The organism is Flavobacterium zhoui (assembly GCF_042787235.1).
GTDB lineage: Bacteria > Bacteroidota > Bacteroidia > Flavobacteriales > Flavobacteriaceae > Flavobacterium > Flavobacterium zhoui.
The window spans coordinates 230,687-346,029 of record NZ_JBHZPY010000001.1 but is presented as its reverse complement, the minus strand read 5'-3'; the positions used below and the strand labels follow the sequence as shown (position 1 = coordinate 346,029).

The following is a 115,343-nucleotide window of genomic DNA, read 5'->3' as shown; positions in this document are numbered from 1 at the left end:
ATTCCATACCCGCAGATGGCACACCATTTAATGATTTATCAGTATCAACTTCAGGATCGGACCCTGAATAATTTGTAATTACAAATAAATTAGAACCATTTACATAAAAACGAGCTGATTTAATTTTAAATCTTTCTAAAATGGCTCCTTTTACTGTATAACCAAAAGTTAAATTCCCCATTCTTAAGAAATCGCCTTTTTCAAGGTATTTAGTAGATGGTGAATTCGGATCACCTTGCGCTTGAGGGGAAGTTGCAGCTTCATTAGTTACGTTTCTGCCTCCGAGGAAAGCACCTTTAAAGAAATAAGCATTGGTCGTATTGTTGTAAATATAATGTCCAAAAGCACCATAGAATGAAGCTCCTAAGTCGAAATTTTTATATGTAAAGTTTGTATTGAAACCTACATTAATTTTTGGTAAGGGTTGTTTGTCTAATATCTTTTTAGCCGCTGTACCTAAACCAGTATCATTTCCTGCTGCGTCAGCATAGATAGAATTTCCAGTAGAGTCATATCCTCTCCACTCATACATATAATAAGAGTAAATTGGTTTATCATTAGTAATCACTTGTGCATAAGCACCTGACAATCCTTGACCATTTAAACCTCCAGTAGATATAAATCCTGCAAAATTTGTCATTTTATTTTCCAAGAAAGAGGCATTCCCTGAGATATCCCAAGTTAAGTCTTCTGTATCAATCACTTTGTAGTTCAAAGAAACCTCAATACCTTTATTAATTAAGTTACCAGGTAAGTTTTTAAAACGTGGAGAAGGTGGACCAGGTTGCGTAGCAGCTGCAGGTACCGGGAAAATTAAATCTTTTGTATCTCTTTGAAAATAGTCCAAAGATCCAGTCAATTTATTATTGAACAACTCAAAATCTGTTCCAACACCATATGACTTAGTAGTTTCCCATTTTAAATCAGCATTAGCATTACTATCAACTCCTAAAGTTCCATTGTTACCATAAGATGCTCTAGCAATCGCAGAGTTTGGCGCGAATTCTTGATTTCCAGTAATACCGTAGTTTCCTCTAATTTTGAAACTATTCACTAAACCTTCTTTCTCATCTACTACTTTGTAAGCGACACCTACAGAAGGAAAATAATCGTATTTGTTGTTCACCCCTAATTTTGTAGAACCATCAGAACGTAAGGTACCAGTAAGAATTAATTTTTTGTACAAAGTAGCATTTACTCTTCCAAAATAAGATTGTAATTCCACTCTGTTTCTATAAGAAGAAACTCTAAATTCATTTTGAAGACCACCTTCGATGTTATCAATTAAATTAGTTTGTGCATTATCATATCCCTTTCCTCTCGCACCACTTCCATCAGCAGTGTAATCATAATAGGAATAACCAACTAATGCGTCTAAATTAAAATTATCACCAAAATCATTGTTGTAATTCAAAGTGTGCTCGAAAGTTTTGTTAAACTTATTTTGGCTAGCGATATTAGCTTGACCATACTTCACATCTGTAGATCCAGGAACAGCAGCAGTTGCTACATCCAAAATACGCATTGTTGGCAATAACTGACTTTTTCTAGTCGATGTAGAACTTTCTATACCAAATAGAAATTGGTATTTAAATTTACTGTTGATTTTCCACGTCGTATTAATACTCCCTAACAATTTATTTGTGTTGGTATAATCTTTATAAGAATTTAATAATTCTACTGGATTTAAATAAGTATTACTTATCGAATTATAAGAACCATTAGCTTTATAAATAGGCAATGTAGGGTTCCAATATAAAGCAGTACCAATTATATTTCCAATAAAACCTGCGTCATTAGATAAAATAGTAGTTTCATCTTTTAATGAAGCATAGATAACTCTTGACTCCACTTTTAAAGCACCACCAAAGAAATCGTTAGAATTGTAAAAAGAAGCCGAATATTTATCTAATCCTGTATTTTTTACAATACCATCAGTATTAGAAGCTCCAAAAGAGACTCTTGTATTTGAATTTTCAGTTGTTTTACTAAAAGACAAATCATGGTTCATTGAAAAGCCACTACGCAAAACCGCATCTTTCCAATTGTAAGATCTTGAACCCTTGTCATCTCCACCTGCTGCTACAAATTCATCTGCGCTCATCACGCCAAATTTACCTGACATTTTACTGAATTGAACTGATGAGCTGTATGATAATTGTGGTTCTTTAGATTTTCCTTTTTTGGTTGTAATTACAATTACACCGTTGGCACCACGAGAACCATAGATAGCCGTAGAAGATGCATCTTTTAATACACTAATACTTTCAATGTCATTTTGGTTTACAAAGTTTAATGGATTCTTTGCAGACGAAGCACCTAGCAAGTTATCCCCGCCAGCAGAAACATTTCCTCCATCTAAAGGAACACCATCAATTACAATTAATGGACCGTTCCCAGAACGAATGGAAGAATTCCCACGAACTCTAATAGCAACGCCAGCTCCTGGCTCCCCACTGGATTGTGTAACTTGTACACCCGCTACTTTACCTCTAAGTAATTGTGCTGGCGAAGGAGCTGCCACGTTATCAAAGTCTTTTGCTCCAATTTGGTCAACTGCACCTGTAGCATCTTTCTTTTTAACAGTTCCGTAACCAATCACGACTACTTCCTTTAATTCAGCTGCATCTTCTTTTAAGATTACTTTCACTGAACTTTTTCCTGCTACATTTACTTCTTGTGTTTTAAGACCTATGTAACTGAAAACTAAAACTGCGTTTGACCCAACGTTTCTGACAGTAAATTTTCCATCGAGATCTGTTTGTGCTCCGTTTGTTGTTCCTTTTACTAATACAGAAGCCCCTGGAAGCGGACCGCTAGAATCAGATACTGTACCGGACACATCTTGAGAATATGTCAAACTTGTACAAAGCATCGTTAGAAACACCATCAAGCCTTTTAATAGACTATTTTTCATACGTAATAAATAAGTTGGTTAATAATTTGTTTAATTGGTTTGTTTTAATATTGAGTCAAACTTAGTTATAAATTTATGATAATTTTATGAATATTATTAACTATAACGTTTTCGTTATATCGAAAACGTTTTCGATTTTAAAAACAAATACCTCAAAATATTAATACTAAAGTTATAAATAACATAAAAAAAACCAATAAAAAATATTTATTCTTCATTTTTGCATTACATAGCACATTGCAATACTTGAATATTTACTAAAAAAAATGAAATCTGACAAAAACCATTGAATAATATTCAACGTACACCCGTTTTTAATAAACATTTAACAATAAATATATAATCCTTAAATTTAAGATGTAAAATGAATTTTCGTTAAATATCTGAGGATAAGTCTTGATTTAACATTTCTTGACAAAAAAGTTACAGTTGCATAAATTTGGAGTTTTTCCAATAAAAAAAGCCATCCATTCAAGATTTTAATCATAACTATTTGATTAAAATCTAGAATGGATGGCTTAAAATGTCCTTTTACTACTTTATTGTAATAGTTTTGTTATCAACTCCAATACCGATAATTTTTAAAGATTTCCATTTTTTTGGCAATAGCCCTTTATTATATTTCAATCCGTGATCCGTTTGCTCAACCCCACCAAAACCATAAATGACTGCTTGAAGCATCGCACCAGCTCCTGTAGCAAAATAAGGGTTACTACTATTTGCTGATTCGGAAAAAACACCAAATGGCGGACGACTATTAGGCAAGTAGGATTTTACAAAATAGTTATATGCTTTTTCTTTATCGCCCAATCGTGCGTATAAAACAGATAAAACCCCTGATGCCATTGCAGGGCCATCTTTAGGATCAATCTTTGCTGCATAATATTCTAAGTCCTTTTCGATTTGCGCTTTATCAGTAATGACATGCAAAGGATAAGCTAATAAATTCACATCGGCTTGTTTTATAATCTGTCCTTTATACCCTTTGTAATTCTGTGTAATTCCGTTCTCAGTATGAATTACTAATTTTTCAGAGACGGCTATCCATTTTGGATTAATTGGTTCATTTAGAATTGTAGCCGCCTTAATGGTGTTTTTCAAAGACTCAATGGCTGAAGCGTTTGTAAACGCATTATCATCCACATGTTGCGCATACTCATCAGCACCTACAACATTCAATATAGAAAAACTTCCGTCTTGATTCTTAACTACACGGCTCACCCAAAAATCAGCTGTTTCTTTCAAGACAGCCCATTCTTTTTGCAGCCATGTTTTGTCTTGAGTTAAAGCATAATAATTCCAAAATGCAATAGAAACATCTGCAGTAATATGTTGTTCAAAAATTCCGGTTAATGCCCATGTTGGGGTAGCTTCCTCACCTGTATCATCTGATTCCCAAGGATACATTGCTCCCTTATACCCATATATAGTAGCTTTTTGTTTTGCTTTTTGCAAACGGTCAGAACGATAATCCAAGCAGGATTTTGCCATATCAGGTTGCAAAGCCAAAAGCGTTGGAACCATCCAAAGTTCGCTATCCCAAAAAATATGACCATTATACCCTTGCGAAGACAATCCCATTGGCGCGATACTCTGTCTTGTTTCAGGGCGGATAAAAGAATATAAATTATACAACGCAAAACGAACCCTTTGTTGCGCGTCTAAATCACCTTCAATTTGAATATCCCCCGTATTCCATAATTCAGCCCAAGCTTGCTTATGTCTATTTAATAAATTATCGATTCCTTGTTGTAAGGCATATATTGGTTGCCTTTCAGATTCATTCAAAGGATCAGTTATATCTTTGGATGTACAAATTCCGCCCGCAATAGCAAATCTGTATTTTTTACCTTTTACGAGTTTTTTTGAAAAACCAACCTCATTCCCCGTTTGTTTTAACACTTCACTTTGCCCGTCAAAAAGAAAAGTTGTGGATGCTGAGACAGTGTACTTACCTGTTAATGTTTTTGCAATTGTTCCAAAAACTGGCATCAAGTATTGATTGTCTTTCAAAACTCGGAATTGACTTTTTGCCCCTTTCAATTCATCAGGAACCGTCATATAATTGTTAGCATTTATTTCGATATCCTTATTCGGAGTAATTTCGACTATTGCCATCGCTGAATAAGGAACTGCTCTATTGGCTAAAATTGTATAATTAATACTTGCAAAATCTTTGAATGAAAATGAAGTAGTACTTGTTCCTTCTTTCATGGAAACGACCTGACTCCAATTATCGATATTATCAGATTTTATTTCCTGATTATTAATAGACAAATGGAGATTAAGGAATTCAATCCCTCGCACAATTCTACTGATGCCATTTTCAGGAGAACCATCATACACGCCGTTTAATATTATCTCTTTTGTTTTTAGAGGTGTATCATCTGTAACTATTCCTATTTGACCATTCGCCATAGCAACCCCATAATAATTTTCTCTCGAGTTTGCATACAAATGCCATTCGTCTGACTTTGTTTGACCAAAAACAATTGGACTGACAAAAAACAAAAACAAGACACTCTTAAAATTTGAAATCATAATCGTATATTTTTTAATAATTCACCCAAACTTATGTAATTTATTTATTAAAAATATATTTTATCCTATTAACTACCAACAATTTAATACCGACAACGTTTTCGGAATATCGAAAACGTTTTCGATTTTTTGTAATTGCTTATTTTAAAAATGAATTATATTTTTATAAATTAATTTTAACAAAAAACACTTTGCAAATGAAATTTATAGGGAATTCATCATCAAAATATATCTTAATTGGAAGTCTATTATTATTACTTTCTTGTAAAGGAAATTCAGAAACTGAGGATATTTCAATAAATACTAGTAATAAAATAGAAAGCAATTCTTCAATACTATATAAAGAACCTTTTCGACCACAATTTCATTTTTCACCAGAAAAAAAATGGATGAATGACCCTAACGGAATGGTATATTATAAAGGCACCTATCATTTATTTTACCAATATTATCCAAACGACATTGTTTGGGGACCGATGCACTGGGGCCATGCAACAAGTAGTGATTTAATCCATTGGACGCCAAAAAAAATTGCATTATTTCCTGATAAACTAGGGCTTATATTTTCTGGAAGTGCCGTTGTAGATTTAAAAAACACATCTGGATTGGGGACTAAAGAGAATCCAGCTATGGTTGCTATTTTTACTTATCATAATATGGATGGCGAAAAAGCAGGAAAAACAAATTTTCAAACGCAAGGACTCGCTTATAGTCTAGACGAAGGCAATACTTGGTTAAAATATAAAGGAAACCCAATTATAGGAAATACCGATTTGAAAGACTTTAGAGACCCGAAGGTTTTTTGGAACTCTGACACCAAGCTTTGGAATTTAGTTTTAGTTGCGGGAGACCATGCTAAATTTTATACTTCCAAAAATCTAATTAATTGGGAACTTAAAAGTGAATTTGGAAAAAAAAATGGGGCACATGGCGGCGTTTGGGAATGTCCTGATATTTTTAAAATTAAAGTCAAAAATTCAAATGAAGAAAAATGGGTTTTACTCATAAGCATCAATCCTGGCGGCCCTAATGGCGGCTCATCAACACAGTATTTCATAGGTGATTTTGATGGAAATAGTTTCAAAACTACACAAAAAGAAACCAAATGGATTGACTATGGAACGGATAATTATGCAGGAGTTACTTATAATGACGCCCCAGATCACAAACGAATCTTTATAGGTTGGATGAGTAATTGGCAATATGCCCGAAATACCCCAACAAAAAACTGGAGAAGCGCGATGACAATTCCTAGAGAACTTACTTTAGAAAAAATCAACAATGATTATGTTCTGAAAAACACTCCTGTAACGCAACTTAAAAAACAACTAAAAGTTGAATTTTTCAGAGAGACTTTGAGTTTAACGCCTAATCATCCTACAACTATAAATTACGACAATTTAAACCAATCCCAAATAAGATTTACAGCACCGGCAAAGAACCTAAAATTGATCTTTTCTAATATAGTAAATGATTCTTTGGTACTTGATTATAACGTTAAAGAAAAAACGTTCTCGATTGATAGACGTCATTCGGGAATTGTAGATTTTGAAGAGAATTTTGCTAAAGAAATCCACAAAAATTCAACGCCCAATATAATTTCAAAAACAATTGACTACCAAATAATTATTGACTGGTCTTCGATAGAAATTTTCATAAATGGCGGAATTTATAGCTTTACAGAGCAAATTTTCCCTAAAAAACCGTATACAAAATTAAGCTTTCAATCTGGAGAAAACCTTGAACTAAAAAATTTAAGCCTAAGCAAAATAAGGCGAATCTGGAAAAATTAAGCCTCGCTTTAAAAAATATAAAACCAAAATTAATAACCAAAAAATAAAATAAAAATGAATAATGTTCGAAACTGGTCACTTACTGTCGCTGTTGCAGGTTTCCTATTTGGCTTTGATACGGTAGTTATATCGGGAGCTAATTTACCTATCAAGGAATTATGGCATACAACGCCATTGTTCCATGGTATTTTTATAATGTCGATGGCATTGTGGGGAACAGTATTAGGCTCTTTATTAGGAGGTATTCCCTGCGATAAATGGGGTAGAAAGAAAACATTATTTTGGATTGGAATCTTGTTTTTAGTTTCCGCCTTAGGTTCGGCATTAGCGCCAAATCCCTATGTATTTTCTTTTTTCCGTTTTATTGGTGGTATCGGGGTTGGTGCATCATCTGTAGCGGCACCAATTTATATTTCAGAAATTTCCACTCCTGAGAATAGAGGAAAACTGGGCACGCTTTTTCAATTTAATATTGTTTTTGGTATCCTAATTGCCTTCTTCTCTAATTATTTATTCCAAGGCTTTGCAGGCGATAACGACTGGCGATGGATGATAGGTATTGTAGCTTTGCCTGCTTTGATTTATAGCATTATTGTATTACAAATTCCGGATAGTCCCCGCTGGTTAATCTTAAAAAAGAGAGATGACGCTGCCGGCATAAAAGTCCTTGAAATGATCTACAATAAAGAAGAAGCGCTAGAAAATTTTCATGAAATTAAAAAAGATTTAGTTGACTCCACTGTTAAAGAAACCATTTTTTCAAACAAATACAAATTGCCTGTAATCTTAGCTTTTTTATTAGCTTTTTTCAACCAATTGTCAGGAATCAATTTTATTTTATATTATGCCCCGGAGATATTGGAAATGGCTGGTTTAGGATCTAAAGAATCGCTGATGAATTCTATATTAATTGGAGCTACAAACCTAATTTTCACCATTGCCGGTATGCGATTAATCGATGTTTTAGGAAGAAAGCAACTGATGCTCATTGGGTCAATTGGATATATTGTTAGTTTAGCGATGGTCGCTTTAGCATTTTACAATAATCTAGGATCTATTATTTTAATGGCCTCTATAATGCTATTTATCGCATCGCACGCTATAGGGCAAGGCGCTGTAATTTGGGTTTTTATTTCAGAAATATTTCCAAATAACGTTAGAGCCAACGGGCAATCCTTTGGCACAGGAATTCATTGGATTTTTGCTGCTCTGATCACTTTAGCAGGACCTGTAGTGATTGATCTATTCAAAGAAAATCCTTGGCCAATATTTGCCTTCTTTGCCTTTATGATGGTTTTGCAATTGATCTTTGTTCTATTTATGATGCCAGAAACCAAAGGATTAACACTTGAAGAAGTAGAACATAAAATGCTAAAAAATGAATAATCTAAAAAATGAAATAAGCGTTATCTGTTTTGGCGAAGTATTGTTTGATGTTTTTCCGACACATAAAAAAATCGGTGGCGCACCATTGAATGTAGCATTACGACTTTCTTCACTTGGCATAAACGCTCAAATAATAAGCAGAATTGGAAATGATGAAATTGGTACGGAATTACTAACTTACGTTCAAAAAAATGGAATTAATCCTATTTTCATCCAAATTGATCCTCATTTAGAAACCGGGCAGGTAATCGTAAAATTAAACGATAAAGGATCTGCTTCCTATACCATTAAATATCCGGTCGCGTGGGATAAAATACGATGCAATCCCGAAATAGAAAATGCTGTAAAAAGAGCGGATGCATTTGTCTTCGGCAGTCTTGTTTGTAGAGATGTAACTTCTTGTAACACCTTGTTAGAGTTAATAAATTATGCGACCTACAAAATATTTGACGTCAATTTACGCGCTCCGTTTTACAAAAAAAAAATACTAATTAGATTAATGCTACAGTCTGATTTTATAAAATTTAATGACGATGAGTTGTTTGAAATTTGCGCTTTCCTTCATTCACCGTATCATTCACTAGAACAAAACATTATTTTTATTGCTGAACAAACTAACACGAGTCAAATTTGCGTTACTAAAGGCGATCACGGTGCTGTTTTATACCACAACGGAAAGATGTTTTACAATAGTGGCTTTAAAATTAAAGTAATAGATACTGTAGGGTCTGGCGACTCTTTTCTAGCCGCTTTGTTAAGCAAGCTATTAAAAGAAAATAATCCACAGGAGGCAATCAATTTTGCCTGCGCAATGGGTGCTTTAGTGGCTACTAACGAAGGTGCAAACCCAAAAATACCAGAAAAAAAGATAAAACAATTTATAAATCCTTCACACGTATAAATCGCATGTACCATACTAATACAATTATGAAAATAGAAATAAAAAAAATCAGGTCATTAGGCCTTCTGCTGTTTTTAGGTTTCTTGTCCCACAATACTCTAATAGCACAAGAAAAGAAAATGCCTGTAGAAAAAAAATGGTGGAAAGAAGCAGTTGTTTACCAAATTTACCCTCACAGTTTTAAAGACTCTGATGGAGATGGTGTAGGTGATTTAAAAGGAATTATTTCCAAGCTCGATTACATCAAAAGTTTGGGGATAGATGTTGTTTGGCTCAACCCTATTTACGACTCTCCAAATGCCGACAATGGATATGACATTTCCGATTATCAAGCCATTATGAAGGAATTTGGCACCATGCAAGATTTTGATGCTTTGCTTAAAGGAATGCATAAAAGAGGCCTTAAATTAGTCATGGATTTAGTGGTAAATCACAGTAGTGACGAACATAAATGGTTTCAGGAAAGCAGAAAATCCAGAGACAATCCATATAGAGATTATTATCATTGGTGGCCAGCCGAACAAGGAAAACCAGCTTTCCGCCCGGGTTCTTTTGAAGCGGATGGAAGCGGATGGCGTTATGACAAAACAACAGATGCCTATTATCTACATTATTTCAGCTATAAACAACCCGACTTAAATTGGGAAAATCCAAAACTACGTCAAGAGATCTACAGCATGATGAACTGGTGGTTTAAGAAAGGGATTGATGGTTTTAGAATGGATGTGATTCCATTTATTGGTAAAGACACCTCTTTTCCAGTTATTACTCAGGAGGAATTAGATAAAAAATACGAAGGCAGATGGGATATTTACTTTGCCAGCGGAAAAAATTTGCATAGTTATTTACAAGAAATGAACAAAGAAGTTTTGAGTAAATATGATGTCATGTCAGTTGCAGAAGGAGCTGGAATGACTAAAGCAACTGCTTTGAATTTTGTTGATGCTGACAGAAAAGAATTGAATATGGGCTATCATTTTGACGGCGTGAGCCTAGGCTATCTTCCGGGATATTTCAAAAAAATGAACCCAAAGTGGAGTTTAGTTGATTTTAAAAAAATCTATTCGGATTGGGATGCTGTATATGACGAAAAAGGCTGGGGAACTGTCTATTTAGGAAACCACGACCAACCAAGAATGACTTCACGTTGGGGAAATGACTCGCCGCAATTTAGAGAATTATCATCAAAAATGCTTACCACTTTTTTACTTTCCATGAAAGGAACACCCTATTACTATAATGGTGATGAAATAGGAATGGTCAATGCTAAATTTGATAAAATTGAAGATTACCGCGATATTGAAACATTGGCAGAATATCAAAGACTAAAAAACACCGGCGGTGATTTAAAACAATTTATTGAAGATCAAAAAACGGGTGGTGCAAGAGACAATGGAAGAACACCTTTTCAATGGGATGCAACTAAAAACGCGGGCTTTTCAAAGGCAGCACCATGGTTGAATGTTAATAAAAACTACAAAACTTTAAATGAAGCGGCGCAAGAAAAAGATCCAAATTCAGTGTTGAATTACTTTAGGAAGATGGTCAAATTACGCAAAAACAATCCTGTATTAGTTTATGGAAAATATACATTATTAGATAAAGACAATCCGAATGTGTATGCCTATGCCAGAGAATTAGATGGCAAAAAATTTATTGTTCTATTGAATTTTTCTGATACGGATGCCCCTTATAATATTGGATTTTCAACCCTTAAGTCAAAAATTATTTTAGGTAATTATAAAAGCTGGAAAGGTATAAAAGCGAATATATTGCAACCCTATGAGGCGCAAATAATAGAACTTAAATAACGACCTTACTATATTTAAATAGTAAAAAAAGAATGTAACTCACAAGACATATAATATTTAAAGCTAAACTGTTTTTTGAAAATTGATTTACAATAATTAAAATTGTAAGTTTGTTTTCACGAAACAGTTATTTTTTATTTAAAATTTGGGCAATCATGAAAGAAACCACTCTTAAGCAAATTGCCACAGAACTTGGAATTTCTATTACAACAGTTTCAAAGGCGTTAAAAAATTATCCTGATGTAAGTGAATCTACTAAAAAAGCCGTTAAAGATTTAGCGATAGCTTTGCACTACACTCCTAATAGTTTTGCCGTTAATTTAAGAACCAAAGAATCTAAAACTATAGGTTTAATACTCCCAACTGTTTTGCACGATTTTTTTTCAAACGTGATCGATGGAATTCTTGAAGAAGCAGAAAAAAGAAATTATCTGGTTATTATTTTACAATCTAATGAAAAATATGAACTTGAAAAAAAACAAATTGATTTACTATTAAGTAAAAGAGTCGATGGCATATTACTGTCCTTATCTAACGAAACGGGGGAATTTCATCACCTGAAACCTATTTTTGAACACAATACTCCCTTAGTACTTTTTGATAAAATTGCAAAAATAGTCAACTGTTCAAAAGTTAGCATAAATGATAAAAAAGCGGCTTATGATGCTGTCACTTATCTTATAAAAAAAGGATATAAGAAAATTGCGCATTTTAGAGGTTCGTATATGCCGCAAAACTCCATCGATCGTTTTTTAGGTTATAAAAAAGCACTCGAAGACCACGATATCAGCTATGATTCGTCATTAGTTTTTGTATGCGATAACAACACGGATTTCGAAGATGGATATGAAAATGCCAGAAAAGCAATGGCCGTGCAGCCGGAGATTGATGCTGTTTTTGCAGTGACAGATTTGGTTGCAATTGGCGCAATCAAATATTTTAACGAAATGGGTATCAAAATCCCACAACAGATTGCCATTTTCGGCTTTAGTAATTGGTTTATGTCTTCCCTTATTACCCCAAAACTCAGTACAGTTGACCAACCCGGGTTTGAAATCGGAAGAACAGCAGCAGCAATTTTATTTGATGAAATCTATTCAAAAAAAAATAATCTACCTATAGTTTTTCAATCAATTGAACTAGAAACAAGTATAATCGAAAGACAGTCAACATAACAACAACCTAATCTGCTATTTATTTAATATAACGAATCATTATTAATTTGTTTATTTTGCTAAAAACATAAGAAATTAGATTAAAATTAATATCTTGGTAAGGAATATTTTATGTTGTTATCTTCCCCATCGACATAAAGTAAGATATATATCTATAGGATTGAGGTAGAATGATTTTGCTGAAAAATATTTTTCTAAACTAAAATAAGTACAAAATAGATTCATGAAAGATATTACCCTTAAAGAAATTGCAACTAAATTGGGAATTTCGATTACCACAGTTTCAAAAGCTTTGAAAAACTATCCAGATGTCAGTGCCAAAACAAAAAAAGCAGTAATTGATCTTGCGCAAACGCTACATTACACTCCCAATAGTTTTGCTGTAAATTTAAGAACTAAAGAATCAAAAACAATTGGTTTAATTATTCCTGAGGTGGTACACCATTTTTTTTCGAATGTAGTTAACGCAATTATTGATGAAGCTGAAAAAAACGGTTATCTAGTCATCATTCTGCAATCCAATGAGTCTTTAGAACTTGAGAAAAAACAGGTTGAATTACTTATTAATAAGCGCGTTGATGGCATCATCATGTCCCTTTCAAACGAATCGAATAATGATGACCATATCAAGGAAATAATCAGCAGGAACATTCCTTTTGTTATGTTTGACAAAATCAATAAACTTACTACCTGCTCAAAAGTAATAATTGATGACCAAAAGGCGGCTTTTAATGCGGTTCAACACTTAATAGATACAGGTTGTAAAAGAATCGTTCATATCCGAGGTCCCTTAAACCCTCAAAATTCAATTGACCGATATATTGGCTATAAAAAAGCATTAGAAAAAAATCATATTCCTTTTGATGCTAAATTGGTTTATACTTGCGAAAAAGTAACTTTTGAAGAAGGGTTCGCTTTTGCAAGACAGATAATAAAGGAACATCCTGATGTGGACGGAATCTTTGCAATTACAGATTTAGTAGCCGTTGGTGTTTTAACTTATTTTAACGATAACGACATTAAAATTCCTGAACAAGTAGCCATAATCGGTTTCAGTAACTGGTTTATGTCTCAAGTTCTTACACCAAAATTAAGCAGTGTAGAACAACCCAGCCACGAAATGGGAGTTCAATCATTCACTTTGCTATTGGAAGAAATGATTTGTCATAAAGAAGGTTTACACTATACGCCAAGAACTGTTGAGCTACAAACTCGTAATATAATCAGAGAATCTACGGTTAGACGATAATCTTTATTAATTTCTTTATAAACAAATTCAGATTCACACAAGAAGTATCTACTCTATTATTGCAAAAAATCAATATTCCTTTTCAATCCTTTAAATTTTGCTCTTTTTAAAGGAGAATCTTTAAAAACCACCTTAAAAGTTTCTTCTGTAATTTCTTTCCAATCTTTTTTGGTCATAGAAAGCAGTTCAGGATTTGGGTTAAATAAAGGTTCGTTATTCGCTTTTGAAAATTTATTCCATGGGCAAACATCTTGACAAACATCACATCCAAAAGCCCAATCATCAAACTTTCCTTTCATCTCCTGAGGGATATTTTCTTTAAGTTCAATAGTAAAATAAGAAATACACTTGCTTCCGTCAACAATGTATGGCGCTACTATTGCTTGTGTAGGACAAGCGTCTATACATGCCATACAAGTTCCACAATGATCTGTAGTAGCATTATCATGTTCTAAATTTAAATCAACAATTAGTTCCGCAATGAAGTAAAAGGACCCTACTTTTTGCGTTAACAAATTACTGTTTTTACCTATCCATCCTAAACCACTTTTCGCAGCCCATGCTTTGTCCAGCACTGGCGCCGAGTCTACAAATGCGCGCCCGGAAACATCACCGATAGAGGACTGGATCGCAAAAAGTAATTCTTTCAACTTTTCCTTGATGACAAAATGATAATCATGCCCGTAAGCATACTTTGAGATTTTATAAGCATCTGTCGCAACGATTTGTGATTGCAATGTATCAGGATAATAATTCAGTAACAGTGAAATCACACTCCTAGCATCATCAACAAGTAACGTCGGGTCTAACCTTTTATCGAAATGATTTTCCATGTATGACATTTCACCATTTCGATTCTTGTTTAACCAATTTTCTAACCTGGGCGCTTCCTGTACTAAAAACTCAGCTTTGGAGATACCACAAGATAGAAAACCAAGGCGCTTTGCTTCGGATTTAATAAATTCTGTATATTTAGATTTATGAATTATAATAAAAAAATTAAGTTGTCACTCTACTTACTAGGACTAATTACTTGTCTTAACTTCTATTTTTATATGTGTTAAGTGAACTTCGTTTGAAGCGATATCCTATCTTGCTTTTTGAAAAAAAGCTTTAGCGGATAGCAGGAAATAGCAGCAAAAACTAGAATAAACCTCCTTGAATATTGGTGTTTATTTTTCCTAAATGCTTATACGCTTTATCTGTGACTTCCCTTCCTCGTGGTGTTCTCATAATGAAACCTTCTTGTATTAAGAAAGGCTCATAGACTTCCTCAATAGTTTCGCTGCTTTCGGATACGGCTGTAGCCAAAGTTGATAAGCCAACCGGCCCACCTTTAAATTTATCAATGATTGTTAACAGTATTTTATTGTCCATTTCATCTAAACCGTGAGCGTCAACATTCAGCGCTTTTAAGGCATAACGAGCAATTTCAATATCAATTGTGCCATTTCCTTTAATTTGAGCAAAATCGCGCACTCTACGTAACAAAGCGTTAGCTATACGCGGAGTTCCCCTACTCCTGCCCGCAATTTCGATAGCCGCCTCCATCGATATTGGCATTTTGAATATACTGGCGCTTCTTTCCACAATGGATGTCAATAATTCAGTTGTATAGTATTGTAGACGGGAAGCAATCCCGAAACGAGCTCGCATAGGAGCCGTTAATAAACCGGATCGAGTTGTTGCTCCAATTAAGGTAAAGGGATTTAGATTAATTTGAACAGTTCTAGCATTCGGTCCCGATTCTATCATTATATCAATCTTAAAATCCTCCATCGCCGAATATAAATATTCCTCAACAATAGGACTTAGACGATGGATCTCATCTATAAACAATACATCTCTCTCTTCAAGATTAGTAAGCAAACCAGCTAAATCTCCAGGCTTGTCTAATACAGGTCCAGAAGTAATTTTAATTCCCACATTTAATTCATTGGCAAGAATATTAGCCAATGTTGTTTTTCCCAAACCCGGAGGACCATGAAAAAGTGTATGGTCAAGCGCTTCATTCCTTTGGTTAGCAGCCTGAACAAAAACTTTTAAGTTTTCTAATATTTGGTCTTGACCGGCAAAATCATCAAAAGAGAGCGGTCTTAACCTTTTCTCCAGATCAATTTCTTCAGAATTATAACCATTAGTCGTTGGATCTAAATTTTCATTCATCTAACAAAGATAGCAAAGGAATTTTGAATTATATATTTTAAATTTTAAATGCAATAAGAATTAAAAAGTAGATGTGTGAAAGGATAGTGCTTTGGTAAACAAAATAAAAAGCATAAAAAAGCCTCTACTTTCGCAGAGGCTTATCATAATGTTTTAGTGGTGTAAAACTTCTTCTCCTTCTTTCATTGGAACGTTTTGAGGTACAAAATCTACATCGTGTGCAGGATTACTGTAGTCATAAGGCCAACGGTGTACTTCAGGAATCTCACCAGGCCAGTTACCATGAATATGTTCTACTGGTGCTGTCCATTCAAGAGTGTTAGATTTCCAAGGATTCTGAACCGCTTTTTTACCGTAGAAAATACTACTGAAAAAATTATATAAAAAAACCAATTGGAAAACACCACCTATTAAAGCGAATGTCGTTATAAGAACGTTTACGTTTTGTAAATCGTCAAATAATGGAAAGTTCGTATTTGTATAATAACGTCTTGGCAATCCAGCTAAACCAATGAAGTGCATTGGAAAAAACACTCCGTAAGCACAAATAGCAGAAACCCAAAAGTGAACATATCCTAAATTTTTATTTAGCATTCTTCCGTATAATCTAGGGAACCAGTGGTATACCCCAGCAAACATACCATAAAGTGCAGAAATCCCCATTACTAAGTGAAAGTGAGCTACAACAAAATAAGTATCATGCACGTTGATATCTAATGTACTGTCTCCAAGAATAATTCCTGTCAATCCACCAGTAATAAAAGTAGAAACCATACCAATTGAAAATAACATTGCAGGATTCAATTGCAAGTTACCTTTCCATAGCGTTGTAATCCAGTTAAATGCTTTTACTGCAGAAGGAATCGCAATCAATAAAGTAGTAAAAGTAAATACAGAACCTAAAAACGGATTCATTCCTGAAATAAACATATGGTGACCCCAAACAATTGTCGATAGAAATGCAATAGCCAAAACTGACATAATCATCGCTCTGTAACCAAAAATTGGTTTACGTGAATTTGTCGCCATAACTTCAGAGACAATACCCATTGCAGGTAAAATAACGATATAAACTTCAGGGTGACCTAAGAACCAAAATAAATGTTCAAACAATACCGGTGAACCACCTTGATAATGCAAAACTTCTCCGGCAATATAAATATCAGACAAGAAGAAAGAAGTACCAAAACTTCTATCAAAGATCAATAATAAAGCAGCTGACAACAATACAGGAAATGAAATAACCCCAATAATAGCCGTTACGAAGAACGTCCAAATGGTTAATGGCAATCTAGTCATTGTCATACCTTTTGTTCTGAGATTGATAACCGTAACGATATAATTTAATGACCCCATTAAAGAAGATGCAATAAATATCGCCATAGAAACCAACCAAAGTGTCATTCCCATACCCGAACCCGGAATAGCTTGCGGCAAAGCACTTAAAGGCGGATAAATCGTCCATCCCGCTGATGCAGGACCAGCTTCAACGAATAAAGAACAAAGCATAATTACAGCCGACACAAAGAACAACCAATAAGATATCATATTCATGAATCCAGAAGCCATATCTCTTGCGCCAATTTGAAGCGGAATTAATAAATTACTAAAGGTACCACTTAAACCTGCGGTCAACACAAAGAAGACCATAATAGTTCCATGAATGGTTACCAATGCTAAATAAATATCATTTGCCATTACTCCGTCTGGAGCAAATTTATCACCTAATAATACATTAAATATTTTAAAAGACTCTTCAGGCCAAGCTAATTGCATTCTAAAAAGCATTGACATACTCACACCAATAACACCCATTATAATACCAGTAATAAGGTATTGTTTGGAAATCATTTTATGATCTATACTAAAAATATATTTAGTAATAAAAGTCTCTTTATGATGGTGTTCGTGTTCTAGATCGTGTCCGTGATCGTGAGCTTCTGCTGACATATACGTTTACTTTAAATTTTCTTAATAATTATTTCATTGCTATTTTAACAACAGCTGCTGCTGCAGTATCCATACCTTTAGTAGAATCCAATCCTTTAGTGCCATCAACTGGAGCAGCAGGAGTTTTGGCTGTTTTTACTTCTTGCACTATTGTAGGCTTATCTTGTAACCACTTTTTATAATCTTCAGGAGTGTCAACAATTACTTTCATTTGCATGTTGTAATGAGAAGCACCGCATATTTTATTACAAAGCAATAAATAATCAAAACTATAAGGATCTAACGCTGTTTGTCCTTTTGCAACAAGTTCAATACTTTTCTTAGTTCTAATAGCATTTATATTTGCTACTTTCTCTACCATATAAGGCAATTCTCTATACTCATCAGTAGTATAAATAGGTGTAAAAGCAAATTCAGTAACCATCCCAGGAACACAGTTCATCTGCGCTCTAAAATAAGGCATGTAAGCTGAGTGCAAAACATCTTGAGAACGCATTTTGAAATGTATTTTTTTCCCTTTCGGTATATGCAATTCACTAATTACAATATCATCCTGTGCATAAGGATCAGATAAATCAACACCAAGTGTATTAACACCTTCTATTAATCTAACATTAGCTTTACCTAAAACCTTATCAGGACCTGCATATCTGGCAGTCCATTTAAATTGTTGTGCATACAATTCAATAACTACAGTATCTTCTTCCTCATCGATGAACATAATATTTGTCCAAGCATAAAGACCGTAAAGAATTAAACCTGCAAGAACAACTGCTGGAATTACACTCCAAAGAGCTTCTAATCTATTATTATCAGCAAAATACAATGCTTTTTGCTCTTTTTTACCTCTGTATTTAAAAGAAAAATAATGCAATAAAACCTGAGTTATAGCCTGAACTACAAACAAAAGAACCCAAGAAATATTCATCAAACTATCAACTAAAGAACCATGTTCCGAAGCAGGTGTATGAAGAACTAATGGACCCCACTTAAACAAACCATAAATCGTGAATATATATAAGAATGCAAGGAAACCAAACATTAAATAACCCTGAACATTATTATCATTATCAGAAGCTACCTGAGAACTGTCCGAATTTGCCCCTACTTGAGTAAGATCAAATATTTTCGTCAATTGCCATAAAGCAACGGCTAATAAAACTAAAACTATAATTACCAACAAACTTGTCATCTGTTTACTTATTTTAAATATTAATAATGAAAATGTTTACTCTCTTCTATAAATGGGTTTCTTTTTGGTAACAAAGGAGCTTTAGTTAATGCTGTGAAAACAACATAAATAAACAATCCAAGGAAGAAAAGAACGGATGCAATTTCTGAGATACCAATGAACCATCTGTCTCCAACTGTTCCAGGCATAATCATATTAAAGAAATCTATATAATGTCCCAACAAAATTACTGTACCAGCCATTACTAAAATCCATGTAATTCTTTTGAAATCAGTATTGATTAAAATCAAAATTGGAAAAAGGAAATTCATAACTACTGCCCCAAAAAACGGAAGATTGTATAATTGAATTCTAGTTACAAAATAAGTAATCTCTTCAGGAATATTAGCGTACCAGATCAGCATAAATTGTGAAAACCATAAATAAGTCCAGAAAACACTGAATCCAAACATGAATTTAGCTAAATCATGAATATGACTTGTATTAACGTATTCTAAATATCCTTTTGACTTCAAATATAAAGATACTAAAGCTATCGTTGTAATCCCACTAACAAAGAAACTGGCAAAAACATACCACCCGAATAGCGTACTAGACCAATGAGGGTCTATTGACATAATCCAATCCCAAGACATAATAGATTCAGTAACAATAAAGAAAACTAAAAATGCCGCTGACATTTTGAAATTCTTTTTATAGTTAAGATCATCAGAAGCTTGATCTTGCGCCAAACAATTTTTAGCTGAAAAATAACGATATAAATTCCAACCAACTAAAAAGATTGCCGCTCTAATGATCCAAAAAGGAAAATTCAAATATCCTGATTTATTAGCAATGATTTTATCATGTGCAACAACTTCCGGATCTAACCAAATAAATAAGCTGTTTGAGTGAAAAATATTTAATCCACAAACAACAAGTATTATAAAAAATATAACAGAGCCTACAGGCAAATATGCTGTTATTCCTTGCATAACTCTAAACAGAACAGGAGACCAACCAGCTTGCGCTACTTGTTGTATGGCATAAAAAGCCAAAACTCCCATTGAAAGCAGCATAAAGAAAATACAAGCAACATATAAAGAAGCCCAAGGTTTATTTTGCAATTGGTGCAAAACATGCTCGGCATGCTCTTTATGCTCAGCAGCTTCAGCGACATCATGTACTTCCTTATTAGAAGCTTCTTGAACGTGAACTGGTTCAGTATGTACTGCTGCTTCACTAACTTTAGTAGTATCATCCGCAGAAGCAACAGCTTCATGAGATCCTTCCATTTTTTTCTCTTCGGCAGCTTCACTATGGTTAGCAGCAGCTTCATGTGAGGGTACGGCAGAAGTAGTCGCTTCATGCTTAGCTTCACCATGACCACCATGACTTTCGGCCGCAAGAATTTGTTCCACTTCTTGAATATCTTTGGGTGCAGTTAAAAAACCATATCCAATTCCTAATAGACCAACAGCCATTAAGACAAAAGAAAATGTTTTTAATTTACTTGAAAATGTATACATATCTATTACGATCAGTTTGTTCAACAATTATAATTTAGCTTTCAGATTAATAACATAAGATGCTACCAACCAACGTTCATGAGAATTCAATTGGTTCGCATATGATCCCATTGAATTTAAACCGTAAGTTTGAACATGAAAAACACTTCCTTCAGTTATCACTCTATCTTTATAGCTAGGAACACCAAGATATTTACCTTGTGTTACCAATTTTCCTTTACCATCACCTCCGGCACCATGACATATAGCACAATAAATATCATATAACTCCTTAGATTTTTCTACATCTTTTTCAGATATAGTATCAAGAGGCGATTTTAAATTTAATTTAGCTAAATCATACCCTGCAGTAGAATTTTCATATTCATAAGGTTCAAAACCTCTATTTATTGTCCCTGCCGGAGGAAGTTGACCTTCCTTACCGTTCTTAAATGCACTAGATTCCTCATAAGTTTCATAACTTACTGGCTCATACATATTAGGCATGTATTGGTAATTAGGTCTCGAATTATTATGACAAGACGAAACTAAAATAGTAATACAAATTAAAAATGTTATTTTATATAGACTTTTCATATCGACAATTAATTCTTTACAATTACTTTAACTTCTACCGCTCCTGTACTTTCAAAAAAGGAAATTAATTCCTCCTCATTATCATTTACAGCAACTTCCATCAAAAAATGGTCATCCGTAGTTCTAACATCTGGGTTTTCAGCAACTTTAAAAGGCCATAATTTACTTCTCATGTAAAAAGTAATAACCATTAAGTGAGCAGCAAAAAATACAGTTTCTTCAAACATAATTGGCACGAAAGCCGGCATGTTATCAATATAGCTAAAACTTGGTTTACCACCAATATCTTGAGGCCAATCCTGAATCATTATATAGTTCATCATCCAAGTTCCAAATGACAACCCTAACAATCCATAGATAAAAGCACAAATGGCTAATCTTGTAGGAGCAAGTCCCATTGCTTTATCCAATCCGTGAACCGGAAATGGAGTAAAAACTTCTTCAATATGATGATGAGCTGCTCTGGTTTTTTTAACCGCATCCATCAAAATATCATCGTCATTATAAATGGCGTATATTACTTTATTACTCATGATGTAAATCTTTATTTGCTTCTCTTTCTCTTTTGTAATTATCTCCGGTTCCCTTCAATATTGTTTTAACTTCCGCTTGTGCTATAACAGGGAATGTTCTAGAATACAACAAAAATAACACAAAGAAGAAACCTATAGTTCCAATGAAAATTCCAATATCTACAAATGTAGGGGAGAACATTGTCCAAGATGATGGAAGATAATCTCTATGTAACGAAGTTACGATAATTACAAATCTTTCGAACCACATTCCAATATTTACTACAATTGAAATAATAAAAGAGAACATAATACTTGTTCTTAGTTTTTTGAACCACATAAATTGTGGAGAGAAAACATTACAAGTCATCATTGACCAATATGCCCACCAGTAAGGTCCGGTTGCTCTGTTTAAGAATGCATATTGCTCATATTCTACTCCGGAGTACCAAGCTATGAAAAGCTCAGTAATATAGGCAACACCAACAATAGAACCCGTAATCATAATTACAATGTTCATTAACTCTATATGTTGAATAGTAATATACGCTTCAAGATTAGAAACTTTTCTCATGATGATAAGCAAGGTGTTCACCATCGCAAATCCAGAGAAAACGGCTCCAGCAACAAAGTAAGGAGGAAAAATGGTAGTATGCCATCCTGGTATTACTGAAGTAGCAAAGTCCATCGATACAATCGTGTGTACAGAAAGTACAAGTGGAGTTGCCAAACCTGCAAGAACCAAAGAAACTTCTTCAAAACGTTGCCAGTCTTTAGCTCTACCGCTCCAACCAAAACTCAATATAGAATAAACTCTTTTGTTAAAAGGCGTAATCGCTCTATCTCTCAACATCGCAAAATCAGGCAACAAACCAGTCCACCAGAAAACTAATGAAACAGAAAGATAAGTAGAGATTGCAAATACATCCCAAAGTAAAGGAGAGTTAAAATTCACCCATAACGAACCAAATTGATTCGGAATTGGTAAAACCCAATACGCTAACCATGGACGTCCCATGTGGATAATTGGAAATAAACCCGCTTGTATTACAGAAAATATGGTCATTGCCTCCGCAGAACGGTTAATTGCCATTCGCCATCTTTGACGGAAAAGCAATAATACGGCTGAAATTAATGTTCCTGCGTGACCGATACCTACCCACCAAACGAAGTTGGTAATATCCCAAGCCCAACCTACAGTTTTATTTAATCCCCATGTTCCAATACCCGTAGATACAGTGTAAATGATACAACCTAATCCCCAAAGGAAGGCTATTAATGCAATTGAAAATACAATCCACCAATGTTTATTTGCTTTACCTTCAACAGGTGCGGCTACATCTACAGTTACATCGTGATAAGATTTATCACCTATAACTAAGGGTTTTCTAATGGTTGCTTCGTAGTGAGACGACATAATCCTTTATATTGATTCTTAATTAATTATTTTTTGTACTAGGTATTTCTAACTTTAACATGATAAATCACATTTGGTTTTGTTCCAACATGCTCCAATAAATGATACATTCTATCGTCAGCAGCTAATTTAGTTACTTCGGCTTCTTTATCATTTACATCTCCAAATTTCATTGCCCCGGTAGAACAAGCATTTGAACAAGCGGTTTGGAATTCTCCATCTACGATTACTCTTCCTTCTCTTTTTGCATTTAAAATTGTTGCCTGTGTCATTTGAATACACATAGAACATTTTTCCATAACTCCGCGAGAACGAACATTAACATCTGGGTTTAATACCATACGTCCTAAATCGTCATTCATATGATAATCGAATTCACTGTTTTTGTTGTACAAGAACCAGTTGAAACGACGTACTTTATAAGGACAGTTGTTAGCACAGTAACGAGTACCAACACATCTATTGTAAGCCATTTGATTTTGACCTTGACGTCCATGAGATGTTGCAGCGACTGGACAAACAGTTTCACAAGGCGCATGATTACAATGCTGACACATTACCGGTTGGAAAGAAACCTGAGGATTATCTCCCGCTTTTTCCATTTCATTAAATGTAGATAATGAACTTGATAAACCAGCAATATTTTCTTTTCTTTCGTTATCTCCTGCAAATGTACTCTCAGAAGAATAATATCTGTCAATACGCAACCAGTGCATATCACGACTTCTTCTAACTTCTGCTTTACCAACAACTGGAACGTTGTTTTCAGCATGACAAGCAATTACACAAGCACCACATCCAGTACAAGCATTTAAATCAATAGAAAGATTAAAGTGATGTCCTGTAGAACGATCAAATGAATCCCATAAATCTACTGATGTAGCAGCTACTTCTTTATGATCTAAAGATACCATTGGTTGTTCGTTCCAAAATTCAGCATCTTTTGTATTGAATATCTCTAAAGTAGTTTCTTTAATGATATCCCCTCTTCCCATTAATGTTTTTTGACCTTGAACACAAGCAAATTCATGTTCTCCATCCGCTTTAGCTAAAGATATCGATTGGACATCATTAAAGCCTTTATATAATGAGTAAGCATTTAAACCTACTTGCATTTCTTCTTTTAAAGCTGCCTTACGTCCATAACCTAAAGCTAAACCTACAGTTCCTACAGCTTGTCCTGGCTGAACAATAACCGGAACATTTTCGAGCTTCAAACCATCTGCAGTTGTAATAGTAGCATAACTACCATTCAAACCACCATTAGCAACGATTTCATTAGACAATCCTAATTTCTTAGCATCTGCATTCGAAACTGTAACATAATTATCCCAAGAAACTCTTGTGATTGGATCCGGTAACTCTTGTAACCAAGGGTTATTCGCTTGTTGTCCATCACCCAAACCTGTTTTAGTATACAATACTAATTCAAAAGCCTGTGCAGGTTTTGCTTGAGCCAATGCATTAGCAGCAGCAGAATAATCCGCAGAACCACCGGATACTGTTGATGCCACACCAACATAAACACCATCATGCAACACTTTATTCCAAGTAGACCCTGAAACAATTGTTGAAGCATTTGCTTTTACAAAATCGTAGTAAGAACCAGTAAGTCCATTCAAAGACATTAGAACCTCTTGAAATTGCTTAGTGTTAAATAAAGGACGAATTGTTGGCTGAGTAATACTATAAGAACCTTTTGTTAAACTCAAATCACCCCAAGACTCTAAATAATGTGGAGCCGGAGCTGCAATTGTAGAAAGTAAAGCAGTCTCGTCCTCTTTCAAAGAGAAAGCAACCGATGTTTTTACTTTTTTAAGTGCCTCAACAAATATTTTACTATCTGATAAAGTATAAACAGGATTAACACCACTCATAATTAAAGTATGAACACTTCCCGCTTTCATATCATTGATTAACTGAGCAACTTTTTCGTTAGAACCTTTTCTAATTTGTCTTGTCCCTGAAGTAGTGAAAGCTTCACTAGCCAAAACTTGATTGATAGCCAAAACTAATAACTGAGCATTTTTATCTTGAATCCCAGAAACCAAAACTCCTTTAGATCCTGCAGCTTTTAACTGTTGAGCTGCTTTAGTTACTTCAGCTTTAAATTTATCATCTAAACTTACACTTACAGATGAACCAGTAATAATATTGTAAATAAGTACTAATGCTTGCTTTTGATTTGCAGTTGACATTGCGAAGCGCTTGTCAGCAGCAGCACCAGATAAAGTCATATTTGATTCTAACTGAAAATGGCGAGACATTTTTCCTGCTTTCGGTATTCTGCCTTTAGCATAACCTGAATCATAACCACCACCTTGCCAATCTCCAAGAAAATCAGCTCCTGCCGAAACGATAAGTGAAGCTTTCGAGAAATCATAATCAACCAAAGCTCTTTCTCCATAAACAGTTTCAAAAGCATCTAATGCTTCTGATGAAGAAACCGCATCGTAAACAACGTGCTTAGCATTTGGGTTTCTACCAATAAATTGCGCAATTAACTCCTCTGTAGAAGGACTTGCCAATGTATTAGTCAACAATACCACTTGACCACCTTTTGCTTTCGCATCAGCAATACTAGATTTTAATGCAGAATCAACAGCGGACCAAGTTGAATTTTTACCATCAATTTTTGGTTCTTTCAAACGCATACTGTCATATAGTGACAATATCGATGCATGAATTCTAGCATTGGCAGCAAATTTTGCTCCCGTAATAGTGTTATTATCTATTTTAATAGGACGCCCTTCACGTGTTTTTACCAATAAATTAGCAAAATCGAAACCATCAAAAACAGAAGTCGCGTAATAATCAGCTACTCCAGGAATGATTTGCTCTGGTTGTAGTACATAAGGAATTGACTTGTGTACCGGCCCTTCACAAGCTGCTAGCGTAGCTGCTGCAGTACTAAACCCAACGTACTTTAAAAAGTCACGACGTGATGTTGATGAAGATGACAAAGCATCATTATTTCCTAAAAATTCATCAGTAGGAATTTCTTCAACAAATTCGTTATTTTTAAGCGCCTCAACAATAGAACTATTTTCGTCTAGTTCTTCAACACTTTTCCAGTATTTTTTGTTTGATGACATATATAAATATTAAAATCTTAATAATTTGATTAATAGTGGCATTTACCACATTCTAAACCTCCCATTTGCGCTGCAGTCAATTTGTCTACACCGTATTTTTTAGAAAGTTCTTCATGAATTTTGGCATAATATTCATTGCCTTCCATTTTAACTTCCGTTTTTCTGTGACAATTAATACACCAACCCATTGTAAGAGGAGAAAACTGTTTCATCACTTCATAAGTCTGAACGGGACCATGACAAGTCTGACATTCAATACCCGCAACAGTTACGTGCTGTGAGTGATTAAAGTAAACGAAATCTGGTAGATTGTGAATACGAATCCATTTTACAGGTTCCGTTTTTCCAGTATATTTTTGAGTAGATTGATCCCAACCTACTGCTTTATATAATTTTTGGATCTCACCATCATAAAAAGCTTTAGAATGATCTGGAGTTGCAGTTGTATCAGAAACCTCTGCAATGTTTTTATGACAATTCATACAAACATTTAAGGAAGGTATTCCCGAATGCTTACTAACTCTAGCAGAAGAGTGACAATACTTACAACTTATTCCGTTGCTGCCAGCATGTATTCTGTGAGAATAATGAATTGGCTGTATTGGCTCGTAATCTTGATCAACCCCAACCTGCATCAAGAAACCATATACCAGATAAGCTCCAGTTAACAGCAAAAATATTGAAGACACCAAAACTAAAAATTGATTTTTTGCGAATGCTCTCCAAATTGGCATAGTAGGCTCTTTTGGAGCAACCACTATTCCATTTGCTTTTGCTACTTTCGACAATACTTTATTCACTAAGAACAACATCACAACTAACATAGCCATAACTAATCCTAATGCACCAAGAATGACATTGTTTGAAATAGCATTTTCTGGAGCAGCAGTTCCCGGAACTCCAGCAGTTCCCGTAGGCGGAGCAGTAGCTTCCACTTTTGGCTCTGAAGTATAAGCAATAATATTGTCTATATCAGCATTTGATAATTGAGGAAAAGCCGTCATGACAGACTTATTGTTTTCTTCAAATACTTTTACAGCGGCAGCATCTCCTGATTTTATCATATCAGAGCTATTGTGAACCCACTTGTAAATCCAAGCCATTTCATGCTTTGCAGATATACCTCTCAACATAGGCCCTGTTGCTTTAGCATCCAATTTATGACATGCTGCGCAATTTGCATTAAAAAGTTCTTTTCCCTTTACAGGGTCTCCACCTGACGCAGCAACAGCATCTGCTGGAACTGGTGTTGCTGCTTCCGGAGCCGCAACTTGTGCAATTGATGTTAAGGAGAAAACTAAAGTAAGCCCTAAGCTTAAATATAATTTTCTTGTGATCGAATTATGGTTACCCACCTTTTTCATATAGTATAATGATTATCTACTAAAATTGGTACGGTTTTTTCTATTAATACTTTTAGAAAAAACTAATACATTCTTTAAAACTTGCACAAAAATACGACTTAAGAACTATTCACAAAACCTTAAAATAGTCTTAAATTCAATTTATATTAATTCTAAATAATATTTAATATTATGTTTCATTCTATAAATACTATTTTTGCATAAAAACAATCACATTATGAGAATTTTAGCTCCCAAACAAGTTATTTTTTACACTCTATGTTTAATAATTACTTCATCCTTCGTACATGCTCAAGACGCAAAAGTTAGAGTAAGTCAAGACCCTAAATTTGAGCAATTGCTGAATGACAAGCGAAAATTAAATATTTCAACCTCTGTGAATGACCGTTATAAAATCCAAATTTTTAGCGGGGACAGCGAAAATGCAAAAAAGACATTAAGAAGCTTTAAGCAAGAATTTATTGACATTGATGGAACTATAGTATTTAACACGCCTAATTATAAAGTTTGGGTTGGCAATTTTAAAACCCGCATTGAAGCGGAACGAAATTTGATTGACATTAGAAAGAAATATAAAAATGTACTTCTGATAAAACCAAGCAAATAAAATTTATCTATCTTTTAAATTGCAACATTCAAAGGAAATCACAAATAAACAACAAGTAAAAAAAGCAACCCGAACAGAGTTGCTTTTTTGTTTTTTTTAAACATCGTTACATAGACATAGCCAGAAACGTTTGCGCAACATTCCCGAAGAAGACTTAGGAGCGCGAGAAGAATTTAAGCGCAATCGTTGCCGAGACATATCCAAAACATCTGAATCGCGTTGCAAACGCTCTATATATTTCTTGATTGTAAGTAGGTACTCGCCGCAGGCAAGCGCCAGAACTGATGACAAACGAACGCGAGTGGGGACAGGTTCAGTTCAACCGGAGTTTCATTGTTCGTGCTACGCACGCAACGAAACTCTAACTGATACTTGCTATTTTTTTTAAATTGCCCAATTTCTTTCTATATATTTTATTTTCCATTTTCCATTTGTTTTTTCTAAATATATTGAATTGCCGTAGCTGTTTTCATTATTGGAGTAATGATCAAACTTTAAATATGCTTTAGTATTATCTTTTGAAAATATTGGAATAGAAAACTGGATATATTTTTCGGTTATTTTTGAATTTTTAGTTAACTCTACAGTTTTAAACTTTTGAGTAATACTTGTTGGAATTTTGAATGTTTTAAAAGTTTCATTTTGATTAACAATATTAAGAGAATCGTTTTTTAAAAAAAATGAGTCATTAATTGGCTTTGATTTATAGATTTTTTCTATACAAACTTCACCTTTGTTTGTAAAGGATTTTTCAGGAAATTTTATTACTATTATTTTATCATTAGCTTTCGTTTCTTCGAAACATTTAGTTTTGACACTAACTTTTTTTAAATTTAAACAAATTAAAAGTTCCTTTTCAGTGGAAAAATCTCTTAGCATCTCTAATCCTTTTTGTTCAATTAAAGTTTGAATAATATTAATAGATTCTATCCGGCGTATTAAATCTTCATCTTTTTTGGTACTGCAACTTAACAGAGTTAAAATAAATAGTAATAAAATATTTTTCATTTTTCTTATTCAATCATTAATCATAATTTATTTTAAATCTTTTGTTTGTTGAGTTTTCTGATAAAATAGCAGGTAACTTTCATATAGCCCGCAACAAACTTTCGCAAAGCGTATCGTATTTGGATGGATTGGCGAAAGTTTGTTTCGTTTTTATAATTTCTCAAATATATTAAATTTTTCTTACAATTTTTATTGAAATAGATAAATGCCATTCCTATTGCAATCCTGCGTGAGGGATAGAAGCGAGCTACCCTGTAGCGCTGATAGCCCGACAGCATCTAGAAAAAAGGGCAATGACCTATAAATTGCTAGCCCTTTTTTATAGATGGTGGCACGCCCAAATAAACACAAACAACAATCTCGAAGTGATATTCAGAAATACTATAAAACTAAAAAATCCCGATTGCTCGGGATTTTAATTTTTAATATATTGAAATTTTATTTCAATTTCTTTTTAACTGCTACTTCATGGTAAGATTCAATAACATCTCTTTCTTCAATGTCGTTATAACCTTTTACTTGGATTCCACAATCGTATCCTTTAGCCACTTCTCTTACATCATCTTTAAATCGTTTCAACGCTAACAGTTCACCTGTAAACACAACTACACCTTCTCTGATGATTCTCATTTTGGCGTTTTTAACAATTTTACCATCCATAACCATACTTCCAGCAATAGAACCAACTTTAGAAATCTTGAATATCTCTCTAATTTCAGCAGTTCCCAGAATTTCTTCTTTCATTTCTGGCGCAAGCATTCCTTCCATTGCATCTTTCAAATCATCGATAGCTGCATAAATAATAGAATAGTAACGGATATCAATTTCTTCTTTGTCTGCCAATTGTCTTGCATTTCCAGCAGGACGAACATTAAATCCGATAATGATTGCATCAGAAGCAGAAGCCAACATAACATCAGTCTCTGTAATTGCCCCAACACCTTTATGGATAATATTGATTTGAATTTCTTCAGTAGATAATTTAGAGAATGAATCTGATAATGCCTCCACAGAACCATCCACATCTCCTTTAAGAATAATATTCAATTCTTTAAATTGACCCAATGCAATTCTACGTCCAATTTCATCTAACGTAATATGACGTTGTGTACGTACGGATTGTTCACGCATTAATTGAGAACGTTTTGATGCGATTTGTTTCGCTTCTTTTTCGTCTTCAAAAATATTGAATTTATCCCCCGCAGTTGCTGCTCCATCAAGACCAAGAACTGAAACCGGAGTCGAAGGACCCGCAACAGTTACTATGTTCCCTCTTTCATCATGCATGGCTTTTATCTTACCATGATGCTTCCCTGCTAACATATAATCACCAACTCGTAACGTTCCGTGCTGTACTAATATGGTAGAAACATATCCTTTTCCTTTATCAAGGAATGCCTCAACCACTGTACCTTGAGCCGCTTTATTTGGATTTGATTTTAAATCTAAAAGTTCCGCCTCTAACAATACTTTTTCTAATAATTCTTTGACACCTGTTCCTACTTTTGCAGAAATATCGTGTGATTGAATTTTTCCACCCCAGTCTTCAACAAGTAAATTCATACTTGCTAATCTTTCTTTTACTTTTTCAGGATTAGCATTTGGCTTATCAATTTTATTGATAGCAAATATGATAGGAACGCCAGCTGCCTGAGCATGACTAATTGCTTCTTTGGTTTGCGGCATGATGTCATCATCAGCTGCAATTACAATAATAGCAATATCTGTAACTTGAGCACCACGCGCACGCATCGCAGTAAACGCTTCGTGACCTGGTGTATCCAAAAATGCTATTTTTTGTCCGTTATCCAATGTTACTCCATAGGCACCAATATGTTGTGTAATTCCTCCAGACTCACCTGCGATTACGTTTTCTTTACGAATATAATCCAGTAAAGATGTTTTACCGTGATCGACGTGACCCATTACAGTAACGATAGGTGCTCTAAAGACTAAATCTTCTTCTTTATCAGCAACTACTTGAATCGCTTCTTCGATATCAACAGTGATAAACTCAACTTCGTAGCCAAATTCATCAGCTACAATAGTCAATGTTTCTGCATCAAGACGTTGATTCATGGTAACCATGATTCCAAGCGACATACAAGTTCCAATAACTTTGGTAATTGGCACATCCATCATGATTGCAATTTCACCTACTGTAACAAACTCAGTAACCTTAATAGTTTTACTTCCTTCGTCAATAGCTCTTTGCTCATCATCAGATTTCTGACGGTGCGTATCTCTTTTGTCTCTTCTATATTTAGCCGCTTTAGATTTACCTCCTTTTCCTTGTAGTTTTTCTAAAGTCTCTCTAATCTGATTTTTAACTTCCTCCTCTGTAGGCTCCACTTTTGCAACAATTGCAGGTCTGTTTCCTTTTACAAAACCAGGCCTTGCGCTTCTGTTTGCATTGAAACCTCCACCACCTACATTAGGTGTAATCTTGTTAGGATTTGGAGCGCCGGGAACTCCCGGTGTTGCAGGCGGTCTTGGAGCACCTGGTTTAGGAGCAATCCTTTTACGCTTGTTTTTATTTGCATTAGCTGCAGCCGAACCTGGAGCACCCGGTTTATTCGGAGTGATTTTAGGTTCTTCTTTTTTCTTTTTGGGTTTGTTGAATTGAGACAAATCAATTATTTGTCCCGTCAAAGTAGTCCCAGAAAGTTTTTGATATTGCGTTGTGATGGTTTCATCAACTGGCGCTTCATCCACTTTTTCAACTTTTGCAGGTTCCGAAACAACCTCTTTCACAGGTTCTTTCTTCACTTCTTTTATTCCAACAACAGGCTTAACTTCTTTTTTGTCTGAAACAGGTTTTTCTTGCAACGGTTCTTTTGGAGCAGGTGCTTTTTCAATAGCCTCCGCTACAACAGGTTTTTCATCTGTAACTTTTACAACAGGAACTTCAATCTTCTCTACCGCTTTCGGAGTTGGTACTGCAACAGGTTTTTTTGGATTAAGATCAATTTTCCCAACTTGCACAGGTCCACTTATAACAGCTCTCGCTTTTATTACCTCTTGTTGTTTCAATCGTTCTTCTTCCTGCTTACGCTTGTCTTCGATTTCTTTTTCTCGCTCCACACGTAAAGCTTCCTTTTCTTTTCTTTTCTCTTCCCCTACTTCTTTCGAAGCCTCTTTATTCCCTTTGTCACCAGCAAACTGACCGCACAAGACATTGTATACATCATCAGAAATTTTTGTGTTTGGATTTGCTTCAATGGCAATTCCCTTATCTTTTAGATAATCCACAGCTCTTTCTAAAGAAATATTCAATTCCCTTAAAACTTTGTTTATTCTAATAATTCTCTCTTCAGACATAAAACCTTTTTATTATTACCTTTTGTTGTGTTTCTTGACTGAACCCTAACTGCTTATAGGGAAAATAAAATCAAGATTTATTTTTTAAAAGAATTCAAGATTAACTCTCGAATTCTTCTTTCAATATTCTCATTACTTCCTGAATTGTTTCCTCTTCAAGATCTGTTCTTCTTACTAAATCTTCCACATCTTGTTTCAAAATACTTTTTGCAGTATCTAAACCAATTTTTGCAAATTCTTCAATAACCCAGCTTTCAATTTCATCTGAAAACTCTGTTAATTCAACATCATCATCATCAGTGGCCGCACCAGCAACATCACCTTCTCTGATAACATCTAATTCATATCCAGTTAACAAACCAGCTAACTTTATGTTATGCCCACCTCTACCAATTGCTTTAGAAACTTCTTCCAGTTTTAAGAACACTTCTGCTCTTTTTGTTTCTTCATTAATTTTGATAGAAGAAACTTTAGCCGGACTTAACGCTCTCGTTATAAACAATTGAATATTACTGGTATAATTGATAACATCAATATTTTCATTTCCTAATTCACGAACGATACCGTGAATACGAGAACCTTTCATACCTACACATGCTCCTACTGGATCAATTCTGTCATCATAAGAATCTACGGCTACTTTTGCTTTTTCACCTGGAATTCTTACCACCTTTTTAACCATAATTAATCCGTCAAAAACCTCAGGAATTTCCTGTTCAAATAATTTTTCTAAAAACTTCTCAGAAGTTCTAGACATAATAATTTGAGGCTTATTCCCTTTCAATTCAACACTTTCAATTATACCACGAACATTATCTCCTTTGCGGAAAAAATCTGAAGGTATTTGTTTTTCTTTTGGCAAAATGATTTCGTTTCCTTCATCATCAACCAAAATTACAACTCTTGGACGTACATGATGCACTTCCGCTGTATAAATATCTCCAATTAAATCTTTAAATTGCTTGTAAAGATTCGTATTATCGTGTTCGTGAATTTTTGAAATTAAGTTTTGGCGCAAAGCTAAAATAGCTCTTCTTCCCAAATCAATTAATTTTACCTCTTCAGAAACTTCTTCGCCAATTTCAAAATCCGCTTCAATTTTTCTTGCTTCAGTCAAAGTAATCTCTTCGTTTTCAAAATCTAGATCCTCGTCAGCAACGATTACTCTTCTTCTCCAAATTTCCATATCTCCTTTATCAGGATTTATAATAATATCGAAATTATCATCTGAACCGTATTTTTTCTTCAATGCATTTCTAAATACATCTTCCAAAATTGCCATAAGCGTTACACGATCAATAAGTTTATCATCTTTAAACTCTGAGAATGAATCGATTAATGCTAAATTTTCCATGCGAATTCTTTAATTAAAATGTTACTGTAACAATTGCTTCTTTTATATCTGCGTAAGGTAATTTAAGTTCTTTTTGAACCGTTTCTTTCCCTTTTCCTAACTTTTTCGGTTCTCTCGCTTTCCACGACAAAATTACAAAATCATCATTAGCTTCTACTAATTCTGCCTCAATAATTTCTGACCCAGTCTTAACAATCAATGTTCTACCAATATTCTTCTTGTACTGACGTACAAATTTCAGAGCCGAACCAACTCCTACCGAAGCTACTTCTAAAGAAAAATCTTGTTCTTCCCTATCAATATTACTCTCTATTGCACGACTAAGGTCTATACAATCTTGCAAAACTACTCCATTATCGCCATCTATGGTCACAATTACCTTAAAAGCATCTGTAATAATTAAGTCAACTAGAAAAACCGAAGGCTTCTCTAAAAGGGCTTCCGCCAGCACTGTATTTACTTTTTCTTTAAATGTCATATTTTTTATAAAAAGAGGGGACACTTAGTCCCCTCATTATCTAGATTTTAATAAATAACGGTGCAAATATAGTGTTTTTTTTTATAAAAATAAATAATCAATTGCTGTTAAAATATTTCTTATCTTTATTAAGTCATAAAATAATAGTTTTTTTCCGATAATTTAAACATTTTACTTATGAAACGAATTTTAGTACCAACTGATTTTTCCAAACACGCAGAAGATGCTTTAAAGCTAGCAGCCCAAATCGCAAAAAAAACCAAATGTGAAATTTTCTTATTGCACATGTTGGAATTACCTGGTCAAATGAGCGATGCAATTTCAGGCGGTAGTGGTATCCCCGAAGTTATGCTGTTTATCAAAAAAGCAAACGAAACGCTACAAAAAATCAAGGAAAGCACATTATTGGACGGGATTTCGGTAACTGAAACGGTTCAATTTGAAAGAGCTTCACACGGTATATTATCATTCAGCAAAAAAAACAAAATCGATTTGATTATCATGGGCTCCCATGGATCTTCAGGAGTTGAAGAAATACTCATTGGCTCCAATACCGAAAAAGTGGTACGCCTTTCTGAGATTCCTGTTTTAGTCATTAAAAAAGATCCCGGAAAATTTGAAGCTAAGAATTTCGTCTTTGCCTCTGACTTCTCTCAGGAAATAAAAAAACCTTTTAAAAAAATGATTGAATTTACCAAGAATTTTGATGCAAATCTATTTTTAGTAATGATATGCACCCCTAATAGCTTCAAAACTACTATTGCCGCAGAAAAAATCATGAATGATTTTACCAAAGATTTTGACATAAAAAACTACTCTATGCACATTTTCAACGATGCAAATATTGAAAAAGGAATACTCAATTTTGCTAATTCTATGAATGCTGATTTAGTCGGGCTCTGCACACATGGAAGAACTGGATTGGCGCACTTTTTCAACGGCAGCATTAGTGAAGATTTAGTAAATCATACTGTCAAACCCGTAATCACCTTCAAAATTTAGTTTTTTTTCAAAAAAAAGAAAAACCTAAAATACCTATACAATAAAAAAGCCTCTCAAAAAATGAGAGGCTTTTGTTGGTCTACAAGGACAATTCTCCTAACACCTCATCAAATCACAAACGACCCCTAAAGCCCCTGTAAATAAAGGCTTTTTAAAATTTAGTTTTTTACAACACCTCAAAAAACATTGTAAAACATCAACTAATAGTATACTTTTACTACGTGATTTACTACGTGATAAAATTAGAACTATGAAACAAGCTACCCATTATTTTAATTTAGAAGCCAAAAAAACCAAATCTGGAGAGCAACTGATTTTATTTAATTTGTCTTATGGCTTTAAAACTTATAATTCAAAATCAAATAATTTTAAATATGAGCCTTTAAGAATTTCAACCAAATGGAACATCAATAAGGAATACTGGATTGACAAACCAACATATAGAGCAAATCAATCCTTTGTTAGAAAATATGGCAAAGACCTAAATAACGTACTGGATAAAATTGAAAGAATATCCTACGAGCAACTTTCATTTTTCAGAAACACCTTTGAGAAAGACCCTACCAATGAAGAATTAAAAAAATTAGTTTTTGAAAAACTAGGTAGGATACCAAAAATTGGCGGTGACGTGACCATTACCGATTACATAGAAGCACAAGTAAATGAAAGAACAACTGTAAATATAACATCAACCAAAAGATGGTCTGTAGCTACAGGAAAACAATACACAAACTTAAAGAATCACATCAAAAATTATGAAACTAAAAAAGACGTGGTTTTAACTTTTGGAGAACTAACAGGCGACATTTTCATGGATTTTTTTAAAGTAATAAACGAAATAAATAAAAAAGAAACAGGGGAATTCTACGCTCATAACACAATATCAAAAGAAAACAAACACTTTAGGGCAATCTTAAATTGTGCAGTTGAGGATGAAATCGAGATTGGTTTTAACCACAAGAAACAAGAATATTTAATACGGAAACGTAATATCGAAAATGAACTGTTCTTAACTCAAACACAATTATCAACTATCATAAAAACCGATGTAAGCCATTCCAGAGAATTCACACACGCCAAAAACTACCTCATACTTTCATCATTTACAGGGTTAAGAATTGGCGACATGACTTGCTTACACGAACTCGAACCCGAAGTACAGACCCACAATTTAAAACAATACCATTGCTTTACAACTCGAATTAGAAAATCACAGGAAAACAAAGACGAACTAATAACCACAATACCACTACTTAAACCTGTTAAGGATTTACTCAAATTAAACAATAACAAGTTTCCAAAATTCCCATCACAAACTAACATAAGAAAAGACATAACAAAACTCCTTAAGCATTTAAAATTTGAGAATATTATTGAAATTAAAAAATATTATTACACTATTGACAACGTTGTTATCTCAAAAGAAAAACTTTGTGATATATTTAGCCCGCACGACTGTCGTAGCACTTTTATATCGAATCTAAAAGACTTAGGGATTCACGATGAAGAAATTGAACCGATAACGCACCCTAAACACAAGTACACTTCAATCATACAAGTGTATGACAAAACAACAATGTTGAGTAAAGCAGTCAACTTGATAACGATGCTAAACTCTAAAAAATCACCCCTTTTCAAATATTAATAAAATATCCTACATTAGTAAAATAAATCTGACTACCCTAATAATGACAATTCAACAATATCTAGCCAAAATAAACACCTTATACATTACAGGAAACGCACGTGAACATTCCTATCGTGGTGACTTACAAAACCTCATCATGGCAATTTTACCAAACATCTTGGTGACGAATGAACCCGCAAGGGTGGCTTGCGGTGCACCCGATTATGTACTGACCCGTAAAGACGTTCCTGTTGGCTATATTGAAGCAAAAGATATTGGAGTAGACTTAGGAAGCAAAACCCTAAAAGAGCAGTTTGACCGCTATAAATCGGGTCTGTCAAATTTGGTATTTACCGATTATATGGATTTTCACTTTTATAAGGATGGTGAACTAACCACGAAAATTGCAATAGCTAAGTTGGAAAATGGTACGATTGTACCTCAACCAGAAAACTTTGACCAGTTCACACAACTAATAAAGAATTTTGCCGAAACCATTTCGCAAACTATCAAGTCACCAACTAAGTTGGCTCAAATGATGGCGGGAAAAGCAAAGTTAATGGCAGACGTTATTGAGAAATCATTAAATTATGACGACCAAGAAGGAAAACGCTCCACCATCAAATCACAAATGTTGTCCTTTCAACAAATGTTGATTCACGACATTGACAACAAATCATTTGCTGACATCTATTCTCAAACCATCGCTTATGGTATGTTTGCGGCCCGCTACCATGACCCAACTTTACCGACATTCTCTCGCATGGAAGCCGCAGAGTTAATCCCTAAAAGCAACCCGTTTTTGCGTAAGTTATTTCAAGATATAGCGGGGTTTGATTTAGATACAAGGCTAACTTGGATAGTTGATGAGTTGGTCAACATTTTCCTAGCTTCGGATGTGGCACTCATTATGAAAAACTTTGGTAAAAGTACCAAACAGGAAGACCCTGTGGTTCACTTTTACGAAACATTTTTGGGTGAATATAATCCCGCTTTGCGAAAAGCACGTGGTGTTTGGTACACACCGCAACCAGTCGTTAATTTTATAGTTCGAGCGGTTGATGACATTCTAAAAACTGAATTCGATTTGCCACAAGGTTTGGCCGACACCAGTAAAATAAAAATTAAGAAAAAAGCAATAACCCAAACGGCTTCCAAAAAAAATGCTGTAATAAAAGAAGTTGAGGTAGAACACGAAGTACACAAAGTTCAGATATTGGACCCAGCCACAGGAACGGGAACATTTCTCGCTGAGGTGGTGAAACATATCCATAAAAAATTTGAAGGCCAACAAGGTATTTGGAGCAAGTATGTAACCAAAGACCTAATCCCTAGATTGAATGGTTTTGAACTATTAATGGCGAGTTATGCAATGGCCCACCTCAAAATGGATATGCTGTTAACCGAAACAGGATATAAACCCACAGACGACCAACGTTTCCGTATTTTCTTAACTAACTCACTTGAAGAAGCCCATCCCGACACTAACACCCTTTTTAGTTCGTGGCTCTCTGATGAAGCCGACCAAGCCAATGCTATAAAACGTGATGCACCCGTAATGGTTGTTATGGGTAATCCACCATATAGTGGCGAAAGTTCCAACAAAGGGGAATGGATTATGAAACTGATGGAAGATTACAAGAAAGAACCAGGTGGAAAAGAAAAGTTAAAAGAGCGAAATCCAAAATGGATAAATGATGATTATGTAAAGTTTATGCGTTTTGGTCAACATTTTATTGATAAAAATGGTGAAGGAATTTTGGCATTTATCAACCCACATGGCTTTTTAGATAATCCAACTTTTAGAGGTATGCGTTGGAATTTACTTAAAACTTACGACAAAATATACACAATCGATTTGCACGGAAACAGTAAGAAAAAAGAAACTGCTTTGGATGGTACGACAGACCAAAACGTGTTTGATATTATGCAAGGTGTTTCTATTAATTTATTTGTAAAAACTGGGAAAAAGAAGAAAGAAAATTTAGGTAAAATTTTTCATTATGATTTGTTTGGAAAACGAGATTATAAATATGACTTTCTTTCTGAAAATTCAATTAAATCTATCCCTTATAAAGAACTACCGAATGTTGCTCCCAATTACTTTTTTGTTAGTAAAGATTTGGATTTAACAGAAGAATATAACCAAGGGTTTTCTATAAATGAATTATTCCCTGTAAATAATGTTGGGATTGTTACCGCTAAAGATGCGGTATTAATAAATGAAACTAATAAAAATTTAATTACAAATGTTGAAAATCATTATGAAATAGAAGTTAATAGAAATCTTATAGAAAAAATTTCATACCGTCCTTTTGATAATAAGTACATTTATTATGACACTAAAATTGTTGAAAGAACAAGAGAAAAAGTAATGCAACATTTTATTAAAAGAGAAAATTTGGGTTTGATTATCGGCAGACAAGGACAAGTCGTTGGTTCAATGCCTTGGAATTTATCTTTTATTACAAATTCAATAACTGACTTTAATATGTATTACAGAGGTGGTGGAATGTTATTCCCATTATACCTCTACCCAGAATCAAACATACAACAAACATTAGAAGGCAACAATACCAGAGTACCAAATATTAACCCAACAATGATAAAACAAATCGCTGATGGTTTGGGCATGACGTTCACCAACGAAAAGCAAACAGAAAGTAATGTTTGTTTTGCTAATAGCGATGAGGTCCGTCCAGAGTTTAGACAGAGTTTCGCTCCAATTGATTTGCTAGATTATATTTATGCGGTTTTACATTCTCCATCATATCGTGAGAAATACAAAGAATTTTTAAAGATAGAATTCCCACGCGTTCCAGCTCCGCTGGATCGTGTGGAATTCATGCAATTGGTTAAATTAGGTGGTGAGTTACGCCAAATTCATTTACTGGAAAGTCCTACTGTCGAAAAATACATTACCAAATATCCAGAAGACGGTGACAACATTGTGACCAAACCAATTTATAAAAATGGTAACGTTTATATTAACGATGACCAACATTTTGCGAACGTTCCAGAAGTAGCTTGGAACTTCTACATCGGTGGCTATCAACCCGCTCAAAAATGGCTAAAAGACCGTAAGGGTCGTGAACTAAATTATGATGATATATTACATTATCAGAAAATGGTGGTGGCACTTAACGAAACGGATAGGATTATGAAGGAAATAGATAAAATCAAAATATAAAACTTAAAACAAATAAAATGAGCGATAAAGACAAAAAACCTATTCCACCCAGAACAACCACTAATGAGACTTCTTATGAAATTAGAGGTACTAGCGAAATACCAAAATTCAAAACAGTCATAATAAACGACAACCCAAAGCCAAAAGAAAAGAAATAGGTAATCCTATGAATAAATAAATTGCAATCACTAAACGATTATTTCTTTTAGCGTTAACCGTATGATTGCAGTTTATTTTATTTTGGTATATTTCACAGACATGTAAAACCAAGTTTAAATATTGTTCATTTTTTTTCTGTTTGCCAACAAAATTTTCAGTCAAAATATATTTTGGTTCCTCTCCCTTTGTACCAATCTTAAATACCATAATGTTTCTGACCAAAAACCAAAGTTGTACTAGCAAAAAAGAAATCATCACAACCAGAGTTGTTATAAAATAATCTACACCAACCAATTTCCAACTCGAAACAGAAATGTAACTTAATATTAGAGTAATTAACGAAATACATAATGTTAAAAGTTTCTCGTTTTTATCACTAATATTTTTAGCTGTCTCAACCGTTTCATCTAAACGTTTCTCCGCTAAGCCAAGATATAATTCTGCTGTCTCTAAAGAAATTTTATTCCATCTAATAATATCGGTACGCCATTCTTCATTCATAATTAATTTTTTATAAATATAGCAACTTAATATTTTACTTTATCTGTTCATTTTAGGGCATGCTTCGAAATGGTACATTATTTTTAGCTAAATACCTGGTTTTTAGGTGTATAATTTTGCCATCCTAAATATATACACTATATTTGTTCAAGGATAAAAAATATAAGCCATGTCAAAAGTAAAATATATCAGAGTATCGAGCGAGGAACAAAATACTGGTCGTCAAGAAGTAAACGCTAAAGAATTTTCAAAAATTTATATTGATAAAGTTTCTGGGTCGATTAAGTTCATCGATAGAAAAGAAGCATCGAAACTTTTGGCCGACATCGAAACTGGCGTAGTATCTGAAATTCACATTTCATCAATCGACCGCTTGGGCCGTTCTATAATCGACATATTAACGATGGTCGAATTTTTCAATCAAAAATCAATCAAACTATTTGTAGAAAACATCGGGATGTTTTCATTAATCGATAACAAGCCAAATCCGAGCTTTAAAATGATTATAAGTGTTCTTGGTAACGTAGCCGAAATGGAACGCTCAAACATGCTAGAACGCCAACGCCAAGGAATCGAATTAGCCAAGGCCAAAGGTTCTTATAGTGGTCGCCTATATGGTTCAAAAATAAGCGATGCAGATTTCCTAACAAAATATAAAGCGGTTGCAAAAGAGCTTAAAAATGGAGAATCTCTAAGACGTGCTTCAAAAATTGGTGGTTGCAGTCTTGGGACAGCACAAAAAATTCAAAGGTTACTAACTAGTATAAATTAAAATGGATCGTGCTACGCACGACCCATTCCAATTTAATAAAACACTTACGAACACCATCATTGCTTATGGCGATTCTAATACTTAAAACACTATTTTAAAAAAAACATTCAATAATAAAAGCGGGCTACGCTACGTACAAAACGGATGTTTTTTTGTTTGAAAATTTTTGGGTAAAATTTTTCGAACCTCATGATACCCTATTTATCAATTACATTAAATGCCTATACTGTTATAGGTAACTAGTAATTAAATATATTACTTACCAGGACGGAGAGACGGAAGGGTCATCGTAATTGTTCTATTTTTTTTCTAATTGTTTCGATTTCCTTCCGCAATTGTAATTTTTGTAATTGCTTTTGCATCTCTTTTTTTCGCTCTGGGTCAGATTCTACATTTATTTCCATTTGGACAATCTGTATTTTATCTTGTATAGTATTCATGCTTACCAAGTGGTTAACGCTAAATATTTTTCTGGTAAATATCTGTTTTTATAAATCTCACCATTTTTATAATGTCCACTACAATTCAGATACCACACTTCTTCTAAAACTTCATTGGTCCATTGTATTTTTACGTATACCCCGCATAATATTTTCCATTCAGAACCATTACCCCTCAAAAATTCATACATCTTTTTTGTTAGCTTTGGGTTTACCGCTCTGTACCTTTCATAATCGTAAGGTTGCACATAGTGTTTGTAGTCTTCAATGTTAAATTCTTCTTTTTTCATAACTATTAATTTTTTAATGTTTTTATTGGATTTCCGTCCTTCGTCATATAATGTATCCAAATCTCCAAATCAAATATTGGGCTCTGGTGATAGCTAACATTTGTAAAGCCCAATTTAATAAACTGGAGAAGCTTCTTTTTGTTACTACACTTTATGTAACAATGTAAATGATTTCGATTATTTGCTTTTTTTTGCTCAACCACGTAATTTATTTCAAGCTTACTATTATTCATTTGCTCATACACAAACTTCATAATCTCATCTATATCGCTCTCCGAATAGTTACTACAAGGGTCTACACTTAGAGCATAGTAATTATCCCTTCTTATTCTTTGAGGCTTAAAACTACTTAACAACAAGTTATGTACTCTCCAGTGCCCTGTTGCGGCACACATATGCAATTGCGTAATACTTACGGTGCCATTTAAAGCCTTAATTATTCTTCTAACATTTCTTGCCGATTGCAAGGTTAATTCACTAATATCTTTAACAGATAGATACTCTTTTTCATTCATATTCTTAACTTGTTTATACTACTAATCTCTTAGGAACTGTACTTGAGTCCTTGATAGATTACTTATTTTATAATAAATATCACGGCTTTAGGAAAAAGTCCTCTGGCCGTAAAATTTATTGTTACTATTAAAATCAATCAGATTCCAATAGTCAAAAAAAAAAAAAAAAAAAATGGGTATAGGCACGAACATAACCAACAATGTATTATGGTTATAGTTTGCCAGACAGATAAAAGATTACATTACTCTCATTATCTTTTTACTTGAAGCCGACTTATTGAAGCCAAAACGTTTTTTAGTTGATAACGTTTTCTGTTACTGATTCGAAAATCAATATTAATGCTTCCTTCGGCTTCCATCTTTAATAATGTGTTTTCGCAAATAGATAACATTGCCATCACATCCCTAGATGTAAGAATTTCTTTATTCATTTAAAAGAAAAGGTATTTTTTTAGAGTTTTTTTTATTTGCCAAAAGGCGACCTCAACAATCTTAGTACTCGATTTAAACCCTATAAAATCGCTAACATATCTGATTAGTACAAAAATACTCCACAAATATTGAAGTTTCAACTAAATATTAATTAGTGGGAAATAAAAAATTACTACGTGATTTACTACGCACCAAAAAAGAAAACCCCGTAAACGTTAATGTTTACGGGGTTTTTTAAAAATACTTGTTGGTCTACAAGGACTCGAACCTTGAACGACTGCACCAAAAACAGTTGTGTTACCATTACACCATAGACCAATTCCAGTGCTGTTAAGCGAGTGCAAATTTAATACAAATTTTAAGCTACACAAATTTTTTAATGCGTTTTTTTCAAAAAATTTTCATTCTCTTCAACTCCAATCGAATATTATTTTAAAAACAACTAAAAACCAATCGGTTACCAAACTTCATTTTTTTTTTGAAAATTTTGTTAATGCTCGCATCATTCGACAAAAAAACATTTTCTTTGTAACTCAAAAAATTTAACTAAAATTTTAGTCTAAAATATGGTAACATTCAATTTCAATAAATGGAATACGATTATAGGTTGGTTTACATTTGTAATAGCATTAGTAACTTATACACTTACTGTTGAGCCTACCATGAGTTTTTGGGATTGTGGAGAATATATTGCAACTGCCGCCAAACTAGAGGTAGGACATCCACCGGGAGCTCCTTTATTCCAAATGATTGGAGCCTTTTTCGCCATGTTTGCAACGGATGATAAACATATTGCATTAATGGTCAACATGATGTCCGTTTTTTCAAGTGCCTTTACCATCTTATTTATGTATTGGTCTTCCACAATGGTTTTGAAAAAGCTAATTGCTAGATTTTCTGAAATAAACAAAGACAATGCGATAGTTATTCTTGGAAGTTCATTTGTAGGAGCGTTAGCCTATACATTCTCCGATAGTTTTTGGTTTAACGCAGTAGAAGCCGAAGTTTATGCTATGGCTTCTTTATTTATTTCCTTACTTTTTTGGTTGGGATTGCGTTGGGAACAGGACATGGATACGCCAAGAGGAAATAAATGGTTACTAATCATTTCTCTAGTTGTTGGACTTTCGTTTGGAGTTCACTTTATGGCTTTATTAACTATACCTGCTATAGGTTTTCTTTATTTTTTTAAACATTATAAAGAAGTTACTGTCAAAAATTTTATAATTGCCAATATTGTCGTTATTGCCATCTTATTATTTATCTTCAAGTTATTGCTCCCGTTGACTATGGCTTTCTTTGCAAAGACAGAAGTTTTCATGGTGAATGAATTAGGAATGCCATTTAATTCCGGAAGTATTTTTGTGGCACTACTTTTTATCGCTTTCTTTTACTTTGGTTTAAAATATACCAAGCAAAAAGGTTTGATCTTTTACAACACTATTATTCTTTGTATTTTGTTTATTTTAATTGGGTTCTCCACTTGGATGATGTTACCAATCAGAGCAAATGCCAATACCGTAATTAACGAAAATAAACCATCGGATGCAGCAGAAGTTCTGGCGTATTACAACAGAGAACAATATGGTGTAAATCCATTGTTTTACGGGCCTCAATACACGGAAACCTTTACTGGCCTTGACAAAGAACATCCTTACTTAGACAAAGCACCTAACTACGAAAGAGATTTAAAAACCGGTAAATACATTATTACAAATAATTTTAAAAATGCCGAGCAAAATAGTGACGACCACCAAAAAACTATTTTACCTCGAATGTGGAGTACCGAGCATGTAGCGAATTACATGAATTTCACCAGTCCTCCTGTATTCAAAATTAATCCGGACTATCCTTATGAGGATGATTTATCAAAATATGGTATTGATCCAAGCAAATTAACTGAAGAGGAATACAATAAGGCCATTGCACAGTTAAAAAATGAAGTTGAAAAAACGGTAAATGAATTCAGACAAGCGTATGCCCAAAAACAAATTGACAATGACGGTTATGTTTCTTTTCTAAAAAGTTACGGAGATTATTTAATTATTGAAAAACCAACAACTGTTGATAATTTAAGCTTCATGTTCGAATATCAATTTGGGTATATGTATTGGAGATATTTGATGTGGAATTTTGTTGGACGTCAAAGTGATGTGCAAGGAAAATACGATAATTTAGACGGAAATTGGATCAGTGGAATTAAATTTATTGATAACTTACATGTAGGTTCGCAAGATAATTTACCATCAGATGTACTAAATAATAAAGGTCGAAATGTATATTTCTTTTTACCATTTATACTTGGGCTAATAGGTTTGATGTATCATGCCAATAAAGATTTAAAGAGCTTTTATGTTTTACTTGCACTGTTCCTATTTACTGGAATTGCGTTAAAAATATATTTGAACGAAAGACCTTTCGAACCTCGTGAAAGAGATTATGCCTTAGTCGGATCGTTCTATGTATTTGCCATATGGATAGGATTTGGCGTCTATGCGCTCTACGAAAGTGCCCAGAAATACTTAGCACCTAAAATTGCTGGTCCCTTACTTATTGCAGCGAGTTTATTAGCAGCTCCCGTCTTGATGGCCTCTCAAAACTGGGATGACCACGACCGTTCAGGCAAATATACTGCTGTAGCAATGGCAAAAGCCTATTTAAAGTCTTGCGATAAGGATGCCATATTATTTACTATTGGCGATAATGATACCTTCCCTTTATGGTATGCCCAAGAAATAGAAAAGATAAGAACGGACGTAAAAATCGTAAACACGAGTCTTTTCATGACGGATTGGTATATTGATCAAATGAAAACTAAAACGTATGAATCCGATCCCTTACCTATTTCCTTTACGCACGACCAATATGTGGGCGACAAACTGGACTATGTAGCTCATATCCCAAAAGTGGAAAGCAGATGGGAGATAAAGGATTTTATCGAGTTTATTAAAAATCCGAAATCTACTGTTGAAATGCAGAATGGACAGACAATCCATTTTTATCCAACAAATAAAATTAGAATTCCTGTCGATAAAAATATGATTATCCAGAACAAAGTTGTTTCAGCAAAATACAATGATTCTATCGTTCCTTACATAGATATTGACATAAAAGGAAATGCATTGTATAAAAACAGGTTAATGATGCTTGATATTGTTGCTAATAATAATTGGAAAAGACCTATCTATTTCAGCGGTGGAGCATTTGACAACGAAGATTACATATGGATGAAAGAATATCTTCAGCTAGACGGAATGGTTTATAAATTAGTTCCTATTAGAACGAAACTAAAAAAAGACGATGGACAAATGGACATGGGTCAAATTGACTCGGATAAAATGTACGCCAATGTTATGAAATGGGATTGGGGAAATAGTGACAGCCCCACCATATATCATGATCCTGAAACTAGAAGAAACAGTATCACTTATAGAATGAATCTTGCCCGATTGATGGATCAGTTAATTGCCGAAGGAAAGAAAGACAAAGCTAAAAACATCATCAATTTAGCCATGACCAAAATGCCATTGGATAAATTTGGATATTATTCACTAGTTGAACCATTTCCGAAAGGATATTATGCTATTGGCGAAAAAGCAAAAGCGCAACAACTTCTCGAAAAATTAATATCGAAATACAAAGAAAATCTTAATTACTACGGCAACTTGAGCGCATCCGAGCAAACAAGTATTGCAATTGACATTATAACTGATATCGAACGCTATAGAGGTTTGCTACAAGTAATGAAAGAAAGTGGAGACACCGCATTTTACAATCAGAACAGAACCTCTTTCAATACCTATATTAAAATGTTCGAACGTTTTGGTCGTGAGAAAGAGTAAATTCAAGTAAATACCATAATTATAAATTATAGCGATATTGAAAAATGTCGCTATTTTTTTTTACTTTTAAAATAAAAAAGATGAACTTTCTTTGGGTAAAAACGAATTGGATTATAAAGAAATTGTTTTCAAGCTATGTTTGGAATATACCCAATACTGCAAATAAAATATACCTAACGTTTGACGATGGGCCCATACCTGAAATTACCGAATGGGTTTTAGAAGAATTAAAAAAACACAAGGTTAAAGCAACTTTTTTCTGTATTGGAGATAATATCGAGAAACATCCCGAAATATTCAAAAAAGTAATTGGTGAAGGGCATACTATTGGAAATCACACTTTCAATCATTTGAATGGTTGGAAAACAATAACCGAATCGTACATCGAAAATTTCCAACGATGCGAGGACACTATTCGAAAATTTGCAATCAACGATCTGATTTGTAAAATATTTCGTCCACCATATGGCAAGATAAAAAGATCACAAGCAAAAACGATACAACAATTAGGTTATAAAATAATAATGTGGGATGTTCTAAGTGTAGATTTTGATTCCGCTTTATCTCGCGAAAAATGCTTAGAAAATGTACTTTCCAATGTAAGATCTGGAAGTATAATTGTTTTTCATGACAGCATAAAAGCCTTCAAGAACCTTGAATATGTACTACCCAAAACCTTAGTATACTTAAAAGAAAATAATTTTGTCTGTGAAGTTATAAAATAGCCGTAACAAAGAACTACAACTGCTCTTGAACAAGATTAATGATCGTATTGGCATCTAACTCCCCAGATTGTCTCCAGATCATTAAGCCTTCTTTATAAATCATCAACGTAGGAAGTCCTTTTATACGTAAAGCTTCGGCTAATTCCTGATTTTTATCCACATCAATTTTTATGACCTTTGCTTTATCGCCAAGAGCGGCCGCAACATCTCTGATTACAGGGTGCATCGAAACTGATGATTCATTCCAATCCGTATAAAAGTCAATCAACACAGGTATTTGTGCGTTTATAAGTTCTCCAAATTTTGACATAAAACCAAAAATTTAATTTTCTAAATTTACTAAAAAGAGATAATTATTATACAAATGTAACAATTTTAACGAATTAAGCTATCGCCTTACCCTTTTTTAGTTCAATTACGGTAATTTCAGGCATAATTCCTACTCTTCCAGGATACGCATGAAAGCCAAACCCTCTATTTACATAAACATATCTTCCTACATTCTCATACAAACCGGCCCATTGCGTATAAACGTATTGCGCCAGACTCCATTTGAAATAACCTGGAATTTCTATTCCAAATTGCATTCCGTGTGTATGTCCGGATAAGGTAAGATGGAAGTTCTTATCGTGATTTTTGATTTCATAATCCCAATGGCTTGGATCGTGACTCATTAAAATTTTAAAATCCTCTTTATTTAATTGCTCAGAAGCTTTATTAATATCACCCGCTTTTTTAAAATTTTGTCCCCAATTCTCGACTCCAACTAATGCAATTTTATCGGATCCTTTTTCAATAAAAGCATGTTCATTCAACATTAATTTGAAACCAATTTGTCCGTAAAGATTTTTTATGTCTTGAAAATTTTTCTCTTTGGCTGCCTCTGAAGGCCACGTCACATATTCGCCATAATCATGATTCCCTAAAACCGAATATTTACCATACTCATGTTTTTTGATTCGGTTAAAAGTTTCTATCCAAGGATGCATTTCCTTCGCATCTGTGTTGACAATATCACCGGTAAACAAAATCATATCCGAATTCTGTTCGTTAACTAAATCTATAGCATAATTTATCTTCTCGGGATTGTCAAAACTTCCGCTGTGAACATCTGATATTTGAGTAATGGTAAAACCATCAAAAGCATCCGGCAGATCCGGAAAAAATATACGCTGTTTAATGACCTTATAATTATATTTACCTACCGTCACTCCATAAATTAAAGACAAAAAAGGAACTGCCGCCAGCCCTAATCCTACCTGACTCACAAATTTTCTTCTTGAAGCAAAAAAAGTTGCCTTATCATTATTCTCGATAAAATAGTTGATTGAACCCGCTCCCACTCTAAAAATATCTTCCCCAAGTAACACAAGAGCCAAAACCATTTTAGGCACATATACTAGAAGCACCAAACCCATAGTAAACATGGTTTGCTTCGTCTGACCGACTGAACGGTCAAATTGCATGAACGAATAAATAATAAATATAAAAAGCAGAAAACTAATAATTTGATAAGAGACCAAAACCCATTTCAATTTTATTAAAGTTCGTAATGCCTGAAATGCATAAAGCTCAATAACGAGGAGGACAATACATAATAAAAGTATTCGAAGAATCATTTCTATAAAATTTTAGACAAAATAACAAATTAAGAAAACACTTTGCGTTTTTATTAATCTAAATTTAACTAAAATTACGCCAAATCAATATAAAACGACTTTTTTTATAAAAAAAGCTGATAAATTACTTTATCAGCTTTCCTTAAATTAAAACTATTGTTTTTCTAACTATTTACTTTTTCAGTTTACGTTAGTGGAACAAAAGTTTTAATTATTTTTTTGCTTTTGTAGCTTCCATTTTAGCCGGTTCCGCTTTAGTAATTTTAGCTGCTTTCTCTGCTTTTTTTGCTGCTCTAACTTCTTTCGCAGGAGTTGTTTTTGCAGGCGCCGTTTGAGCATTTACCATAACTGTTGTTCCTAAAACCATTGCAACTAACATCAATACTTTTTTCATGATTGTGATTTTTTTATTACTAATTTGTTTTTATTTATAGATCAAATGTAGTGTCACTAAATGAAGATTGAATGAAGATTTAGTAGTGCAAAAAACTTTAACTATTTATTAAGTTTTTCCTTATTTCCGAATCGCAACAGGAATGTTGTTCCTTCGTTTGGCTCTGAAGTAACTTCTATAATTATATGGTGAAAAAGTGCAATACTTTCAGCAATGGCAAGCCCTAAACCGTGTCCATCCTCAGTAGAATTAATCCTTGTAAAACGATTAAATATTTGCTCAATCTGACTCTCAGTCATTCCAATTCCAGTATCCGAAATAGATAAGAAATAATTAGAATGAGAAAACCCATCTACAACAGTAATAATTCCATTGTTTGTATTGTATTTAGTAGCGTTTACCATTAAATTATAGAGAAGAATATGAATTAGCGTTTTATTCCCAATGAACTCATAGTTATGATGGATATCGATATTTACAATTATTCCTTTTTCATCAATACGATCTTGCAAATCCTCATGCAAATCGTTAACTATTTCTTGCAAATTTACAACCTCATTAGACTCGTACTGATGGTTCTCTATTCTTGAGATGAGTAATAAATTATTAATTACTTTCTTCAGCATGTCAAGTGTTTTCAAAGAGCCCGCGATTTTATCAACTGCGTTATCATCTAATGAATCATTTTGTAGGAGGTTTTCAAATTTATTTTTAAGCAAAGCTATTGGTGTCAAAAGCTCGTGAGAAACATTGGCAATGAACTGTTTTTCTTTTTTAAAAAGGTCACTGATTCTATTCATCATTTGGTTTAAAACCACATCTAACTCTTGAAAATCTGCAGAATGCGAATTGATAGGAGTATGATCAAAAGTATCGGGTTCATTTACACGACGAATTTTTGTGTCAATAATTTTATAAAATGGTTTCAAGAGATATTCTATGTAGAATGTATCTATCAAAAATGTAACAATCATCGTAATCATTAGTACAATTAAAACAAAAAGCTTAATGATAAAAGTCAGTTCCTCGATTTCACTTAAACTACTCCCTATTTCAAGTTGATATCGCATTTTGCCGTAAAGAAATTGATATTGCAAAATCCTATAATCATCTTTCTCTCCCTCAATAATTCTGGACTCATTAATAAAAACCGTCTTATCTAGTTCAGAATTTTTAGGCAATCTGGATAATTGCAGAAATTCACTGTGTAATGTGGAAAAACTAGCATACGTTTCAGTAGTATCTTTTCTAATGATAAAATCGTTAATTTCTTCCTTATCTAAATGTTCAATAAATTTTTGCTTTTTTTCCACTAAACTTTTATTGATGTGCTTGTAAACTACTCGTTCTACTAAAACAGGAAGCATTAACCATAAGATCAGAATTACTAATGATCGGGTTATAGCATTGAATATAGTTAACTGGTGTTTAATTTTCACTCCTAAATAATTTAAGCGTTTATTCTATAACCAACGCTTCTAACAGTCTCAAACCATTCTATGACCGCGTGTTTGTCTAATTTTTTCCTAAGGTTACGGACATGAACATCGATGAAATTTGAATCAGAATTAACTTCTAAAATATCTCCCCAAATATGTTCAGTTAACTGTAATCTGGTAATAACTCGGTTTTTATTTAATACCAAATATTGAAAAATATCAAACTCCTTTTTAGTAAGTTTAATTGGAATTCCACCATAATGCAATTTGTAATCTTGCAACTGCAAACTGAAACCATGAATGTCGAGATCGTTAACTGTAAAACCATGAATACGCCTAATAATCGCAAATAAACGAGCACCTAATTCTGTCAGAGCAAAAGGTTTTGTGAGATAATCATCCGCCCCAAGTTGCAAACCATTTATTCTATCATCTAGTTCGCCACGAGCGGTAATGATAACAACTGCCATCTTCGATGGTATTTTACGAACAGATTTTAACACATCAAAGCCACTACCATCTGGCAAACCTAAATCTAACAACATAATATCATAGTCGTTGCTGCTAATTTCTTCTAATGCTGCTTCGCAATTTTTAGAAATTCTACAAACATAACCGCTAATCGAAAGATAATCTTTCAATTCAATGGCTAATTCGGGATTGTCTTCAACAATAAGAATATTCATAAACAATTGTGGTATAAAACTATTCAAAGTAACAAAATAATACTAATAAAACTGTTCTAATAATTTTAAAAAAAACTCAAAATTGGTATAAAAAAAAACTGATAAATAATTTTACCAGCTTTTTCATAATTAACCATTCTGTTTTGCAGACTTAGACATAAACCTTTATTACTTCTTTTGAAAGCAAAATAGAAACATCAGTTATTTTTTTTCTTTAGAACTCTCCATGGCTGGAGCCGCTACCTTTTTCGATGCTTTGATTTTTTTGTGTTTTGGATGTTTTGCCAATTTCACTTCTTTAACCGGAACGGTTTTTGTTGGAATTGTTCTAGCATTTACCATAACACTTGTACCAAATAATACTGCAACTAACATCAATACTTTTTTCATGATTTCTAAATTTAATATTAATAATTTGTTATTTATAGATCAAATGTAGTAGTGCTAAATGAAGATAAAATGAAGATTTACGTTCGTAGAAAAATTTAACTTATTATTAAGATTTTAAATAAAAAAAAGGTTACCGTAAAATAATTAAGGTAACCTTTTTTAAACAAATTACTTTGCAGTTGTAAAGTCGATAATATTACTTAACAACTATATTTAAATTTGGAGTTATAATATAATCACTAGTCCCGCCGGAATATCTTTGTACGTAAACTTCAAGAAAATCATTAGTTGCTAACTCTGTTGAAGCAATTAACGGAAGAACTAAAATATCATTTGCAGCTAATCCTTTGCCGTAGATTTTATATTGAGTAATGGGAGTTCCATTCTTTGCTATATAAATAATGTATGTCCCAACATTACTCACTTGAAAGGAAACGGATCCTGTAAGTTGAAAAAATCTTTTTTTCTTTCCCAAATATTGAAGACGATTATCAGTCGAGTTTCTTGAAAATCTATATAAATTACTTGATGTAGATGTCCCCAGCAATTTTGTAGCATTAGTCGGATTTGAATTATTAAAAATTGTTTGAGCCCCTGCACCAACTGCATAATCAAAATTCATGTCTCCTGTAGCAACAGCATCACCTTCATTAGATACTCCCGCTGATCTAACAGTCCACCTATCATTAAAATTATATCCTGTGTAACTACCGACAGTGTATCCTTTTATATATAGACCCGTTGTAGGGGTTCCTGTAAAAACAACTGATTCCATTACCGCATCTCCAGTGATTGTAGGGTTAGAAGAAACGTCTAATCCAATACTAGTTCCATTTACTTCTGTAAAACCTCCTGCTTTTTGAATTAAACCAAAACTCCCCTGTAATGTTTCATAGGTACCACCGTTATTTCCGAACCAACCGATATTGCTCAATAATAATTTACTAATATCTTTATAAATAATTCCAGTTGTTGTGTTTCCAACAAATTGAACAATGCTAATAAAAACTAGGGAGAAATTGTCAATTACACCAACATTCGAAGAACTAGCCACAATCGCATCTCTAAAAATTAAGTTTTGAGTACCTCCTCCTGTAATATTAAACACTTTTCCTGCTGTGGCTGTTAAAGTCAGCACTCTTACTGATCCGCCAGTTGTACCTACAAAAAGATCCCCAGACGCTTTAACTAACTTGTCCTCACTACTATCCTGACCAATAAGATACGCATTATTTAATTCTATTGGAAAATCAAGATTAATTGTCCCGTTAATTTCATACAATGTACCAGTATCCAAAAGATATTTACTTCCACCTCCTGCAGTTTTTTCTGCTGCCAAAACAGTTGCCAAAACATCAGTAGATTTTATACGTTTAAATTTCATCCTTCCGTAGTTAGCATCACTATTAAGTTTATCCCAAGTCGAAAGACTCGTGTCATAATGAAAAAATGATTTCAAATTTGTGTCATACACCATCAATCCGTCCGCTGGAGACACGATAGCCATTCTTTGCACAGTAGTCATCCTAGGCATTAGAAGTCCCTGAGTTGAAGATGTTAAGTCTAGAATCGAACTCGCATTTGGAGTAGTTGTTCCGATACCCACTTGAGCAAACATATTTGTCGTTATTATCATGAAAAATAAGAGACAGGCTTGCAATACCTTTTTAGCAGAGTAATTTTTTTTCATAAAAAACGAATAAAAGATTAAATAAAAGAACCGTAATCGGCATTCAAAATTGTTCTACAAAAATAAGAATTACATCGGTTAAATACTTATTTTACCGATTAACTACATATTATTTTACAAAATATTATTAATTTCCTACAAATAAGAATTACTAATTTATACACTAAATCATTTATTGATATTTTTCTTATAAATAAACAACATCAATAATTTTAAATTTATTTAGATCTGCTTTTTTGCAATAGTCGTGTTTAAAAAAGTAACTGCAAGACAAGAATAAGGAAGAAATATTTCAATCTGTTACTTCTATATCTGACAAGTTTTGTACTTTTGAAAACTTTACAAAATCACAATCATGTCACAACAAAAACGCCTTTTCCTTCTTGATGCTTATGCTTTAATCTTCCGCGGTTATTATGCTTTTATAAAAAACCCTCGAATTAACTCGAAAGGAATGGATACATCCGCCATTATGGGATTTATGAATTCATTGATGGATGTAATAAAAAGAGAGCAACCAGATCATTTAGCAGTTGCTTTTGATAATGGAGGAAGCCAACTACGAAATGACATATTCCCTGAATACAAGGCCCATCGTGATGCAACGCCAGAGGCAATAAAAATTGCTATTCCGTATATACAAGATCTATTAAAAGCGATGCACATTCCTATTATAGAAGTTAAAGGTTATGAAGCCGATGATCTAATTGGAACCATTGCAAAACAGGCGGAAAAGCAGAACTACAAAGTTTTTATGGTAACCCCCGACAAAGATTTTGCACAATTGGTTTCTGAAAACATATTTATGTACAAACCCGCAAGAATGGGTAATGGAATTGAAATATGGGGTATACCGGAAGTATTGGCAAAATTTGAAATCGAAAGACCTGATCAAGTAATTGATTTTCTTGGGATGATGGGCGATACAGCAGATAATATTCCCGGATTGCCTGGCGTAGGCGAAGTTACCGCTAAAAAATTACTAAAGGAATTTGGCACCATGGAAAACCTTTTAGCTAATACAGACAAGCTAAAAGGAAAAATGAAAGAAAATATTGAAGCCAATAAAGAGAAAGGCTTACTATCTAAAACTTTGGCAACTATATTACTGGATTGTCCTGTAGTTTTTGATGAAACAGATTATGAATTATCAACTCCTGATGTAGAAAAAACAGATGCACTTTTTAATGAACTGGAATTCCGAAGAATGGCAGAACAATTTGACGCTATATTTAAAAAGGGTGGAACAGCAACAACAAGTGGCACTGTGGACGATGCAAAATTATATAAAAAGCCTCAACCAAAAAACGAGGATCAATTCGATCTTTTTGGCAGTACTATTCCGGATGACACTTCAGAAGAAACACGTCATCAATATTATAATACATTAGAAAACACGGAGCATTCCTATCAGATAATTCAAGGTGATTTAGGAACCAAATTACTCCTTCAAAATTTGCTAAGCCAATCATCCGTTTGTTTTGATACGGAAACAACTGGACTTGATGCCTTGCATGCCGAACTAGTTGGAATTTCATTTTCCTATGAAAAAGGAAAAGGATTCTATGTTCCGTTTCCAGAAAATCAAGCAGAAGCACAAACTTTAATTGAGAAATTTATTCCGTTTTTTGAAAATGAAAACATCGAGAAAATTGGACAGAATTTAAAATATGATTTGAAAATTCTTTCTAACTACAATGTTACCGTAAAAGGAAAACTATTTGACACTATGATTGCGCATTACCTGATCAATCCGGATATGCGTCATAATATGGATATTTTATCCGAGACATATTTAAAATATTCTCCTCAATCTATTGAAGCCTTAATTGGAAAAAAAGGAAAGAACCAGAAATCAATGCGAGATATTGAACTGGAAGAAATCAAAGAATATGCCGTTGAAGATGCCGATGTCACTTTGCAGCTCAAGGAAATATTCACCCTGGAATTAGATAAAACGGGCACCAAAAAACTATTTGAAGACATTGAAATTCCATTAGTGAAAGTTTTGGCTGATATGGAAAAAGAAGGAATTCGGGTTGACGTTGACTTCCTAAAATCCCTTTCCAAAACACTAGATGACGATATTAAAATATTAGAAGCAAACATATTTGAAACTGCTGGCGAGACATTTAATTTGGCTTCGCCAAAACAGCTCGGTGACATTTTGTTTGATAAATTAAAAATTGGAGGACTTAAACAAAAGAAAACCAAAACAGGTCAATATGCTACAGGCGAAGAAATATTAAGTTATTTAGCAGCTGAAAATCCTATTGTAAAAGATATTCTGGATTGGCGACAATTGGTTAAGTTACAAAACACCTATGTGGAGGCTTTACCCAATCAAGTAGATAAGATTACGAATCGCATTCATACTGATTATATGCAAACCGTAGCCGCAACCGGACGTTTGAGTTCCAATAATCCGAATTTGCAGAATATTCCAATTCGTACGGAAAGAGGAAGACAAATTAGAAAAGCATTTGTAGCCCGAGATGAAAACTACACAATCGTTTCTGCCGATTATTCCCAAATAGAGCTCCGAATTATTGCGGCTTTAAGCGGTGAAGAAAATATGATCAAAGCGTTTCAGAATCATGAAGATATTCATAAATCCACGGCTTCAAAAGTGTTCAATGTTCCTTTGGAAGAAGTAACACGAGAACAACGTAGTCATGCGAAAACAGTGAATTTTGGAATCATATACGGAGTTTCTGCTTTCGGACTTAGTAATCAAACCTCACTTTCACGTTCTGAAAGTAAAGATTTAATTGACGCTTATTACAAAACGTATCCAAGACTAAAATCATACATACACGAGCAAGTAGAATTTGCAAGAGAGAATGGCTATGTTCAAACTATTCTTGGACGTCGTCGTTATTTAAAAGACATAAATTCCCAGAATGCAATCGTTCGAGGAGGTGCGGAACGAAACGCTACAAATGCGCCAATTCAGGGAAGCGCAGCGGATATCATCAAAATTGCGATGATCAATATTCATGAAAAATTAATTTCGGGTAATTGGAAAAGTAAAATGCTTTTGCAAGTTCATGATGAGCTTGTTTTTGATGTTCACAATAGTGAATTAGAAAAAATAAAACCAATGATAAAACACGAAATGGAAAATGCCTTTAAGCTTGATGTACCTTTGGATGTCGATTTAGGAGCGGGAAAAGATTGGCTGGAAGCGCATTAATATTTGAGTATTGTAACGTCCTAAAACAAGCTTAACTCTATAGCCAACTTGTTTTAGGATAATTCAATATTTAAAAAACATACACAATTCCAACCCCTAACATTTGTTTTAGTTGTGCTTTGGGCCCTTGGGTAACCTGAGTGCCATCCACTTCTTTTTTAGATTTTATATCGTCATCATAAACGATACGGGTGCCAATATTTGCTTTTACATATTGGTTTACAACCAAATCTAATAATAATTCGCAGTCCACATCGATATTCCCAAAATTATTGATGTAATCAGAATATAAACTTAATCGGTTTTCCAGATTGATATTTTTAAAAATTTCCTTCTTATAAAAACTGGTCATCAAAAAACCAAGTTCCGTTTTAGTTCTTTTCCCTTTCGTAATTAAAACGCCATTTGCATCATAAACGGCTTTAGTAACACCAAAAGCCCCTTGATTAGCCAGTCTTTGATCTAAAACTAAGGTTTTCTTAAATGTAAAAGGCGAAATATAAAACGTTCTCTTCTTTTCCTTATTTATATTTTCAGCTCCTACTCCTAAGAAAATATATGCAGGTGCAAATGGTTTTGATATGGCAATTTCTGTATTTGGATACGAGTAACCATTTGTAAACTGAGAGTTAAAATTAAACTTAGCCGAATGATACCAATTGGAAAGGGTATCTTGTCTGTAGCCAAATGTAGAATTAAATTGTAAGGCATCATCTGTTTTTCTGACTTCAATTCCGTCTTGTTTATTTAGGCCATAGCGAACAATAAGTTCATTTGACCATTTATAATTTTCTCTTGTATATACTTTTGAAAAATCTCCTTTTACCAAACCTGATATAGAACTTGTACCACCCGCACTCCAATTAACAAAGGCAATTTCAGAGATATAAAAGCCTAAAGTGTTTTTTTTTATCCAATGAGATAAAGGAATAAATGATCTTGTTGGTTGTATATCTAATGCCACTGTTAATGGTTCATGTGCAGTTACTTTTACAAGCGTTGTTACAGGCATAAGTTCCAGTATTATTGTCTCTTGGGAAAAACTATTTGTGGCGATTGAGAATATAAATAAAAGAAGAGTATAGGGCAGTAATTTCATTATAAGGCGGTTAAATTTAAGGGTGCAAAATAATTATTTTAATAATTTGAAAAAAGTATTTCTAGACTTTTAACGTCAATTTTGCAGTATTGTTGTAGTTCATCAACAGTTCCTTGTTCGATAAATTCATCCGGAATACCCAATATTATTATTTTTGAAGTGTAATTATGTGAACAAGCAAACTCCACAATAGCACCACCAAACCCACCTTTAATAACACCGTCCTCTATTGTGATTACAGTTTCGAATTTTGCAAAAATAACAGGTAACAAACTTTCATCTAATGGTTTGACAAAAGAAAAATCGTAGTGCGCAATTGTTTCTGGATGCTGCATCTTGGCTATTGCCAAAGTAACATTATTCCCAATAGTCCCATTAGATAGAACAGCTACTTTCGATCCTTTCTGGAGACAAATAGCCTTGCCAATTTCTATTTTGTCATATTTTCCAAAATTTTTAGACTGCCAATCGGCAACCACACCACGACCACGAGGATATCTAATAGAAATAGGGTTATTTAATCCTAATTGTGCGGTATATAAAATATTTTGCAATCCAATTTCATTCAACGGGGAATAAATAATAATATTTGGAATGCAGCGCAAATAAGCTAAATCAAAAACCCCGTGATGCGTTGCACCATCTTCTCCCACTAATCCTGCCCTATCCAAACAAAAAATAACGGGTAAATTTTGCAAAGCTACATCGTGTATGACTTGGTCGTAGGCTCTTTGCAAAAAAGTGGAATAGATATTACAAAAAACAACCATGCCTTGCGTCGCCATTCCTGCGGCTAATGTAACGGCGTGTTGTTCTGCAATTCCCACATCAAAAGCGCGTTTCGGTAGTGCGTCCATCATGAATTTGAGAGAACTTCCCGAAGGCATTGCAGGTGTGATTCCTATAATTTTTTTATTTTTTTTAGCCAAATCCAATACGGTCAAACCAAAAACATCCTGGTATTTTGGAGGTAAATTCTCGTCGGATTTTATATGAATTTCACCCGTAATTGCGTCAAATTTCCCTGGAGCATGATATTTAACCTGATTTTCTTCGGCTTGTTGTAGTCCTTTGCCTTTGGTGGTAATGATATGAAGAAATTTTGGTCCTTTTACTTTTTGCAAACGTTTCAGTTCTTTGATAACGGCAAAGATGTCATGACCGTTGATAGGACCCGAATAATCAAAATTCAATGATTTGATCATATTATTCTGCCTTGGGTTTTTTCCTTCTTTTACGGCAGTAAGATACTTTTTTAATGCACCAACGCTTGGATCAATACCGATGGCGTTATCGTTAAGAATGACCAATAAATTAGCATCTGTAACTCCGGCATGATTTAATCCTTCAAAAGCCATTCCTGATGCGATAGAGGAATCTCCAATCACCGCAATATGTTGTTTATCGTAATCGCCTTTCAAATTAGAAGCAATTGCCATTCCCAATGCTGCCGAAATAGAAGTCGAGGAATGTCCTACACCAAAAGCATCGTAAATACTTTCGCTTCTTTTAGGGAAACCTGAAATACCACCGAGTTGCCTGTTAGTATGAAAAATTTCTTTTCTGCCCGTGAGTATTTTATGTCCGTACGCTTGATGTCCTACGTCCCAAATCAATAAATCGTTTGGTGTGTCAAAAACATAATGCAAAGCAATGGTCAATTCTACAACTCCAAGACTTGCGCCGAGATGTCCTTCTTTTACAGATACAATATCTATAATAAAATTACGTAATTCCTGAGCTACTTGAGGAAGTTGGGCTTCGTCAAGCTGGCGTAAATCGGTTGGGTTATTTATGTTTGAAAGTAAATTATCTGACATAAAGCAAATGTACGAATTGAATTCTTATTTTTGCAGTTATGATAAACCCTTTCACTGACGAATATTTTATGAAAAAAGCTTTGCAGGAAGCCGAAATGGCTTTTGACAAAGATGAAATTCCTGTTGGTGCCATAATCGTAATTGATAATAAAGTTATTGCCAGAAGTCATAATTTAACTGAATTACTCCACGATGTTACGGCTCATGCCGAAATGCAATCCATCACTGCCGCAGCTAATTATCTTGGAGGAAAATATTTAATAGGTTGTACGCTGTACGTCACACTGGAACCTTGCCAAATGTGTGCCGGCGCTTTGTATTGGAGCCAGATTTCAAAAATTGTTTTTGGTGCAACAGATGAAAATCGCGGGTTTACAAAAATGGGTACGCAACTGCATCCTAAAACTACTGTTGTTAGTGGAGTTTTAGCTGAAGAAGCTTTGGAGTTGATGAAGCGGTTTTTTGCTGCGAAAAGAAAATAGTTCTGCTTACACAAATTCCCTAGCCCGGATAGAAGCGGCATCCTTTTACAAAGCTTCCAGCCTTTTGAAGGCTGGAAGCTTTGTAAAAGATATAGCGAATAGCTGGAAATAGCTCCTAAAAAAAAAAGACATAAAAAAACCGCCAATCTTGCGAAAGGCGGTTTTGATTTATTCAATAATAGCATTTTCCTTTTTATCGTAAAAATGATATTCTAAGTACGTGTAAGCGTCACGAGGTATGATTTTCACCCACTTTTTATGTTCAAGAAACCATTTTGAACGTAATGATGGAAAACCTTTGGTAAGGTATGCGGCCACAAATGGATGTACATTAAGTACCACTTCTTTGTGGTTTTTTAAAACTCTTTCTAAATCGGAAGCAATTTTATCAATGATTTGAATTGGCGCTTCAATTTCGCCTTCAATATTGTTTGGATCTTCTTCTCTAGTTTTAATGTTTACTTCTGGTCTTACTCTTTGTCTTGTAATTTGGACTAATCCAAATTTGCTCGGAGGTAAGATTTTATGTTTTGCTTTATCATCGCTCATTTCTTCCCTTAGGAACTCGAACAAAACTTTACGATTTTCTGGATTAGACATATCGATAAAATCAACTACAATGATACCACCCATATCACGAAGACGTAATTGTCTGGCGATTTCGGCAGCGGCAATCATATTCACTTCCATTGCGGTGTCTTCCTGATTAGTGGCCTTATTAGAACGGTTTCCGCTGTTTACGTCTATAACGTGTAAAGCTTCAGTGTGTTCGATAATAAGATAAGCCCCTTTACTCATGGAAACTGTTTTCCCAAAGGATGTTTTGATTTGTCTCTCTATGTTGTATTTCTCAAAAATAGGTGTATCGTTTGATTGATAAAACTTAACAATTGATTGTTTTGAAGGTGCAATTTCTTGCAAATAATCCTTCGTTTGGTTGTACAACTCTTCATCATCAATTTGAATACCACTAAAGGTATCATTAAATACGTCTCTTAATATCGAAGAGGCTCTATTGAGTTCTCCTAATACTTTTGACGGATGATGAGCAGTCGGTAATTTTTTACACATTGCAGTCCATCTGCTAAGCAGGTTCTGCAAATCTTTTTCTAATTCGGCTGTATTTTTGCCTTCGGCTACTGTGCGAACAATAACACCAAATCCTTTTGGTTTGATGGATTGTACTAATCGTTTCAAACGGTCTTTTTCTTTTTTGTCTTCTATTTTTTGTGAAATAGAAACACGGTCAGAAAAGGGAACCAGAACAATAAAACGTCCGGCAAGAGAAAGCTCAGCGCTAATTCTAGGTCCTTTGGTAGATATTGGTTCTTTGACGACTTGTACTAAAACAGATTGATTGGCACTTAATACATCAGTAATAGTACCATCTTTGTCTATTTCTTTTTCAAACTGAAAGTTTTTTAGGGAGAAATCTTTTAATTTACCTGCGCTTACAAGTTTTATGAATTTCAATTGGGAAGCTAAATTTGGTCCTAAATCATGATAATGTAAAAAGGCATCTTTTTCGAAGCCAACATTTACAAAAGCAGCGTTAAGTCCGGCAACTGGTTTTCGTATTTTGGCAATAAAAATATCGCCTACTTGAAAGTTGCTTTTTTCTTCCTGTTTGTGTAATTCAATTAGTTTTCCATCTTTTAATAAGGCAAAATCTACGGCTTCAGAACTGGATCGGATGATTAATTCTTTATTCACGCTGTAAATTTTTTATCTATTCGCCAAAGCGAACAAATGGATTAAACAATATTTTAACAGGTATTGTACCCGGGGAAAATTAGCTGGCAGCTTGCAGTGTTGAGTTTGCAGTTAACTGCATACTAAAACCTGAATACTGATTACTAACTTTCGATTTCAATGAACTTTTAAAAAGAAAAAAGTAGTTTAAAACTACTTTTTCTTTTTGTGACGGTTAGCTCTCGCTCTTTTTTTACGTTTGTGAGTCGCTACCTTATGTCTCTTTCTTTTTTTACCGCTTGGCATATCTTGAAGATTTTATGATTAATTAATTATGTTATTTTGCTTCGTTATTTATTTTTACTCCTTCAACAAAAACTTTTGCCGGTTTAAATGCAGGAATGTTATGTGCAGGAATTTTTATTGTTGTATTTTTTGAGATATTTCTACCTGTTTTTTCTGCTCTAGTTTTTACAATAAAACTTCCAAAACCTCTTAAATAAACATTGTCTCCAGTTTCTAATGAATTTTTTACTTCATTCATAAAAGTCTCTACAGTTGCCTGAACATCTCCTTTTTCAAGACCTAATTTTTCTGAAATTTTTGCTACGATATCTGCTTTCGTCATTTTCTTTCCTATTTTATTATGTTGTACTATTTTTTTGAGTTTGCAAATATAGGAATTTAAAAAACAAATATTCAAGCTAATTCATTAAATTTTAATCACATAAACTTTTACTTTTGCATTCTAATATTTAAAGATGAATTTTTCTAACGTATTGATAAAATGGTATTTACAAAATAAACGTGATTTACCATGGAGAAATACCACCAATCCATACCCAATTTGGCTCTCCGAAATCATGTTGCAACAGACGCGAGTAGCACAAGGAATGCCTTATTTTTTATCTTTCACTACTGCTTTTCCAACGGTTTTTGATTTGGCTACAGCCAATGAAGAGGAAGTATTAAAACTTTGGCAGGGATTGGGTTATTATTCCCGTGCCCGAAATCTACACAAAACTGCTCAATACATCGCTTTTGATTTAGCCGGAATATTCCCAGGCAATTATTCCGATTTACTGAAACTAAAAGGAGTTGGAGAATATACTGCCGCCGCAATCGCCTCTTTTTCTTACAATGAAGCGGTTCCTGTTGTTGACGGAAATGTATTTCGGGTTTTGTCCCGTTATTTTGATATTGAAACGGATATTGTGCAGGCTTCCGCCAAAAAAGAATTTGCCGCCTTGGCTTTCGAATTAATGCCAAAAGACAACCCTGCAACATTCAATCAGGCCATTATGGAGTTTGGCGCTTTGCAATGCGTTCCTAAAAGCCCGAATTGTAGCATCTGTGTTTTTAACGAAAGTTGCGCTGCTTTACAAAAAAAGAAAGTAGACCAATTGCCGGTGAAGTCTAAAAAGTTAAAAGTTCGCAATCGATACTTTAATTATCTTGTTGTTGCAGATGAAAAGGAAAATACGATAATTCAAAAACGAACTGCCAAAGGGATTTGGCATAACTTATATGAATTCCCTTTGATAGAAACAGAAAAGGAAGAGAATTTCGATTTTATCTCCGAGCAAATACAAACTGATTATTTTATGGACAATAACGTTATAAGCATATTAGAAGATAACGACAAAAGTATAATCCATAAATTATCACATCAACATTTGCATATCAAATTTTGGAAAGTCAACCTAAACGGAAGCATTGAAAACGGAATAAACAACAGCGTTTTAAGAACATTCCCATTCCCCATTGTGATTTATAATTTTATAGAAAAGGAATAAATAGCATTGCAAAAATAATGTATCTTTGATTGAAATAGGATTTGAATATCATGAATGGAACTTTAAATAAGGTTATGCTAATAGGGCATTTGGGTGACGAAGTCAAAATGCATTATTTTGACGGAGGCAACTGTATCGGTAGGTTTCAATTAGCCACCAATGAAGTTTACATCAATAAAACCACCAACGAAAAAATCACTTCTACAGAGTGGCATAATTTAGTGGTACGCAATAAAGCGGCTGAACTTTGTGAAAAATACCTTTCCAAGGGTGACAAAATATATGTTGAAGGACGATTAAAATCCCGTCAGTGGCAAGCTGAGGATGGATCTACTAAATACACGACCGAAATTCAAGTGACGGAGTTTACTTTTTTGTCTACAAAGAAGGATAACGACAGCAACAAACAAATTCAAAGTTCGGAATCCACAAAAAACACTAACTTTGACCCAGAAAAAAACGATTTCCCTATCAATGATTTACCGTTTTGATTGTTTAACTAATCTTATTTAATTTGGACCCAGAGCCCAGTTTATTCTTTTCCTATACCATTGATACTGATTTAGTATTCGGTTTTATTGGGATATTCGCCTTATTATTTTGTTCTGCTTTAGTTTCAGGAGCAGAAGTAGCCTTATTTTCATTGTCACAAAAAGACATCGACGAAACAATACAAGAAAATGTTTCTAAAGGAAAAATCATATCAGAACTTTTAGAAAAACCAAAAAAACTGTTAGCCACGCTCCTTGTAGCGAACAACTTCATCAACATTGGCGTAGTAATCCTGTTTTCATTTATTGGAAAAAATTTATTTGCCGCTGTGACTTCACCCGTTTTAAAATTTATTCTGGAAGTAATCGTAGTTACCTTTTTATTATTGTTATTTGGAGAGGTTTTACCAAAAGTATACGCCAGCCGAAATAATATCAAGTTTGCCAAGTTGATTGCTTATCCTATTGCAGCACTTGACAAATTGCTTTCACCTTTGAGTTTGCCAATGCGAGCAGCAACTATATATTTGCATAATAAATTAGGAAAACAAAAGACCAATTTCTCTGTCAATCAATTATCACAAGCATTAGAACTTACCGACTCTGACGAAACCTCATCGGAAGAGCAAAAAATATTAGAAGGAATTGTCAGTTTTGGAAATACGGACACCAAGCAAGTAATGAGCCCCAGAATAGATATTTTTGCTTTAGAAATAGAAGAATCTTTTTCAGTTATTTGTCCAAAAATTATAGAAAAAGGATATTCAAGGATTCCTGTTTACCGAGACAATATTGACCAGATTGAAGGCGTTTTGTTTGTCAAAGATTTATTGCCTCATATAAACACCAGTGAATTTGACTGGAAAACCTTATTAAGAGAACCATTTTTTGTTCCGGAAAATAAAAAACTGGATAATTTGCTAAAAGACTTTCAAAGCATGAAAAGCCATTTGGCTATTGTTGTTGATGAATATGGAGGAACTTCCGGTTTGGTTTCTTTGGAGGATGTAATCGAGGAAATTGTGGGGGACATCAGTGATGAATTTGATGATAAAAGTCTCAATTTTTCTCAAATTGATGATAAAAATTATCTTTTTGAAGGAAAAATAAATCTAAAAGATTTCTATAGAATTATTGAAGTTGACGAAGAATTATTCGAAATAAAAAAAGGAGAAGCCGAAACATTAGCCGGATTTATTCTAGAGATTTTAGGAAATTTTCCAAAAAAAGATCAAAAAATTTCATTCGAAAATTGCCAGTTTACGGTAGAAGCGGTAGACAAAAAACGCATAAAACAAATAAAAGTAACGATTGAATAATTAAAAATGTTTAAAAAAATAATCACTTTTTCAACAATAGCATTGGTATCATTCTTAAGTTTTAGCTGTAAAGACGATATTATACCCAAACCAGCAAGTTATTTACGATTGGATTATCCCGAAGCAAAATATGTTGGTTTTGAAAATGAATGCCCATTTGCTTTCGAAATGAATTCAGAAGCTGTTATAAAAGGAGAGAAAGATTGCGGTTTTACTATCACGTATCCAAAAATGAAAGCCACGATTTATTTGACTTATAAACCCGTGAACAACAACATCGCAAAATTATTGAAAGACGCTCAAAAATTGACCTACGAGCACGTAATAAAAGCAGATGATATATTAGAACAACCGTATTTGAATCCTACTAAAAAAGTGTACGGAATGTTTTATCAGGTTGATGGAAATGCAGCTACCAACTCCCAATTCTATGTGACAGACAGTACGAAACATTTTGTAACAGGCTCCGTTTATTTCTATGCAAAACCCAACTTTGATTCTATTATGCCAGCAGCAAGCTACGTTAGAAATGACATGCAAAGACTGATGGAAACATTGAAATGGAAGTAATTGCTGTTAAGTGATCAATTTTTGAATAAAGAGTAAATATCACTAAAAGTGGGTATTGTGGATAGGGTCTTTTAGTGGTTAATTTGCGGAATCATTTCGAATAATGCAACCATCAATTCGAGAAGGATTTATGGACTTGAGAACGATAGTAAAGGAATTTCTGAAATAGTGCCAACAGTATAAGTGACTTTGCTATATTGTTATAATATAGCATTAGATTGTCAGATGATTGCTTTGGTTTACAGGATAAAAAAAATATAAATGTTTAAATATTTAATCTAAAATTAGGCTTTATGAAGAAGGTTCTATTATTAATAATTACTTTTTTTTCAATCCAATTTGCTTTTTGTCAGGATAATACAAATGTTTCAAATAATAATCTGAGTGTTCAAGAGATAGATAAAAAGCCGGAATATCCAGGTGGGCTTTATGCATTTTATATAGCTATAGGTAGAGATTTACCAGTTCCGAAAATTGAAGGTCCGCTTAACCGTTTATATGTGAATTTTGTCATTGATATTGACGGTAGCGTGACGGATATAAAAATTTTAGGCAATGTAAAGGACGGATCGGAAAAACGATTGATAAAAGCGATAAAAAAATGCCCAAAATGGACTCCTGCTGAACGTAATGGACTTAAAGTGAGGTATGAGTTACAATTTCCAGTAATAGCGAATTAAAAAAACAAGCCGGATTACGACTTCATATTCGACACTTTGTATGTTTTACCGTCGCCCGTAGCTTGAACTACTTTAGTCAGGCTTTCAGGATTTTGAACCGTTTTATCAAAGGTTACAGTAGCCCTTTTTTTATCAAAATCTACTGTTGCTGTTTGCACGCCATCAAGTTCCGTTAATTCTTCTTGTATAGTTTTGGCACAACCAATAGCACAAGTCATACCTTCTACTTTAAAACTTGCTGTTTGCAAATTAGCAGCTGCAATTTCTTTTTTAACTTTAGGCGCAGTAGTTTCTGTTGTGGCTATACCCGTTTTAGTAGGTTCTGAATTATTTTTACAGCTTATAAACAAAAGACTTGCAATTACTACCGCCGCTATTGATTTTGTGAAATTCATTTTATGAGATTTAAATTAATTACCTAATAATCATTTGCAAAATTAATGAAAAAAAAGGAACCGTAATTCATAAAATTATTACAATTTTGGGGCAAATTTAGATTTATGAATGCACGACAATTGAAATGGGTTTACCTGATGATTCTTGCCTTGATTTGGGGAAGTTCATTTATATTAATAAAAAAAGGATTGGTAGGATTAAGCGCTTTGCAGTTGGGTTCGTTGCGAATCCTATTTGCAGCCATTTTTCTGTTATTGATAGGCTTTAAAAGTTTAACAAAAATCCCAAAAGAAAAATGGAAATATATCGCACTTACTTCACTGTTTGGGACATTCATCCCGGCCTATCTTTTCGCTATTGCGGAAACAGAAATAGACAGCTCCATAACCGCCATTCTTAATTCCTTGACCCCATTAAACACGTTAATTTTGGGAGCGATGGCTTTTGGGATAAATTTCAAAAGAAGTCAGGTTTGGGGAGTTTTTATAGGACTCGTAGGAAGTATGCTTTTGGTTTTTAATGGAGCTATAAATCATCCTGAACAAAACTATTACTATGCGATTTTGGTTATAATTGCTTCTATCTGTTATGCCATTAATGTCAATTTACTAAAAAAATATTTACATGATTTGAGTCCGTTGAGTATTACCACGGGAAATTTTGCTTTTTTAGTTATCCCCACTTTTCTCATTTTATCTTTTTCGGGCTTTTTCGAAGTAGTTCATGTGGCCAAAGTGCAACATTCGATTTTGTTCATTATGATTTTAGGAGTCGTAGGAACCGGAATCGCGAATATTCTTTTCTTTAAACTGATCCAAATGTCATCTCCTGTTTTTGCTACATCGGTAACGTATTTGATTCCAATAGTTGCTTTCTTCTGGGGATTATTAGACAATGAAATGCTAACATCAGTTCAATTTTTCGGGGCGTTTATTGTTCTGATCGGCGTTTATTTATCAGCGAAGAAGTAGTTTTCAGATATTTCTACCTAAACAAAAGAGGCTGTCCGAAAAAGGCAGCCTCTTTTGTTTAGGTAGAAATATAAACTATTATTTGTACACCGGCTTTCCCACAGGATTACCGTAATTGTCAAAATAAAATATTGGAATATTTAGTTTTTCTAACCCAGGAATCACTTCCGATCCCTTCCCAGCAATAATTATTCGCGTATTATCTAAAAGGAAATATTTACTAGCCGCGCGCATCACATCATCAGGAGTTACAGCGTTTATGGTATTAATATAATTTTCATAAAAATCATCGGGAAGTTCTTCTGTCTTTATATTTAAAGCATATCGGGCAATTGACTGTGGTTTTTGCACTTGCATTACAAATCTTCCTATATAACCCGCTTTTACGTTGTTAAGTAAATCAACTGATACTTTTTCAGTTCTGATTTTTTTAATTTCTTTGATAAATTCTACCACGGCGCTATCGGTAGCGGAACTTCGTATTGCCGACGTCGATTTTAATTTTGCAACGTATTTACCAGAGCCAATAATTGAATTTGCACCGTAAGTCCAACCATGTTTTTCTCTTAAATTCATGTTTAAATAACTGCTGTAATCTCCGCCCAGGATATAAGTGGCAATGACTGCCGGGAAGAAGTCTTTGTCGCTCATCTTCAAATTCAGGGTGTTTACCAATGAAATTTCGGATTGAACAGCATTGGGAACATCTACAAAATTTATTTGGGTAAACGGAACATTCTGGGGAGCGGGATAGGTCAGTTTCGGAGTGCTTCTTTTTTTCCACGAGCCAAAAAGATTTTCTACAATTGGCTTTACTTCGTTATATTTCACATCTCCAATGATAACTAAATAAGCATTTTCCGGTACAAAATAGGTTTCATAATTGGTCTTAATATCTTCAAGTGTTACGTTTTGCAGTGTTTCTTCGGTCATATATTCGCCCGAAGGGTGATTTTTTCCAAAAGTAAGTGCTTCAACCACTCGATTAGCTATTGCAGGAACGCTTTTTTCTTCCGCTTTAAGACCTTCTAATAGTTTTGCTTTCTCTTTATCGAATTCTTCTTGTGTAAAATTCGGGTGTAGCGATCCATTTGCCATGAGTTCTAAAATTCTTCCTGAATATTTAGAAAGAGAATTGGCATATGCCCCTTTAGAACCAAAATTTATATTAGCACCTAAAAAATCAATTTCTTCATTGAAGGCATCTTTTGCAATTTTTACGCTTCCATTTCCAATCATGTTATTGCATAATTCATCCACACCCTTTTTAATTCCTTCGACAAAAGGTTCATTGTCTAGCGCAAGATTAAAAGTTACTCGCGGTAATTTGTGATTTTCAACAACCATTACTTTTAGACCATTATCTAAGGTAAAAGTTTGCGGTTTTTTTATATTTACTACCGGAGAAACTCCTGGTTTAGGTTGTGGACGATTTTGTGCCTGCATGATTCCTGTTATGAACAAAATGAATAATAGAATAGTTGTTTTTTTCATGATTGAAAGCGTCTTAATTTTGAGACTTCGCTTTTGAAGGAACATAATCCAAAATAAGTCTTTGATTTGGATTTAAATATTTCTTGGCTACATCTCTAATTTCTTCTCTCGTTATAGAGTGCAATAGATCAATCTCTGAATTTATTAAATTGACATCACCATAAAGCAAATAATAAGTCGCTAAATTTTCGGCGATTCCTTCCAGATTCCCATTCTTGTTTACAAAACGATTATCAAATGTATTTTTCAATTTCTGGAAATCTTTCGTCGAAATCAATTCGGTTTGCATTTTTACAATCTCTTCATCAACTTCTTTTATTAAATCCTCAGAAGTATGCGTTCCCATCGGCAATCCATACAAAATATACATTCCGTAATCTTCCTGACTAAAACCAACAGCGTCAATTTGTAACGCCATTTTTTTCTCATCAACTATTTTTTTGTAAAGTTTAGAACTTTTCCCGTCACTTAAATAAGACGAAATCAAATCCAATACTCTGGCATCTCTCGTTTTCATTGACGGAGTTCTGTAAGTGGCCACAACCATTGGAATCTGAATATTATGATCCTCGTATTTCGCTCTTATAGTTTGCGTAATCGGTTCTTCGACAAAAGTTTGTTTTTTTATGTCTTTTCCCCTTTGGATTGATCCAAAATATTTCTCAATCCATTCCTTGGCTTTGGCATTTTCGAAATCTCCTGCAACAACCAGTACGGCATTATTTGGAACATAAAACTTTTTATTAAAAGCTTGAAATTCTTCTAAAGTCGCAGCATCTAAATGCTCCATCGAGCCAATTGTAGTCCAACGATAAGGATGATTCTTGAACATATTTTCTTTTACAGCTCCAATAATATTTCCATAAGGCTGATTATCATAACGACTTCTTTTCTCTTCTTTTATTACCCCGTTTTGCGTGTCAACACCAATTTTATTGATTACCGGATGCATTAATCTTTCGGATTCCATCCAAAGTGCCAATTCTAAATTGTTCGATGGAAACACTTCGTAATAATAAGTACGATCATCTGAGGTATTGGCGTTATTTACTCCGCCATTGGACGTAACGATTTTAAACCACTCGCCTCTTTTTATATTTTCTGTTCCTTCGAATAATAAATGTTCGAAAAAATGGGCAAATCCTGTTCTGTCCGGCGTTTCATCCTTAGAACCCACATGATACATAACAGACGTTACAACAACTGGTGCCGATGGATCGTTATGTAATATGACGTGCAAGCCATTATCTAAATCGTATTCTTCGAAAGCTATTTTTTGAGCCGAAGCTATTCCTCCAAGCATAAGTGCAGTACTTAACATTATTATTACTTTATTCATAGGGATTAATACATTTCTATTTGCAATAGATAAAAACGAAAATAATTCTACTTCAAAAATACCTTTTTTTAATGACGATTGTCAGATCATTTTAATTTTCAATTAATTTTAACAAATTTCACAGGAGATTAATATAGTTCCAAAGGAGATAACCGACTGAAAAACAAAGTATAGAATAGGAACATTATTTTTTTGTTTAAGAGATTGCGGGATAAATATTTAATTGTATATTTGCAACCTTAAAAATTATTAAAACAATTCAGTATGTATGCAATCGTAGAGATAGCAGGGCAACAGTTCAAAGTAAGCAAAGACTTAAAGGTTTATGTTAACCGTTTGACTAATGAAGAAGGTTCAAAAGTTTCTTTTGACAAAGTTCTTTTATTAGATGATAACGGAGCAATCACTTTAGGCGCCCCAGCTATAGAAGGTGCTTCAGTAGAAGCTAAAGTGTTACAACACTTAAAAGGAGATAAAGTTATCGTTTTCAAAAAGAAAAGAAGAAAAGGATACAAAAAGAGAAACGGTCACAGACAGTATCTTACTCAAATTGTAATTGAAGGTATTACTGGTGTTGGTGCAAAGAAAGCAGCTCCTAAAAAAGCAGCAGTTGAAGCAACTACAGAAGAAGTTGAAGCTCCTAAGAAAAAGGTAGCTAAAGCTAAAAAAGAAGACACAAAAGAATAATAACAAAATAAAACTAATACGTCATGGCTCACAAGAAAGGTGTCGGTAGTTCTAAGAATGGTAGAGAATCAGAATCAAAACGTTTAGGCGTTAAGATATTTGGTGGTCAAGCTGCTATTGCTGGGAACATCATCGTAAGACAAAGAGGTTCAAAACATAATCCAGGTGAAAACGTTTACATCAGTAAAGATCACACACTACACGCAAGAGTAGATGGAGTTGTTTTCTTCCAGAAGAAAAGAGATAACAAATCGTATGTTTCTATACTTCCATTCGAAGTTGAAGCATAATTGATTTTCTCAATTATTTAAAAACCCGTTTCGTGAGAAACGGGTTTTTTTGTCTCCTCTCCCACCCTAAAGTCTCGGGACTCTAAGAAGGAAAGAGAGACGAAATTGATGATTTTTATTTTTAGATTAAAAAAGCTCTTAGCCTTTGAACGCTGCGAGCTTTGCGTAAGCGATAGCAGTGAAAATTCTTTTATGCAGCGCAGCGAAATAAAAGATTGCAACGAATAGCCCGACCCGTAGTTTTTACGAAGGGTCAAGCCAAAAAAACATGGCATTTTTACCAAGGTTATATAAATCTAAAAATCTAATTTCACACTAGCATCTGTAATATAGTTTCATACTCTAATTAGACGGGTTAAATGAAAATCCCACGCTAAAAAACAATCTCACTTTGTCAATATTATTTATCCATGAAGTGTCAAAATGAATAGGCCCTAAAATCGATTGATAGGAAATCGCTGCTCCTCCTGACATCAACAAACTGGTTTCTTTATTGTCGTCCCAATTTGCCTTTGTATAAGAGACGTCAGTTATGTATTCGTTAAAGTTGCCATAGCCAATGGATGCAATATTGAAATGTGGAGTCAGGTAAAATTTACCCAAGGGATTCAATTGTACGCCAAGTTTAATAGACATAAATTGAGTAACACTCAGCTCGTCCTCATGAAGCCCAGGAAAAACGAAACGATTACTGCCGGAACTTGGAATAAAACCTCCAAGGAAATATTTTGCAGCATAGCCATAATTAGAAAAAGAGCCTGCATTATCTTTTACCTTGTCTTGAAAAATAAAATTAGCATCAAATCCTATTATACCAGTAATCTTCTTTTTAATTTGAAGTCTTTTTTCAAATGCGAATCCTACTTTAGTGAAGTTATTTGTTGACCCCGAAAAATCGGTTGAATCCGCTTCCGTAAAAGCTATATTAATGCCATTGTGAAGCGATCGATTTATATTTGCTTTTAAAATTGTTCCATTTGTTGCAAAAAAAACTTTATCCATCCCATTTCGTGAATAATGTGCGCTTACTTCTAAGTTGCTAAAATTATAGTTCTTAAGAGATAGTACATTATCATTTATATCGGGATCATGTTTAGGCTTCACCACGGTGTAACTATAATTTAATCCAAATCCAAGATAACTGTTCAGTGAATTCAAATTTCGATTTACTTCATTATTGAATTCGACAGCTTTGTACAGCATATTATCTACTGATTTTCCATCAACGAAGATTTCCTGTTGTAGGAATGCACCATAGAGTTCCGTTCCCCACCACCAGTCTTTCTTTTTTCCAAAATTTTTCTGAAAATCAATTCTTACTTTTGGTTGTTCTGCTATATCTGCAGTAAAAAGAAGGCGGGAAGATTCAGCTAGAACGTTTCTTGCATTATAGTTAAAAATTAGCCCAACTCCTCTATAAGTGTCATAATGCAGGGAGGCATTAACTTGGTTTTTAGAAAATTCTAACCCGTTTATCAGCAATCCTAATTTGTCTTCGTCGTAAACGAAATAACTATAGGTAATTTGGTTAAAAAGATTTGTGCCCATGGCACCATTTATACATGCTGTTAAATCTTTAGTATTATACTTTGTATGTGTTTTGATATTTGTTCGAGCAATAACAAGAGGAAGATTTTCCTTGCTGATGTTTTTATAAACGATCGTGTCGATGACAAATTCGCTGGAAACCTTTGGCAGTTTGTGAGTTCGTTGTTTGAATCCTTTTAATTTTTCTGCTAATGCTACTAATGTGCCTAGATTAAGATTGGTTGCAATTTTACCATCTTTGTAGATTTCGTTGCTTTTTGCAAAATCAGATGTAGAAAATCTCAAGTTAGGCAAGTGATCTATTAAGATGTCACATAGTTTACGATTTTCCGGATCTTTGATGTTACTGGGAAACATGCTAGTTTGCATCAGTACAGCCACAAAGTTGTCTAATTTATCTATAGGTTCCATTCCCCCACCCACGTCACTGCCAATTATAATGTCTGCACCCATTTTTTTAGCAATATCCGTTGGAAAATTATTCATTACGCCACCGTCAACCAAAAGAGTTTTTTCGTAAGGCATGGTTTTAAAAACCACGGGTAATGACATACTCGATCGCATAGCAAAAGCTAAATTTCCTTTGCTGAGAATTACTTCCTTACCATATACAACATCTGTAGCCATTGCTCTAAATGGAATAGCTAACTTATCAAAGTCTTTTACATTATAAACAGGAAAAGTCAGCTCTGTAAGAAATTCTCTTAAATATTGATCATTTAATAAAGAACTCACACTTGTCGGTTTACCATCCTTAATTCCTATTCCAACCAAATATCTCTCAAACTCGCTTTTTTCTTCCACACTGACACTTTTTAAAGACATATCTCGTCCTAGTAGTTTGTCCCAATCGATATTTTTGGCTATTTTTTGAATACTGTCACCAGAATATCCCATTGCATACATTCCTCCAATAACACTTCCCATACTGTTTCCTACAATAAGGTCAGGAACAATGTGCAAGGAGTCTAAAGCTTGTAAGAGTGGGATATGCGCTATTCCTTTGGCGCCACCACCACTTAACACCAAAACCACTTTAGGTTTTTTCCCCTGGGCGGAAACAATTTCACTAAGCGATAAAGAAATTAATAAGACGAATAGATAAGCTATTTTTTCCAAAAGTAGTAGTATTTAATATTTAAAAATAGGAGTAGTATTTTGCTTCTTAAAAAATGTTAATTGACAGGCAAATATAGTATAATTTTGTACATGGTATGTGGTTTGAAGAAGTTACATCTCTTAATAATTTTTTATATATCATTGTCTTTCAGATTGAAAAACAAAAAAAACCCTCGCTCCCGAAACTTCGGGACTGCAAGGGTTCTAAATAATTCAATAATCTAAAAATCTAATTTTAGACTAGTATCTGTAATATTCTGGTTTAAACGGTCCTTCAACTGGAACTCCAATATAATCAGCCTGATCAACACGTAAAGTCTCTAATTCAACACCTAATTTAGCTAAGTGCAACATTGCAACTTTTTCATCTAAATGTTTTGGTAACATATACACGTCATTGTTGTATGCCGCGCTGTTTTTCCACAATTCGATTTGTGCTAAAGTTTGATTTGTAAATGAGTTACTCATTACAAAACTTGGGTGACCTGTAGCACAACCAAGGTTTACCAAACGACCTTCAGCAAGAATAAGAATATCTTTTCCAGCAATAGTATATTTGTCAACTTGTGGTTTGATTTCAATTTTTGATGCACCGTGGTTTTCGTTCAACCAAGCCATATCAATTTCGTTATCAAAATGCCCGATGTTACAAACGATAGTTTTGTCTTTCATTTTTTCGAAATGAGTACCCAAAACGATATCTTTATTTCCAGTAGTAGTGATGATAATATCAGCATTACCAACAACAGTGTCTAATTTTTTAACTTCAAAACCGTCCATTGCCGCTTGTAAAGCACAAATTGGGTCAATTTCAGTAACGGTAACAATAGAACCAGCACCTCTAAAAGAAGCTGCAGTTCCTTTACCTACGTCACCGTAACCACAAACGATTACTCTTTTTGCAGCAAGCATAATATCAGTTGCACGACGAACCGCATCAACTGCAGATTCTTTACAACCGTATTTGTTATCAAATTTCGATTTAGTAACCGAGTCATTCACGTTGATTGCAGGCATTGGCAATGTTCCTGCTTTTACTCTTTCGTACAATCTGTGAACTCCAGTTGTAGTTTCTTCAGATAGTCCTTTAATTCCAGCAACCAATTCCGGGAAACGGTCAATAACCATATTCGTCAAATCTCCACCGTCATCAAGAATCATGTTCAATGGTTTTCTGTCTTCACCAAAGAATAATGTTTGCTCAATACACCAGTCAAAATCAACTTCGTTCAAACCTTTCCAAGCATAAACTTGAATTCCTGCAGCAGCAATTGCAGCAGCAGCTTGATCTTGAGTAGAGAAAATGTTACAAGAACTCCAAGTCACTTCAGCACCAAGAGCAATTAAAGTTTCAATCAAAACCGCAGTTTGGATTGTCATGTGCAAACATCCAGCAATACGAGCACCAGCAAGTGGTTGTTCGTTTTTGTATTCAGCACGAAGCGCCATTAAACCTGGCATTTCAGCTTCTGCTAGTTCAATTTCTTTTCTTCCCCAAGCCGCTAGAGAAATGTCTTTAACTTTGAAAGCCACAAAAGGCATAGTTGTAGTACTCATTTATAGTATATTTGTAATTACTTCGTCCGTTCGCCTTTAGGCTCGGGCGTAAAATTTTTTTGCAAATTTACGGAATAACTTTAGAATTTAACTGTTTTCTAAAAGATTTATGAATTGTTTAATTCGCTAATCTTTTGAACATTAACTAAATAATTTCATTAAGTTGGACTTGTTTCAGTTTCTGGAGCTATTTCCCGTTATTCGCTATATCTTTTTCCACGCAAAAAAGCCTGAAAAAAGGATGCCGCTGCTACCGGGGCTAAAAAACGAAACTAAAAAAACGATGCCGCTTTTCAAAACCATAAACTTCAATTCCACGACCCAAATTCTCGTTTGGAAAGTAACTGAATCCTTTACAGAACTATTTGAACAAGTCGTCTTAAATGATAGCAATCGCATGCGCCTTGACGGAATGAAATCCGAAATGCACCGGCGCGCTTTTCTTAGTGTTCGCAAGTTGTTACAGGAAACAGGCCACACCGATTTAGATTTGTATTATGACGAATTCGGCAAACCGCATCTTCATGGAGAGAAGCATATTTCGATAACACATTCCCATAATTTTTCGGCAATTATTATCAGTCACGAAACCGTAGGTATCGACATCGAATTGCAAAGAGACAAAATCATCCGAATCGCAGATAAATTCTGTGACTCAGAATTTCAATTCTTATCGCCAAGCTTTGAGACTGAAAAAAAACAAAATTACATTCGGAAATTGACCGTAATTTGGGGAGCCAAAGAAGCCATTTTTAAAATCCGAAATGAAAAAGGAATTAGTTTTAAAAATCATATAAATGTTTATGAATTTGAATTAAACGCTAAACAAAATAAAGCTGCTCTCCATTTTAATAAATTAATTAAATATTTCAATATTCATTTTGAAGAATTAGAGGATTTTACTTTGGTTTACGCCTTTGAAAATTAAAAAAACATCCAAATTTGCGAATTAGCAGTAAAAACTATGACTAAGATTTACAACGATATTTTAAAATTTAAAAGCGAAAGTAAAAAATTGCTTGCTATTCTTCTGGATCCTGATAAAGTAGTTTTAGAAAATCTGGTTGTTTTAATTTCTAAAATCAATCAGTCTCCTGCAACCCACATTTTCATTGGCGGAAGCCAGGTCAAAACTAATATTCTTGATGAGTTAATTACAATAATCAGACAAAACTGTAATTTACCGGTAGTTCTATTCCCAGGAAACCCGTCGCAGATTTCAGATAAAGCCGATGCCATTTTATTTTTGTCTTTGATTTCTGGTCGCAATTCTGACTTTTTAATTACACATCAGGTAAAAGCAGCACCCTATTTAAAACAGACCCAACTCGAAATTATTTCTACAGGTTATATTTTGGTTGAAAGCGGTAGTGAAACTGCCGTAGAACGAATTAGTAAAACAAAACCTTTAGACAGAAATAATCTAGATTTAGCATTGGCAACAGCACAAGCTGGTGAAATGTTAGGCAATAAATTAATATATCTGGAAGCAGGAAGCGGAGCAAAACAAGCTGTGCCTCTAGAAATGATACAAATAGTATCAAAAAACACCCAAATTCCTCTAATTGTTGGCGGCGGAATCATAGATTTGCACGGAATTGAACAAGCCTATGATTCAGGCGCTGATATAGTGGTGATTGGGACTGCGTTTGAAAACGATATTAATTTTTTTGATATCGCATTGTCTTCAGCTGTATATTCAAAAGACTAAATTTTAAAATAGAAATGATAGATTTTTTTTTAAATGCCTACAAAGAGGCTACCACAACTCAAATTCTACTAGAATTCATAGCTTTCGTATTTGGAATTCTAAGCGTTTGGTACGCACGAAAAGAAAATATTTTAGTTTACCCCACGGGACTTATCGCAACAATTATTACGGTCTATTTACTATTTCTTGCAGGCTACATAGGAGATATGTTAATCAACGGCTATTTTTCAATTATGAGTATTTATGGATGGTACAAATGGACCAGAAAAACAAAAGACAATGATAACTTACCAATAACAAGAACGAATAAAAATGAAAAAATAATTGGAATTTTATTGTTTTTTATCACAATTTTTGTAGTTTTCGGGATATATAATCTATTTGACTATACAATTCATAGTGATAATTATATAGATATTATTTCCTCAGGAATATTTTTCACGGGGATGTGGTATATGGCCAACAAAAAAATTGAAAATTGGACTCTTTGGATTATTGGAGATCTAATTGTTACACCTTTATATGCTTATCGCGGACTTGGGATCTTAGCTTTGCAATATTTAATTTTTACAATTTTAGCTATTTTAGCGTATTTAGAATGGAGAAAAATCTTAAACAGCAAGAAACTGCAATCTTAAAAATTGCGCTCTTCGGACCTGAAAGTACCGGCAAAACAACATTAGCAAAACAACTGGCTGAACACTACAAAACGGTTTGGGTAGCTGAGTTTGCACGTGACTACCTGCAGCAAAAATGGGATAATGAAAAACGAATTTGCGAAAGTAATGATATGCTACCTATTGCATACGGCCAAACTTATTTAGAAAATGAAGGAGCAACCGTTGCCAATAAATATCTTTTTTGCGACACTAATCTACTGGTAACCAAAGTTTTTTCAGAAGTTTATTATAATTATTGCGACCCTTTACTAAACAAAGCAGCACTAGAACACGAATATGATTTGTTTTTTCTCACGGACATTGATGTTCCATGGGAAAAAGATGACTTAAGAGATAAAGCCGATGGTAGAGAATCTGTTTTTGCCGTTTTTAAACAGACGTTGATCGATAATAAAAAACCATTTATTCCGCTATCAGGAGACAAAGATTCACGTTTGCAAAAAGCAATTGCAATTATTGATGACTTGACAATCATAAAAAACATGGGACTTTCCTCTCTTGATTTTATCCAAATATATGAACATGGAATTCCAATTCAAAATATTCAAAAACAATTGCAAGTTTTCAAAAAGGGTATCCCAAAAACCGTCTTAGTTGAACCTGCAACTTTATCAAACGGAATTTTAAAACTTTCCGAAAATGAATTTAAACAAAAGGCCGCTTATTTTGACATCCATAAATCTAATTTAAATCTACTGAAATTCGTGCCGGCATCTGGTGCCGCAAGCAGAATGTTTAAATTTTTAAACACTTTTTTGAATGAGTTTGATTTCGAAAACGAAAGTATCAATGCTTATGTAAACAGAAAAAAAGATGCAGAGCTATCTATTTTTATTATCGGCATGGAAAAATTTCCTTTTTTCAAAGAAATAGATAAAAAATTAAAAGAAGCATTTACGGGTTTTGATTCTCTAGAAAGAGATTATAAGAATTATTACTTTATAAAGTTATTGTTATCTTCTGACTATTTTGATTTTGCCAATAAACCAAAAGGAATTTTACCATTCCACAAATACTCGACAGGGATAGCGACACCTATTGAAGAGCATTTGTATGAGTGCGGCTATTATAGCAGCTCCAACGGAAACTCTCTTTTACATTTTACAGTATCCGAAACGCATCAAGAGCAATTTGAAAACATAATAAATCTTACGAAAAACACAGTAGAAAAAGAATCGAAAACAGCAATAAACATAAGTTTTTCTTGCCAAAACAAAAGCACTGACACTCTTGCTGTTGACACAACGAACAATCCATTCAGAACTAACACAGGTGAATTACTATTTAGACCAGGAGGTCATGGTGCTCTAATTGAAAACCTAAATGTATTAAATGCAGATATTATTTTTATCAAAAACATCGATAATGTCATTCAAAATAATAATGAAAAAATAGCCTTCTATAAAAAAGCTCTGGCTGGAACATTGATTGAACTTCAGCAACAAATTTTTAGTTATTTGACTCTTATTGAACTAAAAAAGGTTGGAATCATAGAAATTGAAGAAATTTTAAAATTCCTCAAAGAAAAATTAAATGTAGAAACAGCAAATGAAGCGGATGCATTAAGCTTAGAAAATAAAATCAGTATAATTAAAGACAAATTAAACAGACCTATTCGGGTATGCGGGATGGTTAAAAATGAGGGCGAACCTGGAGGAGGTCCGTTTTGGGTCAGAGATGAAAATGACGCGGTTTCATTACAAATAGTAGAATCGTCGCAAGTTGACTTAAACAATGAAAGTCAAGTTACTATTTTAGCAGATGCCACTCATTTTAATCCTGTTGACTTAGTTTGCGGAATTAAAAATTATAAAAACGAAAAATTTGATTTAACGAAGTTTGTCGACCACAATAGTGGTTTCATTGTTGAGAAAAATACCTCAAATACACAAATCAAAGCATATGAATTGCCTGGTTTATGGAATGGTGCTATGGCAAATTGGATTACCATATTTGTTCAAGTACCTTTAATTACCTTTAATCCAGTAAAAAGCGTAAATGATTTATTAAAATCGGCACACCAGCCTCAATAAAATTGGAAAAAGAAAAAATCATATCAGAATTAACGTTGAAAGCCGTTCGAAGTAGTGGTGCTGGCGGACAAAATGTAAACAAGGTTTCCTCTAAAGTGGTTTTGACTTTTGATTTGAAAAACTCACAAGCATTGACCGAAGAGGAAAAATTACGTCTGGAAACTAAATTATCCTCACGGCTAACAACAGTTTTAGTTTTGATTTTGAACTGTGATGAAGATCGAAGTCAATTGAAGAATAAAGAAATTGTAATAAAACGCTTTTTGGAAATCATAAAAAATGGATTACTTGTCCCCAAAGAAAGAAGAGCCACTAAAATTCCAAAATCTGTTATTAGAAAGCGAATCAAGTATAAAAAAAATATTTCTGAAGTCAAGAAAAATCGGAGAAAACCAGATTTAAATTAATTTCGTTTTTTGGGTTCTAATTATTTTTCAAAATCTAAGGGTCAAACAATCTAAAAATCTAAAAATCTTTTCTAAATTTGCACCGTCTCAAAGGGGTGCTCTAAATAACGAGCTGAGATTATACCCAACGAACCTGAACAGGTAATGCTGTTAAGGGAAAAAATGACAAAAAAAATAGCGTGCACACTATCGATTTGTCATAGGAAACAATCATTTTAATTTAACAAAAGAATAATTCCCCCTTTTATTCGTAATCTTTTTACGGATGAATACTCTATTTTATTTTATTGGCCGCAAAGGCACAAAGACACAAAGTTCGAGATTATTGCTGTCTATTATCTTTTCTCTATTATCCTTTTATTCCTTTTCACAAGTCAAAGACACCACTAAAGTCAACCAACTCGATGAAGTCTTGGTTTCGGCAGTTCGAGTTACTTCAAAAACTCCAGTAAGTTTTAGCAATTTGGACAAAAAAGAAATCAAGTTCCGGAATTTAGGACAAGATATTTCCATTCTGATGAATTATTTACCTTCAGTTGTGACGACTTCTGATGCTGGAAACGGTGTCGGATATACTGGAATACGTGTTCGTGGTAGCGATGCGACGAGAGTAAATGTAACCATTAACGGAATTCCTTACAATGACTCTGAAAGTCACGGAACCTATTGGGTGAATATGCCAGATTTCGCTTCTTCGGTGGAGAGTTTGCAATTGCAACGCGGTGTAGGAACCTCGACAAATGGAGCTGGTGCTTTTGGTGCGAGTTTAAACATGTTGACTGATTCCTATTCTGATAAAGCAACGGGAGAAATTTCAAACTCTTTTGGAAGTTTTAATACTCAAAAGCATACTGTGAAATTCAGTACGGGATTGATTAATGATCATTTTGAATTGGCGGGACGTTTGTCTGCGTTGAAATCGGATGGTTATATTGACAGAGCGGCATCAGATTTAAAATCTTATTTCCTTCAGGGAACGTATGTTGGTAAAACGACTTTAATTAAAGCTTTGGCTTTTGGCGGAAAAGAAAAAACCTACCAATCCTGGAACGGAATTGACGAAGCAACTTTAAACAGTGACAGAACCTTTAATTCATCTGGCATTTCTACAGACGAATTTGGAAAAACAAGGTTTTATGATAATGAAACCGATAATTACCAACAAGACCACTATCAATTACATTGGAACGAAAAAGTTTCCAATAATTGGAGTACGAACTTAGCTTTTCATTATACTAAAGGAAAAGGATATTATGAGAATTATAAAGAAGATGCGAAGTTTTCAAGTTATGGTTTGACTCCAATCGTTATTAATGGGGCAACAATAAACACAACCGATTTAATCCGTCAAAAATGGTTGGATAATGATTTCTACGGAACCACATTTTCTGCGAATTATAAGAGTGATAAACTGGACGTCATTTTTGGTGGTGGTTATAACAAATATGAAGGAAACCATTTTGGGAAAGTAATTTGGGCAAGATATGCTTCACAAAGTGAATTGGGAGATCATTATTATGATGATTTTGCGGTTAAAACCGATGGAAATATTTTTGCAAAAGCAAATTATCAAATCGCAGCAAAAATAAGCCTATTTGGAGATTTACAGCTTAGAAACGTGCACTATAAAGTCAATCGTTATGAAACAGGCCTGGTAAATGACACCTTTAATTTCTTCAACCCGAAGGCAGGTTTGAATTACGATATTAATACTAATAATAAGCTGTATTTTTCCTATGCAAGAGCTAATCGGGAACCTAACAGAACGGATTATGAAGGCGGAAATGCGAAACCAGAAAAGTTGAATGACTTTGAAATGGGTTGGCGATATGATGCTGATAAAGTACAATTCAATTCGAATGTGTATTATATGGCTTATAAAGACCAGTTGATTTTAACTGGAAAACTAGATGACGTAGGAAGTCCGATTCGCTCTAACAGCGAAAAAAGTTACCGTTTAGGATTAGAGGTTGACGCTACGATTGCTTTATCAAAACAATTTATTATTCGTCCAAATTTTACTTTAAGCAGTAATAAAAATATTGATTTAGCTGTAGAAGGAGAGAATTATGGAACTACTGATATTGCTTATTCGCCATCAGTTATAGTGGGAAATATTATTGTTTATAAACCTTTAGAAAACCTTCAAATTTCATGGTTACAAAAATTTGTAGGCGAACAATACATGAATAACATTGAATTGCCTGCAGCAAAGTTGGCTAATTATTTTGTGAATGATTTGAATATCGCTTATGAAATCAAACCGAAATCAGTTTTCAAATCAATTGTAATTACAGGTTTGGTTAATAACATTCTTGATAAGAAATACGTCTCAAATGGGTATATGTACGACGTTTATCCGTATTATTATCCACAAGCCGGAATCAACTTCTTGGCTGGTTTGACATTGAAGTTTTAGAAAAATATCAACTAAAATTTTAGAAATCCTGACGGTCTGATTTGGACTGTCAGGATTTTTTTAGTTTTAATTATAAACCCGGAGTACATTTCCATTTACTTCTACACGATATTGTTTCAAAGGATATTGCGCCCCGCCTTGGGCTTGACCCGTAAACAAACTGTATTCTTTGCTGTCACAAGCGCAAATTATGTTTATTCCTTTAAGAGTCATCGTAGAACAAGAGCTCAATGCTTGATTGGGACAGGCAGCATCAAAAGCATTATATCCGCTTCCGGTATTGAATACAAATATTCCTTTGGCTCCAACACCAGAATAATAAATAGCATTGCTGGGATACTGAAGACTAGAATAGGCGGGCAAATTCATATTGAGATCTATGGTAAAAGTATAATTAGGCAGGTAAGGATTTTTATTGGTAAAACCATTGTCACTGCAGGAAAAGAATATGGATAAAAAAGTCAATAGTAGAATGAATTTTTTCATTTTCTAAAATTTTGTAAAAGAATTAGTGAAACAAATTTAATTTATTTAACTTTGAATTATATATGATTAACATATATTTATAGGCTAAAAAAATTAATAGTATCTTTGTGGAAAGAAATCCCGTCCTGATGGGATTTTTTCTATTTATATAAACGATCAAGTTATGAGTACAGTATCTTATTACACGGCAGAAGGATTAAAAAAATTAAGAGAAGAATTAGATTATTTAAAAAGTGTAATGCGTCCAAAAGCATCCGCAGATATAGCTGAGGCAAGAGACAAAGGTGACTTGTCTGAAAATGCCGAGTATGATGCAGCCAAAGAAGCACAAGGAATGCTCGAAATGCGTATTGCTAAGATGGAAGAAGTACATTCTAATGCCAGATTAATTGACGAGTCTCATTTAGATCTTTCTAAAGTATTGGTTTTATCTAACGTAAAAATCAAAAACCAAACCAACGGAATGGAAATGACTTATACATTAGTTGCCGAAAGTGAAGCTGATTTGAAAACAGGAAAAATATCTGTAACCTCACCAATTGGTAAAGGTTTATTGGGGAAATCAGTAGGAGAATTTGCAGAAATAACAGTCCCAAACGGAGTTTTGAAATTTGAGATTTTAGAAATTTCACGCGACTAAATAGTTAAAGGTTTGATCGGTTAATTGTTTAACCGATTAACCCATTCAACAATTAACCAATTCTATAATGTCAAGTATATTTACAAAAATTATAAAAGGAGAAATTCCTTGTTATAAAATTGCTGAAGACGATAATTTTTTGGCTTTTTTGGATGTGAATCCAAACGCCAAAGGACATACACTTTGCATTCCAAAACTGGAAATTGATAAGATTTTTGATATCGAAGATGACTTGTATATTGGGCTGATGCAGTTTTCCAAAAAAATTGCTGTTGCACTAGAAAAAGCAGTTCCTTGTAAAAGAATAGGAATGGCGGTTATAGGACTTGAAGTTCCTCATGCTCACGTTCACCTTATTCCTTTGAATGAAATGGACGAAATGCGTTTTCAAAATAAAGTATCACTTTCAAAAGAACAATTTGAAGCAATGGCACTACGTATTAAAGCCAATTTATAATGTTTTTACAAATAAAATAAATTGGTACGATTTTCGTTTAGAAAGGGAATAGGTGAAAACTTATTCCCTTTCTAATTTTGAGCCAGATTGCATGTTGAAAAATATTTATATACTTCTCTCTTTATTTTTATCCATTTTAAGTTTTGGCCAAAGCCAAACAGACTATATGTTAGTTGATGTACAAATCTCTAAAATCCCTACTAGCGCCACTTTTTCAACTAAAGATATTGCCAATTACATCAATTCAAATTTTAAAACAGACAACGACAAAATTCGAGCGATTTTTTATTGGACAGCCTCCAATATAAGCTATGATATGGGGAATAGGTTTACTTTAAATAGCAGAGTAACTTCTGAAAATAAAATAAAAAACATTCTCCAAACCAGAAAGGGAGTTTGTAGTGATTACACAGAAATTTTTAATGATTTAGCGAGTAAAGTGGGTATAAAATCAGTAATCATAAGCGGATATAGCAAACAAAATGGGGTAATTGATACAATTTCTCATGCTTGGTGTGCTGCAAAAATAAACAACAAATGGTATTTATTTGATCCAACCTGGGGTTCAGGTTTTTCAAATAACGGTCGTTTCTTCAAAAAATTAGATAATTCTTATTTTAAAGTTAGTCCTTCACAATCGATCTCTTCCCACATTCCTTTTGATTATTTATGGCAATTTCTGAATTATCCAATCACAAACCAAGAGTTTTACCAGGGCAAAACTCAAATTAATAAATCAAAGAAATACTTCGATTTTGAAAATGAAATTGCAAGATACGAATCATCATCAGAAATCGATAGATTATACGACTCTGCTGAAAGAATAGAAAAGAATGGAGTAGAAAATAATCTAATTTTAGAACGACTAAAAAATAAAGACAAAAACATAAGTTATCTACGTCAAAAAACAAATGTCGAAAAATTGAATATAATTACTAACAATTGCAATCAGGCTATCAGCTTGTTAAATGACTTTATTAATTACAGAAACAAAAGATTCAGTCCTACTCTGCCAGATAACGAAATTAAAAATATGGTTACCACACCAAAACAAAAATTAATTGAATGCCAAAATGCCCTTTATGATATGGGTTACGTTGGAAGCGGAAATTCATCAAATTTAGCGTCGTTAAAAAAATCAATTAATAATGCTTTGGCGCAAACCGAGGAGCATTTAATTTTTGTCCAAAATTATTTAAGCAAAAATAATATGGTCAGAAAAGGAATGTTTACCAAAATAACTTGGTACTGATTAAGCTAAATTAAGATGCCTTTTTAAAACTGACTTGCATCGTCGTTCCTTTTCCTATCTCAGAATTCAGGACTTTTATAGTTCCTTTATGGTATTCCTCTACAATTCTTCTGGTTAAAGAAAGTCCCAAGCCCCAGCCTCTTTTTTTGGTGGTAAATCCCGGTTCAAAAATGGATTTGAATTGTTTTTTTTGAATCCCACCTCCTGTATCTGTAACATTTATTTTCACATGTCCAGCGTCTTGTTCTATTTCTAACGACAATTTTCCTCTCCCTTTCATCGCATCAATAGCATTTTTTACCAAATTTTCGATAGTCCAACTGTGTAAAGTAGGGTTTAATGACACCATTATTGGGGATTTAGGCGCTTTAAAAGAAAATTCAATTTGCTTTGAAAAACGCGACTGCAGATAATCATAGGATTGCAGCGTTTCTTCTATAATGTCTTTGATTTCTAGTTTTGGCTCGGAGCCTATTTTTGAAAAACGATCCGTAATTGTTTGTAATCGTTCAATATCTTTCTCTATCTCAAATGTAGTACTCTCCTCTACATTTTCAGATTTCAATAGTTCCACCCAACCAATTAAGGAAGAAAGTGGTGTGCCTATTTGATGCGCTGTTTCCTTCGCCATTCCTGCCCAAAGTTTGTTTTGAGTGGCCATTTTGTTACTTCGGTAAAAATTGTAAACTACACCACCAAATAGCACTATGATTAACATCAAAGCAATAGGATAATATTTTAGTTTGTTAAGTAAGGCTGAGTTCCCATAATATAGTTTTTGAAACTTTTTTGGTACGTATTCGATTACAATGGGTTCGTTTTCATTTCGTAAATCAGATAAAAAAGCCTTGGCCCTAATTTTATCTTTTACGATTTCTTCATCGATATTAACGGTATTTATGATGCTGTCATTCTCAGTAAGAATAATAGGAATAGAAGTGTTGTTACTGAATATTTGAAGAGGAAGCTCTACATCTGTATTTTCATCAGCATTTTTTAATGTCTTTTGTGCATTTGCCCAAAGGTTCATTTTAAGACGCTCTTCATTTTTGAAGATTTGAAAAAAGGTATAGGTGTTCCACAGAATTAGAGAAATGATAAAGAATGAAGCAAAAATGATGACCCAGCGGGTTGTGTTTTTTTTATCAGAAAACTGCATAAATTAAATTTTGAGGTATAAATATAACGAAATAGTCGCACTATTATTTTAGTTTTCATATTAAGAGCTTTTTTTGATAAAAAACAAAATATTTATTTAACCTTAAATCGGCATTCGTCCTTTATAAATTTAAACCATTTACTTACTTTTGCCTGTTAGCAAACCCCACTCATTATAAACTACGTCATCATGATTACTATTGATCCAAAAAGTATTGAAACTGCAAAGCTACAGGGCTACTTACAAAGTTCCGTGGGGCCAAGACCTATAGCATTTGCCAGTACTATTGACACTAAAGGGAATCCAAATTTATCTCCTTTTAGTTTCTTTAACGTGTTTAGTGCTAATCCGCCAATTCTTATTTTCTCACCTGCTAGGCGTGTGCGAGATAATTCGATAAAACATACTTTAATTAATGCTGAATCTACTGGAGAAGTGGTCATAAATGTGGTGAATTATGATATGGTGCAACAAACGTCTCTTGCAAGTACAGAATATGCTGAGGGCGTAAATGAGTTTCTAAAAGCCGGGTTTACACCAATTCCTTCAGAGGTAGTGAAACCCTTTAGAGTAAAAGAATCGCCAGTTCAATTTGAATGTAAAGTAACTCAAATTATCCCTTTAGGAACTGAAGGTGGAGCAGGCAATTTAATTCTTTGTGAAGTGTTGCGAATTCATATTGACGAATGTATTTTAGATGAAAATGGGTCTATTGACCAATATAAAATAGACTTAGTTTCAAGATTAGGAGGCAACTGGTATTCCAGGTCAAATCAGGGACTTTTTGAAGTCCCAAAACCACTGACAACATTGGGAATCGGAGTTGATGCCATACCTGATTTTATAAAAGAAAGTGCTATTTTTGATGGAAATGATTTGGGGATGTTGGGTAATATTGAGGCCTTGCCTACTTTAGAAGAAGTTAGTATATTTGTAAAACAGAATTTTGCTGTAAAAGGAGTTTTAAGCTCAGATGATCAGGAAAAAGTCCATATCGAAGCTAAAAAATACTTAAATGAAAAAGATGTTTTATCAGCTTGGAAAGTGCTTTTAGCTAAAAAAAATTAATTCAAAACAATAACAAAAAATAACGAAGATGGAAGTTACAGGAAAAATTAAAATGCTTGGAGAAGCTAAAAATGTAGGAAATGGAAGTTTCTTAAAAAGAGAACTAGTTGTAACGACAGAGGAACAATATCCACAACATATTTTAGTGGAATTTGTACAGGACAAATGTGATTTATTGAATAGTTTTAAAGTAGGTGAAGCGGTAAAAGTTTCTATTAATTTAAGAGGACGCGAATGGGTAGATCCACAAGGCGTAACTAAATATTTCAATGCAATCCAAGGTTGGAGAGTAGAAAGAGTTGCCGCTGATGCTCCTAACGCTCAAGTAGCTCCAATGCCAGCTGCTGAAGCATTTGCACCAGCAACAAACTTAAACGAAGAAGAAGCAGACGATTTGCCATTTTAATCATTTGATCTTAATTGATTTTATAAAACAAACCCGACAGCTATTTAACTAATTGTCGGGTTTTATTGTACTATAAAAGATGTATTATTTAACTGCAGAACTGTTTTTTCCTCCCGTCACGCTGACCAATTCGAAAGGTATTCTTGCTCTTGGCGGTGATTTATCGCCTGAACGACTGCACCTCGCTTATAATAGTGGCATTTTCCCTTGGTTCGAAGATGGTGAACCGATAACCTGGTGGTCACCGAATCCAAGAATGGTTTTGTTTTTGGATGAATTGGTAATTTCCAAAAGTATGCGGAACATTCTCAATAGAAATGTCTTTACTGTCACTTTCAATCAAAACTTCAGAGATGTAATTTTGAACTGTCAAGATATAAAACGAGACGGTCAAAACGGAACTTGGATCACTAACGACATGATTGAAGCGTATTGTACACTGCATGAATTAGGAATGGCAAAATCGGTTGAGGTTTGGCAAAATGAGAAATTGGTCGGTGGTTTATATGGAATCGATTTGGGTCATGTTTTTTGTGGTGAAAGTATGTTTTCTTTGGTATCGAATGCTTCAAAAGTAGCTTTTATCGCATTGGTAAACCAGTTAAAGACTACCAATTATAAATTGTTAGATTGCCAGGTTTATAATCCTCATCTCGAAAGCTTGGGCTGTAGGGAAATTGACAGAATCGATTTTATGGAAATATTGAAAAGTGAATAGTTTTTTATTCCTGCAAATTGTGTCCCCAGAATATTATTTATTTTTCCAACAATCTTCTACGTGATCATCGACCATTCCTGTTGCTTGCATATGGGCATAAACTACGGTAGATCCCACAAATTTAAACCCACGTTTTTTTAAATCTTTACTGATAGCGTCAGAAAGTGGAGTGGTGGCAGGAACTTCTTTTAGCGTTTTTCGATTGTTATTTATTAGCTTTCCTCCTGTAAATTCCCAAATGTATTTAGAAAAACTGTCAAATTCATCTTGTACTTTCATAAAGGCAACCGCATTTGAAACTGCTGCGCGAATTTTTAATTGATTGCGAATAATACCTGCGTTTTGAAGTAATTCCTGAATTTTATCTTCGTTATAAAGTGCTACTTTTTTATAGTCAAAATCATCAAAAGCTAATTTGAAGTTTTCTCTCTTTTTTAGGATTGTAATCCAACTTAACCCAGCCTGAAAGGTTTCTAGGATTAGGAATTCAAATAATTTTTGATCATCATAAACGGGAACACCCCATTCTTCATCGTGATATTTTTCATAAATATCAATACCAACGCACCATTTACATCTAGTTTTTTCTTCCATGATTATTCTGTTTCTTCTGATAAATATTTTTTTATTAAATGATGTCCTAAATAAATTAATGGAGTCAATAAAATAGCAATTCCTAATTTGAATGTATAACCAACTATTGCAGAGCTTAAAAAAGTGTCAAAGTTGATTTTTCCGGGCAGCCAAAATGCAATTCCTAATACAATAAAGGAATCAAATAATTGTGAAACTACTGTAGAACCGGTTGTTCGTAGCCATATTTTTCGTTCTCCTGTCCTGTTTTTAAAAAACCAAAAAACGGTTACATCTATTAATTGGGAAACTAAAAATGCGATAATACTACCGGCAATAATCCACATACTTTGACCAAATACGGCATAAAACTGAGAATCATTTACAGGACTAATCCCTTTTGCCGCGGGAACAAGTATGGCTAAAAGTAGAATAATAAAAGCATAAGCAATTAAACAAGCCGTAATATAGGATAGTTTCTTTACTCCTTTTTCTCCAAAATATTCATTGATTAAATCAGTAGTGAGGAAAACTACTGGCCACGGCAAAATTCCGATACTCATAACGAAAGGCCCCACTTGTATCAATTTTCCACCGATTAATTCTGCTACAACAGCATTAGTAATGAAGATTCCCGCTAGGATTACAAACACAATATCTTTTTTAGATCTGAACATAAAAAACTATTAGTTTTCCAAATTTAGTATTTTAATTTCTTTTTAGATAATAAAAAAAACCCATCTTGCCTTTACAACAAAATGGGATTTTATATTTGGTTTAGAAAACTTCTAAGATAAATTTAGAGATTCTGAAACGATTTTAGAATGGTTATCCTAAAGCAGCTCTTTTGAAACCTGTAACGATAAGATCTTTATCTAAAGATTTCGCATAAGCAGCAACGCTCATTTTGTTGTCTTTGATATAATCTTGATTTACTAAAGTATTGTCTTTAAAGAAACGAGCCAATTTACCTTTAGCGATATTGTCTAACATTGCTTCAGGTTTTCCTTCTTGACGTAGGATATCTTTAGCAATTTCGATTTCTTTAGCGATAGTATCAGCATCAACACCAGTTTCGTCTAAAGCGATAGGAGACATAGCTGCAGCTTGCATAGCAATGTTTCTTGCAACTTCATCAGCACCATCTAATTTTGCAGATAAAGCAACTAAAGTAGCGATTTTGTTTCCAGAGTGGATGTAAGAACCGATAAAAGCACCTTCTAATTTTTCGAAAGTTCTAATTTCTAATTTTTCACCGATAACTCCAGTTTGCTCGATTAATTTATCAGCAACAGTCATTCCGTTGAAATCACTTGCTAAAAATTCTTCTTTAGTATTGAAGTTCAATGCTGAATTAGCCATTTCAGTAGCCATTTTCACAAAGTTTTCATTCATACCCACGAAGTCAGTCTCACAGTTTAATGTTATAACTACACCAGCAGTTTTGTCAGCATTTACAACAGCAATTGCAGCACCTTCAGTAGATTCTCTATCTGAACGGTTTGCAGCTACTTTTTGTCCTTTTTTACGTAAGTTTTCGATAGCTAAATCAAAATCTCCGTCTGCTTCAACCAAAGCTTTTTTGCAGTCCATCATTCCTGCACCAGTGATTGTTCTTAATTTATTTACGTCTGCAGCAGTAATTGTTGCCATATTGTATATTTTTTTAAGGTTAAAAGTAAAAAATTCCAAGTTTCAAATCCAGTTTCCAATTTTATTAAATTATCAACTTTAGGTTTCTAATTTTTTATGGAGAGGAATTAAAACTTGGAATTAAATGTTTATTTATTCTTCAGTTACAGTTGGAGCAGCTGCTTCAACAGCAGGAGCAACCTCAGCTACTTCAGCAGGAGCTACTACTTCTGTAGTTGCTTCAACTGGAGCTTCACCTTCTTTGTCAGAACCTCTATCAGAAAGTCCTTCAACAATTGCAGCTGTTACTAAAGATAAAATTTTATCAATTGATTTAGAAGCATCATCGTTAGATGGGATTACGAATTCAACCTCTCTTGGGTCAGAATTAGTATCCACCATAGCGAAAACTGGAATGTTTAATTTTTGAGCTTCTTTTATTGCGATGTGTTCCGCTTTGATATCAACTACGAACAATGCAGCTGGTAGTCTAGACATATCTGCGATTGAACCTAAATTTTTCTCTAATTTAGCACGAAGACGATCAACTTGCAAACGCTCTTTCTTAGAAAGGGTCATGAATGTACCATCTTTCTTCATTTTATCAATAGTAGCCATTTTTTTAACAGCTTTACGGATAGTTACGAAGTTAGTTAGCATTCCACCAGGCCATCTTTCAGTGATATAAGGCATGTTTGCAGCTTTTGCTTTTTCAGCAACGATGTCTTTTGCTTGTTTTTTGGTAGCAACGAATAATATTTTTCTACCTGATGCAGCGATTTTTTTCAAAGCTTCATTCGCTTCTTCAATTTTTGCTGCAGTTTTATATAGATTGATAATGTGAATACCATTACGCTCCATATAAATGTAAGGAGCCATGTTTGGATCCCATTTTCTAGTCATGTGTCCGAAGTGAACACCTGCTTCTAGTAATTCTTTTACTTCTACTTTGTTTGCCATTTTGTTCTAGTTTACGTTCTGTTGATTAGCAATGAATAAATGGCGATTTCTCGGCTTTATACATTTAGATGCTAAACTATTTCCTACCTCAGTAGGAGAGCAACAACAACTGTTTTTTTAAATTCAATAATAAATGAACGATGTCTTGTCCCATTTGAACAAGACAGGTAATATTAACGTTTAGAGAATTGGAATCTCTTACGAGCTTTCTTCTGACCGAATTTCTTACGTTCAACCATTCTTGGATCTCTTGTCAATAAACCTTCTGGTTTCAAGATAGCTCTGTTTTCAGCATTTACTTCACACATAACGCGTGCTAATGCCATTCTTACAGCTTCTGCTTGACCAGTTGAACCACCTCCATAAACGTTCACTTTTACGTCAAAGTTGCTTACATTTTCTGTCATAGACATAGGTTGTAAAACTTTGTACTGTAAAGTTGCAGTAGGGAAATAAGTTTCGAATGGTTTTTTGTTTACAACGATTACTCCTGTTCCTTCCGAAACGTATACACGTGCAACAGCGGTTTTTCTTCTACCGATTTTGTGAATTACTCCCATTACTTAAGATCGTTAAGGTTAACTGTTTTAGGTTTTTGAGCGCCTTGTTTGTGCTCTGATCCTACAACAACATTTAAATTTCTAAAAAGCTCTGCTCCTAATTTATTTTTAGGTAACATCCCTTTAATAGCTTTCTCTACTAATAATGCAGGGTTTTTTGCTTGCAATACTTTAGCAGTTAAAGTTCTTTGACCACCTGGGTAACCTGTGTGACGAATGTAAGTCTTCTCGTCCATTTTGTTACCTGTAAGGTTAATTTTTTCTGAGTTGATAACGATTACGTTATCTCCGCAGTCCACGTGTGGTGTGTAACTTGGCTTGTACTTACCTCTCAAAATCATAGCGACTTTTGAAGCAAGACGACCTAAGTTGTGACCATCAGCATCTACAACAATCCACTCTTTTGTAACGGTGGCTTTGCTTGCTGATTGTGTCTTGTAGCTTAATGCGTCCATAATATATTTTTAATTAAACATTCCATCCCCAATAAAGGGGTTGCAAAAGTACAATTAATTATTTTAAATACAAATACCTTAAATGATTATTTTTTTCTTGTTTTTGCTCTGATAATCAAATGTATATTTAAAATAATTATCCCGGATTCAATTTAGAAATATTCCATAGTAGACTTATTAAACTAAGCTATCCCCTTTTTTTTCAAGTATATTGTACATTAATCATTTTTCAAGGGTGAATTTTATATTTTAATGGCTATTTTTGTCATTTATACCGTTAATATTCTAATTATTTCTATCTTGTACTTATTTTCACATTTTAAATTACCTATAAATTTCCTCATATGAAAGCCAAAGCAACATTAAAACAAATTGCAAAAGAACTAAATGTATCTGTTTCTACTGTTTCAAAAGCGCTTAATGACAGCCCGGAGATTAGTGAAATGACAAAAATCAAAATTAAAGAATACGCAAAACTCAAAAACTATAAGCCAAACATCATTGGTTTGAATCTTAAAAACAGAAAAACAAAAACGATTGGAGTAATTATACCTAACATTCTAAATTCTTTTTTTGCCAAAGTATTTAGTGGTATAGAAAAAGTCGCTGACGAAAAAGGATATAATGTTATAATGTGTATCTCTAATGAATCTTTAGAAAAAGAAGCCCATACACTTGAAATGCTAAGTAATGGAACTATCGATGGATTTATTTTATCGGTTTCTGAAGAAGCGCAAAAACTTCATGAATACAATCATTTTAAAGAAATTATTAATGATGGCACTCCTATAGTTATGTTCGACCGAATTGCCGAAGGGGTAGATTGCGATAAAGTTATTGTCGATGATTTTGATTCTGCTTTAAACTCCACGCAACGTTTAATAGATTTAGGATGTAAGAATATTGCATTATTTTCTTCGATAGATAATTTGAGTGTGGGTAAGCTCAGAGCTGAAGGCTACCTCAAGGCATTAGAGAATAATAACATAACCATTAATCCGAATCTAATCTTGAGAACAGATTCCGAAGATGATTTAAACGAGAAAATTGAGCAGATTCTTGATAGCGATACAATTGACGGAATTTTTGCTTTAGAAGAAAGCGACTCCGTTGCAGCATTGAAATTTGGTCTTAAAAAAGGAAATAAAATTCCAGAAGAGCTCTCAATTATAGGCTTTGCTGATGGAATTCTCGCCTCTAGAAGATTGTCCCCGAGTTTAACTACTGTTAGCCAGCACGGTATAGAAATTGGCGAAGTAGCAGCTAAATTGCTTATCGAAAGATTAGAATCAAAAGAAGAGCATCTGCCTTATGAGACGGTGGTAATCAAAACTAAATTGAAAGAACGGGAGTCAACAAGGAAATTATAACATAAAAAAATTCATCAGTTCGCTAAAACTGATGGATTTTTTAATTAAACTGATATGCATTCAATGCCTTATAATTCTTCGAAATTATTACCGAACTTTTTTATTTGAAATTTAATTCAAAATAATTTTTTCAGTAAATTCAAGATCATCACCGTTAACTTTCAAAATATAAACTCCTTTTTGAAGACGGGATAAATCAATTGTTTTTAGATTATTGAATTCTTCGTTTTTTAATTTAAAAACTACTCTTCCGTTAATATCGATTATTTGAATAGTGATTTTCCCCAAATATTGCTCAGTACGAAGATTCACTTGACCAGTAGAAGGATTAGGATAGACATTCATTCCTCTACCGCTTTCAAAATCTTGCACCATAAGAACACAATTTGGTCCAGCCGCAGGAGTTGCAAAATCTTCTACCTGATCATTACCTATATTCCCATCACCAGCTGACGCATTTACGCCTAAACCTCGAGCCGCAAATACCCCCCATATCATACAATAATCTTTACCACCGGTAATTGCCTGATCAGCTGCTATAATCGCATCTCTTGCACTAACAAAAGTAGGACTACAGGGCATTAACTTAATACCATCCAACACAATACGCATTAGTTTATTGTTCCCACCAATACCCGTATACTTATTATCATCATATCCATATTTATTGATATATGCCCAAGTCAAATCCCATAAAAAGGTTGTCCATACGGAACCAGTACCGTGAATTTCAGTCTGCTCTACTCCATCTTTATCCGTGTACTGATATTTGTTCGTTTGTGCATAGGTCATCGGATTAATAGCCCTATCTGTAGAATACGGATAATCTCTTATTCCTAATCCATCTGTTGATTGCATCGATACAAACGTTCCTATACCTCGTTTTGATGTGCCAACGTCACCAGTCTTAATTTGTAACATAAGAGCAAACCAGTCAGACCAGCCCTCTCCCATTTGGTCTGTATTTTGAAGACAACTGGAATTATTTCGCCCCCCAGCTAAACGAGTTGAAATCCCATGGCCATATTCATGTGCAATTATTCCATTATCAAAGTCTCCATCTGAATTTACAAACGGAGAGTTTTCCACCTGTAAGTTGACATTCACATTTTGCGTTTGCATTTGCGCTATGAGAGATTCTCCAACTGCCTGTGTTACACTTATAGCAGGAATCTTAATAGACGCATCAGCTCCTGACATAGTTATTGCACCGTCTGCATTATTAACTATAATTACAGCTACCGCACCTGCATTTTGAGCGGCTTTCACTTTTACTACAAAAGTACAAGAACCTCTTCTTAATACCACAATTTTCTTATTCATAGCGGCCGCATTAGATGGCGCAACACAAGCATCACTAGTCCCTCCTGTACTATCTAAATACAAAACTAAATCGGATTGAATAAAATTAGGCACTACAGGTAAATCAACTCGTCCAGGGTTAAAAGAATTTTGCTTAGCCACGTAACTTCCGGCAATATTTTGCGGAGAATTAACGATTATAGGCTTGATTTCAGGACCGGAATTCCATAAAAACATTTGCATTCTAGGCTTACCTCCATCTACAGGCGTTGAAAAATTTGCATTGTTTACGCTCCGAGGATCTGCCATAGATCCGTCTTGAGCATCCGCATTAACAAAATCATTTTCCTTTCCTCCACGAAAATAATTATTCTCTTGAAAATTCCCACTGGCTTCATTAAAACCATATTGATACCAAATGTCATGCATCACATTATTCATATAGAACAAATTAGTTGTCGCGGCATTAATGTATGAAGCTGCTTCTACTCCCGTACCACCATAAGGAAAATCAAAAACTAAACCCGCTCCCCCATCAGGACCATTTCCTACAACAATGTTATCACCGAGGAAGTCCTCTTTTGCCCAAACATTATTACCTCTTGTAACGGTATATTCTGCACCATCAAAGCCATCAATATCATGCCAGCCATAAGGGGAGGCTGTAGCATTTGCCGGATTTGATATTAACCTTCTTGCACTGTGATTCGGACTTTCATAATTAAAAGGAATGACATTATATGAACCACCTCCCGCATACATAGGTGCCGCAGAAAATAATTGTTTATAACCCGCTTTAATTGGCTTATTAGAAAATTTATTTGCAGCAGGGTAAAATCTATTTACATCAAAACTACAAGAAATATTTAAGTCCTTTTTTTCCAATATTTCGCCATTCAAAGCATCAACTCTAACACTCCAAATATGATTGTGACCGGATGTGTTTATAGTAAAATCCCAAGCTAATTTTAAAGTATTTTCTTTAGTTAAATGATATACTAAATTTGCACTTACAGGCTCTTCTATAGAAAGACCATTTGAAATTTTAAATTTATGCTGACTTATTTTTTCCAGAATGACAAATGGTGCAGCGGCCGTAATATCTAATTTAGTATACGTTTTTGCCAAAGCATCGACTACAGAAAGTGAAGGCTTGGTAGCATTTACTTTTTGAGATAGATTAGCAACAAACCGATTTCCTACATTAATAACCTGACCCTCTTTTATGGAAAAATTAGAAAGTGCTCTAAAAACTTCTATCCCTTGATAACGCTGTAAAACATAGCAATTATTAATCTCCGTACTAGTTGAGTTTGCTTCACTTTCAATTATCCAATCTTTAACATCAGCATTGGACACATCCAATTTTGCGGTTTTGTTATTCAGATATCTTTGAATCGCTTCAGCATTAGATTGTGAAAAACTAATAATAGGGATAAAAAATAAAATTAACAAGGTAATTTTTTTCATAAATGTGGTTAAATTCAAACAGGGTTAATTATTGCCGCAAACTTAATTATTTTTACTTGATTTAACAATTAACCATTAAATTGTTCGTAATTTAACTTTTGACTGCTGTGATTGTTTTATAAAATAGCAAAGCATTACCATCGGTTAGTAACGAAATAAAATGACAAATATGCAGCAAGCGACTGTAAAGGTTATCTTTTTCCAAATGATGCTTTTCTGGCAACATTTTTAAAATTAAAGAATCATAATTAGATGCATTCCCTTCGAATTTATTGTTGAATGCTGTAATGAATTTATCCAACAAAGTCTGAATAATCTGATAACCCACAATTTCTTTCTCGATCACTTCCCTGCTTTGGTAAATATTATTGACACTTATCTTGATAATATCGTCCATTTGCGCTTTATACTTGCTTTTGTCCATTATGGCATACGGGAATTTACCCTCCATGATAAGCGATTCATTTTCGATAAAAACCTTTACGGCATCATTAATTAAACTCCCAATGGCCAAAGCACGCAAATAACTTATCCGGTCTTCTTTGGTTTCTAATGTCTTGTACTTAGTAGTATCTATACTATCTTTTACCAATTTAATTAAATACTCTAATGCGAAATCTTCGGAAACTAATCCTAAATTGATTCCATCTTCAAAGTCAATAATGGTATAACAAATATCATCAGCTGCTTCAACTAAATAAGCCAAAGGATGTCTTTCAAAACCAATGTCGCTTCCAGATTTATTAGAAATCAAACCCATATCTGAAGCTACTTCCTGGAAAAAAGTTTTATCCGTTTGAAAGAAACCATACTTTTTATCAGCAATATTTTTGGTTGGTTTTTTCGGCAGACTTTCTTTGGGGTATTTCATAAAAGCACCCAAAGTTGCATAGGAGATTCTCAGTCCGCCTTCAATCCCAGGACGACTAGCCGTCAGAACCGAAAATCCGTTTGCATTTCCTTCAAAATCAATTAAATCCTGCCATTCTTTTTCAGAAAGCTGGTCTTTATATTTTTGTCCGTTTCCAATAGAGAAATATTCGCCAATCGCTTTTTCTCCTGAATGTCCAAAAGGCGGGTTCCCAATATCGTGCGCCAACGATGCAGCAGCAACAATAGCACCAAAATCATTCATGTGAAAACCGTGAACTTCTTTTAGATGCGGATATTTTTCAATAATTTTTTTTCCAACCAATCGTCCCAAAGAACGACCTACAACCGAAACTTCTAAACTATGCGTTAATCTGGTGTGAACAAAATCAGTTTTTGATAACGGAATAACCTGTGTTTTATCCTGCAAACTTCTAAAAGCCGCCGAGAAGATAATACGATCATAATCAACCTCAAAACCCAAGCGGGTGTCATCTTGTTCTATACGTAATCTTTTGCCTTTGTCTCCCTGACGTTTTAGTGATAAAAGTTGTTCCCAGTTCATCATATTTTTTTTGGTAATTAGAATGGGCTAATATAGAGAAAAGGTTGTGTTTAAAAACAAAAAAAGCGGTCTAAAATGACCGCTTTTTTATCTTTTCTAATTTCCTTATTCCAAAGAAAACATTTTCTTTTTCTCAACAAACTCATGTTTTTTCACCACGTAAGTTGCGGATAAAGTATCATGTAATCCTCTTTCTGTTTTACCCAGAAATGAAAAAGGGTCAATAGGATTTAATCGGGATACGGTTCGTATCATAAAGTTTTTAGTATTTGGTTTGGAACCATCGACTCTTACCACCATAGTTTTGGTAAAATACTTAGCGAATGTTCTGGAGAAATACATCTCCGTAAATGCATAGTAAAAAAACAAGATAATAAGTCCAAAGAATAAATTTTCAATTAAACTCAATGATTTAACCCAGTTCGATACCCCATAACTATCGGTTACATCGCCAATAATATTTATCGTCGCGACAATACATACTGCAATAATGTAAATAATCAATAAATCGATAATGAAATTCAGGAAACGTTCTCCTTTTGAAGCTAATAAATCATCTGTAATTGTAAATTTTTTATTTTCCATAGTATTATTTTTGATTATTATAAAAAAGGTTTTATGAGTAACAACCTTCTCAAATATAGTGAATTATTTACAAAAAACCACTTTCAAACCCCATTATTGCGCGCTTATCAATCACGTTATTCTAAATAGCACAAACTATTTAGTAAGCATATTTAAAGGCAAATAGATTTCAACTATTGAGTTTGGCTTGTTCCACTGAAAACGAAAGTCGTATTTTTCAAAATGAATAAAACCCACTATTGAATAGTGCTCAATATTCAGTCCTAAATTTGGTAATAGCTTTTTATAGATATTGTAAATGGTATTTTTTATTTCCTCCATTTTTCCTGTATGAGAAAAAAAGACATACTCTCCTTTTGGAATTTCTTTATAAACAAAGTTATTTGGTATTATTTGCCCAAAATAAGGAATCGATGTCATATAAAAATACTTTTCATTTATTTTATAGGTAATCCCATATTTTTCCCAATTTTCAATATTCTGTTTTAAATTGTACCTCTTTAATTCCGCATTAAATTTTACCCAATGGTCCTGAATTATTATAAAATTTCGACTTTGCGAAGTTGTTATTTCAACAAAAAGTCCACAAGTCATTATATTTTCTAATTGAGATGTCATATTTATTACTTTAGATTCTAAATGAATTATAAAAACCGACTGTATTTTAGCCCTGATTGCAGTGAAAATCCTTTCTATTCCTGAACTTGTTTCAGGATCCTGAAACAAGTTCAGGAATAGAAAGATTGCAACGGAAAGCGGGAAATAGCTTCAAAAAAAAAGCAGCTATCATTACAATAACTGCTTGAGATTTCTCCTTCTTCGAAATGACAAAGGACTATTTATTATGGATTTCGATCAAAAATCAAAAATCGTTAATCATTATTCTGAAATTCTTACGAACCACACATTTCACATTCGTCAGGACCAGCATTTTTAGCCAGTTCAATCATGGTTCTGTATTCTTCGGCAGACATTTCCACCGCAACGGTTTCAACAGCAACCGGTTGTTCTTTTAATTCAATTGGTTCTGCTTTTTTATCGTTATTCAATGTAAATTTAATCGCATCCACCGCAGCTTTTGTTCTTAAATAATACATTCCAGTTTTCAATCCGGATTGCCAAGCGTAGAAATGCATCGATGTCAATTTAGAATAATTGGCATTTTGCATAAACAAGTTCAATGATTGTGATTGATCCACAAAATAACCACGTTGACGTGACATATCAATAATATCCTTCATTGACATTTCCCAAACCGTTTTGTACAAGTCTTTCAAGTCTTGCGGAATATTAAGGTCTTGAACCGAACCGTTATTACGCATTAATTCTTGTTTCAATGTTTCGTTCCACAAACCGCGTTCCACTAAATCGTGTAATAAGTGTTTGTTCACCACAATAAATTCTCCCGAAAGCACTCTTCTGGTGTAAATATTAGAAGTATATGGTTCGAATGCTTCGTTGTTCCCCAAAATTTGTGAAGTCGAAGCAGTTGGCATTGGTGCAACTAATAATGAGTTTCTCACTCCGTGTTCCATTACTTCTTTTCTCAATGAAGCCCAGTCCCAACGTCCTGATAATTCCTCATCTTTCAATCCCCAAAGGTTGTATTGAAATTCCCCTTGTGAAATTGGAGAACCTTTAAAAGTGGAATACGGTCCTTCTTCTTTTGCCATTTCCATCGATGCAGTAACAGCAGCAAAGTATAAGGTTTCGAAAATTTCCTGATTCAGCGTTTTAGCTTCGTCACTGGTAAAAGGCAAACGCAACATAATGAAAGCATCAGCTAATCCTTGTACTCCAAGACCAATTGGTCGATGGCGTTTATTCGAATTTTCTCCTTCTATTACCGGATAATAATTCCTGTCAATAACTTTATTCAAGTTTCTGGTTACACGTTTTGTAACCGTGTACAACAATTTATGATCAAATTTTCCATTGGCAACAAACATTGGCAGGGAAAGAGAAGCCAGGTTACAAACTGCAATTTCATCTTTCGACGTATATTCCATAATCTCCGTACACAAATTCGATGAACGAATGGTCCCTAAATTTTTCTGGTTTGATTTTCTATTAGCTGCATCTTTATACAACATGTAAGGCGTTCCAGTTTCGATTTGTGACTCTAGAATTTTCTCCCACAATTCATGCGCTTTGATTGTTTTTCTACCTTTTCCGCGTTTCTCGTAATCAATGTACATCGCCTCAAATTCTTCGCCATATACATCATACAATCCCGGACATTCATTAGGACACATCAAGGTCCAATAACTGTCTTCCTGCACACGTTTCATAAACAAATCCGAAGTCCACATCGCAAAGAATAAATCTCTTGCACGCATTTCTTCTTTTCCGGTGTTCTTTTTCAAGTCTAGGAATTCAAAAATATCCGCATGCCAAGTTTCGATGTAAATCGCAAAACTTCCTTTCCGTTTTCCACCACCTTGATCTACATATCTTGCAGTATCATTAAAAACTCTCAACATAGGAACAATTCCGTTTGACGTTCCGTTTGTACCACGAATGTATGAACCTGTCGCTCTAACATTGTGAATAGAAAGTCCAATTCCACCTGCTGATTGCGAAATTTTTGCCGTTTGTTTCAACGTGTCGTAAATCCCGTCAATACTATCATCTTGCATCGCCAAAAGGAAACAAGAAGACATTTGAGGTTTTGGCGTACCGGCGTTGAATAAAGTTGGAGTGGCGTGTGTAAAGAATTTTTTCGACATTAAGTCGTAAGTCTCAATCACTGATTCCAAATCATCTAAGTGAATTCCAACCGAAACACGCATCAACATGTGTTGCGGACGCTCCACGATTTTACCGTTAATTTTTAACAAATAAGAACGTTCCAGTGTTTTAAAACCGAAATAATCGTAGTTAAAATCTCTGTTATATATCACATGTGAATCCAAAAATTCAGCATTTTTCATAATCACTTGATGCACTTCTTCAGATAATAAAGGCGCATCTTGTCCATTTCTCGGGTTTACATAATGAAACATATCGTTCATTGTTTCCGAAAATGATTTTTTAGTATTGGAATGCAAATTCGAAATTGCAATTCTCGCTGCCAATTGTGCATAATCAGGATGCGCAATAGTCATCGAAGCCGCAGTTTCGGCTGCTAAATTATCTAATTCTGACGTAGAAACTCCATCATAAAGTCCTTCAATTACCCGCATTGCTACTTTCACAGCATCTACCAAATCATTCAAACCATAGCATAGTTTTTTAATTCTATCCGTGATTTTGTCGAACATTACCGGCTCTTTGTGGCCGTCTCTTTTTACTACGTACATACTTTTGTTGGTTTTTAAAACAGAAAATCCCTTCGCTGTTTTTCGTTATTTGTATTATTTTTTTGGAGCCATTTCCAGCTATACATTGCAATCTTTCTGGTCCTGAACTTGTTTCTGGTCCTGAAACAAGTTCAGGACCAGAAAGGATTTCCATTACTATCTGGGCTAGTGCATCAGTAGCATGAAGAAATTCAGAAAAAGTCAAAACCATTCAAAAAAAATAAATGGCAATGATTTAATAAAAATTATTTAAAAATCTGCGTCAAAAGATATTTTTTGAGCATCACCGTCGGTATTCATAACCCCAGCTTTTTGATATTCAGCCACTTTCTTTTCAAAGAAATTTGTTTTCCCTTGTAATGAAATCATATCCATAAAATCAAAAGGATTCGAGGTATTGTATTCTCTGTCGCAACCTAATTCAACCAATAATCTATCAGCAACAAATTCTAAATATTGTGTCATCAAAACCGCATTCATCCCGATCAAACTCACCGGAAGTGATTCAGTAATAAATTCTCTTTCTATATTTAAAGCATCTACAATAATGCTTCTGATTCTTTCTTTTGGCACTTTATTCACCAAGTGGTGGTTGTGTAAATGCACCGCAAAATCACAGTGAACTCCTTCATCACGAGAAATCAATTCGTTAGAAAATGTCAATCCTGGCATTAATCCACGTTTTTTCAACCAATAAATAGAACAAAATGCTCCCGAAAAGAAGATTCCTTCCACTGCTGCAAAAGCAATCAATCTCTCAGCAAACGAATCAGACTCAATCCATTTCAAAGCCCAGTCCGCTTTTTTCTTAATTGCAGGAAAAACCTCTAAAGCGTTGAATAAGTCATCTTTCTCCGCTTCATCTTTTACATAGGTATCAATCAACAATGAATAGGTTTCGCTATGAATGTTTTCCATCATAATTTGAAAACCGTAGAAGAATTTTGCTTCCGCATATTGCACTTCATTCACAAAATTTTCAGCTAAATTTTCATTTACAATTCCGTCAGAGGCAGCAAAAAAAGCAAGAATGTGCTTTACAAAATAACGCTCATCATCAGAAAGCTTGTTATTCCAGTCATTCAAATCCTGAGACAAATCTATTTCTTCAGCAGTCCAGAAACTAGCCTCCATACTTTTATAAAATTCCCAAATATCATGGTGTTTGATAGGAAAAATTACGAAACGATTTTTATTTTCTTGTAAAATTGGTTCAACTTGCGCCATTATAAGTGTGTGTTTTTTTTGAGATTTTAACGAAATTTTGTGCTTTCTGTGGATTACAAAGATTGTAAAATATTGCGACTAATAAAAGCCAAACTTATTCACAATCGGCTTTAGTTTTTAACAAATGAGATAAATCGGAATATTTTTGACGCTTTTTTCAAAAAACTGAATATCAGCACATTGAAAAATAAAAAACCACGTAAAGTACCGTAAAATATAGGATTATAAAAATAAAAAACAAGGACTTTTTTAATTATTTTGAAATTACTTTTTCATGTCGAGAGCGACTTTTTCAAGCTCTGCATACCAGTCTTCCCCAAATTTTCTAACCAATGCTTCTTTAACAAATTTATACACTGGCACCTCGAGTTCCTGACCTAAAGAACAGGCTGGGTCGCAAATATCCCATTTGTCATAATTGACAGCAGCAAACTCAGTAAAGTCTTTTACCCGAATTGGGTACAGATGACAGGAAACAGGTTTTTTCCAGTCAATTATTCCTTGATTATAGGCTTGTTCGATACCGCAAAGGGCAGTTTTGCCATCAAAAATAACATACGCACAGTCTTTATTATCAATTAATGGTGTTTCAAGATCACCATCAGTACCATTTACCCAAGTCCCTTGCGCTTCTATAGCGGCAATTCCCTGCTTGCGCAAAAAAGGTTTAACCTTAGGATATATTTCTTCCAAAATTTTTGTTTCTTCAAGACTCAGCGGAGCACCGGCATCACCGTCTACACAACACGCTCCTTTACAAGCTGACAAATTGCAAACAAAATCTTTTCCGAGTATGTCTTCTGAGACAATGGTTTTTCCTAATTGAAACATTATTTTGGGGTACTGTGATTATAAAGTGCAAAGGTAGTCAAAGTATATGGTAATCTTTTAGCCAAAACCAACTTTAACCTTCTGCACATACTGAATAATCTATCCGTAAAATCAGAATCAAAACAAATTTTAATTCAAAAAACTATAATTCATTTGTTTAAAAAAAACACTAAAAATATTGCAATACCGCTATATTTTAACTGATAATTTGCCAAAAAGTTTAACTTTACCCTCAAAAAAGATATGATGGGATTCGATATAAGAGAAATTGTAACCGTAAGTATGGTCCTTTTTGCAGTAATTGACATTATTGGTACTATTCCCATTATCATCGATTTACGAGCAAAATTTGGACATATCGAATCAGAAAAAGCAACATTAGCTTCAGGGGCTATTATGATTGTCTTTCTTTTTATAGGGGAGGAATTTTTAAATTTAATCGGAATCGATGTTCATTCTTTTGCTGTTGCAGGATCTTTTGTTTTATTTTTCTTAGCACTAGAAATGATATTAGGAATCCGACTGTATCGCGATGAAGCGGCCAGCTCTGCATCAATAGTTCCAATAGCGTTCCCGCTTGTTGCCGGAGCCGGGACAATGACTACTTTATTATCCTTGAAAGCGGAATTTCAAACGATAAACATTGTTGTTGCCATAATTCTAAATATTGTACTCGTATACATCGTTTTGAAATCATCTGCAAGAATCGAAAAACTGTTGGGCGAAAACGGACTTGGAGTAATTAGAAAAACTTTTGGAGTAGTTCTACTTGCTATCGCTGTTAAATTATTCGCTGCGAATGTTAAAGGTTTGTTTGTGTAAAATAAATTTTCATAAATTTACCCCATAACGCAACAATGCATATAAATATTTGATTTCTATTGAAATTAATTTTCAATAAATAATCTCAAAGCTTTTATTAAAAACAAAAAAAAATATCATGAAAATCTTTACTAACATCTTAGTGTTTTTAGCTCTAGCTTTAATCATATTTAATGTTACTTTACTTGATTTTAGCCACCCTTTTCAAGGCAATAGTCTTTATGCAATTATAGGTGTTGCAGCTTCACTATGCGCCGTTTTAATTCTTTTGATTTTTAAAATGTCTAAAAAAATTGAAGAAAAAATGAATGACAAATTTTAAATGTTTGACGTTTTAATTATCGGCGGTGGCGTGTCTGGTATGTCATGTGCGCTTGTTTTAGGCTCCGCCAAGAACAAACCTTTTGCCATTGATAAAAAAGTAGGCATTTTCACCCACCAAAAAACATCCTCGCTTCAAGAAGCCATTTTTAATAATGCATACGGAATAGCTCCAGGTACATTAGGATCCGATTTACTAACAGAAAGTATTCAACAGCTTTCCGAAACCTACCCTCATGTTGCACAGATTCCAGACGAGAAGGTGCTTGAAATTAACGGAGCGTTCCCGGAATTCACAGTTCGTACAAACAAGAATACTTATAAAACAAAAGCTGTTATTATAGGCATTGGTTCCGCAAATACCTTTGCAATTAAGGGTATGATGCAATATGTAGAACAACATCAAAAATCACTTCCCGAAAAACACAGAATTCAGCTGAAAAACAGTGACCATAAAATTGCTGACGGAATTTATGTTATAGGAACTTTAGCTGGTTGGAGAAGCCAACTAGCAATTGCTGCAGGAAGCGGTGCTGCAGTCGCTACAGACATTCTTACTTTATGGAATGGCGGAGTGCAAACTCACGCTCACGATAGCATTAGATAGTAGATATCACATAGGATAATATCTAAAAATAGCATTAGATTTACATTTTTATTAAACTGTTTTTATGTTATCACTATTATTAGGCTTGATAAGACTTATCATTTTTATAGTATTTGTTTCCTTTTTCTCTTTGATTTTCTATTTCATGAGTTTTTTTAGAAACGAAGAAATAAATTCTAAGAAGGCACTTGAATTACGCGATTTTTTGATAAGAGTGTCTAATTATATTTTAGGCATACGCACCATCATATACGGAGAAAAACCCAAAGTACAAGGGTTAATTGTAGCTAATCACCGTTCTTATTTTGACCCAATCGTCATTGTTAATTACATACACGCTTTTCCTGTAGGAAAAAAAGAAGTGGAATTGTGGCCACTTATTGGTTACATCTGCAAAATATCAGGGGTGTTATTTGTAAACAGAAAATGCTCAATAAGTAGGCAAGAAACAGCCGAAAAAATTCGCCAGGCTCTTGCAAAAGGATATTCTATCATTAATTTTCCCGAAGGCACCACAGATGATTTACCAACGACTGTAGACTTCAATTTCGGTTCCTTTGTGATGGCAACAAAAATTAAAGCTGCAGTTATTCCTATAGCCATTGATTACAAAGAAAAAACGGATGCGTTTATCGGAAACGACACTTTTATTCCACATTTTTTAAAATGTTTTGGAAAACCTACCACTGAAATCAAAATGACTTTTTTTCCACCAATATATTCTGAAGACGCATCTTATTTACTGAACACCTCTAAAAGCATGATTGATAAAGAACTTCTTCGCTATAGAAAAGATTGGAATGATGAAAATTAGATATCACTTTAAGAATTAAATGACATTCTTAAAAGCAATTGTGAATTTATTTACTTTTCATTTTTAAAAACTGCTTTGATCATTGCATCTTCTTTCAATACAATTTCATAATAATATTTTTCTCCATATAATTGTCTCGCAAACTCGGCAGTAAGATATCGTTTTACCAAGGACTTGCTTTTTCCAAATTTCAAATCCAATCCGTTTTGAAAAATATATTTTTGAAAGGAATTAAAATACAAATCGGTCGCATTCATTTTAGTTATGAATTGTTGAAAAGTCAACCCTTTAAAAGCGTTTCTATTTTCATCTAATTGTTCGAAAACAAAATGACCGACAATACCTGACTGTAATAAATAAGCTGTGCTTTCGCTGCCATGTTCTACTTCAAGCGGCACAAAAACATCTGGAACAATTCCACCACCACCATATACAATTTTACCTTTTTTAGTTTTAAACTTCAAAGTGTCCGAAACTTTTATACTGTCTTTATTGTACAGTTCTCCGTTTTCAAATCGCCCATCCGATTCTTTAAAATAAGCTTCATTTCCTTTTGAGTACGGTTTTTGAATTGAGCGACCGGTTGGCGTATAATATCTGGCAATCGTCAATCGAACTGCGGAACCATCATCAAAATCCATTTCACGTTGCACCAATCCTTTTCCAAAAGAGCGTCGACCAACAATAGTTCCTCTGTCATTATCCTGAATGGCTCCTGCTAAAATTTCACTGGCAGATGCACTATTTTCATTAATCAATACAAATACATTTCCATTTTCGAAACTCCCTCGTTCTGTTGCAAATGTTTTATCTATTTTACCTTTTTTGTTTTTCGTAAAAACAATTAATTGCTTATCTTTCAATAATTCATCGGCGATAGCAGTTGCTTCCTCCATATAACCTCCGCCATTATCCCTAACATCGATAATTAATGATTTTGCACCTTGTTGTTTAAGACGTAACAGACCGGCTTTGAATTCACTATAAGTAGTTTCGGCAAATCGATTTATCTTTATATAGCCGGTTTCATTGTTCAAAAGCATCGAAACATCGACACTTTTTAATGGAATAACATCTCGTTTTACTTTTAATTTAATTTTTTTACGCTCTGATTTTCTGTAAACAGTAAGCTCAATCTCGGATCCTATAGTCCCTTTTAATTTAGCAAACAAACTGTCATTAGGCAATTTTCGCCCGTATAATCTTGTTTTATCAACATACAAAATTCGATCTCCGGCTTTTATTCCCGCTTTTGCCGAAGGGCCATTCTCAACCGGTTTTATTATAGCAACGGAATCATTGTACATATAAAAATTTACGCCAATACCTACAAAATCTCCTTTCATACTTTCAACAACTTCCGATTGTTCACTTGGCGGAATATATACAGAATGAGGGTCCAGTTTTGCCAGAATATTGTCTACGGTAAGATTTACGATTGAATCTGTATTTACATTATCGACATATTCGTTATCGATAAAATCAATAAGTTTGTTGAGTTTATTTTTAGAATTATTTTTTGAAAAAAACTGATTTTGGTTGCGGAAATTTAATGTACCGCCCAGAACAACTCCTAAAGCAAGAGTCACACCAATAATTATAGGTAGGTATTTATTATCGATTTTCATTTAAGCTAGATTGTCAATTAATGGTATTATGCGCACTTATATTTTATCAAATTAGGCCTTTAAAAACCATAAAATTAAACAATAGAACACAGTCAATTTCATTAATTATCTAATTATTAACAACAAAAAATAAAATTTAAATCACATCCTATATTTAAGATTATTTAAACCGAACGGTCGACGATTTTTACGTGTCTTTATATTTCATAACTGGTCAATCCCTTTGCGGTTTCTCCCAATTTTATTATTCTTCTAATATTGGAATATGCTCTACTTCTACTCCAGCTTTTATCAAAAACTGAATTCCCGAATCATCGCGATATCCATTGTGATACACCACTCTTTTTATCCCCGACTGATGAATTAATTTGCTGCATTCTTTGCAAGGCGAAAGCGTAATATACAACGTCGCCCCTTCGCAAGACTGTGTCGATCTGGCCACTTTCAGAATAGCATTTGCTTCAGCATGTAAAACATCCCAACGTGTCAAGCCTTCAGCATCTTCACAACAGTTTTCAAATCCCGATGGAGTTCCATTATAGCCGTCAGAGATTATCATCCTATCTCTTACAATGATTGCGCCCACTTGCTTTCTTTTACAATAGGATAAAAGTCCCCATTCGGTTGCAATTCTAAGGTAGGCTTTGTCATATTTATTTAATTTTATTGTTTCCATTTTTTTATCTAATCCAAATTTTACTTTCTACAATCATTGGTAAAACTACTCCTATTATAAATGCTGACATAACCAAAGTCCAGTCTCTTTTAGAAAATCTAAAAACAGTTTGTACAATATAAGAGAGAACAAAAACTACAAAAACCACTACAACTTGAGCCGCTTCAATTCCTAATGCAAATTCTCCTAAAGGTATTAATTTCGAGCTGGGAGTTCCGCCCAGAATTGATTTAAAATAATTTGAAAAGCCTAAACCATGAATTATCCCGAAGAAAAGCGTGATAAAAAATACCAAATTTACGCTATCTTTTTTACTTGATTTCCCGGCAGTAAATAGATTAAACAAAGCCGTTATCAGAATGGTTATGGGAATTAATAGCTCTACTACATTAACTTTTATGGCAATTATTCCAAATATGGATAATAATAAAGCCAAAGTGTGACCTATTGTGAACATTGATACCAGCAACACTATTTGTTTCCAATCCTTGAAAGAGAAAGGAACGGCTAAAGCTATTAAAAACAAAACATGATCATAAGCATGAATATCCAAAACATGTTTTAATCCTATTTGAAAATAAATCCAAAATTCTGACATAGGTAAATAATTTGATTGAGATTGGGGTTGTAAACTTACGATTAATTTTGAAAATGATCGATTTGAAGAAATAAATCATACCATAAAAAGTACGATTTGACAAAAGAAAATTAATAAGAAAATTAAAATCAATAAATTTAAAAATAGATTTATCTTTGTAAGATAAAAAATTATAATTATGTCATTTTCAGATTTATTTGATAGCGAATTCAAACAAAGAAATAAAGGTCACTTTTCAGCTATTGTCCGTGTGGCACTTGCCGATGGAAAATTTGCTCCAGAAGAAAAAGCGTTTTTAGACAAACTAGCTTTAAGACTAGAAATTTCTCCTGCAGAATATGCAGAAATATTAGAAAACCCATTAAAATATCCTATCAATCCTCCTTATTTGCACGAGCAAAGAATAGAACGTTTGTTCGATTTAGCACGAATGGTTCATGTAGATCACCATTTAGGAGACGCGCAAGATCTATTACTAAGAAAAATTGGATTAGCGTTAGGTTTCACTCCTGAAAATGTAGACTACATTATTGAGAAAGCAATGATATTGGTTGATGAAAAAGTAGATTTAGACACTTTTGTTTCGGAAATGTTGAAACATTCATAAATGAAAAAGCTTCCGCCTTGGCGGAAGCTTTTTTTATACTTCTTACTTTAGTACTTGCTTAATTTTGCTTTTAGCATGAAATCTTCCGCTTTTTCTACCATATTATAACTTCCACAGAAAAAAGGAACTCGTTGATGCAACTCTGTTGGCATTATTTCCATGATACTTCCAAAACCATCCGAAGCTTTTCCGCCTGCCTGTTCCACAATAAAAGCCATTGGATTACACTCGTACAACAAACGCAATTTCCCTTTTGGAGCTTTAGAACTTGTTGGATAAATATATATTCCGCCTTTTATCATATTTCTATGAATGTCAGAAACTAAACTTCCTATATAACGAGAAGTATAAGGTCTGTCCTCTTCTTCAAGCTGACAATATTTAATGTAATCTTTTACGCCTTGTGGAAAGTGAACATAATTACCTTCATTGATAGAATAGATATTTCCATCTTTAGAAAACTGCATATTTGGATGAGACAAATAAAATGTCCCAATTGCCGGGTTTAACGTAAACCCATTTACCCCATGTCCAGTAGTATAAACCAACATTGTTGACGTTCCATAAATTACATATCCAGCTGCCACCTGATTGATTCCCGGTTGTAAAAAATCTTCTATTGTAACCGGAGTTCCTATTGGAGTTACCCTTCTGTAAACAGAAAATATGGTTCCCACGGATACATTTACATCAATATTTGAGGAACCATCAAGCGGATCCATTAAAACCACATATTTATTATTGTGGCTTTTATCGCTACCTTCTACAGTGATAAAATCATCATTTTCTTCGGAAGCGATACCACAAACAATTTCTCTATTGATTAAAGTTTGGATAAAAACTTCATTGGCATAAACGTCCAATTTTTGTTGATCTTCTCCTTGAATATTTTGTTCCCCGGCAGCACCAACGATATCAACTAATCCAGCTTTGTTCACTTTATAGTTGACCACCTTAGCAGCCAGACGGATTGAATTGATAATTCGTGATAATTCACCTGACGAATATTGAAAAGCATTTTGGTTTTCGATGATAAACTCACCTAGTGTTTTGTTGCGTTCTTCCATTACGAAATCGTTGTAGTTATTTTGAAGTCACAAATATCGCTTTTTTTGTGAAAATGATTTGAATAAAATTTACTTACTTTATCACTATTGTATATTTGCTCAAAAAATCGCTGATTTTTGAGTAAAATAGCTTTATTTTGATCAATTGAAAACATTAAAAAGAAGAATTTATGAAATGTGCATTTTAGGGGTTTATTACAAACACCAATCATATAATGCAAATTCATATTCAAATAATAATAAATCAAATTTACTTATGAATATTAGAAAAGGAGCTCCTGAAGACATGCCAGCGGTTTTAGGGCTCATTCAAGAATTAGCGGAATTCGAAAAAGAACCAGATGCAGTTCTTGTAACTGTAGGTGATTTAGTTCGCGATGGCTTTGGTACCACTCCTTTATTTCATGTTTTTGTAGCAGAAGTGGAATCGGAAATTGTGGGTATCGCATTGTATTATTATCGTTATTCAACCTGGAAAGGAAAAATAATTCATTTGGAAGATTTAGTGGTAAAAGATAAGATGAGAGGCACAGGATTAGGCTATGCTTTATATTCAGAAATCATCAAACAAGGCAAAAGAGACAATGTGAGAAGAATTGACTGGCATGTTTTGGACTGGAATACACCGGCAATTGAATTTTATGAAAAATCAGGCGCTAAAGTTTTAAAAGACTGGTATTTGGCACAAATGGATGAAGAAGGAATCAACTATTTCGTAGATAATAGATTGAAATAAAATTAGAAAAATTTTTGTTTAAAAAATATGAGAGTATTCAAATTTGGTGGCGCTTCTGTTAAAGATGCCGAAGGGATTAAAAATGTTTATGACGTTTTACAAAAAGTGGGTTATGAAGATGTATTGCTGGTTGTCTCTGCTATGGGAAAAACTACAAATGCGCTGGAACTGGTAATTAAAAATTATTTCGAAAAATCAGCTGAATTAAATTCTTCGGTTCAAGAAGTAAAAAAATACCACAATCAAATCCTAATGGATTTATTTGACGACGAAAAAAACGAAGTTTTCAATGCTGTAAACATCCAATTTTCAGATTTAGAATATTTTTTGGCTCATAATAAATCTCCAAATTATAATTTCGTTTACGACCAAATTGTTAGTTATGGTGAATTAATTTCGACCACTATCTTAAGTCATTTCATGAGTTTTATGGGAATAAAAACACAGTGGCTGGATGTGCGTAATTACATAAAAACGGACGCCAATTATAGAGATGCAGAAGTAGATTGGGAATTAACACAGAAAAATATTGCCAAAAACGTAAAACGTAAAACACTGAACATCACTCAAGGTTTCTTGGGTTCAGATGAGAATAATTTCACCACCACATTAGGTCGCGAAGGTTCTGATTACACCGCAGCAATTTTTGCTTATTGTTTAAATGCAGAAAGTGTGACGATCTGGAAAGACGTTCCGGGAGTTATGAATGCGGATCCAAGATATTTTGAAAATGCAAGTTTGCTGAATCAGATTTCGTATCGTGAGGCCATCGAATTAGCTTTTTACGGCGCTACCGTTATTCACCCAAAAACCTTACAACCTTTACAAAAAAAAGAAATTCCTTTGTTTGTAAAATCGTTTATTAATCCTTTGTTACCGGGGACTCGTGTTGCAAAAGGCGCCGATTTAGAACCTTATTTGCCTTGCTTTATTGTCAAAAGAAACCAACTTTTGATTTCGCTTTCCTCTATAGATTTCTCTTTCATTATGGAAGAAAATATCAGCGAAATTTTTTCTTTGTTTCACCAATTCAAAATCAAAGTAAACTTAATTCAGAACTCTGCCATTAGCTTTTCTGTTTGTGTTGAAGATAAATTTGACAATTTTAAAGACTTAAACGCGATTTTATCTAAAAAATTTAAAGTTGATTTTGACGAAAATGTTACTTTATATACGATTAGGCATTTCAATGATAATGCAGCACAAACCGTTGAAAAAGACAAAATAGTTTTATTGAAACAAGTGAGTCGCGAAACCATGCAAGTAATAACGAAAGAATAAGTTACATCTTTCTTACCCGAAAAATGGAAGTCCCACTACGGCTTCCATTTTTCATTTATATATCCCCTAAAAACACTTTGTACTTTTCAAAAATCAAAAAAAACTCAACCGCTGATTTAACAATTATAAATACTACTTTTGATACTTTCGAGTTATTGTATTTATGTTGAAAAAATTACTTTTCTGGCTGGTCATCGGTTATTTTTCTGGACTGCAAGCCCAGGAAACTAATTCATTATACAAAACAAAAAAAGTTCTTACTTCGCGCGATACAATTCATCTTGAAAAGGAAGGCCTAAATTCTAATTTTTTCAAGGTACTAGATGCCAATGGCGAACCAATTGACACTTCATTTTACAAGATAAACTTTCAAAAAGCGACCTTACTCATTAACGAAAATCATCTAGTTCCTACTGATTCCATAACAATTAAATATCTCAAACTGCCTGAAATTCTGACTAAAGAATA

Annotated in this window: 99 protein-coding genes and 1 tRNA gene (2 of these 100 running past the window's edge); 44 read left to right on the top strand and 56 right to left on the bottom strand. The window is 33.9% G+C overall.

All coding sequences use genetic code 11. From position 1 onward, the window contains the following. Together ACFX5F_RS01535 and ACFX5F_RS01530 are read right to left on the bottom strand one after the other, a co-directional pair. Window positions 1-2,917, bottom strand: partial view of a SusC/RagA family TonB-linked outer membrane protein gene (locus ACFX5F_RS01535; protein WP_379849239.1) — the 5' portion only. Its footprint begins 56 nt before the window's first position; the window shows 2,917 of its 2,973 coding nt (coding positions 1-2,917); its start codon is at window positions 2,915-2,917; the stop codon falls past the left edge of the window. 534 nt (window positions 2,918-3,451) lie between these two features. After that, a complete protein-coding gene (locus ACFX5F_RS01530) occupies window positions 3,452-5,458 on the bottom strand; it encodes a kojibiose hydrolase (protein WP_379849237.1) in 2,007 nt (668 codons plus the stop codon). Window positions 5,459-5,655: 197 nt separating this feature from the next. Here ACFX5F_RS01530 and ACFX5F_RS01525 point away from each other — a divergent pair, with 197 nt between their 5' ends. The 6 genes from ACFX5F_RS01525 (at window position 5,656) to ACFX5F_RS01500 (ending at window position 13,773) form a co-directional block, all read left to right on the top strand. Beyond that, window positions 5,656-7,251 (top strand): glycoside hydrolase family 32 protein, encoded by a 1,596-nt coding sequence (locus ACFX5F_RS01525; RefSeq protein ID WP_379849235.1) that lies wholly within the window; start codon window positions 5,656-5,658, stop codon window positions 7,249-7,251. A gap of 54 nt (window positions 7,252-7,305) precedes the next feature. Next, a complete protein-coding gene (locus tag ACFX5F_RS01520) occupies window positions 7,306-8,637 on the top strand; it encodes a sugar porter family MFS transporter (RefSeq protein ID WP_379849233.1) in 1,332 nt (443 codons plus the stop codon). Continuing rightward, window positions 8,630-9,538: a carbohydrate kinase family protein gene (locus tag ACFX5F_RS01515; protein ID WP_379849231.1), complete on the top strand. Its 909-nt coding sequence runs from the start codon at window positions 8,630-8,632 to the stop codon at window positions 9,536-9,538. The genes ACFX5F_RS01520 and ACFX5F_RS01515 overlap by 8 nt, the downstream gene beginning before the upstream one ends. Window positions 9,539-9,564: 26 nt before the next feature. After that, window positions 9,565-11,349, top strand: coding sequence for a glycoside hydrolase family 13 protein (locus ACFX5F_RS01510; RefSeq protein ID WP_379849229.1), 1,785 nt, complete (start codon window positions 9,565-9,567; stop codon window positions 11,347-11,349). Window positions 11,350-11,504: 155 nt separating this feature from the next. Continuing rightward, window positions 11,505-12,524: a LacI family DNA-binding transcriptional regulator gene (locus ACFX5F_RS01505; RefSeq protein WP_379849227.1), complete on the top strand. Its 1,020-nt coding sequence runs from the start codon at window positions 11,505-11,507 to the stop codon at window positions 12,522-12,524. A gap of 223 nt (window positions 12,525-12,747) precedes the next feature. Next, window positions 12,748-13,773 carry a LacI family DNA-binding transcriptional regulator gene (locus ACFX5F_RS01500; RefSeq protein ID WP_379849225.1) on the top strand — a complete coding sequence of 342 codons (1,026 nt, stop codon included), beginning with the start codon at window positions 12,748-12,750 and terminating at the stop codon, window positions 13,771-13,773. Between the two features lie 56 nt (window positions 13,774-13,829). Here ACFX5F_RS01500 and queG read toward each other — a convergent pair whose 3' ends face one another. The 10 genes from queG to ACFX5F_RS01450 form a co-directional block, all read right to left on the bottom strand. After that, window positions 13,830-14,765 (bottom strand): tRNA epoxyqueuosine(34) reductase QueG, encoded by a 936-nt coding sequence (gene queG, locus ACFX5F_RS01495; RefSeq protein WP_379849779.1) that lies wholly within the window; start codon window positions 14,763-14,765, stop codon window positions 13,830-13,832. 151 nt (window positions 14,766-14,916) lie between these two features. Next, window positions 14,917-15,939: a Holliday junction branch migration DNA helicase RuvB gene (ruvB, locus tag ACFX5F_RS01490; RefSeq protein ID WP_379849223.1), complete on the bottom strand. Its 1,023-nt coding sequence runs from the start codon at window positions 15,937-15,939 to the stop codon at window positions 14,917-14,919. A gap of 153 nt (window positions 15,940-16,092) precedes the next feature. Then, entirely contained in the window at window positions 16,093-17,889 is a 1,797-nt protein-coding gene (locus ACFX5F_RS01485) for a cytochrome c oxidase subunit I (RefSeq protein WP_379849221.1), read from the bottom strand. Window positions 17,890-17,917: 28 nt separating this feature from the next. Continuing rightward, window positions 17,918-19,081, bottom strand: a complete 1,164-nt coding sequence (locus tag ACFX5F_RS01480; RefSeq protein WP_379849219.1) for a cytochrome c oxidase subunit II — start codon at window positions 19,079-19,081, stop codon at window positions 17,918-17,920. 20 nt (window positions 19,082-19,101) lie between these two features. Next, entirely contained in the window at window positions 19,102-20,589 is a 1,488-nt protein-coding gene (locus ACFX5F_RS01475; protein ID WP_379849217.1) for a quinol:cytochrome C oxidoreductase, read from the bottom strand. Window positions 20,590-20,616: 27 nt separating this feature from the next. Continuing rightward, entirely contained in the window at window positions 20,617-21,165 is a 549-nt protein-coding gene (locus ACFX5F_RS01470; protein ID WP_379849215.1) for a c-type cytochrome, read from the bottom strand. Between the two features lie 8 nt (window positions 21,166-21,173). Beyond that, entirely contained in the window at window positions 21,174-21,698 is a 525-nt protein-coding gene (locus ACFX5F_RS01465) for a DUF3341 domain-containing protein (RefSeq protein ID WP_379849213.1), read from the bottom strand. Beyond that, the gene (nrfD, locus tag ACFX5F_RS01460) at window positions 21,691-23,094 is read right to left on the bottom strand and encodes an NrfD/PsrC family molybdoenzyme membrane anchor subunit (protein WP_073204459.1); all 1,404 of its coding nucleotides are present in this window, start codon (window positions 23,092-23,094) and stop codon (window positions 21,691-21,693) included. The genes ACFX5F_RS01465 and nrfD overlap by 8 nt, the downstream gene beginning before the upstream one ends. Window positions 23,095-23,132: 38 nt before the next feature. Next, the gene (locus ACFX5F_RS01455) at window positions 23,133-26,189 is read right to left on the bottom strand and encodes a TAT-variant-translocated molybdopterin oxidoreductase (RefSeq protein WP_379849211.1); all 3,057 of its coding nucleotides are present in this window, start codon (window positions 26,187-26,189) and stop codon (window positions 23,133-23,135) included. Window positions 26,190-26,218: 29 nt separating this feature from the next. After that, window positions 26,219-27,553 (bottom strand): c-type cytochrome, encoded by a 1,335-nt coding sequence (locus ACFX5F_RS01450; protein WP_379849209.1) that lies wholly within the window; start codon window positions 27,551-27,553, stop codon window positions 26,219-26,221. A gap of 217 nt (window positions 27,554-27,770) precedes the next feature. On the opposite strand from ACFX5F_RS01450, the gene ACFX5F_RS01445 reads away from it, so the two are divergent. Then, window positions 27,771-28,160, top strand: coding sequence for an SPOR domain-containing protein (locus ACFX5F_RS01445; RefSeq protein ID WP_379849207.1), 390 nt, complete (start codon window positions 27,771-27,773; stop codon window positions 28,158-28,160). A 384-nt stretch (window positions 28,161-28,544) separates the two neighbouring features. Here ACFX5F_RS01445 and ACFX5F_RS01440 read toward each other — a convergent pair whose 3' ends face one another. The 4 genes from ACFX5F_RS01440 to rimP form a co-directional block, all read right to left on the bottom strand. Continuing rightward, on the bottom strand, window positions 28,545-29,168 hold the full coding sequence (locus tag ACFX5F_RS01440; protein ID WP_379849205.1) for a hypothetical protein: 624 nt from the start codon (window positions 29,166-29,168) through the stop codon (window positions 28,545-28,547). Between the two features lie 438 nt (window positions 29,169-29,606). Next, window positions 29,607-32,489 (bottom strand): translation initiation factor IF-2, encoded by a 2,883-nt coding sequence (gene infB, locus ACFX5F_RS01435; protein ID WP_379849203.1) that lies wholly within the window; start codon window positions 32,487-32,489, stop codon window positions 29,607-29,609. A 100-nt stretch (window positions 32,490-32,589) separates the two neighbouring features. Then, window positions 32,590-33,843 carry a transcription termination factor NusA gene (nusA, locus tag ACFX5F_RS01430; protein ID WP_073204480.1) on the bottom strand — a complete coding sequence of 418 codons (1,254 nt, stop codon included), beginning with the start codon at window positions 33,841-33,843 and terminating at the stop codon, window positions 32,590-32,592. Window positions 33,844-33,856: 13 nt separating this feature from the next. After that, a complete protein-coding gene (rimP, locus tag ACFX5F_RS01425; protein ID WP_379849201.1) occupies window positions 33,857-34,321 on the bottom strand; it encodes a ribosome assembly cofactor RimP in 465 nt (154 codons plus the stop codon). Window positions 34,322-34,498: 177 nt separating this feature from the next. On the opposite strand from rimP, the gene ACFX5F_RS01420 reads away from it, so the two are divergent. From ACFX5F_RS01420 to ACFX5F_RS01410, 3 genes are all read left to right on the top strand, one after another. Beyond that, window positions 34,499-35,323: a universal stress protein gene (locus ACFX5F_RS01420; protein WP_379849199.1), complete on the top strand. Its 825-nt coding sequence runs from the start codon at window positions 34,499-34,501 to the stop codon at window positions 35,321-35,323. Between the two features lie 250 nt (window positions 35,324-35,573). Further along, window positions 35,574-36,968, top strand: a complete 1,395-nt coding sequence (locus tag ACFX5F_RS01415; protein ID WP_379849197.1) for a phage integrase SAM-like domain-containing protein — start codon at window positions 35,574-35,576, stop codon at window positions 36,966-36,968. A gap of 43 nt (window positions 36,969-37,011) precedes the next feature. Further along, window positions 37,012-40,140 (top strand): type ISP restriction/modification enzyme, encoded by a 3,129-nt coding sequence (locus ACFX5F_RS01410; protein ID WP_379849195.1) that lies wholly within the window; start codon window positions 37,012-37,014, stop codon window positions 40,138-40,140. 117 nt (window positions 40,141-40,257) lie between these two features. On the opposite strand, the gene ACFX5F_RS01405 is transcribed toward ACFX5F_RS01410, so the two are convergent. Continuing rightward, a complete protein-coding gene (locus tag ACFX5F_RS01405) occupies window positions 40,258-40,800 on the bottom strand; it encodes a hypothetical protein (RefSeq protein ID WP_282728224.1) in 543 nt (180 codons plus the stop codon). A 169-nt stretch (window positions 40,801-40,969) separates the two neighbouring features. On the opposite strand from ACFX5F_RS01405, the gene ACFX5F_RS01400 reads away from it, so the two are divergent. Then, window positions 40,970-41,572, top strand: coding sequence for a recombinase family protein (locus tag ACFX5F_RS01400; protein WP_379849193.1), 603 nt, complete (start codon window positions 40,970-40,972; stop codon window positions 41,570-41,572). 442 nt (window positions 41,573-42,014) lie between these two features. On the opposite strand, the gene ACFX5F_RS01395 is transcribed toward ACFX5F_RS01400, so the two are convergent. The 3 genes from ACFX5F_RS01395 to ACFX5F_RS01385 all read right to left on the bottom strand — a co-directional run bounded on the left by ACFX5F_RS01395 (window position 42,015) and on the right by ACFX5F_RS01385 (window position 43,567). Further along, window positions 42,015-42,302 (bottom strand): hypothetical protein, encoded by a 288-nt coding sequence (locus ACFX5F_RS01395; protein ID WP_379849191.1) that lies wholly within the window; start codon window positions 42,300-42,302, stop codon window positions 42,015-42,017. Window positions 42,303-42,307: 5 nt separating this feature from the next. After that, on the bottom strand, window positions 42,308-42,817 hold the full coding sequence (locus tag ACFX5F_RS01390; protein WP_379849189.1) for a hypothetical protein: 510 nt from the start codon (window positions 42,815-42,817) through the stop codon (window positions 42,308-42,310). A gap of 679 nt (window positions 42,818-43,496) precedes the next feature. After that, window positions 43,497-43,567, bottom strand: a tRNA-Gln gene (locus tag ACFX5F_RS01385). A gap of 248 nt (window positions 43,568-43,815) precedes the next feature. Between ACFX5F_RS01385 and ACFX5F_RS01380 the strand changes: the two genes are divergently transcribed. Continuing rightward, the gene (locus ACFX5F_RS01380) at window positions 43,816-47,091 is read left to right on the top strand and encodes a glycosyltransferase family 117 protein (protein WP_379849187.1); all 3,276 of its coding nucleotides are present in this window, start codon (window positions 43,816-43,818) and stop codon (window positions 47,089-47,091) included. Between the two features lie 80 nt (window positions 47,092-47,171). Next, a complete protein-coding gene (locus tag ACFX5F_RS01375; protein ID WP_379849185.1) occupies window positions 47,172-47,816 on the top strand; it encodes a polysaccharide deacetylase family protein in 645 nt (214 codons plus the stop codon). A gap of 13 nt (window positions 47,817-47,829) precedes the next feature. Here the strand turns inward: ACFX5F_RS01375 and ACFX5F_RS01370 are convergent, their stop codons facing one another. The 7 genes from ACFX5F_RS01370 to ACFX5F_RS01340 all read right to left on the bottom strand — a co-directional run bounded on the left by ACFX5F_RS01370 (window position 47,830) and on the right by ACFX5F_RS01340 (window position 54,034). Further along, window positions 47,830-48,126 carry a thioredoxin family protein gene (locus tag ACFX5F_RS01370; RefSeq protein ID WP_073204514.1) on the bottom strand — a complete coding sequence of 99 codons (297 nt, stop codon included), beginning with the start codon at window positions 48,124-48,126 and terminating at the stop codon, window positions 47,830-47,832. A gap of 73 nt (window positions 48,127-48,199) precedes the next feature. Then, on the bottom strand, window positions 48,200-49,435 hold the full coding sequence (locus tag ACFX5F_RS01365) for a metallophosphoesterase (RefSeq protein WP_379849183.1): 1,236 nt from the start codon (window positions 49,433-49,435) through the stop codon (window positions 48,200-48,202). A gap of 211 nt (window positions 49,436-49,646) precedes the next feature. Continuing rightward, entirely contained in the window at window positions 49,647-49,829 is a 183-nt protein-coding gene (locus tag ACFX5F_RS01360; protein ID WP_379849181.1) for a hypothetical protein, read from the bottom strand. A 101-nt stretch (window positions 49,830-49,930) separates the two neighbouring features. Beyond that, window positions 49,931-51,268, bottom strand: coding sequence for a sensor histidine kinase (locus tag ACFX5F_RS01355; RefSeq protein ID WP_379849179.1), 1,338 nt, complete (start codon window positions 51,266-51,268; stop codon window positions 49,931-49,933). 11 nt (window positions 51,269-51,279) lie between these two features. After that, window positions 51,280-51,954 carry a response regulator transcription factor gene (locus ACFX5F_RS01350; RefSeq protein WP_379849177.1) on the bottom strand — a complete coding sequence of 225 codons (675 nt, stop codon included), beginning with the start codon at window positions 51,952-51,954 and terminating at the stop codon, window positions 51,280-51,282. A 201-nt stretch (window positions 51,955-52,155) separates the two neighbouring features. Next, window positions 52,156-52,344, bottom strand: coding sequence for a hypothetical protein (locus ACFX5F_RS01345; RefSeq protein WP_379849175.1), 189 nt, complete (start codon window positions 52,342-52,344; stop codon window positions 52,156-52,158). 196 nt (window positions 52,345-52,540) lie between these two features. Continuing rightward, on the bottom strand, window positions 52,541-54,034 hold the full coding sequence (locus ACFX5F_RS01340) for a phage tail-like protein (protein ID WP_379849173.1): 1,494 nt from the start codon (window positions 54,032-54,034) through the stop codon (window positions 52,541-52,543). Window positions 54,035-54,389: 355 nt separating this feature from the next. Here ACFX5F_RS01340 and polA point away from each other — a divergent pair, with 355 nt between their 5' ends. Then, entirely contained in the window at window positions 54,390-57,230 is a 2,841-nt protein-coding gene (gene polA / locus ACFX5F_RS01335) for a DNA polymerase I (RefSeq protein ID WP_379849172.1), read from the top strand. Between the two features lie 70 nt (window positions 57,231-57,300). Here the strand turns inward: polA and ACFX5F_RS01330 are convergent, their stop codons facing one another. Next, window positions 57,301-58,329: a DUF3078 domain-containing protein gene (locus ACFX5F_RS01330; RefSeq protein WP_379849171.1), complete on the bottom strand. Its 1,029-nt coding sequence runs from the start codon at window positions 58,327-58,329 to the stop codon at window positions 57,301-57,303. Between the two features lie 38 nt (window positions 58,330-58,367). Next, complete coding sequence (locus tag ACFX5F_RS01325) at window positions 58,368-60,149, bottom strand: 1-deoxy-D-xylulose-5-phosphate synthase (protein WP_379849169.1); 1,782 nt, start codon at window positions 60,147-60,149, stop codon at window positions 58,368-58,370. 38 nt (window positions 60,150-60,187) lie between these two features. Here ACFX5F_RS01325 and ACFX5F_RS01320 point away from each other — a divergent pair, with 38 nt between their 5' ends. Beyond that, window positions 60,188-60,631 (top strand): nucleoside deaminase, encoded by a 444-nt coding sequence (locus ACFX5F_RS01320; protein ID WP_379849167.1) that lies wholly within the window; start codon window positions 60,188-60,190, stop codon window positions 60,629-60,631. Between the two features lie 168 nt (window positions 60,632-60,799). Here the strand turns inward: ACFX5F_RS01320 and ACFX5F_RS01315 are convergent, their stop codons facing one another. Together ACFX5F_RS01315 and ACFX5F_RS01310 are read right to left on the bottom strand one after the other, a co-directional pair. After that, the gene (locus ACFX5F_RS01315; protein ID WP_379849165.1) at window positions 60,800-62,344 is read right to left on the bottom strand and encodes an Rne/Rng family ribonuclease; all 1,545 of its coding nucleotides are present in this window, start codon (window positions 62,342-62,344) and stop codon (window positions 60,800-60,802) included. A 316-nt stretch (window positions 62,345-62,660) separates the two neighbouring features. Further along, complete coding sequence (locus tag ACFX5F_RS01310) at window positions 62,661-62,963, bottom strand: HU family DNA-binding protein (protein ID WP_465254609.1); 303 nt, start codon at window positions 62,961-62,963, stop codon at window positions 62,661-62,663. Between the two features lie 121 nt (window positions 62,964-63,084). On the opposite strand from ACFX5F_RS01310, the gene mutY reads away from it, so the two are divergent. The 5 genes from mutY to ACFX5F_RS01285 all read left to right on the top strand — a co-directional run bounded on the left by mutY (window position 63,085) and on the right by ACFX5F_RS01285 (window position 67,179). After that, a complete protein-coding gene (mutY, locus tag ACFX5F_RS01305; protein WP_379849163.1) occupies window positions 63,085-64,119 on the top strand; it encodes an A/G-specific adenine glycosylase in 1,035 nt (344 codons plus the stop codon). A gap of 50 nt (window positions 64,120-64,169) precedes the next feature. Next, on the top strand, window positions 64,170-64,610 hold the full coding sequence (locus ACFX5F_RS01300; RefSeq protein ID WP_379849161.1) for a single-stranded DNA-binding protein: 441 nt from the start codon (window positions 64,170-64,172) through the stop codon (window positions 64,608-64,610). A 23-nt stretch (window positions 64,611-64,633) separates the two neighbouring features. Next, on the top strand, window positions 64,634-65,929 hold the full coding sequence (locus tag ACFX5F_RS01295) for a gliding motility-associated protein GldE (RefSeq protein WP_379849159.1): 1,296 nt from the start codon (window positions 64,634-64,636) through the stop codon (window positions 65,927-65,929). A 6-nt stretch (window positions 65,930-65,935) separates the two neighbouring features. Next, window positions 65,936-66,499 carry a gliding motility lipoprotein GldD gene (gldD, locus tag ACFX5F_RS01290; RefSeq protein WP_379849157.1) on the top strand — a complete coding sequence of 188 codons (564 nt, stop codon included), beginning with the start codon at window positions 65,936-65,938 and terminating at the stop codon, window positions 66,497-66,499. A gap of 293 nt (window positions 66,500-66,792) precedes the next feature. Next, window positions 66,793-67,179 (top strand): energy transducer TonB, encoded by a 387-nt coding sequence (locus ACFX5F_RS01285; protein WP_379849156.1) that lies wholly within the window; start codon window positions 66,793-66,795, stop codon window positions 67,177-67,179. Window positions 67,180-67,193: 14 nt separating this feature from the next. Here ACFX5F_RS01285 and ACFX5F_RS01280 read toward each other — a convergent pair whose 3' ends face one another. Beyond that, window positions 67,194-67,574 carry a heavy-metal-associated domain-containing protein gene (locus ACFX5F_RS01280; RefSeq protein ID WP_379849155.1) on the bottom strand — a complete coding sequence of 127 codons (381 nt, stop codon included), beginning with the start codon at window positions 67,572-67,574 and terminating at the stop codon, window positions 67,194-67,196. 105 nt (window positions 67,575-67,679) lie between these two features. Between ACFX5F_RS01280 and ACFX5F_RS01275 the strand changes: the two genes are divergently transcribed. Continuing rightward, the gene (locus ACFX5F_RS01275; RefSeq protein WP_379849153.1) at window positions 67,680-68,546 is read left to right on the top strand and encodes a DMT family transporter; all 867 of its coding nucleotides are present in this window, start codon (window positions 67,680-67,682) and stop codon (window positions 68,544-68,546) included. 78 nt (window positions 68,547-68,624) lie between these two features. On the opposite strand, the gene ACFX5F_RS01270 is transcribed toward ACFX5F_RS01275, so the two are convergent. Together ACFX5F_RS01270 and ACFX5F_RS01265 are read right to left on the bottom strand one after the other, a co-directional pair. After that, window positions 68,625-70,040, bottom strand: coding sequence for a M16 family metallopeptidase (locus ACFX5F_RS01270; protein WP_379849149.1), 1,416 nt, complete (start codon window positions 70,038-70,040; stop codon window positions 68,625-68,627). Window positions 70,041-70,053: 13 nt separating this feature from the next. Continuing rightward, on the bottom strand, window positions 70,054-71,379 hold the full coding sequence (locus tag ACFX5F_RS01265; RefSeq protein ID WP_379849147.1) for a M16 family metallopeptidase: 1,326 nt from the start codon (window positions 71,377-71,379) through the stop codon (window positions 70,054-70,056). 264 nt (window positions 71,380-71,643) lie between these two features. Between ACFX5F_RS01265 and rplU the strand changes: the two genes are divergently transcribed. Next, complete coding sequence (rplU, locus tag ACFX5F_RS01260; RefSeq protein WP_379849145.1) at window positions 71,644-72,066, top strand: 50S ribosomal protein L21; 423 nt, start codon at window positions 71,644-71,646, stop codon at window positions 72,064-72,066. A 23-nt stretch (window positions 72,067-72,089) separates the two neighbouring features. Beyond that, on the top strand, window positions 72,090-72,356 hold the full coding sequence (gene rpmA, locus ACFX5F_RS01255; RefSeq protein WP_035669638.1) for a 50S ribosomal protein L27: 267 nt from the start codon (window positions 72,090-72,092) through the stop codon (window positions 72,354-72,356). Window positions 72,357-72,698: 342 nt separating this feature from the next. Here the strand turns inward: rpmA and ACFX5F_RS01250 are convergent, their stop codons facing one another. Then, window positions 72,699-75,023, bottom strand: coding sequence for a patatin-like phospholipase family protein (locus tag ACFX5F_RS01250; RefSeq protein WP_379849143.1), 2,325 nt, complete (start codon window positions 75,021-75,023; stop codon window positions 72,699-72,701). A gap of 240 nt (window positions 75,024-75,263) precedes the next feature. Then, window positions 75,264-76,580 carry an adenosylhomocysteinase gene (gene ahcY / locus ACFX5F_RS01245; protein ID WP_379849141.1) on the bottom strand — a complete coding sequence of 439 codons (1,317 nt, stop codon included), beginning with the start codon at window positions 76,578-76,580 and terminating at the stop codon, window positions 75,264-75,266. Between the two features lie 283 nt (window positions 76,581-76,863). Here ahcY and ACFX5F_RS01240 point away from each other — a divergent pair, with 283 nt between their 5' ends. From ACFX5F_RS01240 to ACFX5F_RS01215, 6 genes are all read left to right on the top strand, one after another. Further along, window positions 76,864-77,508 carry a 4'-phosphopantetheinyl transferase family protein gene (locus tag ACFX5F_RS01240; protein WP_379849777.1) on the top strand — a complete coding sequence of 215 codons (645 nt, stop codon included), beginning with the start codon at window positions 76,864-76,866 and terminating at the stop codon, window positions 77,506-77,508. Window positions 77,509-77,544: 36 nt separating this feature from the next. Continuing rightward, window positions 77,545-78,291 carry a phosphoglycerol geranylgeranyltransferase gene (locus tag ACFX5F_RS01235; protein ID WP_379849139.1) on the top strand — a complete coding sequence of 249 codons (747 nt, stop codon included), beginning with the start codon at window positions 77,545-77,547 and terminating at the stop codon, window positions 78,289-78,291. A gap of 14 nt (window positions 78,292-78,305) precedes the next feature. After that, complete coding sequence (gene pnuC / locus ACFX5F_RS01230) at window positions 78,306-78,929, top strand: nicotinamide riboside transporter PnuC (protein WP_379849137.1); 624 nt, start codon at window positions 78,306-78,308, stop codon at window positions 78,927-78,929. Then, on the top strand, window positions 78,890-81,004 hold the full coding sequence (locus ACFX5F_RS01225; protein ID WP_379849135.1) for a DUF4301 family protein: 2,115 nt from the start codon (window positions 78,890-78,892) through the stop codon (window positions 81,002-81,004). The genes pnuC and ACFX5F_RS01225 overlap by 40 nt, the downstream gene beginning before the upstream one ends. 2 nt (window positions 81,005-81,006) lie before the next feature. Next, the gene (gene arfB, locus ACFX5F_RS01220; protein WP_379849133.1) at window positions 81,007-81,411 is read left to right on the top strand and encodes an alternative ribosome rescue aminoacyl-tRNA hydrolase ArfB; all 405 of its coding nucleotides are present in this window, start codon (window positions 81,007-81,009) and stop codon (window positions 81,409-81,411) included. A gap of 265 nt (window positions 81,412-81,676) precedes the next feature. Continuing rightward, window positions 81,677-83,830 (top strand): TonB-dependent receptor, encoded by a 2,154-nt coding sequence (locus tag ACFX5F_RS01215; protein ID WP_379849131.1) that lies wholly within the window; start codon window positions 81,677-81,679, stop codon window positions 83,828-83,830. A 66-nt stretch (window positions 83,831-83,896) separates the two neighbouring features. Here ACFX5F_RS01215 and ACFX5F_RS01210 read toward each other — a convergent pair whose 3' ends face one another. Beyond that, entirely contained in the window at window positions 83,897-84,316 is a 420-nt protein-coding gene (locus ACFX5F_RS01210) for a Rieske (2Fe-2S) protein (RefSeq protein ID WP_379849129.1), read from the bottom strand. A gap of 163 nt (window positions 84,317-84,479) precedes the next feature. On the opposite strand from ACFX5F_RS01210, the gene greA reads away from it, so the two are divergent. The 3 genes from greA to ACFX5F_RS01195 all read left to right on the top strand — a co-directional run bounded on the left by greA (window position 84,480) and on the right by ACFX5F_RS01195 (window position 86,665). After that, entirely contained in the window at window positions 84,480-84,956 is a 477-nt protein-coding gene (greA, locus tag ACFX5F_RS01205; protein ID WP_073204618.1) for a transcription elongation factor GreA, read from the top strand. Between the two features lie 67 nt (window positions 84,957-85,023). Next, on the top strand, window positions 85,024-85,413 hold the full coding sequence (locus ACFX5F_RS01200; RefSeq protein WP_379849127.1) for an HIT family protein: 390 nt from the start codon (window positions 85,024-85,026) through the stop codon (window positions 85,411-85,413). 52 nt (window positions 85,414-85,465) lie between these two features. Beyond that, window positions 85,466-86,665 (top strand): transglutaminase domain-containing protein, encoded by a 1,200-nt coding sequence (locus ACFX5F_RS01195; RefSeq protein WP_379849125.1) that lies wholly within the window; start codon window positions 85,466-85,468, stop codon window positions 86,663-86,665. 10 nt (window positions 86,666-86,675) lie between these two features. Here the strand turns inward: ACFX5F_RS01195 and ACFX5F_RS01190 are convergent, their stop codons facing one another. Then, window positions 86,676-87,824 (bottom strand): sensor histidine kinase, encoded by a 1,149-nt coding sequence (locus tag ACFX5F_RS01190; protein WP_379849123.1) that lies wholly within the window; start codon window positions 87,822-87,824, stop codon window positions 86,676-86,678. Between the two features lie 189 nt (window positions 87,825-88,013). Between ACFX5F_RS01190 and ACFX5F_RS01185 the strand changes: the two genes are divergently transcribed. The 3 genes from ACFX5F_RS01185 to aat all read left to right on the top strand — a co-directional run bounded on the left by ACFX5F_RS01185 (window position 88,014) and on the right by aat (window position 90,016). Further along, on the top strand, window positions 88,014-88,892 hold the full coding sequence (locus ACFX5F_RS01185; protein ID WP_379849121.1) for a flavin reductase family protein: 879 nt from the start codon (window positions 88,014-88,016) through the stop codon (window positions 88,890-88,892). Window positions 88,893-88,920: 28 nt separating this feature from the next. Then, the gene (locus ACFX5F_RS01180) at window positions 88,921-89,298 is read left to right on the top strand and encodes a DUF3127 domain-containing protein (protein WP_379849119.1); all 378 of its coding nucleotides are present in this window, start codon (window positions 88,921-88,923) and stop codon (window positions 89,296-89,298) included. Window positions 89,299-89,377: 79 nt separating this feature from the next. Further along, window positions 89,378-90,016: a leucyl/phenylalanyl-tRNA--protein transferase gene (aat, locus tag ACFX5F_RS01175; RefSeq protein WP_379849117.1), complete on the top strand. Its 639-nt coding sequence runs from the start codon at window positions 89,378-89,380 to the stop codon at window positions 90,014-90,016. A gap of 33 nt (window positions 90,017-90,049) precedes the next feature. Here aat and ACFX5F_RS01170 read toward each other — a convergent pair whose 3' ends face one another. The 6 genes from ACFX5F_RS01170 to rplM form a co-directional block, all read right to left on the bottom strand. Beyond that, window positions 90,050-90,610: a DNA-3-methyladenine glycosylase I gene (locus tag ACFX5F_RS01170; RefSeq protein ID WP_379849115.1), complete on the bottom strand. Its 561-nt coding sequence runs from the start codon at window positions 90,608-90,610 to the stop codon at window positions 90,050-90,052. A gap of 2 nt (window positions 90,611-90,612) precedes the next feature. Continuing rightward, window positions 90,613-91,266: a queuosine precursor transporter gene (locus ACFX5F_RS01165; RefSeq protein WP_379849113.1), complete on the bottom strand. Its 654-nt coding sequence runs from the start codon at window positions 91,264-91,266 to the stop codon at window positions 90,613-90,615. A 151-nt stretch (window positions 91,267-91,417) separates the two neighbouring features. Beyond that, window positions 91,418-92,242: a translation elongation factor Ts gene (gene tsf / locus ACFX5F_RS01160; protein WP_379849111.1), complete on the bottom strand. Its 825-nt coding sequence runs from the start codon at window positions 92,240-92,242 to the stop codon at window positions 91,418-91,420. A 132-nt stretch (window positions 92,243-92,374) separates the two neighbouring features. Continuing rightward, window positions 92,375-93,181, bottom strand: coding sequence for a 30S ribosomal protein S2 (gene rpsB / locus ACFX5F_RS01155; protein WP_379849109.1), 807 nt, complete (start codon window positions 93,179-93,181; stop codon window positions 92,375-92,377). Window positions 93,182-93,354: 173 nt separating this feature from the next. Beyond that, complete coding sequence (gene rpsI, locus ACFX5F_RS01150; RefSeq protein ID WP_073204671.1) at window positions 93,355-93,741, bottom strand: 30S ribosomal protein S9; 387 nt, start codon at window positions 93,739-93,741, stop codon at window positions 93,355-93,357. Further along, window positions 93,741-94,196 carry a 50S ribosomal protein L13 gene (rplM, locus tag ACFX5F_RS01145; RefSeq protein ID WP_073204674.1) on the bottom strand — a complete coding sequence of 152 codons (456 nt, stop codon included), beginning with the start codon at window positions 94,194-94,196 and terminating at the stop codon, window positions 93,741-93,743. Before rplM ends, rpsI begins: the two co-directional genes overlap by 1 nt. Before the next feature lie 344 nt (window positions 94,197-94,540). Between rplM and ACFX5F_RS01140 the strand changes: the two genes are divergently transcribed. Further along, window positions 94,541-95,566: a LacI family DNA-binding transcriptional regulator gene (locus tag ACFX5F_RS01140; RefSeq protein ID WP_379849106.1), complete on the top strand. Its 1,026-nt coding sequence runs from the start codon at window positions 94,541-94,543 to the stop codon at window positions 95,564-95,566. A 111-nt stretch (window positions 95,567-95,677) separates the two neighbouring features. On the opposite strand, the gene ACFX5F_RS01135 is transcribed toward ACFX5F_RS01140, so the two are convergent. The 8 genes from ACFX5F_RS01135 to ACFX5F_RS01100 all read right to left on the bottom strand — a co-directional run bounded on the left by ACFX5F_RS01135 (window position 95,678) and on the right by ACFX5F_RS01100 (window position 105,718). Further along, window positions 95,678-98,338, bottom strand: a complete 2,661-nt coding sequence (locus ACFX5F_RS01135) for a T9SS-dependent M36 family metallopeptidase (RefSeq protein WP_379849104.1) — start codon at window positions 98,336-98,338, stop codon at window positions 95,678-95,680. Window positions 98,339-98,429: 91 nt separating this feature from the next. Further along, window positions 98,430-99,773, bottom strand: coding sequence for a deoxyguanosinetriphosphate triphosphohydrolase (locus ACFX5F_RS01130; protein WP_379849775.1), 1,344 nt, complete (start codon window positions 99,771-99,773; stop codon window positions 98,430-98,432). Window positions 99,774-99,878: 105 nt separating this feature from the next. Beyond that, the gene (locus ACFX5F_RS01125; protein WP_379849102.1) at window positions 99,879-100,358 is read right to left on the bottom strand and encodes an RDD family protein; all 480 of its coding nucleotides are present in this window, start codon (window positions 100,356-100,358) and stop codon (window positions 99,879-99,881) included. Window positions 100,359-100,493: 135 nt separating this feature from the next. Continuing rightward, a complete protein-coding gene (locus ACFX5F_RS01120) occupies window positions 100,494-100,976 on the bottom strand; it encodes a GyrI-like domain-containing protein (RefSeq protein WP_379849100.1) in 483 nt (160 codons plus the stop codon). Between the two features lie 275 nt (window positions 100,977-101,251). Next, window positions 101,252-103,660 (bottom strand): ribonucleoside-diphosphate reductase subunit alpha, encoded by a 2,409-nt coding sequence (locus tag ACFX5F_RS01115; RefSeq protein ID WP_379849098.1) that lies wholly within the window; start codon window positions 103,658-103,660, stop codon window positions 101,252-101,254. Further along, a complete protein-coding gene (locus tag ACFX5F_RS01110) occupies window positions 103,599-103,871 on the bottom strand; it encodes a hypothetical protein (RefSeq protein ID WP_379849096.1) in 273 nt (90 codons plus the stop codon). The genes ACFX5F_RS01115 and ACFX5F_RS01110 overlap by 62 nt, the downstream gene beginning before the upstream one ends. A gap of 38 nt (window positions 103,872-103,909) precedes the next feature. Further along, the gene (locus tag ACFX5F_RS01105) at window positions 103,910-104,887 is read right to left on the bottom strand and encodes a ribonucleotide-diphosphate reductase subunit beta (RefSeq protein ID WP_379849094.1); all 978 of its coding nucleotides are present in this window, start codon (window positions 104,885-104,887) and stop codon (window positions 103,910-103,912) included. Between the two features lie 264 nt (window positions 104,888-105,151). Next, window positions 105,152-105,718 carry a DUF3109 family protein gene (locus ACFX5F_RS01100; protein ID WP_073204693.1) on the bottom strand — a complete coding sequence of 189 codons (567 nt, stop codon included), beginning with the start codon at window positions 105,716-105,718 and terminating at the stop codon, window positions 105,152-105,154. A gap of 246 nt (window positions 105,719-105,964) precedes the next feature. On the opposite strand from ACFX5F_RS01100, the gene ACFX5F_RS01095 reads away from it, so the two are divergent. The 4 genes from ACFX5F_RS01095 (at window position 105,965) to ACFX5F_RS01080 (ending at window position 108,282) form a co-directional block, all read left to right on the top strand. Continuing rightward, a complete protein-coding gene (locus ACFX5F_RS01095) occupies window positions 105,965-106,540 on the top strand; it encodes a MarC family protein (RefSeq protein ID WP_379849092.1) in 576 nt (191 codons plus the stop codon). Between the two features lie 118 nt (window positions 106,541-106,658). Continuing rightward, complete coding sequence (locus ACFX5F_RS01090) at window positions 106,659-106,862, top strand: hypothetical protein (RefSeq protein ID WP_379849090.1); 204 nt, start codon at window positions 106,659-106,661, stop codon at window positions 106,860-106,862. Next, window positions 106,863-107,468, top strand: coding sequence for an FAD-dependent oxidoreductase (locus tag ACFX5F_RS01085; RefSeq protein ID WP_379849088.1), 606 nt, complete (start codon window positions 106,863-106,865; stop codon window positions 107,466-107,468). Between the two features lie 64 nt (window positions 107,469-107,532). Beyond that, on the top strand, window positions 107,533-108,282 hold the full coding sequence (locus ACFX5F_RS01080) for a lysophospholipid acyltransferase family protein (RefSeq protein ID WP_379849086.1): 750 nt from the start codon (window positions 107,533-107,535) through the stop codon (window positions 108,280-108,282). Between the two features lie 50 nt (window positions 108,283-108,332). Here the strand turns inward: ACFX5F_RS01080 and ACFX5F_RS01075 are convergent, their stop codons facing one another. The 3 genes from ACFX5F_RS01075 to ACFX5F_RS01065 form a co-directional block, all read right to left on the bottom strand. Then, on the bottom strand, window positions 108,333-109,910 hold the full coding sequence (locus ACFX5F_RS01075) for a S41 family peptidase (RefSeq protein ID WP_379849084.1): 1,578 nt from the start codon (window positions 109,908-109,910) through the stop codon (window positions 108,333-108,335). A 244-nt stretch (window positions 109,911-110,154) separates the two neighbouring features. Beyond that, the gene (locus tag ACFX5F_RS01070; protein ID WP_073204710.1) at window positions 110,155-110,586 is read right to left on the bottom strand and encodes a deoxycytidylate deaminase; all 432 of its coding nucleotides are present in this window, start codon (window positions 110,584-110,586) and stop codon (window positions 110,155-110,157) included. A gap of 4 nt (window positions 110,587-110,590) precedes the next feature. Next, on the bottom strand, window positions 110,591-111,184 hold the full coding sequence (locus tag ACFX5F_RS01065; protein WP_379849082.1) for a HupE/UreJ family protein: 594 nt from the start codon (window positions 111,182-111,184) through the stop codon (window positions 110,591-110,593). 178 nt (window positions 111,185-111,362) lie between these two features. Between ACFX5F_RS01065 and ACFX5F_RS01060 the strand changes: the two genes are divergently transcribed. Continuing rightward, a complete protein-coding gene (locus ACFX5F_RS01060; protein ID WP_379849080.1) occupies window positions 111,363-111,791 on the top strand; it encodes a TerB family tellurite resistance protein in 429 nt (142 codons plus the stop codon). Between the two features lie 47 nt (window positions 111,792-111,838). Here ACFX5F_RS01060 and fbp read toward each other — a convergent pair whose 3' ends face one another. Further along, window positions 111,839-112,858 (bottom strand): class 1 fructose-bisphosphatase, encoded by a 1,020-nt coding sequence (gene fbp, locus ACFX5F_RS01055; RefSeq protein WP_379849078.1) that lies wholly within the window; start codon window positions 112,856-112,858, stop codon window positions 111,839-111,841. 256 nt (window positions 112,859-113,114) lie between these two features. On the opposite strand from fbp, the gene ACFX5F_RS01050 reads away from it, so the two are divergent. The 3 genes from ACFX5F_RS01050 to ACFX5F_RS01040 all read left to right on the top strand — a co-directional run. Further along, window positions 113,115-113,594 carry a GNAT family N-acetyltransferase gene (locus ACFX5F_RS01050; RefSeq protein ID WP_379849076.1) on the top strand — a complete coding sequence of 160 codons (480 nt, stop codon included), beginning with the start codon at window positions 113,115-113,117 and terminating at the stop codon, window positions 113,592-113,594. Window positions 113,595-113,621: 27 nt separating this feature from the next. After that, the gene (locus tag ACFX5F_RS01045; RefSeq protein WP_379849074.1) at window positions 113,622-114,875 is read left to right on the top strand and encodes an aspartate kinase; all 1,254 of its coding nucleotides are present in this window, start codon (window positions 113,622-113,624) and stop codon (window positions 114,873-114,875) included. Between the two features lie 163 nt (window positions 114,876-115,038). Further along, window positions 115,039-115,343 carry the beginning of a DUF8818 domain-containing protein gene (locus ACFX5F_RS01040; protein WP_379849072.1) on the top strand. The gene runs 3,136 nt beyond the window's last position, so 305 of the gene's 3,441 nt are visible here — the first part of the coding sequence; its start codon is at window positions 115,039-115,041; its stop codon lies beyond the right edge, outside the window.

Excerpts from the sequence above, each read along its gene's own strand:
- ahcY (WP_379849141.1), bottom strand. The coding sequence starts at position 76,580 with ATGAGTACTACAACTATGCCTTTTGTGGCTTTCAAAGTTAAAGACATT.
- ACFX5F_RS01075 (WP_379849084.1), bottom strand. The coding sequence starts at position 109,910 with ATGAAAATCGATAATAAATACCTACCTATAATTATTGGTGTGACTCTT.
- ACFX5F_RS01470 (WP_379849215.1), bottom strand. The coding sequence starts at position 21,165 with ATGAAAAGTCTATATAAAATAACATTTTTAATTTGTATTACTATTTTA.
- ACFX5F_RS01415 (WP_379849197.1), top strand. The coding sequence starts at position 35,574 with ATGAAACAAGCTACCCATTATTTTAATTTAGAAGCCAAAAAAACCAAA.
- ACFX5F_RS01125 (WP_379849102.1), bottom strand. The coding sequence starts at position 100,358 with ATGGAAAATAAAAAATTTACAATTACAGATGATTTATTAGCTTCAAAA.
- ACFX5F_RS01390 (WP_379849189.1), bottom strand. The coding sequence starts at position 42,817 with ATGAATGAAAAAGAGTATCTATCTGTTAAAGATATTAGTGAATTAACC.
- ACFX5F_RS01090 (WP_379849090.1), top strand. The coding sequence starts at position 106,659 with ATGAAAATCTTTACTAACATCTTAGTGTTTTTAGCTCTAGCTTTAATC.
- ACFX5F_RS01170 (WP_379849115.1), bottom strand. The coding sequence starts at position 90,610 with ATGGAAGAAAAAACTAGATGTAAATGGTGCGTTGGTATTGATATTTAT.
- ACFX5F_RS01235 (WP_379849139.1), top strand. The coding sequence starts at position 77,545 with ATGACTAAGATTTACAACGATATTTTAAAATTTAAAAGCGAAAGTAAA.
- ACFX5F_RS01280 (WP_379849155.1), bottom strand. The coding sequence starts at position 67,574 with ATGAATTTCACAAAATCAATAGCGGCGGTAGTAATTGCAAGTCTTTTG.
- infB (WP_379849203.1), bottom strand. The coding sequence starts at position 32,489 with ATGTCTGAAGAGAGAATTATTAGAATAAACAAAGTTTTAAGGGAATTG.
- ACFX5F_RS01115 (WP_379849098.1), bottom strand. The coding sequence starts at position 103,660 with ATGTACGTAGTAAAAAGAGACGGCCACAAAGAGCCGGTAATGTTCGAC.
- ACFX5F_RS01395 (WP_379849191.1), bottom strand. The coding sequence starts at position 42,302 with ATGAAAAAAGAAGAATTTAACATTGAAGACTACAAACACTATGTGCAA.
- aat (WP_379849117.1), top strand. The coding sequence starts at position 89,378 with ATGTATTATTTAACTGCAGAACTGTTTTTTCCTCCCGTCACGCTGACC.
- ACFX5F_RS01100 (WP_073204693.1), bottom strand. The coding sequence starts at position 105,718 with ATGTTTCAATTAGGAAAAACCATTGTCTCAGAAGACATACTCGGAAAA.
- ACFX5F_RS01285 (WP_379849156.1), top strand. The coding sequence starts at position 66,793 with ATGAAGAAGGTTCTATTATTAATAATTACTTTTTTTTCAATCCAATTT.
- greA (WP_073204618.1), top strand. The coding sequence starts at position 84,480 with ATGAGTACAGTATCTTATTACACGGCAGAAGGATTAAAAAAATTAAGA.
- ACFX5F_RS01270 (WP_379849149.1), bottom strand. The coding sequence starts at position 70,040 with ATGAAAAAAACAACTATTCTATTATTCATTTTGTTCATAACAGGAATC.
- ACFX5F_RS01045 (WP_379849074.1), top strand. The coding sequence starts at position 113,622 with ATGAGAGTATTCAAATTTGGTGGCGCTTCTGTTAAAGATGCCGAAGGG.
- ACFX5F_RS01330 (WP_379849171.1), bottom strand. The coding sequence starts at position 58,329 with ATGAAATTACTGCCCTATACTCTTCTTTTATTTATATTCTCAATCGCC.
- ACFX5F_RS01465 (WP_379849213.1), bottom strand. The coding sequence starts at position 21,698 with ATGAGTAATAAAGTAATATACGCCATTTATAATGACGATGATATTTTG.
- ACFX5F_RS01450 (WP_379849209.1), bottom strand. The coding sequence starts at position 27,553 with ATGAAAAAGGTGGGTAACCATAATTCGATCACAAGAAAATTATATTTA.
- ACFX5F_RS01190 (WP_379849123.1), bottom strand. The coding sequence starts at position 87,824 with ATGCAGTTTTCTGATAAAAAAAACACAACCCGCTGGGTCATCATTTTT.
- ACFX5F_RS01480 (WP_379849219.1), bottom strand. The coding sequence starts at position 19,081 with ATGACAAGTTTGTTGGTAATTATAGTTTTAGTTTTATTAGCCGTTGCT.
- ACFX5F_RS01345 (WP_379849175.1), bottom strand. The coding sequence starts at position 52,344 with ATGAAAAAAGTATTGATGTTAGTTGCAGTATTATTTGGTACAAGTGTT.
- ACFX5F_RS01240 (WP_379849777.1), top strand. The coding sequence starts at position 76,864 with ATGCCGCTTTTCAAAACCATAAACTTCAATTCCACGACCCAAATTCTC.
- ACFX5F_RS01420 (WP_379849199.1), top strand. The coding sequence starts at position 34,499 with ATGAAACGAATTTTAGTACCAACTGATTTTTCCAAACACGCAGAAGAT.
- ACFX5F_RS01530 (WP_379849237.1), bottom strand. The coding sequence starts at position 5,458 with ATGATTTCAAATTTTAAGAGTGTCTTGTTTTTGTTTTTTGTCAGTCCA.
- ACFX5F_RS01365 (WP_379849183.1), bottom strand. The coding sequence starts at position 49,435 with ATGATTCTTCGAATACTTTTATTATGTATTGTCCTCCTCGTTATTGAG.
- rimP (WP_379849201.1), bottom strand. The coding sequence starts at position 34,321 with ATGACATTTAAAGAAAAAGTAAATACAGTGCTGGCGGAAGCCCTTTTA.
- fbp (WP_379849078.1), bottom strand. The coding sequence starts at position 112,858 with ATGGAAGAACGCAACAAAACACTAGGTGAGTTTATCATCGAAAACCAA.
- ACFX5F_RS01050 (WP_379849076.1), top strand. The coding sequence starts at position 113,115 with ATGAATATTAGAAAAGGAGCTCCTGAAGACATGCCAGCGGTTTTAGGG.
- ACFX5F_RS01445 (WP_379849207.1), top strand. The coding sequence starts at position 27,771 with ATGAGAATTTTAGCTCCCAAACAAGTTATTTTTTACACTCTATGTTTA.
- ACFX5F_RS01225 (WP_379849135.1), top strand. The coding sequence starts at position 78,890 with ATGGAGAAAAATCTTAAACAGCAAGAAACTGCAATCTTAAAAATTGCG.
- ACFX5F_RS01185 (WP_379849121.1), top strand. The coding sequence starts at position 88,014 with ATGATTACTATTGATCCAAAAAGTATTGAAACTGCAAAGCTACAGGGC.
- ACFX5F_RS01325 (WP_379849169.1), bottom strand. The coding sequence starts at position 60,149 with ATGTCAGATAATTTACTTTCAAACATAAATAACCCAACCGATTTACGC.
- ACFX5F_RS01400 (WP_379849193.1), top strand. The coding sequence starts at position 40,970 with ATGTCAAAAGTAAAATATATCAGAGTATCGAGCGAGGAACAAAATACT.
- tsf (WP_379849111.1), bottom strand. The coding sequence starts at position 92,242 with ATGGCAACAATTACTGCTGCAGACGTAAATAAATTAAGAACAATCACT.
- ACFX5F_RS01370 (WP_073204514.1), bottom strand. The coding sequence starts at position 48,126 with ATGTCAAAATTTGGAGAACTTATAAACGCACAAATACCTGTGTTGATT.
- ACFX5F_RS01375 (WP_379849185.1), top strand. The coding sequence starts at position 47,172 with ATGAACTTTCTTTGGGTAAAAACGAATTGGATTATAAAGAAATTGTTT.
- ACFX5F_RS01320 (WP_379849167.1), top strand. The coding sequence starts at position 60,188 with ATGATAAACCCTTTCACTGACGAATATTTTATGAAAAAAGCTTTGCAG.
- ACFX5F_RS01105 (WP_379849094.1), bottom strand. The coding sequence starts at position 104,887 with ATGGCGCAAGTTGAACCAATTTTACAAGAAAATAAAAATCGTTTCGTA.
- ACFX5F_RS01140 (WP_379849106.1), top strand. The coding sequence starts at position 94,541 with ATGAAAGCCAAAGCAACATTAAAACAAATTGCAAAAGAACTAAATGTA.
- ACFX5F_RS01515 (WP_379849231.1), top strand. The coding sequence starts at position 8,630 with ATGAATAATCTAAAAAATGAAATAAGCGTTATCTGTTTTGGCGAAGTA.
- ACFX5F_RS01210 (WP_379849129.1), bottom strand. The coding sequence starts at position 84,316 with ATGAAAAAATTCATTCTACTATTGACTTTTTTATCCATATTCTTTTCC.
- ACFX5F_RS01350 (WP_379849177.1), bottom strand. The coding sequence starts at position 51,954 with ATGAATATTCTTATTGTTGAAGACAATCCCGAATTAGCCATTGAATTG.
- ACFX5F_RS01130 (WP_379849775.1), bottom strand. The coding sequence starts at position 99,773 with ATGAACTGGGAACAACTTTTATCACTAAAACGTCAGGGAGACAAAGGC.
- polA (WP_379849172.1), top strand. The coding sequence starts at position 54,390 with ATGTCACAACAAAAACGCCTTTTCCTTCTTGATGCTTATGCTTTAATC.
- rplM (WP_073204674.1), bottom strand. The coding sequence starts at position 94,196 with ATGGACGCATTAAGCTACAAGACACAATCAGCAAGCAAAGCCACCGTT.
- ACFX5F_RS01300 (WP_379849161.1), top strand. The coding sequence starts at position 64,170 with ATGAATGGAACTTTAAATAAGGTTATGCTAATAGGGCATTTGGGTGAC.
- nusA (WP_073204480.1), bottom strand. The coding sequence starts at position 33,843 with ATGGAAAATTTAGCATTAATCGATTCATTCTCAGAGTTTAAAGATGAT.
- ACFX5F_RS01060 (WP_379849080.1), top strand. The coding sequence starts at position 111,363 with ATGTCATTTTCAGATTTATTTGATAGCGAATTCAAACAAAGAAATAAA.
- ACFX5F_RS01520 (WP_379849233.1), top strand. The coding sequence starts at position 7,306 with ATGAATAATGTTCGAAACTGGTCACTTACTGTCGCTGTTGCAGGTTTC.
- rpsB (WP_379849109.1), bottom strand. The coding sequence starts at position 93,181 with ATGGCAAACAAAGTAGAAGTAAAAGAATTACTAGAAGCAGGTGTTCAC.
- ACFX5F_RS01165 (WP_379849113.1), bottom strand. The coding sequence starts at position 91,266 with ATGTTCAGATCTAAAAAAGATATTGTGTTTGTAATCCTAGCGGGAATC.
- ACFX5F_RS01200 (WP_379849127.1), top strand. The coding sequence starts at position 85,024 with ATGTCAAGTATATTTACAAAAATTATAAAAGGAGAAATTCCTTGTTAT.
- pnuC (WP_379849137.1), top strand. The coding sequence starts at position 78,306 with ATGATAGATTTTTTTTTAAATGCCTACAAAGAGGCTACCACAACTCAA.
- ACFX5F_RS01135 (WP_379849104.1), bottom strand. The coding sequence starts at position 98,338 with ATGAAAAAAATTACCTTGTTAATTTTATTTTTTATCCCTATTATTAGT.
- rplU (WP_379849145.1), top strand. The coding sequence starts at position 71,644 with ATGTATGCAATCGTAGAGATAGCAGGGCAACAGTTCAAAGTAAGCAAA.
- ACFX5F_RS01525 (WP_379849235.1), top strand. The coding sequence starts at position 5,656 with ATGAAATTTATAGGGAATTCATCATCAAAATATATCTTAATTGGAAGT.
- ACFX5F_RS01215 (WP_379849131.1), top strand. The coding sequence starts at position 81,677 with ATGAATACTCTATTTTATTTTATTGGCCGCAAAGGCACAAAGACACAA.
- ACFX5F_RS01510 (WP_379849229.1), top strand. The coding sequence starts at position 9,565 with ATGAAAATAGAAATAAAAAAAATCAGGTCATTAGGCCTTCTGCTGTTT.
- ruvB (WP_379849223.1), bottom strand. The coding sequence starts at position 15,939 with ATGAATGAAAATTTAGATCCAACGACTAATGGTTATAATTCTGAAGAA.
- gldD (WP_379849157.1), top strand. The coding sequence starts at position 65,936 with ATGTTTAAAAAAATAATCACTTTTTCAACAATAGCATTGGTATCATTC.
- ACFX5F_RS01110 (WP_379849096.1), bottom strand. The coding sequence starts at position 103,871 with ATGGTTTTGACTTTTTCTGAATTTCTTCATGCTACTGATGCACTAGCC.
- ACFX5F_RS01080 (WP_379849086.1), top strand. The coding sequence starts at position 107,533 with ATGTTATCACTATTATTAGGCTTGATAAGACTTATCATTTTTATAGTA.
- ACFX5F_RS01180 (WP_379849119.1), top strand. The coding sequence starts at position 88,921 with ATGGAAGTTACAGGAAAAATTAAAATGCTTGGAGAAGCTAAAAATGTA.
- rpsI (WP_073204671.1), bottom strand. The coding sequence starts at position 93,741 with ATGGGAGTAATTCACAAAATCGGTAGAAGAAAAACCGCTGTTGCACGT.
- ACFX5F_RS01505 (WP_379849227.1), top strand. The coding sequence starts at position 11,505 with ATGAAAGAAACCACTCTTAAGCAAATTGCCACAGAACTTGGAATTTCT.
- ACFX5F_RS01095 (WP_379849092.1), top strand. The coding sequence starts at position 105,965 with ATGGGATTCGATATAAGAGAAATTGTAACCGTAAGTATGGTCCTTTTT.
- ACFX5F_RS01120 (WP_379849100.1), bottom strand. The coding sequence starts at position 100,976 with ATGACATCTCAATTAGAAAATATAATGACTTGTGGACTTTTTGTTGAA.
- ACFX5F_RS01410 (WP_379849195.1), top strand. The coding sequence starts at position 37,012 with ATGACAATTCAACAATATCTAGCCAAAATAAACACCTTATACATTACA.
- rpmA (WP_035669638.1), top strand. The coding sequence starts at position 72,090 with ATGGCTCACAAGAAAGGTGTCGGTAGTTCTAAGAATGGTAGAGAATCA.
- ACFX5F_RS01360 (WP_379849181.1), bottom strand. The coding sequence starts at position 49,829 with ATGAAAAAAGTATTGATGTTAGTTGCAATGGTTTTAGGAACAACAGTT.
- ACFX5F_RS01085 (WP_379849088.1), top strand. The coding sequence starts at position 106,863 with ATGTTTGACGTTTTAATTATCGGCGGTGGCGTGTCTGGTATGTCATGT.
- ACFX5F_RS01265 (WP_379849147.1), bottom strand. The coding sequence starts at position 71,379 with ATGAATAAAGTAATAATAATGTTAAGTACTGCACTTATGCTTGGAGGA.
- ACFX5F_RS01070 (WP_073204710.1), bottom strand. The coding sequence starts at position 110,586 with ATGGAAACAATAAAATTAAATAAATATGACAAAGCCTACCTTAGAATT.
- ACFX5F_RS01455 (WP_379849211.1), bottom strand. The coding sequence starts at position 26,189 with ATGTCATCAAACAAAAAATACTGGAAAAGTGTTGAAGAACTAGACGAA.
- mutY (WP_379849163.1), top strand. The coding sequence starts at position 63,085 with ATGAATTTTTCTAACGTATTGATAAAATGGTATTTACAAAATAAACGT.
- ACFX5F_RS01475 (WP_379849217.1), bottom strand. The coding sequence starts at position 20,589 with ATGTATACATTTTCAAGTAAATTAAAAACATTTTCTTTTGTCTTAATG.
- ACFX5F_RS01500 (WP_379849225.1), top strand. The coding sequence starts at position 12,748 with ATGAAAGATATTACCCTTAAAGAAATTGCAACTAAATTGGGAATTTCG.
- nrfD (WP_073204459.1), bottom strand. The coding sequence starts at position 23,094 with ATGTCGTCTCACTACGAAGCAACCATTAGAAAACCCTTAGTTATAGGT.
- ACFX5F_RS01485 (WP_379849221.1), bottom strand. The coding sequence starts at position 17,889 with ATGTCAGCAGAAGCTCACGATCACGGACACGATCTAGAACACGAACAC.
- ACFX5F_RS01380 (WP_379849187.1), top strand. The coding sequence starts at position 43,816 with ATGGTAACATTCAATTTCAATAAATGGAATACGATTATAGGTTGGTTT.
- ACFX5F_RS01340 (WP_379849173.1), bottom strand. The coding sequence starts at position 54,034 with ATGAAAAAAAATTACTCTGCTAAAAAGGTATTGCAAGCCTGTCTCTTA.
- ACFX5F_RS01275 (WP_379849153.1), top strand. The coding sequence starts at position 67,680 with ATGAATGCACGACAATTGAAATGGGTTTACCTGATGATTCTTGCCTTG.
- ACFX5F_RS01440 (WP_379849205.1), bottom strand. The coding sequence starts at position 29,168 with ATGAAAAATATTTTATTACTATTTATTTTAACTCTGTTAAGTTGCAGT.
- ACFX5F_RS01405 (WP_282728224.1), bottom strand. The coding sequence starts at position 40,800 with ATGAATGAAGAATGGCGTACCGATATTATTAGATGGAATAAAATTTCT.
- ACFX5F_RS01065 (WP_379849082.1), bottom strand. The coding sequence starts at position 111,184 with ATGTCAGAATTTTGGATTTATTTTCAAATAGGATTAAAACATGTTTTG.